Source organism: Nocardia ninae NBRC 108245, from assembly GCF_007990755.1.
GTDB lineage: Bacteria > Actinomycetota > Actinomycetes > Mycobacteriales > Mycobacteriaceae > Nocardia > Nocardia ninae.
Map to the genome: position 1 here is coordinate 172,072 of NZ_BJXA01000002.1, position 114,626 is coordinate 286,697.

Sequence of the window (114,626 nt, forward strand, 5' to 3'; positions counted from 1 at the left end):
TGATGACGGGAAACCCGATGCGCCCGGCCAACTGCCGGGCCGACGCGTGATCCAGCGGCTCGATACTTCCCGGCAGCAAGGGAATTCCCACATCCGTCATCAGCGCCCGCGCGGAGGACTTGTCGCCGAGCTTGTCCATCACCGACGCGGGCGGGCCGATCAAGGTGATGCCGAGCGACTCGCAGGCCTCGGCGAAATCCGCTGACTCGGACAGGAATCCGTAGCCGGGATGGATCGCGTCGGCCCCGGTCTGCTCGGCCGCCTGCAGCACGGCGGCGGCATTGAGATAGCTGCGGCCCGGGGGAGCGGGCCCGATCTGGACCGCCTCGTCGGCGAGACGGACCACCGATGATTCGCGGTCTGCGGTCGAATGCACCGCGACCGTTGCGATGCCGAGCTCGCGGCAGGCTCGGGCGACCCGCACCGCGATCTCGCCACGATTGGCGATCAGTACCTTGGTGAACATTTCCTACCTCCGCCGAGCCCAGTCTTCGATGTCGGCCAGCTCCGTCTCGACCGCGACCGAGGCGCCGAAGCCGCGGAAGCGGGCCCGTCGTGCCAGCCGCAGCTGTGTCGGTGCCAGCCCGCCCAACTCGTGCAGCGCGGAGCTCAGTGCGGAACGGAGCGTCTCGGCGGCTTGGACCGGGTCCGCGCCGACACCACCGTCCGGCTCCGGCAGCACGCCGTCGACCACGCCGAGCCGTAACAGTTCCCGCGCATTGAGGCGCAACGCCTGTGCCGCTGCGGTGACGGCTGTGTCGTCCTTCCAGACGATGGCCGCGCAACCCTCGGGGCTGATCACCGAGTACACGGCGTCGGAGAACATCAGCACGCGGTTCGCGACCGCCAAGGCCAGCGCGCCGCCGCTGCCGCCCTCGCCGATGATGACGGCCACCACCGGCACCGACAGCGTGGCCATCAGCCGCAGGTTCTCCGCGATGGCCACCGCCTGGCCGCGCTCCTCGGCGTCGGCGCCGGGGTAGGCGCCCGGCGTATCGATGAGGGTCACGATCGGCACGCCCAGCTTGTCGGCCATGCGCATCAGCCGTGCCGCCTTGCGATAGCCGGCCGGGGAGGCCATGCCGAAGTTGCGCGCGGCCAATTCTGTTGGAGTATGGCCTTTCTGGGTGGCCAGCACCATGACCGGCAGCCCGTCCAGGCGTGCCGTTCCACCGATCAAGGCCGGGCACTCGCCCGAGATCCGGTCCCCGTGCAGCTCGCGGAAGCCTTCGAAGGCATACCCGAGATAGTCCAGCGCGGTAGGCCGATCGAGTGAGCGTGCCTTCCGCACCTGGTCCCACGGATAGGCGTGGGGCAGCTGATCAGGGTCGGTGACTATGGCGGACGAGCGCTCGGGGCGCCGGGCAGGGATCTGCGGTCTGTCACCGGAGCCGTTCAGTCGCAACAGGTTTCCCAGCTCGGCCCGCAATTGTGCCCTGGGCACGATCATGTCGATGAAGCCGCGCTCGAGCAGGAACTCGGCGGTCTGGAAATCCGCCGGAAGCTGTTGCCGGATGGTCTGTTCGATGACCCGCCGTCCGGCGAACCCGAGGCGGGCACCGGGTTCGGCGATGATGACATCCCCGAGGGTCGCGAACGAGGCTGCCACACCGCCGAAGGTCGGATCCGCGATCAGCGAGACGCACAGTACCCCCGCCAGGTCGAGGTCGCTCAGAGCCGCGCTCGTCTTCGCCATCTGCATCAGCGACAGCGCGCCCTCCTGCATCCGTGCGCCACCCGAGGACGTGACCAGCAGCAGCGGAATGCGTTCGGCCAGCGCGGTTTCGATCGCCAGGGTGATCAACTCACCGACGGCGGTGCCGAGGCTGCCGCCGAGAAACCGGAAGTCCATCACCGCCGCGATCACCGGTTGGTCGTCGATGGTCAGGCGCGCGCAGAGCACCGCCTCCGCCATCCCGGTCTGCGCCTGGGCCCGGGACAACCGCTGCCAGTAGGGCACCGTGTCGACGAAGCCGAGCGGATCGGTATTGGTCATCTCGAACGGCAGCACCGTGAATCGGCCGTCATCGGCCAGCTGCGTGAGCCGCTCGCGGGCGGTGACGGGCAGATGCGCGGCACACTCGGGGCACACATGGAGGTTGCGGCGCAACCGCCTGCCGTAGATCGGTGTCTTGCAGGCGCGGCACAGCACCCACTCGACGTCGGCCGCCGGATCGGGTTCGGTGACAGCGGGGTTCAGGACAGTTTCGGTCATCGTGCTTCCTCAGGGTTGTCGATCACCTGATGGGAGAAGGCGATCGCGGCCGACTCGACCTGCAACGCCTGATGCCCGGCCACCGAGTTGATGTCGCGCCAGAAGCGCTGCACCGGGTGACCCGCGGCCTGGCCGCTGGTGCCGACCGCGCGCAGCAGCCGGTTGGCGACGCCGACGAGCATGTCGGTCGCCACCGCCACGTCGCGCCAGTTCCGCATGGTGTCGTACGTCGTGACCGGTGGGGCGTCGGCGGTCGCCGCCGCGCGACCGAGCAGCAGCTCGGCCGCCTCGATCTCGGCGGCGGCGCGGGCCAGCGTGACGTCGTGGGTGGTGCGGTTGAACGTCGGCATGCCGGGCAGGGCCGGCTTCGGCTGGTTCGCGGCGACGCGGATCTTCGGGGTGACGTGGTCGAGCCAGCCCTGCAGCGCACCCTTCGCCGCACCCAGCACGGGGTCGGCGAACATCATGGTGGTGGCCTGCATGGGGACCGAATGACACGGCGCGGCAGAGTCGTTCGCGCGTCCGGCGAACAGTTCGGCGCGCCCGATGGTGCGCGCCTCGGGGACGAAGACATCCTCTACGATCACCATATTGCTGCCGGTCGCCGCCATCCCCATGTTGCGCCAGGTGTCCACGGTCCGCATCGCGGCGCGGGGCACGGCGAGCACCCTGGGCTCCGGCTCCCCGTCGCGCGGCACCAGCGCCGTGAGCATGCCCCAATCGGCGTAGTCGATCGCGCTCACGAACGGCCAGGTGCCCGACAGCCGATAGCCGCCGGGGACGGGTTCGGCGGTGCCGGAGGGCGACAAGGCCGCTACCAGTAGCGCATCCGGTCCGTCGGCCCAGATCTCCCGGTATCCCGCGGTGGGCAGATGCGCCGCCATCCGCGAGGTGTGTGCGGTCAGCGAGGCGCACCATGCGGTCGCGGTGCAGCCGGTGCCCAGCGTGGCGACCGCCCGGCCGAGCTCGGCGAAGGTGCCCATCGTGCCGCCGCACTCGGCGGGCACGAAGTGCCGCGGAAAGCCCGCGACGACAAAGGATTTCACCACGTCGGGAGCCAAGCGCCGATTCGCCTCGGCGGTCGTGGCTTCGGCGGCCGCCACGGCCGCGACGTCGTGCGCCGCCGACAGCAACAAGGTGGGGCTGTTCTCGGACTCGGACATGAATTCTCCTCGGGTCAGGGGTAGTTCGGCACATCGGAGACCACGGTCGCAGCGGCGGGTCGAGATCCGCTCGATGCCCGCTGGGGCACCGGGCACCAGCCGGATTCGACCGGAATCCGAGCGGGCACAGCGATGCTGAGCGTCATGAATCCGGCGATCACCGCGGCCGACGACGAGTTGCGTGCGTTTCTCGACCATGCGGAACTTCCAGCGATGCTGATGACCGTTGCCCACCTCACCGGCGACCTGTCCGTGCTGCGCGACGACCTGCGCGCACCGGGCTGGCTGTTCGCGCCGCAGGGTGGCCTGACCGACGCCCAGCAGGCGCAGGCACGAGAGGTGGCCTTCGCGGCATTACGGCGGCTGCGCGACGAGGGACTGCCCGCGGCACCGCCGGACCGGGCCCTGCTGCGGGCGATCACCACCTGGGCCATGGGTTCGGACACCTCGGACCTCATCGGACTGCTCACCGAGGAGATCGCGCTACCCGAGCACGATCCGAAGGCGCCGCGCTGGACCGCGGGCGCCGCAGCGAGCCCGTTCAGCGTGGCGATCGTCGGCGCGGGTTTCAGCGGATTGCTCGCCGCGTACCGGCTCGCCCAGACCGGCGTCGACTTCGTGATCTACGAGAAGAATCCCGAGGTCGGCGGCACCTGGTTCGAGAACTCCTACCCCGGCTGCCGCACCGATGTGGCCAGCCACCTGTACAACTATTCCTTTGCGCCCAAGCCTGATTGGCCCGAGCACTTCTGCACGCGAGACGTGGTGCTGAACTACCTGCGCGACTTCGCCAACGAGCACGGCCTCACCGAGCACATCCGGTTCGCCACCGACGTTCGCGAAATGGCCTGGGACGACCGGGAAATGGTCTGGCAGCTGACCACGCGCGATCCCGACGGCAACGAAACTGTCCGGCACAACGCGGTGATCAGCGCCGTCGGCCAGCTGAACCGCCCGCGACTGCCGGACATCCCGGGCCGCGACGAATTCGCCGGACCCGCTTTCCACTCGGCGACCTGGGATCATTCGGTGGACCTCACCGGTGCGCGGGTCGCGGTGATCGGCACCGGGGCGAGCGCCTATCAGCTCGTGCCCGCACTCGCCGGCACGCCCGCGGAAATCACAGTGTTCCAGCGCAATCCGCCGTGGCTGCGGCCGACCCCGCACTATCACGACACGATGTCCGAAGGCGCGCAGTGGCTCTTCGCGCAGGTGCCGTATTACTTGCAGTGGTATCGCTTCTGGCTGTTCGCCCCGGGGCTGCGCGGGATTCTGGAGGGCTGGATCGTCGACGAGGATTATCCGCCGAGTGAGCATGCGGTGTCCGCGCGGAACGAAGAGTTGCGTGCGTCGTTGTGGCAAGCGATGCAGGCCCAGCTCGCCGATGCGCCGGAACTCGTGGACAAGGTGATCCCGAGGTACCCGGTCGGCGCCAAAAGAGTGCTGCGCGACAACGGTCGATGGTTGGCGACACTGAAGCGACCCGATGTGCGGCTCGTCTGCGACCCGATCGAGCGGATCACCCCCGCCGGAGTAATCGCGAACGGAACCGAGTTCGACGCCGATGTCATCATCTACGCCACCGGTTTCCGCGCCTCGGAGTTCCTGCTGCCGATGCGGGTCACCGGCCAGAGCGGCGTCGACCTGCACGAGATGTGGAACGGCCAGTCGCGGGCCTATCTCGGCATCACCGTGCCGCAATTCCCGAATCTGTTCTGCCTGTACGGGCCGAACACCAATCTGGTCGGCCAGGGCGGCAGCATCGTCTACTTCTCCGAATGCGGCACGACCTACATCCTCGACGCGATCCGCCTGCTGCTGGCGAACGGCAAACGCGCGCTGACGGTCCGCAAGGACGTGCACGACGCCTACAACGCCCGGGTCGACAACGGGAACCGCAATCGCGCCTGGCAGCGGACGACGGTGGGCGGCTGGTACAACGAGAACGGCCGCTCGGCGGTGAACTGGCCGTTCACCGCCCGCGAGTACTGGTCGCGCACCAAGCGGGTGAATCCGGCGGACTACGATCTCTGCTGATCGCAACCCGCCGGAACACGGCCTAGTCGGGCAAGCGGATCGAAAAAGAATGCCGGAACACGTCATTGGGGTCCCACGTGCACTTGGCTCGCTGCAACCGGTCGTAGTTGGCACCGAACATGAAGGCCGGCCAGGCGACGCCGGACTGGTTGTACCGGTCATCGAAGATATCCGGATCCGGCGAGTTGATCTGGCAGCCTTCGTACCGATCACCGGGCACCGGATATCCGCCCGTCGACGCGAACGTCTGACCGTAGATGTCCCGGACCCAGTTGATGTGCATGTCGTCCTCGGCGGCCTCGGTCCAATAGCCCTGGAACCAGGCGAAGAAGGCCGAATTGCGTTGGAACACCAGCGTTTCCGTCGGACTGAACGAGTTGACCTTGCCGCCGGCGATCGCGCCGAGCTGCAGCACCGCCGCGCCGGGTGGCGGGGCCTGGTAGTCGGAGCGGGTCATGTTCCGGTAGATCGCCGCGATCTGCTCGTCGGTGAAGTTCTCCTTGAAGTAGGCCGCTTTGACCGTGCTGCGCAATGTCGCGTTGGTCATCACCGTCGGATTGCTCGTATCGACCGTCTCGGTGGAGGCCCACCACCCCAGCCTGCGGCGGGGGAACGGGCCGGTGATGCCGGTGCCCGCGGTGACGGCGGCGAGGTAGTCGTCGAGCAGCTTCTCCGCGCCGGGCACAGTCGCGTCGACCTGGGTGAGCATCCCGATGCCGCCGCCGGACACATGCCCGACGAAGATCATGCCCGCCACCTCCCGGCCGGGGGAGTCCGGATGCTTGTTGTCCACATGCCATTGCCCGTGGTTGCGGAGCAGATTCGCGAACTTCTCCTCGTCCAGTACCGCCCACGGGATGAATTGCGTGTGGATGAGAACTTCCGTCGGCGGTTGGGGCAGTTGCATCTCCGGATCGTCACCGAAGGCCTCGCGCGACCGGAACCAGAACCGGGTGATCACGCCGAAGCTGCCACCGCCGCCCCCCGAACACGCCCACCAGAGATCGTTCAGCGCGCCGGTGTCGTCGCGGCAGGCGACCACCGCCCTGGCGCAGCCGTCGGCGTCGACCACGACGATCTCGACCGCCTCGATCAGATCACTGACATTGCCGTGCAAGCGGGACAGCAGCCCGTGGCCGCCGCCGGTCGCGTGACCGGCGATACCGGTCGACGGACATACGCCGCCCGGCAGCGTGACACCCCAACCGCGAAACAGCGTTTCATAGATTTCCATGAGCAGCGCGCCACTCTCGATCGCGAAAGCGCAGCGGTCCCGGTCGTAATAAATGGCGTTCATCTGCGACATGTCGAGAATGATCTCGGCCTCGGCGTGGTAAACGAGATCACCATACGAATGGCCGCCGCCGCGAATGGATATTCGTTTGCCGGAGTCGACCGCCTCCTGTACGGCCCGCACGACCTGCTCGGTGTTACCGACCAGCCAGACCGATTCCGGTGCGGCGACGAATCGCCTGTTCCAGCCGACGACCATTTGTGGATAACGTTTACTGTCGGGCGTGATGACCACCGGCCCGAATTCCGTTGCAGTCGACGTGATTTCCTGCACAGCACCCTCCCGTAATGCTCGCATAAAACATCCGGCGCCCGGCCGATCGGTCGCGGACGCCAAGGCACAGAAAAGAAATCCATCCCCTTGCGGTGAGGTTATCGCCGGGCCGGGCGGGCGGACAATCGCTCGAAGGTACGGGTTCGGCTACTCGACCGGCTAGTTCTGCCGGCCGCGCGTAAGTGTGAGGATGAGAGGGCGAACAGGTTCGAACGTCGGCAAGGGAGGGCCATGCAATCGAACAGCACGACCGTGGTGGGGGAAGACGCGTTGGCGCCGCAGAAGACGCTGGTCAGCGATTTCATCCGGCTGTTCTACAACGAGAAGAACTTCGACCGCGCCGCCGAACTGCTCAGACCGGATTTCGTCAACCATCATCCGGGCGTGGGAGTGGGGCGGCAGCGCACCGTGGATACCTTCCGCAAGGAGGTCGGTGATCCGTTTCCGGAGTTCACCTTGACGATTCGGCGGATGGTGGCCGAGGACGACCACGTATGGACGCACGGCCTGGTGCAGCTCGAACCGGACGGCCCCGTCGCGATCGTGGTCGACATCTGGCGCATCGAGGACGGTTTGCTGGCCGAGAAATGGGACGTGCATCAGGGGGTGCCGGAGGGCTCCAGCGTCGCGGAGATGTTGTCGGACTGGCCGTCATGATCTAGGCAACGCCGCGGTCGGAAAGCCCAGCGACCGGGCGATGGCCGCGGCCTCACCGCGCGAACCCGCGTTGAGCTTCTTCAGGATCCGCGCCACGTGGAATTTCACCGTGTGCTCGCTGATGTGCAGGTCGTCGGCGATCGCGCGATTGCGGTGCCCGAGCACGAGGTGGCGCAGCACGTCGACTTCGCGCGGATTCAGCGTGCTGCGCAGGTCGGAGCGCGGTATCTCGCGAACCAGCAGCGGCAGCCGGATGGTGACGGTGGCGCCCCAGCCGGGCACCGCGTCGAGCACGAGCGACCCACCGAGCACGGCCACTCGATCGGTGACCCGATGCGGGGTGAACGACTCGACAGTGAGCGTGCCCGGCCCGTCGTCGCGGATCGTCATCAGCAATTCGGTGTCGGCCAGGTCCCAGCACACCCGGATTCGGCTGATCCCGTCCTGCGCGAGCATCGACAGGACACAGCCGCGCGCGACCGTCCGCGCGATCTCGGTGACGTGCGAGGGAATGTGGCGCTGACCGCCGTCGAAGGCCGAATATTCGAGGGTGACGGCGCCGTAGTGCGAGAGCATGCCGAGCATGTCCGACAGCCGGGTGTACGCGCGGTCGGCTCGCTCCTCGCCGAGGATGTCGGCGACCCGGTCGACGTCGTCGACAGAGCGGTGCCTGATGATCGCGGAGACCGCGATGTCGACGGCCGTCCGGCGCGCCGTCGCGTCGTCGAGATCCCGGGCCCGCAGCGCCGCCAGCAGTGTGGACAGGGTGGCGGCGTGCTCGTCGGCGAGGTCGGCGATCGCGCGGACCCGATCGCCGCCGGCGAGTAGCCCAGAGGATTCGACGGGGGCGACGGTCTGGATCAAGTCGCGAATGCGTGCCGTGGTCAGGTCCCACAGCTGCTGCACAGTCTCGGCCGTCGCCGCAGGCGGCTCGGCGTCGCCGTCGGTGACGACCGCGAGCAACGCGCCCGCGGAGTTGGGCGGGGACGCCGCGAAGGCGAGCACGTCGCGCGGCGCGCCGGCCAGCACCGCGCGCCCGAACCTCGGCGTGCCGACATCGACTTCCCGTGCCAGCGCCGACATTTCGGTCGTGCTGACGCACTCGGTGAGCTCGGCGTCGCCCGTCGCCCACAGCGGCGATTTCGGGCAGTCGCCGGTGAGCATGATCAGCGCGCGATGGTCGATCAGCTCCAGGAGAATCTTCGACAGGGTGGCCAGAATTCCGCTCAGTGGCGAACGCATCAATTCGTTCGCCGATGCCAAGGCCCTTGCCGAATTTCCCCAAGCCCCGCCTTCCATATGCCCGAGAATACGTCGCTCGGCCACGGGTGTCGCCGGTATCACCGAGCCGCGACCCAGGGCCTGTCGCAAAGTCCGGCCGGATGCCTCCGGGGGCTGGATCGCCGCCTGGCCGCGTTGTCGTCGTCGCCGATACAAACCCGGTATCGGCAACTCCTCCGCCTTGCCAGGCGACGATCCAGCCCCCGGATGCATCCGGCCGGACTTTGCGACAGGCCCTAGCTGTGCTCGACCGAGACTCGAGCCGGGCCGCTCAGCATTACTCCAGACATCAACCCTGGAGAGAGGTCGTGTTGAGCAAGATGACCATGATCACCGAGCCCGTTGGTTCCGTGCGATGACCCCCCGCGTGGTGATTACCGGAATAGGGGTCCGTGCCCCTGGCGGCAACGGCATCAAGGAATTCTGGAACCTGCTGACCGAAGGTCGCACGGCGACCCGGCGAATTTCGTTCTTCGACCCGTCGCCCTACCGCTCCCAGGTCGCCGCCGAGGCGGATTTCGACCCGGTGTGGGAAGGCTTGAGCCAGCGGGAGATCCGCCGGATGGACCGGGCCACCCAGTTCGCGACGGTGTGTGCGCGTGACGCGGTGGCGGCCAGTGGGCTGAACTTCGAGTCGATCGACCCGCAACGGGTCGGCGTCACCCTCGGCAGCGCGGTGGCCGCGGCGACCAGCCTGGAGCGCGAGTATCTCGTGCTGTCCGACTCCGGCCGGAACTGGCTGGTCGACTACGAGTGGCTGTCCCCGCACATGTTCGACTACCTGGCGCCCAGCGTCATGCCCGCGGAGGTGGCCTGGACGGTCGGGGCGGAGGGGCCGGTGTCGTTGGTCTCCAACGGATGCACCTCCGGGCTGGACTCGGTGGGTCATGCTTGCCAGTTGATCCGCGAGGGCAGCGCCGACGTGATGCTCGCCGGCGCCACGGACACCCCGATCACGCCGATCGTCGTGGCGTGCTTCGACGCGATCAAGGCGACGACGACCAACAACGACGATCCCGAGCACGCGTCGCGGCCATTCGACCGCTCCCGCAACGGTTTCGTGCTGGCGGAGGGGGCGGCGATGTTCGTGCTGGAGCGTTACGAGCACGCCCGGCGACGCGGCGCGCATATCTATGCCGAGATCAGCGGGTACGCCAGCCGGTGCAACGCCTACCACATGACCGGCCTGAAGACCGATGGTCGTGAGATGGCCGAGGCCATCCGCGCCGCCTTGGACGAGGCGCAAATCGACGGCACCGCCATCGATTACATCAACGCGCACGGCTCCGGCACCAAACAGAACGACCGGCACGAGACGGCGGCCGTGAAACGCGCGCTGGGCGAGCACGCTTACCGGACCCCGGTCAGCTCGATCAAGTCGATGGTCGGGCATTCGCTGGGTGCGATCGGTTCGGTGGAGATCGCCGCGTCCGCGCTCGCGCTCGAGTACGGGGTGGTGCCGCCCACGGCGAACCTGCACGAGGCCGATCCCGAATGCGACCTCGACTACGTGCCGCGCGTCGCGCGCGAACTCGACGTGCGGACCGTGCTCACGGTGGGCAGCGGGTTCGGCGGATTCCAGAGCGCGATGGTGCTGCGCCGCCCGGAAGGAACGACTCGATGAGCGTCGGCAACCCCGTGGTGACGGGCATCGGCGTGGTCGCGCCGAACGGCCTTGGGCTCGAACAGTTCTGGGACGCGACATTGCGCGGCATCAGCGGGATCGATCGGCTGACCCGGTTCGACGTTACGCGCTATCCGGTGCGACTGGCGGGCGAGATCACCGGCTTCGACGCCGCGGATCACCTGCCCGACCGGTTGCTGCCGCAAACCGACGTCTCGACCCGGCTGGCGCTCGTCGCGGCCGACTGGGCGCTCGCGGACGCCGAGCTGAAACCCGGCGAGCTGGTCGACTACGACATGGGCGTGGTCACCGCGAACGCTTGCGGCGGTTTCGAATTCACCCACCGTGAGTTCCAGAAGCTGTGGTCGCAGGGCCCGCAGACGGTGAGCGTGTACGAGTCGTTCGCGTGGTTCTACGCGGTCAATACCGGGCAGATCTCGATCCGCAACGGTATGCGCGGCGCGAGCAGCGCCTTGGTCGCGGAGCAGGCCGGCGGGCTCGACGCCATCGGGCACGCACGGCGGACCATCCGGCGCGGGACGCCGTGCGTGGTGACCGGCGGCGTCGACTCGGCGCTCGATCCGTGGGGCTGGGTTTCCCAGATCGCAGGCGGGCGGCTCAGCGACGCGACCGATCCAGCACGTGCGTACCTGCCATTCGATTGCGCGGCACAGGGTTTCGTGCCGGGGGAGGGCGGAGCGATCCTGATGCTGGAGGATCCCGATGCGGCCAGGGCCCGTGGCGCGAACCACGCGTACGGCGAGATCGCCGGGTACGCCTCGACTTTCGATCCGCCGCCCGGTTCGCCGCGGCCGCCCGGCCTGCAACGCGCGGCCGAACTGGCGCTCGCCGACGCGGGTATCACGCCCGCCGAGGTGGACGTCGTTTTCGCCGACGCGGTAGCTCTTCCGGATGCCGACCGGGCCGAGGCAACGGCCATCGGCAACATCTTCGGCCCACGGGGAGTGCCGGTGACGGCGCCGAAAACGCTGACCGGACGGCTGTATTCGGGCGGTGGGCCGCTCGATGTCGCCGCGGCGCTGCTCGCCATCCGGGACGGCGTGCTCCCGCATACGACGGGCACGCACGACGTGCCCGACGACTACCAGCTCGATCTGGTGCGGCAGGTGCCGCGACCGGCTCGGGTCTCGACCGCCCTGGTACTCGCCCGCGGCCTGTGGGGATTCAACTCGGCCGTGGTCGTACGGCAGGCGAGCGGCTGGCCCGCCCGTCCCGCCGTGTCCGAACACCATGCACAATCAGAGGAGACATCATGCGCAAGATCATGACCATCGACGACCTGCGACGCATCCTGATCGCCAGCGCGGGCGAACCGGACCGGCCCGTGTCCGACACCGAATTCGCGGACACCCTCTTCGAAGAGCTCGGCTACGAATCGCTGGCGCTGATGGAGTCCGCGGCCCGGATCGAGCGGGAGTTCGGGGTCGGCGTGCCCGACGATCGGCTCATCGACCTGCGCACGCCGGGTGAGTTCATCGCACTCGTCAACGAGGCCGCCTCGGACGCGGCGTAGGCGGCAGTCTTCATGCCTGCCACCGCCGATACGGCCGTGCTCTTCCGCGATGTGATGGCGCGCTATCCGAGTGGCGTCACGATCGTCACCACGACCGACGGGCCCCGGCCGGTCGGCTTCACGGCCAGCTCGTTCTGTTCGGTCTCCGCACAGCCACCGCTCGTGCTCGTCTGCCTGGCGCGGAAAGCGAACTGCTACCCCGTCTTCGCGCACGCCGACCGGTTCGCGGTGAGCATCCTGGCCACCGGCCAGGGTGCCCTCGCGAGCCGGTTCGCGAGCAAGAACGGCGACAAGTTCGGTGCGGGCGGTTTCGTGCCGACCGCGCGCGGCGGGCTGGTGGTCGCCGACTGCGTCGCGGCGCTGGAGTGCACGGTCCACGATCGGCGACCGGCCGGTGATCACCTGATCATGGTCGGTGCGGTGGAACAGCTTTGCGCGCCGAGCGAGCTACCGCCTGCCGTCTACTGCGACCGCAGGTTCGCGGACTTGGTGTAGCACGGGCGGTCGTTCAGCTGCGTTGCCCGGTAGATCGTTCTACTCTCAAAGAGAGTACGCAAGAGCATCTTACGAGCTCGAGGGGAACGATGTCCGACACTGTTGCGCCGCCCCGCACCGATCAAGCTCCGGCCTATCCGAGCGACCGGACCTGTCCCTATCAGCTACCCGAGCAGTATTCCCGGCTCCGGGACGGCGACGACTCGCTGCGCCGGGTGACCCTCTTCGACGGTCGCCCGGCCTGGGTGGTGACCAAGCACGAGACCGCCCGGGTGCTGCTCGCCGACCCGCGGCTGTCCTCGGATCGGTCGCATCCGAACTTTCCCGCGGTGTCGCCCCGCTTCCGGATGTTCCGGAACGGCCCGCGGGTGTTCATCGCCCTCGACCCGCCCGAACACACCGTCAAGCGGCGGATGCTGATCAGCGAGTTCACCGTGAAGCGGATCAAGGGGATGCGCGCGGACATCGAACGCATCGTGCACGGCTGCCTCGATGACCTGCTCGCCGCGGGACCGCCCGCCGATCTGGTCGGCCGGTTCGCGCTGCCGGTGCCGTCGCTGGTGATCTGCCGACTGCTCGGGGTGCCGTACGCGGACCACGAACTGTTCCAGGACGCGAGCAGGCGGATCGTGCAGGGGGCCACCGCGGCGGAGGCGATCGGTGCGCGGGCGGAAGTCGAGGCCTACCTCGACGGGCTGATCACCAGGTTGCAGAACCAACCGGGTCCCGGGCTGCTGTCCGCGCTGGCCGCCGATCAACTGGCGCACGGCGGTACCGATCGGGGCGAGCTGGTCGCGACCGCGATGTTGCTGCTCGTCGCGGGCCACGAGACGACGGCATCGATGATCGCGCTGTCGGTGATAACCCTGCTGGCCCACCCCGATCAGTACGCCGCCTTGCGCGCCGACCCCAGCCTCGTTCCGGGTGCGGTCGAGGAACTGCTGCGCTACCTGGCCATCGCCGACGTGGGCGGCGGTCGATTCGCGACGGCCGACATCGAGATCGACGGCCACCTGATCAAGGCGGGCGACGGCGTGCTCGTCAGCAACGCCATCGCCAACCGCGACGGCGCGGTCTTCGCCGAGCCGGACACCTTCGACGTGCGCCGCTCGGCCCGCCACCACCTCTCGTTCGGCTACGGGGTACACCAGTGCCTGGGCCAGAACCTGGCCCGGCTGGAACTCGAGATAGCCCTCGCGGCGCTGTTCGAACGCGTTCCGACGTTGCGCCTGGCCGTGCCCATGGAACAACTGACCCTGCGACCCGGCTCGACAATCCAAGGCGTCAACGAACTTCCGGTCACCTGGTGACCGATGCAGGCCCGAAAGGAGACCCCATGCGGATAACCGCCGACCGAACCGTCTGCGTCGGCGCAGGCCTGTGCGCACTCACCGCCCCCGCCGTCTTCGACCAAGGTGACGACGACGGCCTCGTCGAAGTGCTCGACCCCGCCGCCGACGACCCCGCGGTCCGCGAGGCGGTCGACCTCTGCCCATCCGGTGCTCTAGCGTTGACGGAGTAGTCCCTCCGGCGGATGTGCTGACCCTCGGTCTGGGGGCTTGCGAGCGCGGCATCCGCTGGCAATATTGAAAAGTATGATTTTCAAATATTGCGGGTGTTCGGTTAGGGCGGGGGCTCGATGATCCGCACGGTGATTCGGTGGCTGCTCGCTGTCGGAATCGCGTCGTGTGGGCTGTCTGTCGCTGGACCCGTGGCGCACGGCGAGTCAGGGGATTTGGTTGCGACGCAACGTTTTCCGGCCGATTGGGGCGATGGGTACATCGTCACGTATCGCACCGAAGGCTCCGATGGTCGTCCGGCGCTCGCTCGTGGCCTGCTGATGGTGCCGTCGGGGCCCGCGCCCGCAGGTGGCTGGCCGATGATCTCCTTCGATCACGGGGCGGGCGGGCTCGGCCCGGCCTGTGGCGCCTCGGCCTCGGCCACCATGCCGGTGGATGTGCCGTACTTCCGCAGGCTCAATTCCCTTGGCTACGCGGTTGTCTCCACCGACTACCTGGGGTTGAGCCCGGTCGCCGAGCAGGTGCACCCGTATCTGCACGCGCGCACCGAGGCCACCGCCACCATCGATATCGTCCGTGCCGCAAGAGAATTCACCGACTCCGTCGGGAAGAGCTGGGCGGTGTTCGGAGTGTCGCAGGGTGGTCACGCGGCGCTGGCCACCGCCCGCCTGGCCTCGACGTACGCGCCCGAACTCGACTTCCGCGGCGCCGCGGCATTGGCGCCCGGATCTCAGCTCGAGTACCTCTTTCCGCTTGCCGGACCGCACATTCCGCGTTCGCCGCTGCTGGACAACTCGATAGCGGGCGCGTCGGTGCTGCTCATCGCCTTCCTGGCCGGAATGTGGGCCACCGACCCGACTTTCGATCTGACCCCCTACCTGACACCCGCCGGTGCCCAGGTGCTGAGCGAACTGAGAACCGCATGCCAGGACCGGTGGCCGACGATCATCGGTGGGCACGGACTCGGCGAGCTGCTGGCGCGTCCGCTGTTCGAGGAGCCCGCTCGCCGCGCGATCGCCGACTACGTCGCGATACCGGCCGACGGATACCGGCAGCCGATCTTCCTCGGGCACGGCACTCGTGATGTCGCGGTGCCGCCACTGCTGACCCAGGCCTTGGCGAACGAATTCGCCCTGGCCGGAACGGAATACGAGTACCGCACCTTCGACACCGATCATGAGGGGATCATGGGCCCCGGATTCGACGCCGGGGTGGAATTCTTGCAGCGGATACTCCCGGCCGGACGGTAGCGACCGGTACGGCGTCAAGGCAGCGGTGCGGACCAGCGCAGCACGGTGCCGCCGCCGGGTTTGTGGTCGATGCGGAAGGTGCCGCCTGCCTGTTCGGCGCGGGCGGCGAGGTTGGCGAGGCCGCTGCGGCGGGTGTTGTCGGCGGGGACGCCGGTGCCGTCGTCGGTGACCTCGATGGTGACGTCGTCGCGGATCTTGAGTTCGACCGCGACGGTGGTGGCGGAGGCGTGCCGGACGACGTTGCTGACCGCTTCGCGTAGGACGGCTTCGACGTCGTCGGACAGGGGTGGGGCGAGGACGGTGACCGGTCCGGCCAGGCGCACGGTGGTGCGCAGGCCGGTGTCGGCGGTCATGTCGACGATGATGCCGTGCAAGTGTTTTCGGTATTTCGAGGAGTCGGCGGTGGTGTTGCTCTGCAGATCGAAGATGGAGTGGCGGATGTCCTGCACGATCGCCTGCACGTCGTCGATGGTTTCGAAGAGGCGGGACTTGACCTCGGGTGCTCGGGCTCGCTGCGCGGTGCCCTGCAGGGACAGGCCGACGGCGAAGAGGCGCTGGATGACGTGGTCGTGCAGGCCGCGGGCGATGCGGTCGCGGTCGGAGAGTACGTCGAGTTCGCGGCGCTGGCGCTGGTTGTCCGACAGTTGCAGCGCCAGCGCCGCCTGATCGGCGATCGCGGCCATCATCGACTGCGCCGCCGTGTCCAGTGGCGGTGCGCCGGTGGGCCGCAAGGTGGTGAGCACGCCGATGACCGACTGGCCCGCGCGCAACGGAAGGACAAGGGCCGGACCGAAAGTGGCGGTGGAGTCGAAGAGGTCGGTGTAGGCGAGCCGGTCGACCGCGGCGGTGTGTCCATCTCGGAACGCAGCGCCGGAATGTGAGTCGTCAACCGGGATCCGTTGTCCGAGTAGCTTTTCCGCGCCGGTGCCCGCAGCGGCGACCACCACCAACTCGGTCACCTCGTCCTGCGGAATGTCCGGGTCCTCGGGCAGGGCGAGGAAGGTGCACGACGACTCGGTGAGCGTCAACGCGCGGTCGGCGACCAGCGTCAGGACCTCGTTCGGTTCGCCGCCCGCCAGCAGTTCGGTGGCCACATCGCGGGTCGCCTCGAGCCACTGCTGCCGCTGCCGGGACTGCTCGTAGAGGCGGGCGTTCTCGATGGCGATGCCCGCGGCCGCGGCGAGTGCCTGCACGACGACCTCGTCGTCCTCGGTGAACTCTTGACCACCGGCCTTCTCGGTGAGGTAGAGATTGCCGAAGACCTCGTCGCGGACCTGGACCGGGACGCCGAGAAAGGTGCTCATCGGCGGATGGTGCGCGGGGAACCCCACCGAGGACGGGTGATCCGAAAGATTCGCCAGCCGAATGGGTTTCGGCTGTTCGATCAGCACGCCGAGGACGCCGTGGCCGCGCGGCAGGTCGCCGATCATCACGCGGGTGCGGTCATCGATGCCCTCGTAGACGAACTCCGACAGCTGCAAACTCGCCTTGTCGGTTTCGCGGACGCCGAGCGCGCCGTAGCCTGCGTCGACTAGTTCGATGGCGGTGTGCACGATCGAGCGCAGGGTGTTGTCGAGGTCGAGTCCGGCGGTGATCACCAGCATGGCCTCGATGAGCCGGTCCATCTGGTCGCGGACGTCGACGATCTGGGCGATCCGGTCCTGGACTTCGATCAGCAGCTCACGCAGCCGGAGCTGCGACAGCGTTTCGGTCACCGGCGTGCGGCCGCCGGCGGCTGTGACAGGCGGCTCGCTATCCATACCCAGGATTCTTTCACGCTCGGAGGTTTCGAATTCTTCCCGCCGGGTGTGCGAGTCAGGCGGCTTACCGCTCCCGGTCCGGCTGGTTCAGCTTGGAGGCCAGGACGGCGGCTTGGGTGCGGCGTTCGACGCCGAGTTTGGTCAGCAAACGGGAGACGTAGTTCTTCACCGTCTTCTCGGCCAGGAACATCCGGCCCGCGATCTGCCGGTTGGTGAGGCCCTCGCCGAGCAGGGCGAGCAGCACGCGTTCCTGGTCGGTCAGGCTGGCGAGCGGGCCGGTCTTCGCCTCGGCCTCCGAGCGGAGCTTGGCCATCAACGCGGCGGCGGCGCGGTTGTCCAGCAGGGATTTACCGGCGCCGACCTCGCGGATGGCTTCGATGAGTTCGAGGCTCTTGATGTCTTTGACGACGTAGCCGCTGGCCCCGGCGAGGATGGCGTTGAGCATGGCCTGCTCGTCGGTGAACGAGGTGAGGATCAGGCAGCGCAGGTCCGGGTTCGCGGAGAGCAGTTCGCGGCACAGTTCGATGCCGTTGCCGTCGGGTAGTCGCACATCCAGCACCACCACGTCGGGGCGCAGCGCGGGAATGCGGGCCAGGGCCTGGGAGAACGTGCCTGCCTCACCGATCACTTCGAGGTCGGGCTCGAGACCGATGAGGTCGCCGACGCCGCGGCGGACGATTTCGTGGTCGTCGACCAGGAACACCTTGATCGTGGGCAACTCCGGCATTCCTCCAGGTTACGGAGCAGCCGGGCGCGGGGCGACGGAGTTGGACCCTGTTCTGAGGACCTAAGTCCCTTGACGCATCGAGGTCGGTCGAAGTCGAGATTCGTGACCTCATTCTCGGCGCCGCCGTAGATCGCGACATCGAGGGCCCGCGCGCCGGGCGATCGGCGTCGGAAGTCCTACGGGCAAGGGCCGTCTTCCCCTTACCCGGGCCGATACGCCGGTGCGACGGTGGGTCGACAGGAGACGGAGGCACGCGACATGGATTACGGATTGCCCGACAGCACCACCCTCGAGACCGCATTGGCGCTCGCGGCGCGAGCGCCGTCGGTCGCCGACACCCAGCCGTGGCGCTGGCAGATCGGCAGTCGCTCCATCCATCTCTACCTCGATCCGGCATGGGCGGCCGATCCCGATCAGCGCGGGCCGGTGCTGAGTTGTGGTGCGTCCCTGCATCATTTGCGCGTCGCACTCGCGGCACTCGGCTGGTCCGCGGTGGTCCGTCGACTGCCGAACCCCGCCCAGCCCAACCACCTGGCGTCGGTGCGGCTGCTACGTCATCGCCCGACGCCGGTGGAAATCGCACTGAGCGCGGCTATTTCACGCAGGCGCACCGACGACCGGCACTTCACCTCCCTACCGATCCCACCCGGCTGTCTAGGCTTGGTAACCGAACGCGCCACCGCCCTGGGGGCACTAGTGCGCCGAGCCGCCGATCCGGCCCGCGAACAGGTGACCGAGCCGAGCGACCGAACACCGAACCCTGATTTCGCCGAGTTGCTTGTCATCGGAACACCCGCCGACGACCGAACCTCCCGGCTGCGTGCCGGCGAGGCCCTGAGCGCAGTCCTGCTGACCGCCACCAACATCGGTCTCGCCACCTCTCTGCTCACCCACCCCCTCGAAACCCCGGAACTGCGCCGCACCGTCCGCACCGGCGTGCTCGACGGCACCGCCCACCCCCAGGCCGTAGTCCGCATCGGCTGGGCACCGACCGGCACCGGATCGCCGGAGCCGACTCGCGAGGACGCGCGAAGCTGGGTGTGCCGCAGCAGTCACGCGGGTCCCTGCTGAATGTGCTGGAAGCAGTACGGCGTCGGCGTGCGCGCGATTCCACGCTGGAGTATCACGGCCCGCAGCCGCCGGTACCGTGCCCGACAGGTCCGGCGATGGCAGCCACCGTCACGCTCGTGGGCGTCCGGGTGCCGACGCGACACAGCGTGCAGGACCTCCCGCACTTGGCCCCCGCATCGTTCTGGGGAGGGCACAATGCTGAGACAGTGTTGGCACGTTTTCTGCCGGGTCTCCGGCAATTCGATGGCTACCAGCGGGCGTGGCTCAGGTCCGACGTGGTCGCTGGTATCACCGTGGCCGCGTATCTCGTTCCGCAGGTGATGGCGTACGCGACTGTCGCGGGGTTGCCGCCGGTGGTCGGGTTGTGGGCGGTGCTCGGGCCGCTGGCCGTGTATACGCTGCTGGCTACTTCGCGGCAGCTGTCGGTGGGGCCCGAGTCGACGACCGCGTTGCTCACCGCAGTTGCGCTGGCTCCGCTGGCCCTCGGCGATCCCGAGCGGTATGCCGCGCTGGCGGCGGTGCTGGCATTGCTGGTCGGCGGGGTGTGTCTGCTCGCCGCGGTCGCGCGGTTGGGGGTGCTGGCGGATCTGCTGTCCAGGCCGGTGCTGATCGGATATCTGGCGGGTACTGCGGGGATGATGATCGCCGGTCAGCTCGGGCGCGTCAGCGGGGTGCCGGTGAGTGGGGAATCCATTATCGCGCAGCTGCGTTCGTTCGTAACCCAGCTGGACCAGTGGCACTGGCCGACCAGCGTGCTCGCGGCGGCGGTGTTGAGCGGGCTGTTGGTCCTGGCCTGGCGTGCGCCGCGGGTGCCGGGCCCGCTGCTGGCGGTGCTGCTCGCCACCGGGGTAGTTGCGGTGTTCTCGTTGCAGCGCTATGGCATTCGGGTCGTCGGGACGATCCCTGCGGGCATTCCGGTACCGGGCCTGTCCGCGGTCGCGATGGCCGATGTGGCGGCGCTTATTCTGCCGGCTGTCGGCATTGCGGTAGTCGGCTTCTCCGACAATGCGCTCACCGCAAGGGCTTTCGCCGCACGTAACGGCTATCGCGTCGAGGCGAACACCGAACTTGCCGCGCTCGGCGCGACCAATGTGGCGGCCGGGGTGCTGCACGGGTTCCCGGTGAGTTGCAGCGGCAGCCGGACCACGATCGCGGATGCGATGGGCGCGCGCACGCAGCTGTATTCCGTTGTCGCGCTGGGCAGTGTGCTCGCGGTGCTGCTCGGTGCGCGCGACGTCCTCGCGGCGTTCCCGTCGGCGGCGTTGGGAGCCTTGGTCATCTACGCGGCGTTGCGGCTGATCGATGTGGCCGAGTTCCGGCGGATCGCCCGATTCCGGCGCAGCGAGCTGGTTCTCGCGCTGGGCACCGTCGCGGCCGTGCTGGCCCTCGGCGTGCTCTACGGCGTGCTGGTGGCGATCGCGCTGTCGACGTTCGACCTGCTGCGTCGCATCGCCCGCGCGCACGATGCCGTCCTCGGCTTCGTGCCGGGATTGGCGGGCATGCACGACATCGACGACTACCCCGGCGCGAAACCCGTTCCGGGACTGGTGATCTACCGCTACGACGCCCCCCTGTGCTTCGCCAACGCCGAGGACCTGCACCGCGGGGCGCTCGCGGCGGTCGATTGGTCGGCCGAGCACGGCGGCGAGCCGGTGCGCTGGTTCGTGCTCAACGTCGAAGCCAACGTGGAGGTCGACCTCACCGCCCTCGACGCCGTCGAACAGCTCCGAGCCGACCTGGCCGCGCGGGACATCGTCTTCGCGATGGCCAGGGTGAAGCGGGATCTGCGCGACGACCTGGACGCCTTCGGGTTGACCGCCGCGATCGGGGAACACCACCTCTATCCGACCCTGCCCACCGCGGTGGCCGCCTACGAGGCGGACCGCGAGAAGAGGTCGCCCGATAGGTGACCTTGTTCTCCGCCGGTGACAGCGCGATGCTCGAAGTCGATGGCGGACCCTCCGAAAGGACAGACCATGGCAGCCGAAAGTCCCTCGAACGCAACGCAAGAACCGACGATCCTGGTCGCCGTCGACGGGTCCGCGAGCTCGTATCAGGCCGCGGCGTGGGCGGCGGTCGAAGCCGTGCTGCACAACTGCCGGCTGCACCTGCTCACCTCGATGGCGATCCAGCCCGGCTTCGGGCCCGGTCTGGGGTTGGGGGAGACGGATCTGGACTGGTTGCGTGTCGACGGGGAGCGAATCCTCACCGAGGCCGGCAGAGTGGCCCGCACGGCGGCGCCGGGCGCGGCGCCGCGTATCACCAGTGAGGTGTCGTTCGAGCTGGTCATCCCGATGTTGATCGAGCGTTCGGCGCAGGCGCGGATGCTGGTGGTCGGCAGCCGGGGGATCGGTGCGTTCCAGCGTGGGCTGCTGGGTTCGGTCAGCACCGCCACCACTCACCATGCGCATTGCCCGGTCGCGGTCATCCACGGGAATGCGGCGATCGATGCCGTGTCGGCGTCCCAGCCGGTGCTGGTGGGTGTCGATGGCACCGACAACAGCGTGCCCGCGGTGGAGCTGGCGTTCGAGGAGGCGTCGCGGCGTAAGGTCGGGCTGACCGCGTTGCATGCCTGGAGTGACACCAGTGGTTTCGATCTGCCGGTCGCGGGCTGGGATGCCGCGCAACAATCCGCGGAGGCTGTGCTCGCGGAGAGCCTCGCGGGCTACGCCGACCGTTATCCCGATGTCGCCGTGCGCCGAATCGTGGTGGCCGACAGGCCTGTTCGATCCTTGCTCGAGGAATCGTCGAACGCCCAGCTGGTTGTCGTCGGCAGCCACGGACGCGGCGGATTCGCCAGCATGGTCCTGGGCTCGACCAGCAACGCACTGCTGCACTCGGTCGAGGCGCCGATGATCGTCGTGCGCGAACGCTGACCGCACCGCCGGGCGCGGGGTCGAGAGCATTCGGCCCCGCGCTTTTGCTGTTCTGTCGGAGCCTTGACAGTTCTCTTCGGTAAGTGGAGACTTACGGTTCGTAGAGACTTACCAAGCAGGAGATGAATGGGGTGCGCTCGCCGATCGGATGCGGCGCACGATTTTGGAGCGCCTGGCCGAGAAGCCACAGGCGGTCGGTGAGCTCGCGCGGGCGTTGCCGATCAGCCGCCCTGCGGTTTCCCAGCATTTGAAGGTGCTCAAAGATGCGGGGCTGGTGCTGGATCGGGCCGTCGGTACGCGCCGGATCTACCAGTTGAATCCGGACGGGATGGGCGCGCTGCGTGCGCAACTCGACCGGTTCTGGAGTCGAGCCCTCGCGACATATCAACAGGTAGTCGAAGAAGATCAGGAGAAGTCATGACCCAGACCGAAGTCGAACCGGTGCAGTTGCAGATCGTCGTCAACGCACCGTTGGAGCGTGCGTTCGCGCTGTTCACAGAGCGCTTCGACGCGATAAAGCCGCGCGAGCACAATCTGCTGGCGGTCCCGATCGCCGAGACGGTGTTCGAGCCGCACGTCGGCGGGCACATCTATGACCGGGGCGAGGACGGCAGCGTATGCCGGTGGGCGCGGGTGCTGGCCTACGAGCCGCCGAATCGGGTGGTGTTCAGCTGGGATATCAACGGGCGCTGGGAAATCGAGACCGACCCGGACAAGACCAGCGAGGTGGAGGTCCGGTTCACCGCCGAGGGTGCGGACCGTACCCGCGTCGAGCTCGAACACCGGCATATCGATCGCCACGGTGACGGGTCGGCGGCCGTGCGGGCCGGTGCCGGCGGTGACGGTGGCTGGCCGCACTATTTGCAGCAATACGTCGAGGTTGTCGATCGGGCGGCTCGAGGCTGACCGGCTACGCCGTGTGCTGACCACTCGCGCCGGTATGCGCATGCACTGATCGGTGGAGCGGGCCGCGGCTGGGCGGCTTGCCGCGGCCCGCTCGATCAGCGTGCCTGTCCGCGATCCGTCCGGTCAGGGTCCTTGGTCCCGTGGCCACCGGACCAAGGTCTTCGGAAGCGGGATGCACGTTCATCCACGTCGCGTGGTGAACACGTCGGTCAGTGGGCGCCGCGGCGTCGGGGGCGGTTCGTGGTCATCCGGTGCCGTGCCGATGCGAATGACGACCTGCGACAGCCCGTCACGGGCAGTGAGGCCTGAGAGCAGTCGGCGGCCGGCGGGAACCTCGGTGACGTGGGTGAGGGCGCAGGTGTGCAGCCCGGCGGCCGTGCACTCGAGCAGCACCACCGACAACGCTTCGCCCGTGTGCAGCCACTGCATGGCTGAGTCGCCGGTCGAGCTGAGCACGACCAATCGTGCACGGTCCTCGATCTCGGCGCGGCGCATCGAATGCGGCACCGGCGGAAACGCCCGCCCGACCCCCACCCGGGCGAACTCGGCATCGGAGACCATGGACGGCGGTGGGATGCCCTCCGGCATCTCGTGATGCCCGGTCCACCACTGCAATTCGGCCTGGTACTGCATGTCGTAGCGGCGTAACGCGGCCGACTGTGCCGACGCGGTCGTCAGCCGTGCTCGCGCGCTCTCGTCGAGCACGTCGAGCTCGATCTCGTGCGGCGACACCAGCTTTCGCAAGGAGTGCACGATGTCGTCCCAGCGTTGCGGCGCGAGCATCGGCAGCCGATCGGTGTACCGGCGGTCGATCGCCTCGGTGCGGACGCGGATCCCGTCGGGCGGGTCGGGCCACGGCCGGAACTCGATGGTCGCCAGGTGCTGCGGCTGAGCGGGGTCGGGCAGGCGCACCGTGTCGGTGTGCCAGTGGTAGGCGGCGAAGGCGCTGCGCAGATGGTGTAGCCCCGCGCCGCAGCTGATCAGCTGCTGGCGCCCGCGGGGATCGGTGGCCAGTAGTTGGCGGTCGGTGTCGATGTAGAGGCGCAGGCGGGTTCCGTCGAACACCCAGCGCCACGGCTGCGTGTTGTGCACCGACGGCGCGCGACAAGCCAGCCGCATCGCCGCCAGCATGGTCGGGTGGTCCGGCACCTCGGGATCTCTGTCGGTCATATCGCGAGTTTCGTCCGGGTCCCGGTGCCGCCGATATGGCCTTTGCGCAGCTGATCCGGGGACCTCCGGCCCCAGTTCCGGCGGGTGCGGCCGGCGAGGTCCTTACGAGGCAATCGGACCCTATGGCCTCGGGACCTTCGGCCCTGCCCGCCCACGGCGCGCGGTGGTGACATGGGAGCCGCCGGAAGCCAATCGAGTCGAGGGTATTCCGCCGCATTCATCGAAGCGAAGGGTAGGGAACACTGTTGCCGCGCGATCTGACACAACGCGAAATCCTGACCGACCTCGAACCGATGGCCGAGGACTGTGTGCACCGGCACCTGTCGATGACCAAGGACTGGCAGCCGCACGACTACGTGCCGTGGGACGAAGGCCGCAATTTCGCGGAGTTGGGCGGGATCGATTGGGAGGCCGGGCAATCGCGGCTCAGCGAGGTCGCCAAGGCCGCGATGGTGACGAACCTGCTCACCGAGGACAACCTGCCCTCCTATCACCGCGAGATCGCCGAGAACTTCTCCCGCGACGGCGCCTGGGGCACCTGGGTCGGCCGCTGGACCGCGGAGGAGATGCGGCACAGCACAGTGATCCGGGACTACCTGGTGGTGACCCGCGGCGTCGACCCGGTCGCGCTCGAGCAGGCCCGGATGATCCACATGACCAGCGGTTTCGCCTCCGGCGCCACCGCGGCCGACGTCGCCAGCGGCGCGGGCTTCCTGCATTCCGTTGCCTACGTGAGCTTTCAGGAGCTGGCCACCCGCGTCACCCACCGCAACACCAGCCGGGTCTGCCAAGACCCGGTCGCCGACCGGATGTTGCAGCGCATCGCCGCCGACGAGAACCTGCACATGATCTTCTACCGCACCATCTGCGGCGCGGCCCTCGACCTGGTCCCGGACCAGGCGATCGAGGCCATCGACGCGATCGTCCGGAACTTCCAGATGCCCGGCGCGGGCATGCCGAACTTCCGGCGCAATGGCGTGCTGATGGCCAAGCACGGCGTCTACGACCTGCGCCAGCACCTCGAGGACGTGCTCTCGCCGGTGCTCCGGCAATGGAACATCTTCGGCCGCAGCGACTTCACCGCCCGCGGCGAGCAGATCCGCGAGCGCCTCGCCACCTACCTCGACGACCTGGCGACGGTGAAAATCCCGAAATTCGAAGAGCAGCGCGACCGTTCGCTCGCCCGCGAGCGCGCGCGAGCCTGAGTCGGCGGAACGGCCAGCCGGTCGGCGGTAATCGGCAGGCTGTCGGCAGTGCATTCCGGACCTTTGGGGGAGGTGGTGGGGTCGAGGTCGTGCGTAGCGTAAATCGGCGTGGATATGGCCTTTTCGAGAAAGCGCGTTCGTAGGATTTGGCTGCTCGCGGGCGTTTCCGCGTTGGTTCTGGGTGGGTGCGCGGTGTCGGCGGCGGACAGTTTTGTCGCGGATATTCGGGCCGACAGTAATCGGGACGGCGTTGTCGACGGCAACGATGTCGGCGGTCGGATCGAGAAGGGCAAGTGGACAGCGGAGTACGGCGCTGTGCTGTTGCCGAATATCGGGGACGTGGCGCGGCGGTGCCCGTCGAGTAGCAGCCAAGTTTCCGACGATGAGCTCGCGGGCTGTCATGATGCGGCCGATGATGTGGCGCGTGCACCTGATTATCTGGCGCCGATGGTGACCATGCCTTTCGGGCGGGCCGCCGAGGGGGCGACCGGGCGGGTGGCGGCGGTGGGGATCGGGGCCGAGAAGATCCGGATATTCGTGAAACGCGCCGACGCGTGGGTAATGCTGGGGCCGGGCGCGGCGCTGACCGAATCCGAACTCCGGCATGGCGCGACTCTCGGGATCGATTCGCGGGATGTCGTGCGTGATCGGACGGTGTGGGATGGGTCTGTGACCGTTCGTTTTACGGTCCAGCGCGGTAATCGGACGGTCACCGATGAGGTCGCCCTTCGCGTGGCGCCGGTTGTCCTTCATCATCACAACCAGAGCGTGGAGACACTGCTGGTGTCCGAGAGCGGTGACGACGAAAGCCATGCCCGGTTCGTAGGCGAATTGGCTTCGGCGGCGCGCGCCAGTGGGTTGAACGCGCCGCTGGTCCGGCTGAATACCACCGACACCTGGGGCCAGGACTTCCTGGAGTTCGGCTATGTGTCGATGCCCGGCCGGGGCGGCAAGAGTATTTCGATGCGCATCGCGATCCGTTCCCCGCAACCCGAACGGGAAGGCGGCCGTGCGGTCTTCGACCTCAGGGGTCCGGGTGTGGGAGCGATTCAACTCGGCGGAGTCGGTAGCGACCACGTGGACGGGTTCGGAAATGTCGAGACGATACCGCCGCACACGCACGCGGGACGCGAGTTTCCGGCAGGTCGGGTAATCATCGGCACCGGAAACGTGGACAACCCGGCCGCGACAAGTGTGGAATTGCAAAAGTTCTTCAACGCCCAGCAGATTCAGCCGCCGGTGATACTGGACGCCTCATGGCTGATCGTCGGGCACGTCGACGAATTCGTTCAGTTCTTGCCGACGGCTTCCGGTCGCGGGTGGCGGCCCGCGGTCACCGATCCCCGGCGCGGTCTTCAGGTCCTGCGTGATCAGCAACGAGCCGGGCACGGCAGCGCGCCGGCGTTCTCCCGCCCTGGCGTCTCCGATCGGACCATCGACGACATCCTGGCGGACCAGAAATTCGTCGCCGACAACGAACGCGCGGCGCAGAAGATCGAAGCGAACGTCGCGCGGCTGCACCAGGAGTCCGGGCTGAAACCCGAGGAGTTCGTGCGCATTCCAGGTCTTTACAAAGGCGGCGACATACCAGAAGCACCGGACGCGCTGACGAGCTTCTACCCGGGCGCGGTCAATGGCGTGCTGATGAACGCGACGAACTACATCTCGGCGCGGCAGTGGGGCCCGATCGTCGACGGACGGGACGTGTTCGAAGCCGCGGTGACCGAGGCGTACCGGTCGGCCGGAGTTTCGGTGCACTACATCGACGAGTGGGAGGCGCTGCACCTGGGTGGCGGCGAGATCCACTGCGGGACGAACGTCATGCGGCAGCTCGGTAGTCCGTCGACTAGGTGAAAACTACCGACGCGAACAGTGCGCTGCCCCCGTGACGATGAGTGCATGGCAAGACGACAGTACGTACCCATCCCGACCGGCCACCCGTCATGAGCCCGCAGGCCCCAGCCGATCGGCCGGAAAGAACAGCTTGTCGGGGGATACGCCCGATTACACACTGCCACTTAGCATTAGAGCCCGGCGATCAGCCGCACGGACTGCCCTCCGTTGTCGCTGTCGGGTGGCACGGCCGATCACCGCAGAGGTCCGCCGGTCTCGGTTATCGCTCGCCAGGCACCAATCCCTCGAACCTGGCCCGAGACCGGCGGACCGATTCCCGCCCCGCCACCGCACCGCGCATGCCGCACCACCCCTGGAGACGTAATGCTCACCGCAGACCGGGAACTCGTGCCGTTCCGTACCTCGGCGATACTGCCGATCGTGTTCTTCCTCCCGCCGCTCGTCAGCTTCGCGGTCGCGCCGGGAGCCGTCTGGGCCGAGTATCCGGGCATCCTGTTCCATCTCGCGATTCTCGTGCTCATCGCGCGGATGGACGCCCCGGAATGGGCCAGGGCAGCGGGTTACGGCTGGATCGTCATCGATGTGGTCACCGGTGTTCTGGTGATCAACGAGGTACCCGAGGACATCACGTGGCCGATCCGGCTGGGCGGGCACGTTCTCGCCGGCGTGTGGATGATCGCGGCGTCGCTGCTCGCCGAATCGAAGGCGGTGCGGATTGCCGGGGTGATCGTCGGCAGCTGGCTCGCGCTGTACAGCTTCGGCAGCCACTACCTGCCCCGGCCGTTCCTGTATCCCGCCAGCATCCTCACGGTCGTCTGGCTGGGGCTACTTGCCGCGTATTACCGGCCCGTTCGACGGGCCGAACCTACCGCTCGGTGAAGTGCGCCAGCGTGTTGACGACTCGCTCCGCGATATCGGCCGGCCACGGAAAAGAGGGTGCGGCGGCCTGCTGGTGGGCGAGCCCGTGCAGGCCGAGCCAGAGCGCGACGGCGTCCGCGGTGGGGTCGTCGCTGGTGGCGTCGCCAGCGCTGACACAGTCCGCGAGGCCATCGGCGAGCAGTTGCATGCTCGTCTGACCGAGGGTGGCCACGTCGGCCGCGGTCACCGAGGACTCGTCCAGATCGGGCACCCACAGTCCGCCGAACATGGTGCGGTAGCGCCCCGGACGGTCACGCGCGAAATCCAGATAGCCGTAACAGACGGCCAGCAATCGCTCGCGCGGCGTCTTGCCCGCCGCATCCCTGGCGGTGCGCAATCGCTCGTCCAGCTCGGCGAAGGCGTTCTGCACCACGGCCAGCATGATGGCCGGCTGGTCGGGGAAGTGGCGGTAGATCGAAGGGGCCGCGATCCCGGCGCGGCGCGCGACCGATCGCAAGGTGATTGCGCTTTCCTCGCCGGTTTCGTCGAGCAGTGCGACCGCGGCCGTCACGATCTCGTCGCGCAATCGAGCGCCCTCGCCGCGGGGGTTGCGTGTGCGGACAGGGGTCGCGACCTCGTTCTTTCCCATGCCGTCAGCTTACATCACAAAACTTACAGCTGTTATCTCTTGCGCAATGTCGACTTACAGCCGTAGCCTTACATCTGTTAGCTCAACCGATCCGGAATGGACCATCTCATGGAAAACAGCACCGTCACCACCACCGTCACCGTGGTCGTCCTGCCGGGCAAGGTCGAGCCCGACGGCTTGCAGGTCACCCGTCGCGGCCTCGCCGCACCCGGCGCCGGTCAGGTCGTGCTCGGCATGGAGGCGACGGGCGTCTCGTTCGCCGAGCAGCAGATGCGCCGCGGCAAGTACTTCGACCAGCCGCCGTTCCCCTTCGTGCCCGGCTACGACGTGGTCGGCACCGTCACCGCGACCGGCCCCGGCGTGGACGCGGCGCTGATCGGACGCCGGTTCGCCGCGGTCACCAAGGTCGGTGCCTGGGCCAGCGCCCTGCTCGTCGATGCCGCGGATCTGGTGGCGGTGCCGGACGGCGTGACCCCGGCCGCCGCCGAGACCGTGGTGGTCAACGGCCTCACGGCGTGGCAGCTGCTGCACCGTTCGGCCGAGGTGCGTTCCGGCGCAACGATTGTTGTGCTAGGCGCCAACGGTGGTGTCGGCTCCACGCTCGTGCAACTGGCCCGCCATGCCGGGATCACGGTGATCGGCACGGCTGCGCCACGGCATCACCCGGCCCTGCTCGAGCAGGGCGTGCGTCCGGTCGACTACCGCGACCCCGAAATGTACCGCCGGATAAGGGAACTCGCGCCCGACGGCGTCGACGCGGTGTTCGACCACGTCGGCGGTGCGGGGGTGGTCGAGTCGTGGCGGCTGCTGCGCCGCGGCGGAACGCTGGTCTCCTACGGCACCGCGTCGACGAAAGACGTGGACGGCAATTCGCAGCTGCCGGTGCTGAAGCTGTTCCCGCGGTTGCTGATGTGGAACCTGCTGCCCAACGGTAAGAGCGCGCGCTTCTACAACCTGTGGGCGGGCCAGCGCCGCCGCGACGCCTTCCGTAGCCGGCTGCGCGAAGACCTCACCCAGGTGCTGCGGCTGCTCGCCGACGGCGTGCTGACCCCGCAGATCGCCGCGGAATTCCCACTCTCCGAAGCAAGTTCGGCCTTGGCGCTGGCGGAGTCACGCACCGTCGCGGGCAAGGTCGTCATCGTGCCGGATACCCGCCACTCCTGAATCCCACCTCTCCACTTCGTGCGTACCCGCACCGACACCTCGAAGGCTTCAGCCATGACCACCTATGTCGCCACCTCGATCCCCGCCATCCCCGCCGTCACCCGCAGCGGTGACGTCGACAACCGAGCCACCTACATCAGCTTCGGACTCGCCTACGTCCTGGGCCACGGTGCCGCCGCGCTCTCCCGCGGCGACAGCCCGCTGGTCGCCCTGCCCGGGTGGTTGCCGATGACGCTGCTGGGTCTCGGTTTCCTGATCGGCACCGTGTGCGCCACCCGCGCCGCCCTGCACGCCCAGCGCGGCGCCGACAAGGCCGAGGTGCTCGGCGGAAAACTCCTCGGCCTGTCCTGGGGTGTGGGTTTCGGGGCGCTGATCCTGGCCATCACCGGCCTCTCGTCCACACTGGCCGTGCCCGAACTGCAAACCTTCCTCTGGCCCGCCGGCTCCGGGCTTGTCGTCGGCCTGCTCTACCTGGGCGAAGGCGCCGCGCGCCGCAACGTGCTGCACTACGGTCTCGGCGGTTGGCTCGCGCTGAGCTCCACCGCCGCACTGTTTTTCAGCGTCCCCGGCTTCTTCGGGATCCTCGCGGTCGCCGGTGGCGGCGGCTACGCGGTGGCCACCGTCCTCGAGTTCCGCCGCCGCGGCCTCCGCTGACCGCCACACGCCAACCCCCGGCACCTGTCCGGGGGTTGAGCCATGTAGTCAGCCGATCAGGCGGGAGCCGACCCCTCGCTCAGCCGAGCCAAGTCGGCGACCAGCCGCTCGGTCAGCGGCATCGCCACCGAGTGCTGCTCGGCGATGCGCAACAGCGCCCCACCGATCGCATCGAGCTCGAGCGGCCGTCCGGCCTCGGCATCGCGTTGCATCGACGACTTGGCTTCCGGCGGAAAGGCGTCGTAGAACCGCAGGGCCGCATCGACATCGGCGGGCACGCCGGCCGCGCGACTGAGTGCGGCAATCTCCGCGACCAGGTCGACCAGCTCCGCGCGATGCACGGTCCGCATCTCGCCGACGGGACACTTGTGATGCGTGGTCATCAGGGCGAACGGCGCGAGGAAGAACAGCTTTCCCCACAGCATGGCGGCTTCGTCGTCGCGTGTCGTCGCGCGCACACCAGCGCCGTCGAGCACCGCGACCAGCTCGTCGAGCCGCTCGGATGACGTGGTCGCACTCGCCAGATCGATCTCGACGAACGGGCTGCCGTGCTCGACGATCCCCTGCGCGACCCGCGTCGACGCCACCCGAATCACGCCGGGCACCACCAATTCCGGGCGATACCGCCCGCGCAGCGCCGCCGGATGCTCGATCCCGTTGAGCAGCGGCACCACCAGGCCGTCGCCGAGCGCGGCGGGGGACACCCGGTCGAGGGCCGCGCCGAGGACGTTCTGTTTGACCGTCACCAGGCACACGTCGACCGGCTCACGTAACTCGGTGTCCGCCTCGGCCTGCACGGTGAAATCACCGAACATCCCACTGCGCACCTGCATTCCGTGCTCCCGTACGGCACGCACGGTCGCCTCGCCGCCGAGGAACGTCACCTGATGCCCGGCCCGGGCCAGCAACGCACCCACCAGCCCGCCGACTCCGCCCGGGCCCAGTACTGCCACACGCCACGGTCGCCCTGTATTCATCGCGTCCTTTCATTGGTAGCGGGGAACCAGATGTCCTCGGCGGCCAGATCCGCGATCCGGTACTTGCCGAGCGCGCTGATCAGGAGTCGCAGCTCCAGCTCGAACGCGACCAACAGGTTCGTCAGTCCATGATCGGCATTCTCGTCGGCGGCCACCAGCGCCGCCCGGCCGAGTCCGACGGCGGAGGCGCCGAGGGCCAGGCACTTCACGACTCTGGTTCCCTCCCAGCACCTTCCGGACACCAGCAGGCTGTTGCCGTGCCGGTCGCGGTCGGCGACCCTGCGTAAGCATTCGGCCAAGGGCAGGCCGACGTGCTCGAGGAATCCGTGCGGCGCCCAGCCGGTGCCCGCCTCCGCGCCGTCGACGGTCACCGCATCGGCGCCCGCCGCCCAGGCGACCTCGGCCGCGTCGCCCACATCCCGGGCCGGCGGCAGTTTCACCCAGATACGACAGCGCGGATAGTTGTTGCGCATCAACCGAATCTGCTGGCGCAGGATCTCCGGGGTGAAGGTGCCGGGGGTGGCTGAGCGCAGCATCGGTGCCGCCGCGCCGTCGTAGATATCGAGAATGTCGTACTGCGCCGACAAGTGTGCGGCCCGATCCGGCGGGAGCAGGGTCATGCCGCCGAGACCAGGTTTGGCCCCTTGGCCCACCTTCAATTCGAAGGCCAGGCGACCACTGGTCAGCAGCTGCTCGCTCGCCGGATCGCTGTACACCAGATTCCACACCTCGGCGTCGGCGTCCTCGGTACTCTGCTGGACGATCACCCCGCCGGTGTCCTCGGCGGCCATCTTGGTGTATTCGGTGAGCCGACGCAGCAGCGAGCTCTGTTCCTCGTCCGCGACCCGCCCGTAGCCGGACACCGGCACGATGTTCTCGCCGATCACCATCGGCACGCCCGCGGCACCGGCTTGCCCGGCCACCGCGACACCGAGATCGCCGTCGGCCACGGCGGTGGACCCGAACGCCGAAACATACACCGGCAGAGTCGATCGCAGACCGCCGATGGTGGTGGTCAGATCGACGTCACCGGCCAGCGGCTCCCGGCCCAGATCGAACATCATCTCCGCGCGCAGCGGCACGAACACGGGCGGGACCAGCCGCGCGTGGTCGATCGCGTCCATGGAGTCCGGTGCGGCTGCCGGTTGCCCCTGCCCGAACAGGGTCGAGCCGTACTGCGCGTTGTCGGGGAACACCGAACCCGCCGCCGTCCGCGCTCGCGCCCGCACCTCGCGCTCGGGGAATCCGGGAGCCGACAACACACTCATGGCCGGAGCTCCCCCGGAATCTTGGGGTAGGCGCTGGCCTGCCAGACCGCGTCCAAGCCGCCGAGGAACCGGGTGAACCGTTCGACGCCGAGGCCGAAACCCGCACTGGGCGAAAGGCCGTCGCGGGCCAGGGTGAGGTACCACTCGTATTTGGCCGGATTCTCACCGGTTTCCCGCATGCGGGTCAGCAGGGTGCGGTAGTCCGATTCGCGGGCGCTGCCGCTCATCATCTCGCCGAAGCCGCCGGGGAAGATCAGGTCGAAGTTGCGCAGCGTGCCCGGCTCGTCGGGGTTCTCGCTGTCGTAGAAGCCGCGCGAACCCTTCGGGTAGTCGGTGATGAAGAACGGGCGGGTGGCGGCCGCGGAGATGATTTCCTCACCCTGCCAGTCGATCTCGGTGTGTTCGCGCTGGTCGTGCCCGAGGTCGCGCAGCTGCGCCACCGTCGCCGAGTGCCGCTGGCGGTCATAGGGCCCCGCGAGCACCTGCTTCAACTGTTCGAGATCGCGGTCCAGGACTTCCAGCTCGCGCTGGGCATTGGTCAGCACGTGCTCCACGGCGTATTTCGTCAGCCGCTCGGCCACGTCCATGGCGTCTTCGCGCGAGCCGTTCGCGATCTCGACATCGAGCTGATGGAACTCCGCGAGGTGCCGATGCGTCACCGCGGTCTCCAGCGGCTCGAGCCGCACGTTGGGCGCCACGTGGAAGATTTTGTCGAAGGCGAGCAGCGAGGCCTGCTTGTAGAGGATGCCGCTGGTCATCAGCTTGTAGCGGTGACCGTAGTAGTCGATGTCGACCTGTTTCGCGCCACGCGCCCCGGGGTCGGTCACCGGACCGATGATGGGCGGCAGCAGCTCGGTGAATCCCTCTGCGGTCAGAAATTCGCGCGCGGCGGACAGGAATCGGGCCTGCACCGTCAACGCCGCGACGGTTCGTTTCGACGTGAGATGCGCGCGCGGTAGTGGGGGCGCGGATACCGTCGGTTCAGTCACTTCAGGCAAAGTTCGATCCGTTCAATAGTCGTGCGAGGGTGGTCGAATTCCGTGGCGCGGATATTCGCCATCGGAGATATCTGGACAAGCCGATTGTGGTGCCCGATATTCGACGATTCCTCGTATGCAATTGGTCTACTATCGACTAACGTATCTATCCACGTTAACTGTTCTCGCGTGATCGACGCGAATACGCGGTAACTGGTGGGAAACTATTGCTTGACGGCCTTCGTCGAACCCCCCTAACCTGTCGAACTGTCCTGCTAACGCACTGGTAGCGGCCCTATTCTCCCTCGTTCCGGCGACGTCGTCCACCCCCCGAATGGGGGGTATTCCGGTTGTGAAGATCGTTTAGCAGCTCTGTTCGAGGCCCCCTATAGGGGTTGCCGAACAATGGTGTTAACGGCGCGGTGTAGGCAGCTTATACCCCTTTGACAGCGGCGGGAAGTCGATGTAACTTTGCCTTAACAGGGCAGGGGGAGTTGGACGGGGTGCGACTTTCCATTGATGCTGAGAATCTTCTACTGTCTCCGTCGCGATAACTGGAAGTGAATCCCGCTAAAATGAACTACGACCGTACGAACTTCGCTCCGCTGTCTCATTCCCGAGTCGAGCCCGGCGAGCTGAGGTTCCACTGGTGCGCGCCGCTGGACAGTGGTCAGCAGAAGGCCACCGAGAAGTATCGCGTCGGCGAACTCGACTTCGACGGAATGGTGGACTTCTGCCAGGAGGCCGACGCGCTCGGCGTTGACTCCTTGCTGATGGGCATCGCCGACTACATGCCCGACCCGCTGCCGATGATCGGCGCGCTGGTCCGGGAGACCGAGAACGTCACCTTCATCCTGGCCTACCGGCCCGGCCTGTTGTCGCCGACCTTGTTCACCCAGGTCGTCAACACGATCTCTTGGATGTCCGACGGGCGCATCGCGTTGAACTTGGTCGCAGGCATCTCGCCCGCGGAGCAGGCGGGCTACGGCGATTTCGTCGCCCACGACGGCCGGTACGCCCGCACCCAGGAATTCCTCGATATCTGCCACCGGTTCTGGGGCGGTGAGAAGCCGCTGTCCTACGAGGGCGACCACTACGTCATCAAAGAGGCCGCGCTCGGCCTGGGCTACCAGGGTGGCGGCCGGCCCGAGATCTACCTGAGCGGCGCGTCGGAGATCGCACAGGAGACCGCCGCGATGTACGGCGACTGCTGGCTGCGCTACGGCGATACGCCCGAGGGCATGGGCGCCGCGGCGCGACCGGTCCTCGACAAGGGCACCCGCGTCGGCACCCGAATGCACGTGCTGGCCAGGGAAACTCGCGCGCAGGCGCTCGCCGATCTCGCCGCCATGCAGGAGAACCCCGACGAGAAGCATCGCGAATGGGTCGCGCAGGTGGTCGCCGCGTCCGACTCCGAAGCCGTGAAAACCTCGTTCCGCCTTGCCGAACAGGCCGCCGACGACTGGCTGTCGCCGATGATCTACTCCGGTTTCGTGCCGTACCGCGGCGGGCCCGCGCTGTGCGTGGTCGGCAGCTACCAGGAGGTGGCCGACTACCTCTATCAGTACAAGGCGGCCGGGATCAGCGAGTTCATCTTCTCCGGTTGGCCGACCCGCGACGAGATGCGCATCTTCTACACCCATGTCCTGCCCCTCATCCGTGAACGCGAGAGACGGCTGGGATGAAGCAGCGGGCGGTGGCTCGGCGCCGGGGGAAGGAAGTCAGCGAAGCCGACGGGGTGGATAAGCCCAGCGGGAAGGTGGTCGGCGGGACCGACGGGCTGAACAAGCTCAGCGTGCTGTTCGCCACCGGTGTTCTGCTCGGACTGGTCGCTGAACAAGTGGTGCTGTTCGCGGTGCCGCTGTTGATCTTTCACGACACCAAGCAGGTCTCCACCCTCGGCTTCGCGTTCGCGCTGGAGTGGCTGCCCGCCCTCATCGCCTACCCGTTCGCAGGCATGCTCGCCGACCGAGACGGCGGTGCCAGGCTGTTCACCCGCGTGGCGACGATGCGCGCGCTGATCCTGGTCGCCGTCGTGCTGGTCTGCCTCGTCCGGCCCGGCTGGCTGGTGCCCGCCCTGATGACCGGTGGCGCGTGCCTTTCGGTGTGTGTCGCGCCCATCCGGATGTCGATCGAGCGGATGGTGCCGCAGCTGGCCCGCGACTCCCAGATCGCCACGGTGCAGTCCCTGGTGCAGAACATGGAGCTGCTCGCCATGGCGCTCGGGCCCGCGCTCGCGATCGTGGGCGCCGCCGTGCTCGGCAAGCTGCCGCTGCTGCTGGTCGCCGCGGCCGCGTTCGGCATCAGCGCGTTGACCTGGCTGCCGTTGCCGCGGCCGAAGGTGCGGGCCGCCGTCGGCTGGGTGGCCCGGGAAGTGTTGGCGGAGTTGGCCACCGGATGGCGACTCATGGTGCAGATCCGCCCGGTCCTGCTGCTCGGCATCCTCAACTTCACCATCAACCTGGTGGTCGGCGTGCTGATCGTCTCGAACGCAGCCCTGGTCACCGACGTTTTCAAAGCACCCGACTCGGCCTACGGTCTGCTGAACGCGGCCGTCGGGGTCACCGGGCTGCTGAACCTCTTGCTGATGCCCGCGCTGCTCCGTCGCGTCGGTGTCGGGCCCATCGGGGTGACGGGATTCTGGCTGATGTGCGCCGCGTTCCTGATAGCCGCTCTCGCACCGTCCTATTGGGTCTACGCCCCGGCCTTTGTCGCGATGCTCGTCGGCGACGCGCTCTACAACATCTACAACCGCACCCAGCGGGTGAAGGTGATCCCGATCGAGCATCTCGGCAAGGTCATGGGGCCGTTCTATCTGCTCAACCTGTTGTCCTATCCGATCGCGGGCCTGCTGATCGGTGGTCTGGGCGCCACCATCGGCCCGCAACGGCTCGCGCTGTGGCTGGGCATCATGCTCTGCCTGATCGGCGCGGTTCTCCTGCCGTTGACGATGGCCAGTTTCCGAAAAGCCTTGCTGGCCCGCGAGAACGCTAACGTTGAGGTCGTGACATGAACGTTCGTTTCCGGTGCGTGCTGAGCACCGTGGAGTCCGATTCCCATCTCTGGAATCTGGTGTACCTGCAGAAGCTGCTCGAGGAGAACGGCGCCTCGGTGCACAACCTCGGGCCGTGTACGCCGGTCGAGAGCGTGGCCGACGCCATCCGCGCGGACCGGCCCGACCTGCTGGTCGTGTCCAGCGTCAACGGCCACGGTTTCCACGGCGCGCAGGTGCTGCTGTCCGGTCTGCGCGAGCGCGGACTCGAGGTGCCGTGCGCCATCGGCGGCAAACTGACCACCGCGGTCTCCGACGACGACCGGGTCCGCCGCGAACTGCTCGACCTGGGCTACACCGACGTGTTCCTCGGCGACGACGCCATCGCGCGCTTCCGCGGTTTCCTGCGTTTCGGTCTCGCCCAAGGGTTTTCGGCCTGGCGCGCGGACCCCGCGCTGATCACGCCGTGGGACAGCGCGAACTCCGTGACCCGAAAGGTGTCCTGATGCATATCGTCATCGTCAATCGGTGGCCACGTTTCTTCGACGGGACCCGCTGGGACAACGAGCTCACCCGCTACGAGGAGTTCATCGACCACGACGCCAACCAGGTGAGCTACGTGGTGGACGGTCCAGGGGCCGAGGGCGTGCTCGCCGACCCGGCGAAGATCGCCTGCCAGGTGCGCGTCGAGGACGTCAACGACGTGGCGGCCCTCGGCGCGGCGGTACTGGAGATCACCGAGCGGGTCGGGCCGGTGGACGAGCTGATCGCCCTGTCGGAGTTCACCCTGGAGATCGCGGCCAAGGTCCGCGAGGACCTCGGCATTCCCGGACCGACCCGCACGGAGGTCGCCGTCTACCGCGACAAGGTTCGGATGAAGCAGGTGTTGGACGAGTCGGGAATTCGGGTGCCGCGCTTCGATTCCTGTGTGAGCGCCGAGCAGGTGCGCGCGTTCGCGGCGTCCTGCGGCTATCCGCTGATCCTCAAGCCGGTCGCGGCGGCCGCCAGCATCGGGGTGCGCCGGGTGGACAACGCCGCGGAGCTGGACGCCGCACTGGCGACTCTCGATCTCGGCGACTACGAGATCGAGGAATTCATCGCGGGGCAGATCTACCACGTGGACGGTTTCGTCGACGACGACTCCCGCATCACGTTCCAGGCGACCTCTCGCTACATCAACGACTGTCTGTCCTTCACGCACGGCGCGCCACTCGGCTCGGTGTTGATGAGCCCGTCGCCACGGCGGACGCTGATCGAGGAGTTCTCGCAGCAGATCGTCACCGCTCTCGGCTTGCGCCGCTTGCCCTTCCACCTCGAGGTGTTCATCACCCCGGCCGGCGATCCGGTATTCCTCGAAATCGGCGGCCGAGTGGGTGGTGCCGAGGTCCCGCACCTGATCTACCGGGTCTTCGGCGTCAACCTGTACGAGATGTTCCTGCGGGTGCTGTCCGGCGGGCCGGTCCCGCCGGTGCCGGACCTCATCGACTCCTCCGGCGGTTGGCTGATCATGCCCAAGTCCGCCGAGCAGGCCGAACGGGTGCTGCGGGTCGCCTCCATGCGCGACCAGGTGCCGATCGTCTGGCGCGAGCTGCTGCCCGAACCCGGGCAGGTGCTGGCGCCCGGCGGCGCGTACGACGCGCTGCATCGCGGGCGCTTCATTCTGCTGCACGAGGATGAGCACGTCGTCGAGGCCGGCATCCGAAAGATCATCGAGAACTTCGACTTCGAGGCGGAATCGCTGTGAACAGTGCACATGATGCCAACGACGACCGGGCGCGCTACGAGCAGCTGATCGGCTTCCTCACCGAGGAAGAACGACTAGGGGTGGCGGCCGTCGGCGACAAGCTGATCGAAGCCGCGGGCGGTCGCCAGAAACTCGCCGACTACAAGGTCATGGTGGCCTACGGCGGCGGCAAGGACAGCACCTACGTCGTCGCTTTCGTGCGTGCTGTGCAATTACGGCTGCAACTCGCGCACGGCAGCACCTTCCTGATGCGGGTCGCGAACATGCGGCACGCCGGTGTGGTCGGCGCGGTGATGGAGAACATCGATCGGGTGTATTCGGCGCTGGGCCTGCTGGACGACGAGCGAGCCGAGCTGCTCACCATCGACCACACCGAGATTCGCCGTTTCCGGGTCGATCTGCCGCTGCCGGAGAAGCTGGTGGCGATCAACCGGCTCGACGTGCTGATGAACGGGCACCGCTCCGCCGGCGACGGCCGCCCCACTTTCTGCAACAGCTGCAATCTTGCGGTCGCTGACTTCTACGGGCGCGCCGCCTGGTGGCGCGGCGGCGTCGACGCGATCATGACCGGCGACTCCCGCCGGGAACAGGCCCTCTACGCCGCGTGGATTCTGCGGCTGGCCAAGGGCATCGGCATCGACGTGCAGCGCAAGGGCATGACCTTCCAGGATCTGCTCGCCGCGCTGCGCGGCGTCGGCGACGCCTACTTCCGCGAGTTGTTCGGCGACGACCGGCACGAGCCCGCCGAACGCGAGGTCGCGGTGGGGGACCGGTCGGTGCAGCCCACCTTCGTCTCCATCTACGACCTGGTCAGCTACCGGGTGCACGACCACTGGGATCTGATCGTCGACTTCCTCGGCTTCCGCTTCGACGACCTGGCGTTCAGCTTCACCGAATCCGACTGCGCCAATCCGACACTGATGGCACATTTGCGCGGACTGCGCGTCGAGTACGTGGAGGGGCGCAGCTATGCGGCGGGCATCACCGAGTACCTGGAGTTCGCCGAGACGATGATGCGCAGGAAGGAAATGCCGGACCGGCTCATCGATCTCGCCCTGGCCCGCTACGACTCGCCGGACAAGATCGCCGAACGGCGTGCGGTGGCAAGTGCGTACGCCGAGAACGCCTTCGGGCTGAACGAGGACGCGTTGGTCGCGATGGTGTTCTCGCCGTTCACCGACAAGGGCGCGCGGCTGCCTGCCTTCATCGAACGCTGCCACCCCGAGTGGCGCGACGACATCCCGGCCTTGCACGCCGCGCTGCTCGCCGAGGAGGGCAGCGACCACGCCGCTGCCTGGCTGGCGGAGGTGTCCGGGCTGTCCATCACACACCTGCGCACGCTCTATCGCAGCTCACTGGTCGACTTCGCGGCCGGGGACACCGTGATGGCCAGGGTGCGCGCCGGTGACCCGCACAAATCTCAGGTGCACACCGTCGACGCGCAGTCGGGACTACCCACGCTCGAACTGATCTCGGGTCGGTGACGTGGCAGGGTTTTTCGACAGTTTTGTGGCGGACCGAGCCGATGCGGGGCAGTTGGTCGTCCAGCCCCGCATGGGTTTCGGCAGCCTCGCGGCGATGCGGGCCGGTCTCGCGCGCGTTGCGCACCTGGATTTTCCGGTGATCGGCACCATCACGCTCGACAGTTACACCCGCGTCGGCGATTACCGGACGCCGCTGGAACGCCTTGCGGTTGGTGAGGAGTTGAACGGTTACCCGCTGGTCTCCCATTCGGTCGAGGACACGAAGAAGGTGCTCGCCGGTTTGTACGGGCCGACGTTTCCGGTACAGGCGCGCCACGGCACCGCCCTGCCGTTGCGCGTCTTCCAGCGATTGGTCGAGGTCGGGCTGGACGCGACCGAAGGCGGTCCGGTCTCGTACTGTCTGCCCTACAGCAGGTTGCCGCTGCGCGACGCGGTCGATGCCTGGTCGGAGAGCACGCGGTTTCTCGCGGGCGAGACCGAGTTCGGGCACATCGAGAGTTTCGGCGGGTGCATGCTCGGCCAGCTCTGCCCGCCGTCCCTGCTGGTGGCGCTGGCTGTGCTGGAAGGGTGCTTCTTCCGCCAGCACGGGCTGCGCTACATGTCGCTCAGTTACGCGCAAGGCACCCTGGCCGAACAGGATCGCGGCGCGCTGCGTGCCTTACGGACCCTCGCCGCGGCATACCTCGGCGACGTGACCTGGCACGTCGTGTTCTACACGTACATGGGACTTTTCCCGAGGACCGCCGACGGCGCGACGCGGCTCATCCGCGACAGCGCCCGCCTGGCCATGGCGACCGGCTGCGAACGAATGATCGTGAAAACGGTGTCCGAGGCCTGGCAGATTCCCTCCGTCGCCGAAAACGTTGCGGCGCTGCGCATCGCGGCGGAGGAGGCCGCCGGGCCGCTCGACCCGGCGGCCCCGGCCGAGACGGAGTACTTCACCGAGGTGCACGACGAGGCGCGCATCCTCATCGACACGGTGCTCGACCTCGATGCCGACGTAGGGAAGGCGTTGCTGAAGGCCTTCGCCACCGGCCTGCTCGACGTGCCCTTCTGCCTGCACGCCGACAACCTCGGCGCCACCACCTGCGTCATCGACGAGCAGGGTGCGCTGCGCTGGGGGTCGTTGGGCCGGCTTCCGTTGCCCGCCACCGCCGGTCGCGACGATCTCGCCCGGCTCGGCTCCGACCAGCTCTACGGGATGCTCGACCACGTCGCGAACAGCTATGACAGCAGGCTGGTCCCGTGACTACCCCGAGGGGATCTTCGATGTCCGAAGCCGATTCGCCCACCGTCGTCCTGGTGGACGCGTTCTCCACCGGAGCGCTGCTGGCCCGCCAGGCACGGCAGCACTACCGGCTGGTCCACGTCCGGTCCCGCGCCAACCTGTCCGCGACCTTCGCCGCGAGCCTGCCCGCCGAGTTGTTCGACGAGGACCTCTCCTACGCCGACCAGGCCGACGACGTGCTGCACCGACTGGCCGAACTGGCACCGGTCGCGGTGATCGCGGCCAGCGAGTTCGGCGTCGAGGTGGCGGATGAGATCGCGGCGAAACTGGCGTTGCGCGGCAACGATCCGGCGCTGTCGTATGTCCGGCGCGACAAGTTCCACATGGTGGAAGCCGTGGCCGCCGCAGGGCTGCGCACCGCACGGCAGCGGCGCGGCGCCGACGCGGCGGCGCTACTGGACTGGCGGCGCAAGGCCGGCCTCGGCCGCACCGTGGTGAAGCCGCTCGACAGCGCCGGCTCCGACGACGTGTTCATCAGCGACTCCGAAGCCGAAATCCGCGCCGCCGTCCACGCCATCATCGGCAAGACCAATCTCATGCTGCGCACCAATGCCGCTGTGCTGGCACAGGAATACCTCCTCGGCGACGAGTACATCGTCAACTCGGTCAGCCGCGACGGCAGGCACTGGTTCACCGACGCATGGATCAGCCAGAAGGTGACCGTGCGCGACAACCGCAGGATCTACGACTACGAAGACCTCTTGTCGCCGACCGACCCCCGCTGCACCGAGATCCTCGACTACGTCTCGGGCGTCCTCGACGCCCTGGGCATCGCGAACGGCCCTGCCCACACCGAACTCATCTACACCGCCGCGGGCCCGGTGCTCCTGGAAACCGGCGCCCGCATCTCCGGCCTGGCCAACCCACCCGCCCTCGACCGCTGCACCGGGGTGAACCAGGTGGGCCTGACGATGGACTGCTACCTCGGTGAAGGCCGAGCCTTGGCCGCTCAACCCCCGGTCTACACCCGTCACGAACACGCCCGCTGCGTCAATCTCATTGCCCACCGCGAACTCCCACTCCCCGCCCAGCTCCTCCGCACCGAACTCGAACAACTCCCGGCCATCGAAAGCATCCGCTTCCGCATCGCCGACCAAGCCACCACCAGACCCACGGTCGACCTGAACTCCTCCCCGGGCGTGGTCTTCCTCGTCCACCAGGATCCCGCCGAGATAGACCGCTCCTACCTGAAACTCCGCCAGCTCGAACACGACCTGCTGTAGTCACCGGTCGCACCGCCGATCCCGAAGCGGCTCAGGTGATTACGTGCGGGCCGCCGAGTGGGGACGGGAGTGGTGTCTCGCCGGTGTGGGGGCCGGTGAGGAGTTGTTTGATGATCTTGCCGGTTTCGCCGCGGGGGAGGGAGGCGAGGAAGGTGACGTCGCGGGGGACGGAGAAGCGGCTGAGGCGGTGGCGGATGTAGGACCGGATCATGTCCGAATCCAGGCCCGAGTCTTCGCGTTTCACGACGAAGGCGGCGAGGCGCTGGCCGAATTCCTGGTCGGGGACGCCGACCACGGCGACCTCGCTGACCTGGGGGAGGTGGGCGAGGGCCTCCTCGACGGGGCGGGGGAAGACGTTCTCGCCGCCGGAGATGATCATCTCGTCGTCGCGGCCCGCGATGAACAGTCGCCCGGCGACGTCGAGATAGCCGAGGTCGCCGGTGTCCAGCATGCCGTCGGACTCGGCCGGCGGCGCCGAACTCACGTAACCGTCGAACAGCATGTGATTGCCGACGTAGATGTTTCCGGTGACGCCGATCGGGACCGGGCGCCGATCGGGGCCGAGCACCGCGACTCTGGTGCCCAGCGGCGGCTTGCCCGCGGTGGTCGGCGCGGTCCGCAGGTCGTCGGGCGTGGCGATGGTGGCCCAGGAGACTTCGGTGGAACCGTAGACGTTGTACAGGATTTCGCCGTAGACATCCATGAAGCGCAGCACCGTCGCACCGGCCAGCGGGGCACCGCAGCTGACGACCGCGCGCAGGCTCGACGTGTCGTAGCGGGCCCGCACGGCGGGCGGCAGATCGAGGATGCGGTTCACCATCGTCGGCACGACGATCATGCTGGCGACGCGATGTTCGGCGACGAGCCGCAGACATTCCTCGGCGTCGAATCGCTCCGGCAGCACCACCGTCGCGCGCAGTGGCGTACTGATCTGGAGTCCGGCCAGCCCCCAGGTGTGGAAGAGCGGCGCGGGGATGAGCATCGGCTGTTCCATGGGCAGCGGAATCCGCGACAGCAGCGCGGCGATGGTGCCGAAGCCCTTGGGTTCGGGGCGGCGCGCGCCCTTCGGCGTGCCGCTGGTGCCGGAGGTCAGCACGATCAACCGGCCCGGCCGGGTCGGGCGATGAAAATCCCATTCGCCCTGCGCGATCAGATCCTCGATGGTGGTCCGGTGCGGCACCGGCGGGTGGCCGTCGATGTTGAAGCGCGGCAGGTCGGTGTGCAGGTAGCAGACCAGCTGCTCGAGGTCGCCGTCGACGAACAGCGCGGCGATCCGGTGCCGCTGGACGATGTCCTCGATCTGCCGGCCGGACAGCCCGACATTCAACAGCGCCACGTCGACGCCGAGTTTGCCTGCGGCGACCATGCATTCGACCATGCCGGCATGGTTGCGCGAGAGCAGCCCGACCGTGTCGCCGAAGCCGAGGTCGAGCCGAGCCATTGCACCGGCGAGTGCGCTTGTCCGAGCGTGCATCTCGGCGAAGGTGCGGGTGCCCGATCCGTCGATCAGGGCGATCCGATCCGGATCGTAGGCCGCGGCCGCCGCGTAGCCACCGGCCAGGTTGAAGCCCCATTTCGCCAGGGAGCGAGCCTGTTTCACGCCGATCGCGAGGTTCGTGGTGCGCCCGACGCCGACTGTGACCATCTGTTTGGCCACGCTCACCTGCCTGCGCAGTGGGGCATTCTCGGCATTGATCACCGTCGAGGTCCGTGCGCCACGGATGACATCGACCGCCCGCCGCAGCCCGTTTTTCACCCACGCCACCACGGCCGCGTTGGACTGCTCGGCGATGTGTGGATGCCACCGGCCCGGCGCGAACACGGTGACGACGACCTTGGTGCGCTCTTGGTCACCCTGCAGCTTCACCGACACGAAACTGCCGGTCCCCGGGCACTGCAACTCGAAACTCTCGTACCAGCGCCACACGGTCAGCCGCAGCTCATGCGTGCGGATGCCGGACTCGGCGGTGCCGATGCGCACCTGCGCGATCCGGCTGTCCGGTCCGGTCTCCACCAGCTCGCAGGCGCCGATGCCCGCGAACAACCGGGGGTAGGTCTGCGGTTCGAGCAGCAGATCCCACAGCGCTTTACGGGCGACCGCGAAGTCGGCGCTCACATCGATGACGTCGGTTACCAACTCACGCACTTCTCGTCGGCCGGTTCGAACAACTCGGGGCCGGCGGGTGCCCCTCGATTCGCCGGTCACCCGTGCGGCCGATGCGTCAGCGAACCGGCAACCTGCAATCGACCCCAGTATGGGTCGCGATGACGATGTTGCCCACCATTTACCGCTACATTGTGCGCCGCACCCATCCGGAGTCGACCTTGATGTGAACTCGCCCAATGCGCAACGGTTCCCGGCCGGTGCGTCGGTCGACCTGGATCATCGTGCGCACGTGGTGACCGGTCACCGGTACTCGCCGAGAATCACGCCGCGGCGACCTTGACGATCACCTCCAACAGGTCGTTCAACGTCTGCCGATCGGTCGTCGGCGACATGAGCGCGGCGCGCAAATAGGGTCGGCCACCCAGCGCGAAAGACGAGAGATAGAACCGGCCGTCCTGGATCAGCCGGGACCGCAACTCGAGCTGCCGGTCGCCCCACGGCTCATATCGGAAGCAGAGGATATTGCTCTGCGGCTGGTACGGCGCGGTGAAATCGGGTCGTTCTTGAATGAGCTCCCACAAGTCGGTGGCGAGGCCGTATTGCCGCTCGACATAAGAGCGCAAGGAAGCTTCACCGCGATAGGCGAGCGTCAGCAAGATCTTGAGACCGAGTGGCGCCTTGGAGGTTTCGAAGGTGTACTGCCCGGGGTCCACGTCTTCGGCCTCGGGCCGGTAGAGATAACTCGCGTCTTGCTTGAACATGGTGTCGAGATAACGCTTTTCGCGGAACAGCACCCCGGTGCACAGCGCCGAGGTACGCAGCATCTTGTGCCCGTCCCACACCGTGGAGTCCGCGCGCTCGATGCCGGCCAGTAGGCCGCGATGGCGCGGCGAGATCAGCGCGGCGGCGCCGTGTGCGCCGTCGACGTGGAACCACAGGCCGTTGGCCGCGCAGAACTGCGCGACATCGGCGATCGGGTCGTACAGGCCCGTCCCGGTGGCGCAGCCGTTGGCCACCACGGCGACCGGACGCTTACCCTGCGCGCGCACCTCGGCGAGCGCGGGCTCGAGCTCCGCCGGATCGATGCGGCCCAGCGCGTCGGTGCGCAGCGGATAGACGCCGCGTTCGCCCAGCCCCATGACGGCGGCTGCCTTGCGCACGGAGTAGTGACTGGTCGCCGGGGCGAGAATGACGAGGTCGCCCGGGTTTCCGTCTCGCCACGCGGTGGCGTCGGCATGCGAACGGGCGGCGAGCAGAGCAGTCAGATTGCCCAGCGTGCCGCCGTTGGTGATCGCCCCGAGCCCGGTCGCGCCCCAGCCGACGTTGTCCAGCATCCACCGGCACACCGCCCGGTCCACCGCCGCGGCGGCGGGGGCGAGCTCGTACACCAGGGGAATATTGTTGGTCATCGCCTGGAGGAGATCGGCGACCACACCGGGGGTATCCGACGGCGCGATCTGATGCGCCATGTACCCGGGGTGATGATGGCTGGCCGAGATGTCGCTGTAGGTGGTGACGAACGACAGCAACTCGGGCAGCGTCATCCCCCCTTCTTCGATCCACCGGCGCAGCTCCAGCCGCTTGGCGACCGTATCGATATCGGCCGAGGAAACGACCTCGCCCGCTCCGGTCCTGGCCGTTTCGATATGGGCGGCAAGGGTTTCGAGGACCGCCGTCCCGACTTCTCGCACATCGTCGACCAAATCGACATGAGACATGTTGGATCCTCTCTGGACTAACTCGGGAAGCTCGCCTGGCCCACGTCGGCGAGCGCATCGATCAGCGCGCGGCCGTACCCACCGGGTCGTGGTCGCCGTCGATGTTGCGCATCATGATTCGGTCGATATCGACCTCGGGTACCTGGAAGTCGTGGATCAGGAACTCCTCCATCAGCAGCACGCTGAGCAGGTGCACGTACGCGTCACCGAAGGGATAAGGCACGCGCGGTGTCTCGGCCTTCGTCACCCGTTCCACGAGCCGGTCCACTGCGGCGGGCACCAGGAAACCGACCCGGCGGATGGCGGACGGTGTCAAGATCGCCGCCACCCAGTCGTCACCGTCCGGCAGCAGCGCCTCGGCACCGGGCAGCCGCATGCCGAACTTCGGTCGATCGACGATCTCGGGCGGCAGGCGGTCGGCATACGCCTCGCGCAGAATGTGCTTCTCCCGCACTCCGTTCAGCTTCCACTCGACCGGTAGGGCGGCCGCGTACTCGACCACGTGGGAGTCCATGAAGGGGTATCTGCCTTCGACGCCGAAACCCGTTCCGGCCCGGTCGCCCAGGCAGGTCATCCCATAGCCGATCAGGAAGGTGTGCATGTCGACGAGCATCGATCGGTCGACGGCGGATCGCTGCTCGAAGTCCGGGAAGTCGGCGCGGAACCGGCGAAGCAGCACCGCGTGATCGTCCTCGACGCCACCCGCCGCATCGATGAGCTCGTCGACGGGCTCGGATTCGAAGCGACGCAGATGTGGCCCGAGCGTGAAATCGCGGTTCGATCGGTCCGTGTAGAACCGGATGATCGCGTCGGCACTCTTGCCGTCGCTGTACAGCACGTCGTTCAGTGCGGGCGCCAGTTCGGCGGCCGCACCGGCGAAGGACCCTCGGCCGAGACAGGCTTCGATGATCCGCGCCTCTTTGGCGATGTCGTAACCGGCGAAGAGCTCGTCGGAGCCTTCGCCGCCGAGAATCACCCGCACACCGGCCAACCCGACTTGCTCGGCCAGCACGCCATAGGCCACCGGAGCCGTGAAATGCAGCGGCTGTTCACACTGCCGGACGACATGCGGGAATCGCTCGCGGACCTGTGCCCGCGACACCGGAATCCGTGTGTGCTTGCTACCCAACCGGTCCACCATGGCCCGCTGGTACGGCCACTCGTTCACGGGGCTGTCCGCGGCATCGATGGAGAATGTCGTGAGCGGCTCGTCGATCAGCTCGTTCATCACGGAGGAGACGACTGCCGAATCGATGCCGCCGCTGATATAGGTGCCCAGTGAGTAGTCCGTGCGCAGGCGCAGTCGGATGGACTCTCGAATGACCTCCCGCAGTCCGATCTTCGCTTCCTCGAACGACTTCGGCGGTGCGACGGTGCTCTGTCGTGCGATGCCGTGGTAATACTTCGACAGCTCGGCCTGCCCGTCGCGGACGGTCAGTATGTGCCCCGGTGGGATCGCGTCGATGCCGGTGAAGCACGTCTCGCCGGGGACCGGGCTCCAGTACCGCATGGCGCGCCGCACCTTGTCCGGGGCGAGCTCGCGAGGCACCCGGGGGAATGCGAACAGTCCTTTGATCTCGGACGCGAAATAGAAGGTGCCGTCCTGCTCCGTGTAGAACATCGGGCGCTCGCCGAAGCGGTCGCGGCCGAGGATCAGCACGTCCTCCCACTTGTCGTAGAAGACGAAACCGAACTGGCCGTTCATGCGCGACAGCGCATCCAGTCCCCAGTATGCGAGAGAATGCAGTAGCACCTCGGTATCGGAGTTCGTCTTGAAACGCACTCCGTGGCTTTCCAGTTCGCTGCGCAGCTCGATGTAGTTGAACACCTCGCCGTTGAAGCCGGCGATGTAGCGATTATCCGGCGTCACCATGGGCTGCTGGCCGAGCCTCGGGTCGATCACCGAGAGCCGGACCGTGCCGAGGGTGAAGGAGGAACTGTCGTACAGGCCCACTTCGTCCGGGCCGCGATGGGCGATCGCCCGAATGCCCCGCCGTACCAGATCCAGTCGCTGGTCTTTGCGTAATCCGCTGTCAATGAATCCGACCACACCACACACGGGTCTATCTCCTATTTCCTCGAGACTTACGGAGCATCGCCGACTACACCGAATCCAGATACCGGGCGCGCTCCCAATCGGTGACTTCTCGCTGCCCCGCCGCCGCCTCGCTGCGCGCCACTCGGCACAGGTTCTGCACCGTCGACGCGCCGAGTGCGCGCCGGGCGAACTCGCTCTCGCCGAACAGGTTCGCGGCCGCCCAGATGTTCGTCGGCAGGGGAGGATACTCCTGCGAGACATAGGAATTCGCGGCAGGCGGTGGTGGTTTCAGGTCTTCGGTGACGCCGGCCAAGCCCGCGGTGAGCTGGGCGGCGGCCAGCAGGTAAGGGTTGGCATCGGCGGCGGCGATGCGCGTCTCCACCCGGGTGCCACCGGCGTCGCGGACCAGGACGCGCACCGCGGCGCACCTGTTGTCCAAACCCCAGGAAAGGTTCGTCGGCGCGAACGAATGGTCGGCGACGCGTTTGTAGCCATTGGGCGTGGGGACGGACACGAGCTGTAGCTCGGCGGCGTACTTCAGGAGCCCGGCCACATAATTGTGACCGATGCTGCTCAGCGTGCCCGCGTCCCAGAACGCATTGTCTTTCTCCTTGCGCCACATGCTCTGATGGATGTGCAGGCCGCTGCCGGAGAGGTCACCGAACGGCTTCGCCATGAAGGTCGCCCGGAATCCGTGCCGGGGTGCCAGTTGCTTCACGGCATAGCGAAAGAAGAGCAGTCCGTCCGCCGCGGTGAGCGGGTCGGACGGGGTGAGGTTGATCTCGACCTGACCCGGCGCGTACTCGGCCCCGCACGCCTCGACCTCGACATCGGCGCTGAGCAGCGTCTGGCAGACATCGTCGAGAAACGGCTCCAGGTAATGATTGTCGTGCAAACTGTAGACCGGATTGCGGTCGCCCCTGGGGCGCAGCGTCTCCGCGTCGAGTGCGTAGAACTCGCTCTCCATTGCGATGTAGGGCGAGAGACCGGCCTGCACCAACTCGGCTGCCGCACGGCGAAGTACGTCGCGCGGCGCTACTGTGGCGAGCTTGCCGGACCCGTCGACGACGTCACAGAAGACCAGGGCGGTCCGCTGCTTCCATGGCACGAGTCGCAGCGTTGCCACATCGGGGCGCAGGAAGATATCGGGATAACCATTGGACCAGCTGTATTCATCGGTCTCGATGACCTCCATCTGGTAATCCCAGGCCAATACCGCCGAGGACAAACCGACCCCACCCGAAAGCCCACTCGACAAAAACGTTTCGACCGGGATTCTCTTCCCGCGGATAGCGCCTGTCATATCCGGCGTGGCGAGCTCGACCATCGTGATCGAATGCTCTTTCAGAAATTGCTCTACCGCTTCCATATCGATCCTCTCACCCCCCGGCGGCGCGACCCCCCTGACCACTTCACAAACGTGTGGACTCAGGTGACCTCGGTGATCGGATCTGCCGGGGACCCCGGCACCTCCCCGGGGGACACGCAAAGCACGCGGCGAGCAGCACCCCGTCGCACTGGCTGACCCGGAACCAGCTTAGCGCGCAACGTATCCCGACGACAGCGCTTCCACATCTCGCGCGACTCCCGCGGGTGCGCGACCCGTTCCAGCGTCAGGTTTCGACCGGCATCGTCGCGCATCGGCTCAGTCTGGCAGAGCCACTCGAGATCCGGCATGCCCCGGATGGGGGGTTGAAATCCGGACGGCAACCCCTGATCTTGGAGAAAACGAGATAGCATCCAGATCTCCCTCAAAGTCACCCATTTCGTGTGGGAATATGGGAAGCGAAAACCGTGACCGAAGTTTCAACCCGTGTCGGCACCGTCGCCGACCCGATGCGCGCGCCCGGGCCCACCGGCTTGGACGCGTTCCGGGCAATGGCGCAAATCCGCAACGATCCCTGCCTGGCCTTCCAGAGCCTCGTCGAGCAGTACGGCGATGTCGTCCGAATAGACATCTCGGGCGGGCAATTCTTTATCGTCAACGATCCCGAGCTCGTCGAAACAGTCTTCGTCGGACGTCAGAGCAACTACGTCAAAACCCTCAATGCCAAAGTGGCGGCAATGGCATTGGGCAATGGGCTGCTGACCAATGAGGGTGACTCCTGGACCCGCCAGCGCCGGATCATGCAACCGCTGTTCGCCCGTCGTCAGCTGGATCGTTTCGCCGAGTACATGATCACCGCGGCGGAGCGTTCGTTGCAGCGCTGGGAAACCCGTCCCGATGGGGATCAGCTCGACGTCTCCGTGGCCATGAACGCCTTGACGCTCGACGTGACCGCACCCGCGCTCTTCGGCAGCGACCTGTCCGAGGACGCCGCGCACGTGCACGAGGCGCTCGTCGAAATCCTGCGCTGTGTCGGCAAAGCCATGACCTCGTTGCTCACCTGGTTGCCCGCCCGGCTGCCGGGCGTGACGCCCGATATGGCGCTGCGGTTGCAGGCCCCGCGCTGGCGCAAGCTGGACGCGGCGGTCGCTGTGCTCGACAACGTCGTCGCCCGGCTCATCCGGGAACGACAGGCGAACCCGCAGGACGACCGGCACGATCTGCTCGGTCTGCTGCTCGACGCGCGCGACGAGAAGGGTGCGGCGGCGATGAGCCCGCGCCAGGTCCGCGACGAGCTGGTGACCTTCTTGCTGGTCGGGCACGACACCACGGCCTACTCGCTGGCCTGGACCTTGATGCTGCTGTCCAACAATCCCGAGGCGCGCGAACGGCTCATCGCCGAGGTCGACACCGTGCTCGGCGACCGCCGCCCCACCCCGGCCGACCTCGACCAGTTGCCGTGGACCTCGGCCGTCATCGAAGAGGCGATGCGCCTGTATCCGCCGTCCTGGCTGATCGAACGGCAAGCCGCCGCCGACGATGTGCTCGGCGGCTACGCCATCCCCGCCGGGGCGACCGTGTACGTGGCGTCCTACCTGCTGCACCACGACCCGAAATCCTGGCCCAACCCGGAAGGTTTCGACCCGCGCCGGTTCCTGCCGGAGAACAAGCAGTTCGTCTATCCCGCCACCGGTACCGGGAGCCCGCAACCCCGTTCCCGCTATGCGTATCTGCCCTTCGGTGCGGGCCACCGCCAATGCATCGGACTGGGTTTCGCGCGCATTCAAGCCAAACTCATCCTCGCCATGCTCACCCAGAGCTACACCTTCGACCTCGCAGCAGGGGCGCGGATCGTCCCCGAGCACACGCTGACCTTGCGGCCGCGCGACGGACTTCCCATGGTTTTGCGGCGTAGAACCCGCACAGAGACGGTGTAGGCCGATCATCGCGCTTGCCCCCTCGCTGGCGCGTCGACGGTGCGAACCGGTAGTGCGCTACCTCAGCTATTGAGGTAGCGCACTACTCATATGCGCGCTTGCAAAACGGAGGATGCTCAGAGCTGCCGCGAAATCTCGCATGGCGGTGCTGTGGGGTTACGCCGCCCTACCGAACTCGGTGCGCGAGCGTCGGCCCGTCTGGTGGGTCACGCCGTGATCACGGCGCTCGCGCTGGCAGTGCTGCTCAACGGTGTGTCACGGGTGTTCGTCGTGACTCCGCGCAACGACGGGCTCTGTGTCGCACCGGTCTCGATCATCATCGGGGTGTTGGTGCTGTGGACTCTGATAGTGCAGCGCCGCAACCGGTTACGCGCCGAGTTGCCCGAGTCCGCGCCGCTCCGGTCAACTGCCTGCCGCACCTCCAGGCGCGATCCGCTGCGAGTTCCGCCTCGCCGGTGATTCCCCCTCCTCGACCTGCTGAGCCGAGCGGGGCATCCGTCGCCCCGTAGTCCCATTCGGCAGCAACGAGTTTGGCTTGCTACGATCCGGACCGGACAGAATCTGACGAGGGGCTTTACAACCGTTGGTGCGGTAACCCGGGCCCCGGATTCTGTAGGTTGGTCCGCACCAGTGACTTTCGACATTCCGAACATCGATGAAGTTCAATCGCTCGACCCGGGCATCGACACGCTGCCCGGACGCTGTGTCCCGTACTATTTGGCCGCCGGTGAAGGTGCCCGATACGAACTCGGCGGGCAGCTGATCACGGTGATCGCCCGGCCGGAGGACACCGGCGGGCAGTTCGGTGCCGCATATGTGTACGGCGGAAAGGGAATCGAGACACCGTTCATGTCGCACGCACAGGAGCATCGCTTCCTGTACGTCACCGATGGACTGCTACAGGTATGGCTGCCGGCGGAAACGCACGTCCTCGGTCCCGGAGCGTCGGTCGCCGTGCCGCCCGGGACGCCGTACGCCTACCGCCTGCTCGCGCACCGCACGCGGTTCCTGAGTTGGCTCACCGTGGGCGACGGGCATCGGTGGGCGCAAGCGATCGGCCGCGAGACCACCTCACACGTCTTCGACCTCACCGCGGACCGGCCGCCTTCGACGGGGCGGCAGTCCGAACTCGCCGACCAATTCGGCGTCCGAATCCACGACCTGGAGAAACATCAGCTGCCACCGGTCACCGGTACATCGCTACCTGTCGGTGAATCACCGTATGTCCTGGACGTAGGGGAGGGTGACCGCTGGGCAGGCATGGGCCAGCTCAACACCTATCTGGCGCGGGCCGCCAACACCGGTGGCAACTATTTCGCGATGCACACCATCGGCGGCAAGAGTCCCTACATCCCGCGCCACTTCCATCGCGCGCACACCGAGAACTTTCTCTGTATCGAGGGCCGAATCTTATTGCACGCAAACGGAAAAGAGCTGCTGCTGACCAAAGGTGACTTCGTGCACGCACCCGCGGGAACCGTGCACAGCTTCGCCTTCGACACCCACCACACCCAAATGCTCGGTCTGCTGACCACCGGGGTATTCGAGAAGTTCTTCGAGTACATGAACGAACCGACCTCGGCCTACGTGCACACCGACGGCGCGGACATCCCATTTCCCGCAGCGGGTTTCGCGAGGGCGCGGGCGGAGCTGGATCTAGAGGTCGTCGGTCCGCCCCCGGTCCGTGGTTCGGTCCATTGATCCCGCCTGGGTCAGGCGCGCAGCCGGTGGAATGCGTATGCCGGTCGAGAATTGCGATCCGCCGCGCCGCGTAGCCGCCCGATGCCGATTCAGCGGAGGTCATCAGGCGACCAGGAGTTAAATGGGGGTATGCGTACTGGTGCCGGGTCGGACCACGACGACTACCTCGACGGGGTCGAGCGAGTGGTGGGCGCGGGCACGCCGCTCGGTACCGGCGGCTTCCGGTTCTGGTTCGCCGACCGTCGCTGGGAATGGTCCGATGAGTTGGCGCGCATGCACGGCTACGCCCCCGGGGAGGTCGAGCCGACAACGGAGTTGCTGTTGGCTCACAAGCACCCCGACGACCGGGATCGAGTAGAGGCCGTCCTGGTGACTTCCGTCGAGGACGACACGCCTTTTTCGAGCAGTCATCGCATCATCGACACCGCCGGGGCGGTGCATCAGGTGATCGTGGTTTCGGAGCCGATGCACGATGAAGCAGGCCAGACCATCGGCACCGTCGGTTTCTATGTCGACATCACCGAGACGCTGACCGAACACCATGATGCGGCCGGAGACGGCGCGGCGGACATCGCATCGGACGGCCACGGCGACGGTCATGCGACGAACAACCGCGCGGTCGCGTCCGACGTCATGCTGCCGGAACTGCTCACCGCCCGCGCTGCGATCGAGCAGGCCAAGGGCGTGCTGATGGTGGTCTATCGGATCAACGCCGAACAAGCCTTCCGAGTGCTGCGGTGGCGCTCCCAGGAGACCAACACCAAGCTGCGGGTACTCGCCGAACAGCTGATCACCGGCCTGGACCGCGTCCCGGCCGCCGAGGCGTCCATGCGTTCCCGCATCGATCACCTGTTACTGACCGCCCACAAGACTCGCCGCTCCGAAACCGCGTGAACCCGGTGGCACCGTAGCCGGGTAGCTTCGGCCGCGTTCGCGATCCGTCCCGGGCGCAACGTGCGGGCCGCTCGTTCGAGTCGAGTCCGTTCCCGGAGATCGCGCGCCGCTGCGTAGGCGGGGAAACAGCCACGGGTGTGTCCCGGAATCGACCGGGTATGTGCGGAATTGGGGAACCACGCCGAGCGCACGCGACGCGTGCCGCCGTCGACGCCCCTCGACAGCGCACCGCGGCGGCCTCGACCGCTGTCGGTGGCACCGACCACAGATAGGAAAAGGATTATGACAACTCCCGCTCCGCTACCCGAAGATCGTGCCGGCGCACCACTGCGCGCGGTGGTGACCGGCTCCGACTCCGGCATCGGTGCGGCGATCGCGGTCGCACTGGCCGGCGGCGGCGTCGATGTCGGCATCACATACCACTCCGACGCGCAAGGCGCCGAACGCACCGCGGCGGAGGTGCGCGAACTCGGCGCCACCGCGGCGGTCCGGCGGCTCGACCTGGGTGATCTGCCGACTGCGGCTGCGGTAATCGACGAACTGGCCGAGGAGTTGGGCGGCATCGATGTGCTGGTGAACTGCGCGGGCACCGGCACCGCGCAACGCGCCATGGACATGGATTTCGACACCTGGCGCCACGTGCTCTCGGTCGATCTCGACGGTGCGTTTCTCTGTTCGCAGCGCGCCGCCCGCCGGATGATCGAGGCGGGCCGGGGCGGCCGGATCATCAACATCACCAGCGTGCACGAGCACGCGCCCCGCGTCGGTGCGGCGCCCTATTGCGCCGCCAAGGCGGGCCTCGGCGCACTGACCAAGGTGCTCGCCCTGGAACTCGCCGAACACGACATCACCGTGAATTCGGTTGCCCCCGGCGAGATCTCCACGCCGATGACCGGCCAGGAGGACGTCGACCCGCGCACCGAATCGCGGCCGGGCATCCCACTGAGCCGCCCCGGCCACGCGAAGGAAGTAGCCGCCGTGGTGGCCTTCCTCGCGACGCCCGCAGCCGGGTATGTCACCGGCGCATCGTATGTGGTCGACGGCGGACTGCTGCTGATGGGACCGCAGGCGGGCACCATCCTGACCGACGAGAAGTGGCGGTCGCCGTAAACCGAGCCGGCACAGCGACCGTCAGCCGAGACGAGGAGGACCCATGACTCGACAGGTAGGTGACTACCGGCCGAGACGGATGCGTGAGCACCGCCACAGCGACCGGGCCGCCGGATCGAATCAGTGTGTCATTCGCAGTGGTCAGCAGGGTCGGTCAGCTGTCACCGGCGAGCCGTACGGCGTTGCGTACCAAGATCTTTCGACAGAATTTCGCCGTAGCGATGTTTCAGCAACGCGACGCCGGGCACCCGACAGATGAGCCCACCCTGAGGCTCGAACGTCGATCGGAAAGGAGAAACGCAATGGCAGACTCCAACAACCCGGGACAGTTCGGCAACCGGGCAGATACCGAGCAGCAGGCCAGCAAGGGCGGCCAGGCCAGCACCGGTAGCTTCGGCGACAAGAACAGCGCCGATCCTTCGGCCGCCGGTAGGAAGGGTGCCGAGGCGCAGCCGACCGAGGCCAAGGCCAAGGGCGGCCAGCACAGCGGCGCGAACCGCTGATCGGCCCACAGCCCCTGTGCTGATAAGCCAGCAGCCCCTGCTGAGCACTGCTCAGCAGGGGCTGGCTGCTGTCATGGGTACGGGCTCGCTCGGGGTGCAGCGCACCCGGGCGGGCAGGTCAGGCGGGTGGCAGTCGTCGTTCGGCGGCCGCCTCGATCGAAGGGTAAGCGGGGAACAGCAGGAACGCACCGGTCACGTCGAGTGCCCGCTGCACGGCAGGATGGTGAAACACCAGCCGCAGGTCGAGGCCGCGGGGCGCGGCGCGATGCTTGATCTCGACCAGTACGCACGCGACGCTGAGCGAGAGGAACTCGACATCCCGCAGATCGACGATCACGCAACCTTCGTCGAGCGAACCCAGCGCCCTGGTAATTCGCTGGCGCAGCACGGGTATGTGGGACGCATCCAGATCTCCGTGCGCGGTGACAACAGCGGTATCGGACTTTCTGGCGCGGCGCGGATTCGCGGTACTGGTCAGAAGCGGCATCTCGTCGGCTACTGCGGCGGCTGTCGGCTCGGCGATGGTTTCTGTCATCACTAACCCCTTGCGTCCGAGGCTTGCACTAACGACTCGTCCCGACTGCGGGCGTACGCGTGGGCAGGTGATGAACGAACACACCGCCGCACGGCAGGCGACCCGCGCATGGGACGCTACGGCTGGCTGTTCAACCTCTTCCGGTCTACCACGACTGCTCGACGCTGTCTACCGCCCGGGACGTTCCGAAACGTCGCTCATGCGCGGCCGCTATCAGGAAGGCAGCGGACCGGGTGTATTTCTCGCACCCCGGCGTCCGATCAGAACGCCGGGGTGACTGCGGCAGCGACCTTGGGCGCGTCCAGTTCGTAGATGGCGTAGGCGGCGCGCAGGACCGGCTGGGCGACATTGCGCACCCGGATACCGCCCGGTGTGGTCCCGCGTTCGGAGCCCGCGTGCGCGTGGCCGTGCAGTGCGAGATCGGCGCCGTTGTTGTCGATCGCTTCGCCGAGCAGATACGAACCGAGGAACGGATAGATCTCCCTCGGCTCGCCGTGCAGCGTGTCGCTGACGGGGGAGTAGTGGGTGAGCGCGACGGTGACGTCGGTGGACAGTCCGGCCAGGGCTTCGGCCAGCGAATCCGCGAGTGCGACAGTGTGACAGGAGAAGTCGCGCATCTGGCGCTCGCCGAAGATGCTCGCGCACTTGCCGGCGAAACCGCCACCGAACCCCTTGGTCCCGGCGATGCCGAGCGTCCGGCCGGAGATGGTGAAGGTGATGGCGGTACCTTCGAGCACGGTGATGCCGTGGTCGACCAGCAGCTCGGTGATGTCGTCCTCGACCTCGCTGTGATAGTCGTGGTTACCGAGCACCGCGACCACCGGCACGCCGAGGTCGGCGAACTCGGCCGCGACCACCTTCGCCTCGTCCACCGTCCCGTGACGCGTCAAATCCCCTGCGAGCAGCAGAATGTCGGCGTGCTCAGGCAGCTCGCGCAGCGTGGGCCGCCACAGCCCGTGTGAGTCGGCGCCGAGATGTACATCGCCTACGGCGGCTATTCGCATGCGGCTCAACCCCTTTCGCTATCCGTCGAACCGAGCGCCTCGCTGTCGGCCGGCGCACCGGGACGGGTGACGTGCACGTCGTTGTGGATCCGCGCCTGCGGAAGCTGTTCGCGCACTATCGTTTCCAGCTGTTGCTTGCGTTCCTCGGTGCTCACCTCGCCGCCGAGAACCACCACGTCGCCGCGAATGGTCACCCCGATGCCCAGTTCCGCGGTGCGCGGATCCTCGGCCAGGGCTCGGCGCAGGTGCGCGACAAGGTATTGCGGCTGCTCCATCTATTTCACCTTTCCGGTGTCGGTGATACCGAGATCGTCGAGCAGTCCGAGAAACGCGCGCGCATAGGGTGATTCCTCGGTCTGGCGCCGCGCCTCCGCCCAGTCGACCTGTTCGCGCAGGTCACGCGCGATGTGCAGCAGCGGCGCGAAGTCGAGGCGGTGCGCGTCGAAGACCAGCAGCTTGTCCACCATGAGATCGGTGCCGCTGACCACCGGCGCGGAGGTCGGCCCGATGCGCATCGGCGTTGCGCGGTCGAGCAATTCGTCGGTGACGTCCCGGTAATTGGGTCGGTAGATCACGTCGATCAGGACGTCGCCGTCGTACACCTTGCGCAGCCAGTCCTCGGGCGGATCGCAGACCCGCAACCCGGCCTCGGCCAGTGTGCGCACCGCTTTCGCGCAGTCCTCGGGTTTGACGAAGATATCGACATCGTGCTGTGAGGCGGGCCCGCCGCGTGCGTACACCGCGCAACCGCCGGCCACGGCGAACTTGATGTCCGCCTCGGCCAGCGCATTGACGGCACGGGTCAACGAATGCAGCAATTGATCGATCGTGGCGACCATGATCGGGCAATACCCGGTTACCAGTCGACTATTCGGCGGAATCGAGCGCGCGAGCTTCGCCGGACAACAGCCCTGGCAGCAGCGTCGCACCCGCGGTGGCCGCGACGGCCGACCCGGTCGCGATCGTCCAGCCGAACGGGCCCAACGGCCTGCAACCGAAGTAGGTGCACAACCCCGGTGTCATAACTACCGCACCGAGAACGCCCGCGCTCGCCGCGGTGGTCAGCCACACCAGAGGACTGCGATACCCGGAGACCAGTGTCTGCCCCAGCTGGGTGCCGATCAGCGCGACCAGCCCGATGGTCGCGGCCCGGCGTTCGGTGCCGGTGTAGCGGCCGACCGTCCACGCGACGGAGGCGCCGGTGGCCGTGGCGATGCCGCGGGTGGCGATGGTCCTGGTCAGGTCGTTGCCGAGCTCCGCGCGCGGAATCTCGCTGAGTTGCGCCGACCGCTCGCGCACCGCCGCGGCGCTGTCGGCCGGATCGATGCCGCGATCGTCCGGCGACAGCGCCAAGGCGAGCGCCGGGAACATATCGGTGAGCATGTTCACCAGGAGGAACTGACGGGTGCCGAGCGGGCCTCGGCCGCCGACCGCGGTGCCGAACAGAGTGAATGCGACCTCGCCCGCATTACCGCCGACCAGCACGCCGACGGCATCGGTGATCCGCCGCCACATGCCACGACCCTCGACCAGCGCGTGCAAGATCGCGATCGGATCCGGATCGGTCAGCACCAGGTCGGCGGCGTTGCGCGCGGCGGTGGATCCCTGTGCGGCCAAACCGATTCCGATGTCGGCGCTGCGGATCGCGGCGGCATCGTTGCCGCCGTCGCCGGTCATGCCGACGACGTGACCGTTACGCCGCAACGCGGTGACGATGCGCACCTTCTGCTCCGGATTCACCCGGGCGAACACCGTGCTGCGCTCGATCAACTCCGCTTGCTCGCGGTCGTCGCAACGATCCAGATCGGCGCCGGTGACGACGGTATCGACGGCGATGCCCAGCTGGCGTGCCGCCGCGGCGGCGGTCACCGGATGGTCGCCGGTGATCATCCGGACACTGATCTCGTTGTCCTGCAAGGCGGTGATCAGCGGCAGCGTCTGCGGGCGCGGGGTGTCGGCGATGCCGAGGAAGCCGAGCAGCGTGAGTTCGCCGACCGCGCCCGCCACGTCGTCGGGCTCGGTGGTGAGATCGCGGCGGGCCACGGCCAGCACACGCAGGCCTTGTTCGGCCAGGTCACGCACGGTCGCCTCGGCGCGCTCACGCAATTCATCCGACAAGGCAATGGTGTCGCCGTTGCGCACCTTGGTGCAGCGCGGCAGCACGATCTCGGGCGCGCCCTTGACGACCAACCGCAGCCTGCGCGCGGTGTTGCCCAGCGCGGCGGCGTACCCGCGATTCGAGTCGAAGGGGATCGCTTCGATCGGGTGCCAGCGTCCGTCGTCGAGGATCTCGGCGGCTTCGAGCACCGCGCGATCGGTGGCATGGGTGACCGGCCCCTCGTTCGGGTCGGGGCAGGCGCGCGCGGCCGCGCGCAACAGCCTGCGCGCCTCCTCGGCCTCGGCGTCGGGCTCCCATTGCTGGTGCAGGTCGGCGAGTTTGGTCAACCGCAGCCGACCTTCGGTGAGGGTGCCGGTCTTGTCGAAACACAGCGTGTCGACCCGGCCGAGCGCCTCGACCGTGCGGCTCGCCCGGACCAGCACGCCGTAGCGGGACAGCCGCCGCGTGGCCGCGAGTTGCGCGACCGTGGCGACCAGCGGTAGCCCCTCCGGTACCGCCGCGACCGCGACGGCTACCCCGTCGGCGATGGCGGCGCGCAACTCCCGGCCGCGCAGGCCGCCCAAGACGCTCACGATCGCTCCGCCGGTCAGCGTCAGCGGCAATGCGCGATCGGTCAGTTGGCGCAATTGTGCTTGCACACCGCCCTTTTCGGGTGGCACCGCACCGGCGGTGGCCCGCCCGACTTGGGTGTCGGCGCCGACCGCGACCACGACCGCCCGCCCGCGGCCGTTCACGACCGTGCTGCCCTCGTAGATCATGCAGGCGCGGTCACTGGGTCCGGCGCCGGGTGTGGCCGACAGCTGCTTCTCCACCGTGACCGATTCACCGGTCAGCCCGGATTCGTCGAGCTCGAGATCGTCGACATCGACCAGCCGCGCGTCGGCGGGCACCACCTCACCGGGGCGAACGGCGATGACGTCGCCGACCGCGAGCAAGCCGGCAGGCAAGGTTGTTTCGGCGGCGTCGGGCTTGTCCACGTCGGCCCGGTCGATGACCTGCGCGGTGAGGCTCTCCCGGTCCAGCAGTGTATGCAGGGCCGACTCGGCGCGCTGGCGCTGCCTGGCCGAGACCACCGCGTTCACGGTGAGCACCGAGGACAGCAGGATCGCATCGGACGGGGAGCCGAGAATGGCCGTCGCGGCGGCGCCGACGCCCAGGATCGGGGTCAACGGATCGGCCAGTTCGGTGCGCAGATGGCGCAGGAACGAGGTGGTGCGCGTCAAGCCGCCGAACCAGGTGTCCTGCTCGGACGGGTCCGACGTGGCTCGCTCCGTCGAGCCGGGCGGCTGCGGTAGTCGAGCGAGCACCTCCTCGGGTTGCAGTGCGTGCCAAGGCAACAGCACCGAGGGCGAGGGTGGCGCCGGTGCGCGCATCGTGCGGATCCCGGCCAGTGATCCGTTCAGCAGGCCCGCGAAATGGGCTGCGGCCATCGGTGATATCTGGGCTCGCCGGGACGGTGACACGGCGAGCAGCAATCCGCCGAGCGCGGCCGCCGAGAGCGCGAGGGACCGGCCTTGTGCGCTGACGTGACGGGCCGGTTCGATCGCCGCCAATACTCGTTCGACCTGGCTCAGCTCGCGGCACAGCGCGTCTGCGGTCCAGGGCGCCCGTTTGTGGTTATGGCCGGCGCCGAGCAGACCGATGGCCACATCGGACCAGGCGAGTGCCTTGTAGGCGTGGGCGCTCACTGTGGCGACCACGTGGCCGTCGCGCTGCAAGTCGTGCACGAGTTTGCTCAACGAGGTGGCGGGGGAGACGAATTCGTCGACACGGGAACGCAATTCACCGGCGTCGGCGCTCGCGGCGAGGGTGACGCGCAGGCCTGCCTTACGCGCCGTGGTCAGCAGCGAGTGGGCTCGCGGGTCGAGTTCACGGCCGATGAGGACCCGGCCCACCGTGCGGTCGCCGGCGCGCAGTTCACGCCGGGCCGGACGGATCGTGGCGCCCCGATCCGGATTTCCGCTGTCGGGGTGCACCAGTCGCAGCTCGTTCTTGCGCGCGGCGCCGTTCCGTTCGGACGTAGCGGGTTCGGCCGAGGAATCCGGGGGCGCCCAGAGCAGCCGCTGGGCCGCACTCCAGACGTCGGCGGTCGACCATTCGGCCTCGCTGGACTCGGCATCGAGCACTACCCGGCGCGACGTGAGCAAGGCTTCGCCGTCCACGACGAGGGCGGTGAGGCGGTCGAGTCGCCGCCACGCGGTGGGGTCCAGCGTCAGCACCCCCGCGCGGGCCAGCAGCGTGGTGAGGGTCGCGGCATAGGCCTCGCGGCAGGCGCGTGCGGCTTTGGGTGCTCCGAGCGCGAGCGCGTTGACGGCGTCGCCGGCATTGCCGAGGGTGGCAATCGCGGCGGCGCCCACCACCATTGCCGATCCCGTCTCGTCGGCGACTCGCTCCAGCGGGCCGGGCGGCAGTTCGGCGGGGCGGGTGTAGCGCGGCAGCGGCTGTGCGACGCCGGGGTTGTCGTGGTGCAGGAGCTGCGGTTCCCAACCGCGCCAGCTGACCCGGCGCGCGACGGCCTCGGTCAGCAGCATGGACCGTTGCGCCGCGTCGAGTAGCAGTGTGGGGATCCCGTCGGGCGCATTCTCGCCGAGCGCGGTGCCGAGAGCCGAGACGAGGGTCAGGGCGAGATCGGTGCGCGCTCGCCCCAGCCGTTGCTCCAGTTGGTCGCGCACCCGTGGTTGTGTCTCGGCGATCGAGGCGAGTGCTCGCGCCGCGCGCAGGGGCGGACGCAGTGGTGGCGCGACTCCGGCCAACGAGATCGCGATGGCGCACAGATCGCCTGCGACCTGAATTGCCGCCGCTATCACCGGTTCTCGGTCACCCGGGTAGTCGATTTCGCTGTCCCAGTCCTGCTCGTCGACGTCGGTATCGCGCTCGATCCGGTCCACCGTCGCGAGCAGTTCCGGCAGATCCGCCGCGCCGCGGGCCAGGGTGGCGACCACCCGTCCGGTCACCGCGTTCACCTGCCACCGGCGCACGCCGCCGAGGCTCTCCAGCCGCCGCTCCAGTGCGCGGGCGACGGTGGCGCTGCTGCTGCCCGCCAGGCCGCGGACCTCGATGGTCGCGCGCCTGCCGTGCATGGCGACGCGTCGCCGGGTGCGTTTCAGGTGCGGGTCGACCAAGGCCGCCACGTCGTCGCGTAACTGACCCGGCTCGGGCACATCGAGGAGTTGCCCGGCCTCGGCCGCTTTACCGGCCACCGTCTCGATGGCCTGCAACGGTGCGGCGGCGAGTTGGGTGGCCGCGCCGATGGCCAGTAATCCGCCGCGGCGGACGGCTCCGGTCACCGCCGCCGCGGGCGCCTCGATCCACCAGGCAGGTCGTAGATGACGTGTCGATAGGCCCATAACGGGCAGCTACCCCGCAGGTAGCCGGGTAAACAAGGTCGGAGTTGCGCTCGCGGAGAACAAGTTCGGTGGATGCACCGGCGCTCGCGTGCGGAACAGTTTCTCGGTCGGCATACGGGGTAACGCCGGGGCATGACCTCATCGAGTGACGGCCGGACTGCCCGGCTGGGTTTGCCGGACACGATCACGGTCGCGCTGTTCGATCTGGACGGGGTCCTCACCGATACCGCGTCGGTGCACCGGCGGGCGTGGACCACGATCTTCGACGCATACCTCGAGCAGCGGTGTGGACCGGACTTCGTGCCGTTCTCCGAGGACGACTATCTGCGTTATGTCGATGGCCGCCCGCGCGCCGACGGCGTCCGCGAGTTCCTGCGGTCCCGGGATATCACCCTGCCGGAGGGCGATCCGGCGGACGAGCCGGGAGATGCGACGGTGCACGCGCTCGGCAATCGGAAGAACAGCGTGCTGCTTTCGCTGATCGAACACGAAGGCGTCAAGGTTTACCCCAGTTCGGTCGACTATGTGGCCGCGGTCCGGGAGGCCGGGCTGAAGGTAGCCGTGGTGACCGCATCCGCCAATGCCGTTGCGGTGCTGGAGGTCACGGGCATCGCCCGCTGCGTCGACGAGCGGGTCGACGGCAACGATGTCACCCGGCTCGGGCTGCGCGGTAAGCCCGCACCCGACGGATTCCTCGAAGCCGCCGCGCGGCTGAACGTAAAGCCCGAGCAGACAGCGGTTTTCGAGGACGCGGTCGCCGGGGTAGCGGCAGGGCACGCAGGCGGCTTCGGGTTCGTCGTCGGGGTCGACCGTGTCGGCGACGGCAGGCACGGGCCGGAATTGACGGCGGCGGGCGCCGATGTCGTCGTCAAGGATCTGGCGGAGCTGAAGGAGTAGCGAATGGCTGCGGACTGTCGCGGTTTCGAGGTTGAGCCATGGCAATTGCGGTGGTGCGGAATGGATGTGGATGCACTGCGGCGGACTGAATCGATCTTCGCGTTGTCGAACGGTCACCTCGGTTTGCGCGGCACGCTCGAGGAGGGGGAGCCGGTCGGCGAACCGGGCACCTACCTCAACGGGTTCTACGAGAAGCGCCAACTGCCTTATGCCGAAGTGGGTTACGGATACCCGCAGCAGGGGCAGACCGTAGTGAACGTCACCGACGGAAAGATCATCCGGCTGCTCGTCGGCGACGAGCCGATGGACATGCGCTACGGCCATGCCCGGGAGCACGAGCGGGTACTGGATTTCCGCTCCGGAACACTGCGCCGCAGCACGGTATGGACCTCGCCCACCGGTCAATCGGTGCGGATCCGTTCGGAGCGCCTCGTCTCGTTCACCGAGCGGGCGCTGGCCGCTATCCGCTATGAGGTCGAGCCGCTCGACGAGGATCTGGATCTGGTGATCCAATCGGATCTGCTCGCCAACGAGCCGGTCGTGGCGCGCCAGGGTGATCCCCGCTTCGCGGCGGCCCTGGATCGCCCGCTGGTGGCCGACTTCGCGACCGCACGGGATTTCCACGCGGTACTCGCCCATCACACCAGGCACTCCGGGCTGCGGATGGCCGCGGGGATGGACCACGAGCTGGCGGTGAAGGCCACGCCACGGTGTTCGGTGCACACCGAGGACGACCTGGCCCGGCTGACCATCGCGGTCGATGTCGCGCGGGGTGACACGGTATGCGTGACCAAGTATTTCGCCTACGGCTGGTCCAGCCAGCGTTCAACCCCCGCGCTGCGCGCCCAGGTCGAGGCGGCGTTGGCGGCGGGCCTGGAGACCGGCTGGGACGACCTGCTGGCCCGCCAGCGCGCCTACCTCGATGATTTCTGGGCGAGCGCGGATATCGAGATCGACGGCGATCCCGAAATGCAGCAGGCCGTCCGCTTCGCGCTGTTCCATGTGTTGCAGGCCGGGGCCCGCGGCGAGACCCGCGCAATACCGGCGAAGGGGTTGACCGGCCCCGGCTATGACGGCCATTCATTCTGGGACACAGAGACTTTCGTGCTGCCCGTGCTCACTCATACGGTGCCTGCCGCGGCGGGCGACGCGCTGCGCTGGCGGCATTCGACGCTCGAGCTGGCGCGGCAGCGGGCCCGCGAACTCGGTCAGTCCGGCGCGATGTTCCCGTGGCGATCGATCAATGGTGCGGAGGGCTCCGGCTATTGGCCGACCGGCACCGCGGCGGTGCACGTCAACGCCGATATCGCCGACGCGACCATCCGCTATCTGGCCGCGACCGGGGACGAGCAGTTCGAACGGGACTGCGGGGTAGAGCTTTTGGTGGAGACCGCCAGGTTGTGGGCGGTGCTCGGGCATCGGGATTCGGCCGGGAGCTTCCGGATCGACGGTGTCACCGGACCCGACGAATACTCCGCGCTGGCCGACAACAACATCTATACGAATCTGATGGCGCAGAAGAACCTGCGCGGCGCGGTGGCCGCGTGCGCGCGGCAGCCCGAGGTGGCGCAGCGGCTCGGAGTCACCGAGAGCGAGATCGGCCGCTGGCGGGACTGCGCCGAGAAGGTGGCGATGCCGTACAACGACGAGCTCGAGGTGCACGAGCAGTCGGAGAATTTCACCCGCTACATGCGCTGGAATTTCGCGGATACCCCCGCCGAGCGGTACCCGCTGCTGCTGCACTATCCGTACTTCGATCTGAACCGTAAGCAGGTGGTCAAGCAGGCCGACCTGACCCTGGCGATGTACCTGTGCCCGGATGAGTTCACGCCGGAGCAGAAACTGCGGAACTTCGACTACTACGAGGCGCTGACAGTCCGCGACTCCTCGCTCTCGGCCTGCGCCCAGGCGATCATGGCGGCGGAAGTCGGTCACCTGTCGCTGGCCTTCGACTATTTCGTCGAATCCGCGCTGACCGATCTGCACGATCTGCACCACAATGTGGCGACCGGATTGCATATCGCCTCGCTGGCCGGCACCTGGAGTTGCTGCGTCGCGGGTTTCGGCGGCATGCGCGAATGCAATGGCGAAGTGCGTTTCGCCCCACGCCTCCCTGAAAACCTCGACCGCCTCGCCTTCCGAATCCTGTGGCGCGGCAGCCGAATATCGGTCGATATCACTCGCGACGCGGCAACCTACGCTCTGCTGTCCGGCGACCCCTTCACCTTCCGGCACCATGGCCAGCCGCACACGCTGGAGGGGACACCGCTGGAATTGGGTATACCGGACCTGCCGAATGTCTCGAAGCCCGAACCACCGGCCGGCCGGGCCCCATACCGCCGGGATTAAAGGTGGCTGATGTCAGAGTTCGTGTTCGGGGGCTCCCGGATTGCACTGTGCTGCGACGGTTTCCGGATAGCCGACGGCGGGGCGCCACGGCTCGAGGTTCCAGCTCGGCTTGTCCGGCATAGTGATTCGGGCCCAGTCCCAGTGGCAGAGGAACTGATCGCGCATGCCGGGGGCGTCGGCATCACCGGCCCGGCGAAGGACTTCCTGCCAGGCGCGTTCCGCGGCCGGCGGGAAGGGGTCCTGGCGGCCGGCGAGGGTGGGGTAGATCATCAGCCGTGTGCTGTCGGCGCCGTCGGTCCAGACTACGTGGTCGATGAGCGGGTGATCGATGAACGGATCGAGGTTCGCCTCGCTGGATCCCGTCGAAATGGGTACAGCGGGCGGGGGTTCGGCGGAGGGTGCCGAGGTGGCTCCCGTCTGTCCGGCGGCAGTGGTGAGGGCCACCAGCATGGCTACGGTGCCTGTGGTGAGAATTGCGGATCTTCGCATCGGAGTGTGTCTTTCGCGTCGGGTCAGCCGTGGGCGGCCGGGTGTAGGGCCTCGGTGATTGCTTTGGCGGATTGCGCGACGAGGGGGTCGTCGGCGGGGGCGTGTTCCTCGGTGTTGATCGACAGTACGGTGATCACGATCGGTGAGTCACTGTTGGGCGGCCAGGTCACCGCGGCGTCGTTGGTGAGGCCGTAGTCGCCGCCGCCGGTCTTGTCTCCGGTCTTCCAGTCCTGCGGCAGTCCGGCGCGGATCCGGTTCAGGCCGGTGGTGCTGCGCAGTAGCCATTCGATCAGCTGCTCGCGCTCCGGCGTGGGCAGCGCGTCGCCGGACACCAGCGCGCGGTAGTCCGCGGCGAGTGCGGCGGGCGTGGTGGAGTTGTGCTCGGGGTTGGTGTCGCCGCTGTTGCTCAGTGGCTCCCAGTCGTCGAGGCTGGTGGTCGTATCGCCCAGCGTGCGAACGAATTTCGTGATGGAGGTGGGTCCGCCGAGCAGTTTCAGCAGCTCGTTGGTCGCGGTGTTGTCGCTCTTCTCGATGGCCGCGGCGGCCAGCTCACGCACCGTCATGCCGGTGCCGACGCGCGTCTCGGTCACCGGCGAGTACTTCACCAGATCGTCGGCGGTGAAATGGATGACGGTGTCGAAATAACCGTCGGCCAGTGGATGCTCGCGGAGCAGCGCGGCCACCGCCAGCGTCTTGAAGGTCGAGCCGATCGGAAACCGCTCGTTCTCGCGGTAACCCAGAAAGACGCCCGTCTTCGTATCGACGGCGAAGGCGCCGACTCGGGCGTGGTGCGCGGATTCGAGATCCCGCACCTGAGCGGTCGCCCGCGCGGCGGTGGCGGCGTCGGGCACCCGGGTGGGTGCGGTCGTGGATTCCGGCACAGAGCACGCGCCGACCAGTGCGGCTGCCGTGATCGCGACGGTCAGAACACCGATTCTGGACTTGGCTGTCATGACTGCTCTCCTCTGCAATGGCTGATGAGCGGGGTGCGACGGAGCATGGCACTCGCGCATTCATGCAGTCCAAGGCTGAAAGGCGCGGATTGATGCCGAACTGGCATACTCGCTCGTCGTGGATATGGTCGAAGCCTGCCGAGCGTTCGTGGTGGTCGGCGAGTACGGCAGTTTCACCGACGGTGCCGCCGTGGCGCGTATCCCGCAGTCGGTGGCCAGCAGACGCGTCGCGGCCTTGGAGCGGCGTTTCGGCGCTCGACTGTTCAACCGGTCCACCCGCGCGGTCACCTTGACCTCGTTCGGCCGCGAGGTGCTGCCCTCGGCCAAGCGCCTGGTCGAACTCGCCGACACCCTGGACCACAACGCCGAACGCGCCAAACTGCGGCCCTTTCGGATGGCGGTGCCCACGATCTGCAGCCCGCTGCAGCTGGCACGGTTGATCGCCGGCGGGCGGCACAACGGACTGAATCTGGACCTGCACGCGGCCGATCCCGGGGAGCGCGCGGAGTTGCTGCGCACGATGGAGGTGCGGGCGGCCTTGATGGCGATCCCGCCCGGGGAGGGCAGTTGGCGGGTGCCGCTGGGCCTGGCCGGCGGCGGCGCGCGGAAAAGCCGGGCACTGTATGTGGAGTCGTTGCGGCCGAGCCGCGCCGACCGGGACGCCCGCCGTCGCCGCATCTGGGTGCAACCCGAAGACGATGTACCGCACATTCGTGACCCGCTCACCCGGCTCGGCGCCGCGGTGGGCTTGCAGCCCGCGCAGGTGCTGGTGGCGAACTCGTTCGCTGCGGCTGCGGCGGACGCGCTCGCCTCGACCGATCTGCTGCTCTGCTCCGCGAGTCAGGCCGGCGAACTCGGCCTGCATTGGCTGCCGATCGGTGAACTCGCCCAGCTGGCCCGGGGCTACCGGCTCGTCACCGGGCTGAGCGAGGACACGCAGCGAACCCAGTTGCTGCCCGCCGCCGACATCGGTCACTGCCTCGGCCAACCGGACGCCGATGGCTGAGGGTGTTGATCCAACAGGCAGGATGTCGACGTGGGAGTGGCTGAGATTCTGCGGGCGGCGCGCGACGATTTGGACAGCGCGGGGTTACGCGGTTCCTTCTTGGTACGCGACCTCGACACCGGCGACGAACTCGGTATGGACCCCGACACGGAGTACCCGTCCGCATCCTTGGTCAAAGTGCCGCTCGCGGTCGCCACGCTCGAACGCGTCGCCCGCGGCGAACTCGATCCGACGACGCCGATCGTGGTGCAGCCGGGCCGCGTGACGGCGCCCGGCCCGGTCGGGATCACCAAATTCCGGCATCCCGCCACCATCGCGCTGGCAGACCTGCTGTACCTCACCCTGTCGATCAGCGACAACGCCGCCGCCGACGCACTGTTCGGGCTCACACCACCGGCGGCCGTGACCGCCGAGCTGGATCGGCTCGGCATCGAGGGCATCTCCGTGCGTCACCTACTGCACGAACTCACCCGCACACCAACCGAAATGCTCGACCCCGCCCACGCCCACCTGGCCCACACCCTCGCGATCACCGCCACCACGGCCGGCCACGGACACCCGGTCCCGCAACTCGACATCAGCCGAGCCAACACCGGCTCAGCCCGCGCCTTCGTCGAACTGCTGCAGAAGATCTGGCGCCCCAGCAGCATCCGGCCCGAGGCCGCCGCGCAGGTCCGCCGACTCATGGGGGAGAACATGCTGCGTAACCGGCTGGCCCCCGACTTCAACTGCGACGCGTCCCGATGGTCGTCCAAGACCGGCACCTTGATCAACCTCCGTCACGAAATCGGCGTCGTCGAACACGCCGACGGCCAAACCTTCGCCGTCGCCGCCCTCACCGAATCCACCGTCTCCGCCGCCGCCCAACCCGCCGCGGAAGCGGTGATGGCCGGCGTCGCCAGGCTGCTGCGCGACGAACTGCGACGGATGTAGCACTTCCGGACCGCCGGCAGTGGCGGTGGGAAGTGGGACGCCCGTGAGAGTTTCGTGCGATGCTCGGATGATGACGTGGTCGGTTCTCGGTGGTTTCGTTTTTGCGGTGGCACTCGCGGCGATGGTGCCCGGTCCCACTACCGCGCTGGTGATTCGGCGCAGCGCGCTGGGTGGCGCGCGGGCTGCGGTGCCGATCATCGGCGGCATGCAGGTCGGGCTGTATGCGTGGATCGCGGCCTCGGCGTTCGGGCTCTCCGCGCTGGTGGCGGCCAGTGATGTGGCGTATGTGGTGATTCGGGTGGTCGGTGCGGCGGTGCTGATCTATCTCGGTGTGCAGGCTTGGCGGGCGGCGCGGAACCCGTCCGGCGAGGCGCTGGTCGACGAGGATGCGGTGGGGGCGAAGCCCTGGCGGGCCGCGGGAATCGGCATGCTGACCAACCTGACCAACCCCAAGGTGGCGGTGTTCGCCTTCGCGTTCTATCCGCAATTCGTTGCGCCGGAGGCGAATATCCTCGCCACCACCCTGCTGCTCGGCCTGCTTCACCTCGTCATCGACGCCACCTGGTTCATCACGGTCGCCCTCTTCGTCGGCCGCGCACGCGCGTTCTTCGCCGAAACTCGAGTGCGCCAATGGCTCGAGCGCATCACCGGCACCGTGCTGGTGGCGCTCGGCGTCCGCCTCGCCGTCAGCGAGGTCTAGCGGTCTCTCGGGTATGTGGGGGTGGGGGCTCCGCATAGAGTGATGCGGTGGCTGTTGCTGTGGGTGTCGTCGTCGTGCTGGGGGTTTTCGGCGGGCTGCACTGGTATCTGTGGCGGCGGCTCGTGCGAGATACGACGGTGCGCGGATCGATCGCGCGCCGGGTGGGCACCGGGGTGATCATTGCGGGGCCGGTGTTGCTGATCGGTGCGTTCGTGGCCGAATCGGCGGGAATCCCGTTCCTGCTCATCCAGATCATTGCCTGGCCCGGGTACATGTGGGGTGCGCTGTTCGTCTATCTCGTGTTGTGGCTGCTGGTGGGTGAACTGGTGCGGCCGTTGGTCCGGCGATGGATCACCCGCTCGGACAGTTCCGCGACCAAGGCACCGGAGGGTGTGCTGATTCCCGCGACCGGGGGAGCGGACACCGCACCCCGCGATGAGCCGGCAGCGCCGGTTTCGCGGCGGCTGTTCGTTTCTCGCGCGGTGGGCGGTGCGGCGGCGCTGGCGGCGGTGAGTACCGTCGGTTACGGCACGCACAGTGTGCTGTCCGGTCCGCAGGTGAAACGCCTGACGATCCCGCTCGCGAATTTGCCGCGCGCCGCGCACGGCTTCCGGATCGCCGTGGTCAGCGATATCCACCTCGGGCCGATTCTCGGCCGCGGATTCGCGGAGCAGGTGGTCGAGACGATAAACGGCACCCAGCCGGATCTCATTGCCATCGTTGGTGATCTGGTCGACGGCAGTGTCGAACACCTGCGCTCGGCGGTGGAACCACTGGCCAGGTTACGCGCGCGCCACGGCGCCTATTTCGTCACCGGGAACCACGAATACTTCTCCGGCGCGGAGCAGTGGATGGAGCACGTGCAGGAACTCGGGCTGCATCTGTTGGCGAACAGTCGCACCGAGCTGCCGTACTTCGATCTGGCCGGTGTCAACGACATTCAGGGCAAACGCATCGGGCAGGGCCCGGATTTCACTGCGGCACTGGGTAATCGCGATCTCGCGCGCACCGCGGTGCTGCTCGCGCATCAGCCGGTACAGATCCACGACGCCGTCGAGTTCGGCGTCGATCTGCAACTGTCCGGCCACACTCACGGCGGGCAGGTCTGGCCGGGTAATTTCCTTGTGGAGCTGGCCAATCCGACCGTTGCCGGACTGGAGCGCTACGGCGACACGCAGCTCTACGTCACCCGTGGGGCAGGCGCGTGGGGGCCGCCGGTCCGGGTGGGCGCACCCGCCGACATCACCGTCGTGGAGCTCGCCTCGAAACAGGCCTGACCCCTGCGTCAGGAGTCGAGCAGATACTGAGCGACGATGTAACCGGAGTTGCCCGAAACCCCCGCACCGGGCCAGGTTCCGGCACCGAGCACATACAGATTAGGCACGAAGGTGCGATGCCCCGGCGCCGCCGCGATGGGCCGCAGCGCAAAGCTCTGCGCGAGGTCCTGCGCACCGCCGTACGGATCGCCGGGGCCGCTGTTGGGGTTGAACGCGGCCAGGGTGGCGGGAGTGATGATCGCCCGGGTAAGGATCGTTGCGGTCAGGCCCGGGATGTGGCGTTCGACCACCTCCAGCACCCGGTCGGCGTAGCGGTTCACCACCTCGTCGTTCCAGGTGCCGTCGGTGGCGATCAGCCCCGCCGCGTCACCGCGCGGACGCGTCGGCACATCGGTCACCTGGATCCGCAGCACGCTGGTACCGGCGGGCGCGCGCGTGGCGTCATGCGCGGTCGGCGAGTCGATGGTCATCGTCGGCCACGCGGGTAGCAGTCCGGCCCGCGCCTGCGCGACGTGCAACGACAGTCCGTCGAGGGAATCGGTGAGGAACGGTTGCCCGATACGCGCGAAACGCTTGTCCGCCCAGGGAATCGGTGCGGAGGTGGCGAGGTGCAGCTGGAAAAGCCCGGTGCCGTACCGGTAGCGCCGGGCCTGCGCCAGAATATGCTCGGGCACTTGCGTTTCCGCCAGCAGCCACTCGTAGAGCTGGTCCGGGTTCACCGAGGCGACGACGCTGTTCCTGGCCCGATACGCGCTACCGTCGGACAATTGGACACCCACCGCGCGCCCGTCGGCCACCCGGATCCGGGTGACGGTAGCGCCGGTCTGGATGACACCGCCGTGGTCGGTGACGATGCCGGCGAGCGCCTCGGCCAGTTTGCCGATGCCACCCTGCGGAATCGGCATGCCGCCGCCGGTGAAGCCGAGCGGGAAGATGGTGGTCCAGAACGCGCCGCCCGCATCGTCGGGCCCGTGGCTCACGTGCGCCGGCCATGAGCCGAAAAGGCTGCGCATGGCAGGAGATTCGATCTCCGACACGGCCGAGCGCGCACTGTCCAGCGCCAGTTCGGCCACCTCGGACCAGCCTTTACCGTCGCTCACCAACTGAGCGAGCGTGGCACGGGCCGCGTCGGAGGTCAGATCCTGACCCATCAGACCGAACGCCGCACCGGTCGACGGTCCCAGGGCGGAGATGATCTCGGCGACCGCCGAACTGTCGCCCGGATGCAGCCGGTCGGCCTCCTCGGCCAGCGCCACCGGATCGCGCGGGAAAACCGCGGTGGTGCCGTCCTCGAGTGAAACCCCGGTCGGAAACTCCGGTTGCAGGATCTCCAGACCTTGCTTCTGCAGATCCGGGCCGAGGTCGCGCCACGCGGGACCACTCGTGAACAGGGGCACCGCGGACGAGAACGGATCGTAGATCACCCCCGGCGCCAATTCGGCGCTGCGGACGAACCCACCGACCCGATCGTTGCGATCGATGACGAGGACCTCGTGTCCGGCTCGGCTCAGATAGGCCGCCGCGACCAGCGCGTTGTGGCCGCCGCCGACGAAGATGTGGTCGAAATTCTGCATGCCGTCAGTCGACCAGCCCGTCGTGGCGGCGTCGATAGCTCTTGTCACTGAACGGACCGGGACTTTCCGCTATCGGCGGCCGGCTTGGTCGCGGCCACGATCTCGAACGGCCCGGGCAGCACCTCGACGTCGCGGAAACCGATCTCGCCGAGCATGCCGCGGTAGTCGGGCGCCTCGCGCAGCATGCTGGTGCAACTGTCGACGCCGATCAGGAAATAGGACCAGAAGAATTGGCGGGCAAGCCGTTCGGCGTCGCGGAATTCCTCACAGATGAGCACCCGGCCGCCCGGTGGGAGCGCCTGATACGCCTTGGCCAAGAGGGCACGCGCCTGCGGTCGCTGCCAGTCGTGCAGTACGCGGACGAAGGACAGGATGTCGTATCCGGTGGGCAGCGGTTCGGCGAGGAAGTCGCCGCCGACGAACCCGAGCCGATTGCCGCAGCCCGACTCCGCGCGCGTCCGGTCCACCAGGGTGCGCACCGCAGGCAGGTTGTAGACGTCTGCCCGCAGTGCCGGGTTGTCCCGCAGCAGGCGCGCGGCCAGCGTGCCGTCACCGCCGCCGACATCCAGCAAACGCGTTCCGCCACTCCACAACTCGGCGTGCATCCGAAATGTTTCGGCGATGGGGCCGATCCCGGCGGCCATACTGTGTTCGAAACCCGCGACCTGCTCGGCGCTGTCGAGCGGCCAGGTGAAAGCCGTCGGCGGCATGCTGATCTCGCCACGGAGCACGTCGGGGAGTTTGCCGTACAGCGTGCGCCACGGGTAGCTGTCTCGGTCCCGTTCGAGCGAGTCCGGGCCGAGCACATCGGATACCGCCTCGCGCAGACCTTTGATCGCGTGATACTCGGTGTCGCGCAGTACATCCGACGAAATCCGCCTGACGAGGCCGAGGCATTCGAGACAGTCGAGCAGTTTGTACAGGCGCACCGGCGCCAGCCCGAATCGGTCACCGAGTTCACCCAAGCGAGCAGGCCCGGCGTTCAGCGCATCGAGGATGCCCATTTCCCACGCGGTCCGCACGACATCAATGGCCTTGTCGCCGTTGAACAGCAGACTCATCAACGCGCGGGGCGAGAAGGCGATCTCGTTCATCCGCGCAAGGCCTTCCGTTCGGCGATGAGCGCATCCATGAAGGCGTCCACCTCGTCGACCGTGTTGTAGATATGCGGCGCCACCCGCAGCCCCTCGCGCCAGCTGCACACCATGCCGCGCTCGGCCAGCCGCTTCTTCACCGCCTCGTCACCGGGAAAGTGCAGGCAGACAACCCCGCCGCGCTGATCGGTCGGGTATGGCGTGCGCACCGGGATCCCCGCGTCCACCGCGCGCGCCATGATGCGATCGGTACACCGCAGCGAATGCGAGCGGATCGCCGGCACGCCCACCTCCGCCAGCATATCGAGGCCGACCCGAGACATCATGGCGGTCAACGGAATCGGTGTACCACCGGCGAGCCGCCGCGCATCCGGAGCCCAGTCTTCGGCAGGCCGGAAAGTCAGCGGATCGCGACCGGCGAACCACCCGGTGGCCGCCGGACGCAGCGTCGGCAGCAAATCCTCCCGCGCGTAGAGAAATGCCGTGTGCACCCCGCACAGCCATTTGCCCGCACCGCCGAGGACGAAATCGATCTCGAGCGCCCCCAGGTTCAGCGGAACCACCCCCACCGTCTGAAAGGCGTCCGCGATGACGAGCGCGCCCATCCGATGTGCTTGCGCGACAATGCGTTCGAGATCGAGAACAGCCCCCGTGGTGTAGCTGCCGTGCGCAACACAGACCAGCAGAGTCCGCTCGTCGATCGCCGACACGACCGTATCGGTGTCGAACTCCACCACCACCCGTTCGGCGCCGTACCTGGCGAAGCCCTGCCACAGGAACGGCACGGTGGGGAATTCGCGGTCGGTGGTGACCACTCTGTTGCGTTCGCCGCGGAAGTCGAAACAGGTGGCGAGTCTGCCGAGCAGCGTGGTCAGGTTCGTGTCGCTGACCACCGTTCCTGTTGGTGCACCGAGGAATTCGGCCAATGCGCGCAGATAGCCGTCCAGTTCGTCCAGCCAGCCGCCCCATACGTCGTCGCGCCACGTGCGCATCGTCTCCCAGTAGCGACCGAGCACCTGCTCCACGCCGCGCGGCAGCGCACCGGTCGAGTTGCTGTTCAGGTAGACGCAGCTCTCGAGCACCGGGAATTCGGCACGCAGCGAGGCGATCCGCGATGCCTCGTTCATCGGGCCGTCGACCTCCGCGTCGCGCCCGGCGCGTAACCACCCTCGCGCCGCCAGCTTTCGGTCAGTTCACCCCTGACCTGCCACAGCGCGCGAAACAGTGGTTTGGTCATCCGGCCCGTCAGCACCCTGGTCGGCACGCCGTCCAGGGCATTCACCCCTTGTCCGACGCCGATCGTCCGGCGCACCAGCATGAAGTGGGAGACGAGCCACAGCTGGAAACGCTCATCGAAGTCGACCAGCAACTCGCAGAGGCGTTTGAGATCAGGCTGCGCGTCGGCGGTATACACCTGCGCGAGCTCGACTTCCCGCCGATCAAGCAGCCGATCCAACACTGCCGCAACATGTTCGGCTGCGGTGAGCACCGCGTTATAGCCCGGCGACTCTTGGCCGCTGCCCTTACCGAGGCTGCGCCGGATGATCTGATAGGTATCGGGCGTCATAGTCTCGAGCACCCGTATCTCCCGCGCAAGGCACTCGGCGATCCGGTTCGCCCGATCCAGCCGCGCGGCCGCCGCCCACAGCGCGTCCCGGTCCACCTCCTCGACGACCCCGGCGAGCTCATGTGACAACAGCTTGAGCCAGACCTCTTGGGCCTGGTGCACGATCTGGAACATGAGCTCGTCGGAGTCGGTGAGCTCGTCGACCGCCGTCTGCAACGACAACAACTCGGGCGTGCGGAGATAGACCTCGTAGTCGGTGGTGCCGTCGCCGACCCAGGCCTTCAAGACCGTATTGAAGATCGGCTTCGACAGCGTTTCACGCAGCTGGTCCGCCGCGGTGTTTCCCTGCATCGTGGACAAGGCGTTGCCTCCTGGCGACTCATCGCCGTTGGTTGTTCGCAACGGTTGTCACCCCAACGCCGGTAGCCGGCGACCGCCAACCGAATAGTCGGGGCCACCGTGGCACACCGGCGTCGGCGGAAGCATCGTTTCGGTCCGGCCAGCGGATCAGCTGAGACCGAGCAGTTCGGGCCTACTGGCCCGGGTGCGCAAGCTCGCGGCCGGGTCGTCGACCAGCCGCCGCGTGCGCAGGTCGAGCAGCGCACTGACACTGCTGATCTCGGCGACGAGCGTCCCGTCCGGCTTGCGCAGGACATGCTCGACACGGTGCGTCTTGCCCGTGCCCCAGACGAACGCACACGACACCTCGACCTCGTCGTCGCCGCGCAGTTCGTGGTGATAACGCAGGGTGGTTTCGAGATTGATCGGGCCGAGCCCGTCAGCAAGTAGCTTGTCGGGGGACAGCCCCGCCGCCTGCGCGCAGGCGAAGCGGGATTGATCCGCGTACTGCATGTAAACGGTGTGCGCGACATGGTGCTGGGTGTCGAGCTCGTAGCTGCGGACGGCGAATCGGATGGTGAACGGTTCGGTGGTCATGGTTGCCTCCTCGGCATTGCTTTGGATGGGGACTGGTGACCGCATGTGGTCAAGCGGCGTACATGGCGGCGATGAGGTCGGCCTGCTCGGCGTGCACGATCGGACGTTTGACCTTCCCGGTCGACGTCAGCTCCCCGCTCTGGTCGGTCCACGGCGTCGGCAGCACCCGCCACGCCTTGACCTGCTGGAATGTGGCGAGCCGGGCATTGGCCGCCGCGACCGCCGACTGCACCTCCGCCAGCACCACCGGGTGCTCGGCCAGTTCGGCCGGGCCGCCCGCGAGACCGCGCGCCGCCGCCCACGCCTGGACGACTTCGCTTGCCAGGGTGAGCACGGCGACCAGATGCGGTCGCCGATCGCCGAAGACCAAGGCCTGACCGATGAGCGGGTGCTCCTTGAGCAGGTTCTCCACCGCGGCGGGCGCGATGTTCTTACCGTTGGTGGTGATGATGATTTCCTTCTTCCGGCCGACCAGCGACAGGAAGCCGTCGGAATCCAGCACGCCGAGGTCACCGGTGTGCAGCCAGCCGTCGCTGTCCACCAGTTCGGCTGTCTCCGTAGGTAATCCGAAGTAGCCCGGGGTACGCGCCGCGCCGCGGACCTGGATCTCGCCGTCGGGGGCGAGGCGCAACTCGATGCCCGGCAACGCGCGACCGACCGTCCCCAGTTTGAAGGCGACGGGGTTGTTGCCGGTGACCGCGCCGGTCATTTCCGTCATTCCGTAGACGTCGAGTATGAGCAGCCCGAGTCCCGCGAAGAAACGCGAAACCTCCACCGGCAGTGGGGCACCGGCGCTCATCGTGTACAGCACTCGGTCGAGTCCGAGCTGTGCACGCAGCCCCGCGAGCACCGAAGCGTCGGCCGCCGCGAACTTCTCGGCCGTTGCCGTGGTCGGCGACCGTCCGTACTGGCGACTCTCCACGTAGGCCCGCCCGGCCCGCATCGCCTCGGCGATGGTCGCGGTCTCGCCGTCCCGCGCGAGTCGCGCCTGGACGACGGCCATCATCTGTTCCCAATCCCGGGGTACGCCACGGAAGATGTGCGGGCGGGCCGCCCGCAACACGGCGGGCAACTGGGTGAGGTCGGCGCAGAAATGGGTGTGCGACCCGCGCACCACCGGCATGTACAGGTTGAACATCCGGGTGGACACGGCCGTGAACGGGATATGGGACACCTCGGTGCTGCGCGCCGCGGACGCGGCCGCCGACGAGACGGCCTCCTGGTAGAGCGCCATCCGATGGGTGATGATCACGCCCTTCGGATTACCGGTGGTCCCCGAGGTGTAGAGCAGGGTGAGCGTACTTTCGGGAGTCAGTGCCTGCCAACGTTTGTCGATCGGTGCGGTCGCCAGCCGCTGCTGCCCGATGCGCAAAAGCTCAGTCCAGCTGAGGAATTGATCGCCGGGGGGACAGACCGCCGCGTCGACCACGATCACCTTGCGCAGTTCCGGCAGGTCGGCCAGCACCGGCAGCCAGCGGTCGAGCTGTTCCTGACCATCGAGGACGGCGTACTTCGCGCCGCAATCCCTTGCGACATAGGCGATCTGGTCGGCGGCGAGGCCATCGTGGACGGTGCTGGGGATCCCGCCCGCATGCACCGCACCGAGGTCGGCGAGGACGTGCTCGGTGTGGTTGCCCAGCGCCAGGACCACCACGTCATCGGGTGCCATACCCAACTCGGCAAACCCTGTGGCAACCTCCAGCACTCGCTGCCGCGTCTCGCCCCATGTGATGGTCGAACCGTGCTGGGTGAACGCGGGCAACTCGCCATGGTGGCGTGCCGTGTCGGCGAGAGCATCGCAGATCGTCCGGCCCGCGATCGCTCGCTCGAACTCCGCCCGTTCCGTCGCCGCCTGCGCGCCGCCGACCACCGGACTACTCAACAACTTCATGAGTGAGAACCCTGCGCAGCCCACGACGGGGATACCAAGAGTCTCGCGACACTGGTGTTGGCAACACCTGGCAACCGATTGCTCGATGATGGATCATGGGCCGGTGCCTGTGACCGCCCCATCCGCCCGCCGTACCGAGCTCGCGGCCTTCCTGCGTAGCCGCAGGGACCGCGTCACGCCCGCCGATGTCGGCATGCCGCCCGGATTGCGGCGCCGGACACCGGGTTTGCGGCGGGAAGAGGTCGCCCTGCTCTCCGGGATCGGCGTCACCTGGTACACCTGGCTGGAACAGGGCAGGCCGATCAATGTCAGCGGGCGGGTGCTCGACGCGATCGCCGACACCCTCCAGCTCAGCGATCCTGAGCGCGAACACCTCTACCACCTGGCCGACGTGCCGATCGCTACGGTCGCGACCAGCGCCGCCCGCATCACGCCCACCGTGCAGGCGATTCTCGACAGCATGTCCGGGTTCCCGGCCGCGGCGCTCAACAGCCGCTGGGATCTGCTCGGCTGGAACACCCCGTGTGCGGCGTTGTGGCCGCGGCTGACCGCGCCGGACAGCTCCCGCAACGTGCTGTGGGAGCTGTTCACCACCCCGGAGTGCTGCCGCCGCTTCGTGAACCGGGATACCGGGTTGCCGCACATGGTGGCCTCGTTCCGGGCCGCTTTCGGACAGCACCTCGAAGACCCGTCATGGACCGAACTGATCCGCCGGCTCGCGGCGGCCAGCCCGGAGTTCGCACGCCTGTGGGCCACCCACGATGTGGCGACCCCACCCAGCGCCATCATGACCTACCGGCACGCCGCAATCGGTGACCTCTCGTTCTCACTGACCCGCCTCGACCTCACGGCAACCCCCGAGACCCTCATCACCGTGTGGACCCCGGCCGACGAGGAGAGCAAGCACCGAATGGACTGGCTACTCGCGCACCCCGACGCCCCCTCCGTCGACCACACACACTGAGACCCCAACGCGGATCCGCACTGGTTGCGGGCCTCCGAAGTCGGTGCGGATCCCGAGAGCGAGTGCAGGATCCACGGGGAACCTGGGTGGTATCCGAGTGGCGTGCGCACTGCGGGCGTCCGGAGCGGTTAGGGTGGACGTGCCCATGCGGACGTGGCGGCGTCCCTGGGTGAACGGGGAAGTGGCCCGCCCGGCCGGAGCGCGAGTTCCAGCCGGGCGGGCCACACACCGGATCCGCGCACGGCCCGCGCGTCAACAGAGATCATCTGGGTATTGGACGAAGATGGCCCTCGCACTGAAACGGGCGGTGAGCACACCGCTGCTGTATTTCTTCATTCTCGGCGACATCCTCGGGGCCGGCGTCTACGTGCTGGTCGGTGCGGTGGCCGGCGAATCGGGCGGTGCGATCTGGCTGCCGTTGCTCACCGCGCTCGTGCTCGCCACCCTCACCGCCGGTTCCTACGCCGAGCTGGTCACCAAGTTTCCGCGCGCAGGCGGTTCGGCGCACTACGTGACCACCGCTTTCGGGCCTGCCGCCGGATCGTTCGTCGGATTCTGCATGCTCGCCGCCGGGTTGGTCTCGGTGGGCGCGCTGGCCAGGGCGTTCGCGGGGGACTACCTGCAAGCGCTGATCTCGCTGCCGTCGATGGCGGTCGTGGTGGTGTTCCTGGCCGCGCTGGCTGCACTCAATATTCGCGGGATCAAGGAATCGTTGCGCGCCAACGTGGTGGCGACACTGGTCGAGCTCGGCGGTCTGGTGCTGATCATCGGCCTCGGTGCCTGGATCATCGCGCGCGGCGACGCCGACCTGGATCGGCTCACCCAGGTCGGTACCGCCGACCATGGTGCGGTCGGTGCGGTACTGGCGGGCACGGTGCTGGCTTTCTACTCGTTCGTCGGATTCGAGACGTCGGTGAACCTGGCCGAGGAAGTGGAGAACCCGCGAAAGTCGTATCCCACAGCACTGTTCGCGGCTCTGCTCACCGCGGGTGTGGTGTACGTATTGATCGGCATCGTCGCCAGCGCGAGTGTGCCGACAGAGCAACTGACACAGTCCAGCGGACCGCTGCTGGAGGTCGTCCGCGCGGCCGGTGACATACCGGACTGGGTGTTCAGCCTGATCGCGCTGGTGGCGGTCGCCAATGGTGCGCTGCTCACCGGCATCATGTCGTCCCGGTTGGCCTACGGCATGGCGCGTGACGGGTTGCTGCCGCCGGTGCTGAGCCGGATCCTGCCAGGCCGCCGCACCCCATGGGTCGCGATTCTGGCGACGACCGCAGTGTCGCTGATCCTCGCCCTGACCGGTGAAGTCGATTCGCTGGCAGCGACATTGGTGCTGCTGCTCCTGATCGTCTTCTCCGCGGTCAACGCGGCGGTGCTGGTGCTACGGAACACCGAGGGGGAGACGGATCATTTCCGGATCCCGACCGTCATACCGTGGCTGGCGCTGGCGTCGTGCCTGTTCCTGTTCACCCGGATCGAGGGCGAGGTCTGGGTACGCGGTCTGATCCTGGTCGGGGTCGGCGTGCTGCTCGCCGCCGTCAACGCGGCCCGCGCGCGCCGGGGCGATCTGGTGCTGCAAGGTCAGGACAGTTAGGCCGAATTCGTTACGGGCAGTGCGCGATCCGAGCTCGGCGCCGTCACCGCATAACGGGCGGGGGACTTTGTGCGAACGGCTCAACTCGCGCGACGACTGCGCTTGCGATGACTGGTATCGCACAGCGGATAGTTCTTCGACCGCTTGCACAGACACAACGCCACCTGAAACCGATCACAGTCGATTCGAGTGCCGTCGGCGGTCACGATCTCCACCGGCCCTTCGATCAGCGCCGGCCCGTCCTCGGTGAAAGTTATTCGCCGCCGGTCACTTTCGGGTCCTGTCGGCACGGATCACCACCAATTCCTCGTCCTGCTGCCCCGGTTGGATCAGTCCTTCGTCGACGAGGTGATCGCTGCATTGTCGCATCACGGGCCCGAACGGGATCGTCGTGCGCGCGACCGCCGCGGCCTTCAACCCGCCCCGCCGCAGCTGCGTGATGGTCAGGTCCGGGTCGGCGACCATCGAGTGCACGATCAACGCGGTCCCGTTGGGGGCCAGCAGGTGCGGGGTCGCCGCGCAGAGCCGGTCCAGGAACGACCGGCCGTCCTGCCCGGCATGCCAGGCCCGCGCCCGGCCACGGGGCGGTGGCCCCTGCCGGACCGGCACATACGGGGGATTGGCGAGCAGCACATCGAATTGACGATGTCGCAGCATCGCCTCGAAATCCCCGCGCAGCACCTCGACGTCGATGCCGCGCAGCCGGCAATTGAGCCAGGTGGACATGCTCGCCCGGCGCGAGATGTCGACCGCGGTCACCGAGGCGGCCCCCGCCAGACCCGCGTGTACGGCCAGCGCGCCGGTTCCGCTACAGATATCGACCACGCGCCCGCCACGGGGGAGTGCGGCATCGGCCAGCGCGGCGGCCAGCAACCATGTGTCTGTCTGCGGTCGGTAAACACCCGGGGTGCGTATCAACATCACTTTCGGGCAATGCCCGTCCGCGGCGCGATCAATCATGATCACCCAGGGGTTCGCGCAGCGAAGTACGGTCCGCGCGCCAGCACCCGAGCACGTGGTCGCCGAAGCGGTCCTCCAGCATGTTGGTCACCTGGATGCCCAGCACCACGGACTCGCGCAACTCGGGTTCCCGGTCGAGCAGGTCGGTGATCACCTCGCGCATCACCTGCTCGTGCACGGCGTCGGCCTCGACGTGCTCGTTGTAGAACAGTGCACAGGCCGGATCGGAATCCCAGCGGCCCAGCGCCTGCGCCATCCGGCGTGAGCCGGGCGGGGAGGTGATCTCCACGGTCGCGAAATGCCCGACGAGCGCGCCGCGCCAGGCGCGATGCAGGCCGAACAGCGACATCATGTCGACCAGCGCGAGCATCGGCGCGGGCACGATGTCGAGGTAATGCAGATAGTCCGGATTCAATCCGGCACCGGCCAGCAGGTCGGCGTAGAGCGTGGCGTGCACGCGTTCACCGCGCCCGCCGCCGAACTCGTCGAACTCGACCGCGACCAGCGACGCTTTGGCCTGACCACGCAGCCGGGGAATCACCCACGCGTACGGATCGGCTTCCTTGTGGTGGTAGATCGAGCGGTGCACGAAGTACTCGCGCAACTGCCACGGCTCACCCTCGTCCCGCAGAAACGCGCTGACCCCCGACTCCTCGACCGGAGTCACCAGCAACTGCTCGAGTTCGGCGTCCAGATCGGTCCCGCCGGGCACGTCCGCCCGCAACGCGCGCAGATAGTGCTGCTCCATCGTCGCGCGCAGGGCGAGCAGTCCCGGATCCCACTCCCAGCCGTCGTCGACCGCCTGGTAACCGTAGTAATGCAGTTCGTAGCAGGTATGCAGGGCGAGCTGGAAGTCCTCGCCGTACGGGTCGACCTCGGGCAGCGTCGGGACAGCATTGCCCGGAGCGCCCGAGAGCACATCGATGATCCCGGCGGACAGCTCGCCGCGCGGCGCGGGTAAGGCGCCGACCTCGGTGTGGTGAGAGGTAGTCATGATCTCCAGATACCCCTGATCCAGCACTCGACGCGCAACTTCGCGCACCGGCGACATCGACCTCGTCACACACCACACTCGCGCTGGCCGCCGAACACGCGGGCCGCCGCCGGTCCGGCCTCGTTTGTGGGGACCGACGATGGGCATACCGGAACTGCTGATGAGCTCGGGGTGTGTGCATGAATCGGACTGCCGCCGAGGGCGTGAGCGGATGATCATGACCGCACCACAGGCGAAGTGTTCCGTTGTCAGGATCGAGGTGCTGTGATGACCGACGGGGGTTCCCCCGAGAACGTCGCCGAGCAACTGTCGGCGGCTTACGCCCACGCGTCCGGCTTGTTGTGGTCCGAGCAAGCTGTGGCCGAAGCGCTCGCGCGGATCACCTCGTTGGCCGCCGACGTGATTCCGGAAAGCTCGGGCTCCGGCATCAGCTTGCTCGACAGTGCGGGTCAGCGCACCACGTCCGCGGCTACCGACCCGTTGGTGGCGGAGGCCGACGCACTGCAATACAGGCTCGAACAAGGACCCTGCCTGACGGCCTGGAACGACCACCTGCTGATCCGCGTGGACAACGTGGCCCGCGACCCGCGCTGGTCGCAATGGGCTTCGCGCGCAACTGAATTGGGCATAGCGTCGGTGTTGTCCGCGCCACTGGTGGCCGACGGCGACACCCTCGGTGCGGTGAAGGTGTATTCCAGCAGGCCGCACGCCTACACCGAGGTCAGCGAGGATCTACTGCGCCGGTTCGCCGAACTGATCAGCATCCTGTTGCTCCAGCTGCAGACCGCGCAGTCCACCCAGCAATTCAGCGACAACCTCAAAGACGCACTCCAGTCGCGCGAAACCATCGCGTTCGCCCGCGGCATCCTGATGGTGCGCGAGCAAGTCGACGCCGATCGCGCCTACCTGCGCCTGATCGAGCTGGCCGGCCAGCGGCGGATGCCGATCCGCGCGGTCGCTGCCGAGATCGTCGCGTCGACCGCTCGTAATGCAGAGGCCGGCCATGGATCGTTCTGATGCGAACGGCTACCGGGATCGACTGGCCGCGGCATACCGAGCCAGCGAGCTGACCGTCAACGAGTTGTGGCTGCGCTACTTCGCCCTCGGCGGCATCATCGGCCGGATGGAGATGGAGGCGTACCTGAGCGGATTGATGGAGCTACCGCCACTGCAGCACGACATGCTCGCGCTCGCGATCAACGAACGGCTGGACGAGATCGCCCCGGCGCGAGCCCCTTACCTGCCCGTCGATCCACCGGAAAGCGTCAATCGGGAAACCGGCGGACCCGCGGCGAACCCCGTCACTTCGCGGCGCACGCCCGCCGAGCCCGACACCGAGAATTAGCGCTCCGTACGGCGCATCCCGGTATCCCACATCTGCTGGGACTGTTCGGCATTCGGCGTCAAGGGCAGTGGCACGCCGTTGGGTAGCGCGACCGCGGCGCTCATGGCGTCGAGGCGGGTGTGGTCGGCGACCAGCATGGCGCCGATCGCGCGCACCGCCGGACACTCGCCTGCCAGGACCGCGCGGCTGCCGGAGATCATCTCCGACATGTGTGACTGATGCGAAACCATCAGGTAGGTGCTGTCCTGATAAGGCGGCGCCACCGGGTCGGCGGGTTGCGCGGAGCCGACTCCGGCGCTGCCGAATCCTACTGTGGCCGTGCCGAGCCCGAGATATGCGGCGGCAACCCCGCGCCCCGTCGGGCCTGGAGCTGGGCGAATCCCCAGCATGTGTGCTCGGTTGCCGCACTCGGCTCAGCTCCGCCGCGTGAATTCGCCGATGTGGTTTGCGGCCTCGACGGCCGGGTAGGCGTTCGACGACTCGCATAACACCTGCCCCCGCTGCGCCGCGGCGAACATCCCAGCACCCGAACCTGATTCACCGACGGACCACGAAGGAGTCCAGATGAGTTACATCGATAAAGCCAAGGAACAGCTGACGGATCTGGTCGGCAAGGTCATCGACTCCGGCAGTAGCAGCGGCGGCGCGCAGACGGTGACCATCAGCCGCCCGCGGGCCGAGGTCGAACAGTTCTGGCGCGATCCCGACAAGTTGTCGCGGGTACTCGGCGACCTCGCCGAGGTCCGCGCGGCCGGACCGACGAGCTACGAATGGATCCTGCACCGCCCGGACGAGGAGTCGGTCACCTGGGATACCAGGCTGGAAACCGAGGACAACGGCCTGCGTTTCGTGCGTGCCACCGGTAGCGGCGACCCGTCCGAGGCCGCGGAGATCCGGGTGACGTTCCGGGACGCGCCGCGCGATCTCGGTACCGAGGTGACCCTGCGGGTGAAGTCGCCGATACCCGACTTGCTCACCGGCGCAGCGACATTCAAGGCGCTCTACCGCGCCCGTGCACTGATGCAGACCGGTGAGCTGCCCACCCTTGCCCACAATCCGAGCGCGCGTGCGGCCGCGCACTGACCCTGGGAGACGACAAATGCGTGCACTCTGTTGGAACGGCGTCAACGATCTGGCGGTGGAGACCGTCGACGATCCGTCATTACTCAATCCGCACGACGTCATCGTGCGGGTCGGGCTGACCACGACCTGTGGTTCGGACCTGCATTTCATCGACGGCTATCTGCCCGGCATGCGCGAAGGCGACGTGTTCGGGCACGAGTTCATGGGCGAGATCGTCGAGGTGGGCAGCGAGGTCACCGCGCGCAAAGTCGGTGATCGCGTGGTGGTTCCGTCGTTCATCGGCTGCGGGTCGTGCTGGTTCTGCGAGCACGAACTGTGGTCGTCGTGCGACACCACGAACCCGAACGCCGAACTGCAACAACCGATTCTGGGATACCCGACCGGCGGAATCTACGGCTACACCCACCCGTTCGGCGGTTATCAGGGATCTCACGCGCAATACGTGCGGGTGCCGTTCGGCGACGTCAACTGCTTCACCATCCCCGAAGGCATCACCGACGAGCAGGCCTTGTTCCTCTCCGACGCCGTGCCGACCGGACTGATGGGTGCGGACTTCTGCGACATCGCACCCGGTGACACGGTCGCCGTGTGGGGCAGTGGCGGGGTTGGCCTGATGGCCGGGCACACCGCCCGCTTGCTCGGCGCGGGCCAGGTCATCGTCGTCGATCGGTACCCGGAACGACTGGCATTGGCGCGCAAGCAGTTCGGCGCCGAGACCATCGACTACACCGCGGTGGACAGTGTGCCGGAGGCAATCCGGGAAATGACCGGCGGCCGCGGACCGGACGCCTGCATCGAGGCCGTCGGCATGGAAGCACACGGCACCGGGTTACAGCAGATCTATGACCGCGCAAAGCAATTGCTACGACTGGAGACCGACCGGGCGACCCCGTTGCGCGAGGCGATCATCGCCTGCCGCAAGGGCGGCGTCGTGGCGGTGCTGGGCGTCTACGGCGTGACCGACAAGTTCCCGATGGGTGTGGTGACCAACAAGGGGCTGACGATCCGGTCCTCGCAGCAGCACGGTCAGCGCTACGTGCCGCGGATGTTCGACTACATCCAGCAGGGCGATCTCGATCCGTCGTATCTCATCACCCACGACATGCCGCTGGAGGACGCGGTGCGCGGCTACGACATCTTCAAGAACAAGCGGGAAGGCTGCATCCGGGCGGTCTTCCGCTCATGACCGAGAATCAGCGCCGCTTAGGCGGTTACGCGGCGACGATGACGCTCTACGCGATCATCGTCGCCGCGGTCGCACTGTTGGGCAGGGTGACCGATCGGCAACTTCCGCGCGGCATGTCGGCGCGGGATCTGATCACCACCGCCGCTGCCGCACACAAACTTTCCCGCACGGTGACCAAGGCCGCCGTCACCAGGCCTGTGCGCGCCCCGTTCACCGAGGAGACCGATACCGGTGGTCCCGGTGAAGTAATGGAGCAGCCGAAAGAGGACGCGGGCATCCGGCACAGTTTCGGCGAATTACTCAGCTGCCCTTTCTGTTTCGACGTCTGGGCGGTCACCGCCCTCACCATCGGACACGTCTTCGCACCGCGGGCGACCCGCCTGGTGGCCGACGGGATGACGGCCCTGGCCGGCGCCGACTTCCTGCACCTGGCTTACGCCAAAGCCCAACAACTGGCCGAAGGTTAGTGCTGGCTCTGGTGGGTCGGCGAGCCGAACCGGACCGGTGCTCGCGGCGGCGCGAGCACCGGGCGGTCGCCGTTCACGGGTACGCGCGGCCCCTCCTCGCGCCGGTGTCGAAGGCGCGGTCGATGAGCTCGGCGACGTCGATGCGGCTCAACGCCTGCACCCGCGGGCTGGTCACCAGGGCGTTGACGTAGGCGACCACCTGTTCGGCGACAAGGGAATTCAGGGGGGCGAAGGGCTCGGTCAGCCGAGCCACCGCGTTGCGCCCGCGCACTGTGGTGACCACGTCCTGCCGGGAAATCCGTTGATGCCGAACCAGTCGCGAAAATCTTGTTTACGCAATGGGTTCAGCGGTAGGCGCGTCGAGAAGGGGATCACTGTGATGGCCCACGAGTACCGACACGGTCGAAGGCACCGGCGCGCGGGCCGGTGCCTTCGACCGTGGAAATTACTTGCTGTACTCCGCGCCCCTGGCCCACACGCGGTGCTCCGGCAGCAGCGCGGCGATCGCGTCGAAGGCCGCGGCGACGGTCTTGGTTGCCGCGACACCGGCCGAGCTGTCCGGGATACCCGCGGCGCGAAGGGCATCCGCGCCGTCGGGGGTGTAGGCGATTCCCTTGAGGTGGCGATGCGCTTCCTGGAGGAGCAGGGTGAGTCGGACATCGTCGGCGGTGCTCGCGATGACGAGTGCGTCGAGCTCGATGGAGCGGACGGTGTCGAGGGTGCGCGACACCGTCACTTGTGTTCCGCCCCTTTCGAGTTCGCCGCCGTGCGGCGCGATCACCAGCGGGGTCATCGACTGCCCCGAGATGGTGGCGACGGTGGTGGCCAGGTCCTTCAGGTCGGTCGACTCGTCGGCGAAGATGCCGATGATCCGGCCGTCGGTCGGCCACTTGCCGCCGAGTTGGGAGAGCGCGGGCGACACCGCAACCTTGACCTTCTTGCCCGCCTTGCCCGGCAGCGGCAAGCCGAGACCCGCAGCGACGGTCTGAGCGAGTTGCTCATCGATCTGCCGCAGTACCGTCACGGCGCGTTGTTTGATCGCCTTCTCGTAGCACTTGCCCAGCTCGAAGGTGTAGGCCTTGGCGACGTGCGCCTGCTCGACCGGCGACAGGCTGGCGTAGAACAGCCGCGCCGAGCTGAAGTGGTCATCGAAACTCTTCGGCGCCGCGCGCACCTTCTGCCCGGCGACCGCCTCCGGGTACTCGATCAGCGCGGCGTCCTTGTTCCCGGCCAGGAACGGGCACCCGCCATCGAGGCTGTTCGGACGGTACGGCGCGACACCGGAATGCACTGCGGTCTGGTGCATTCCGTCGCGGAACATGTCGTTGGTGCCGACGTGCGGCCGGTTGATCGGCAGCTGCGCGAAGTTGGGCCCGCCGAGGCGCGAGATCTGGGTATCGAGGTAGGAGAACAGGCGGCCCTGCAACAGCGGGTCGTCGGTGTGGTCGATGCCACGCACCAGATGGCCGGGGTGGAAGGCCACCTGCTCGGTCTGCGCGAAGTAGTTCGTCGGGTTGGCGTTGAGCGTCATCGTGCCGATGACCTGCACCGGTGCCAGCTCCTCCGGCACGAGCTTGGTGGGGTCGAGCAGATCGATGCCTTCGAAGGTCTGGTCCTCGGTGTCGGGGAATACCTGCACGCCGAGGTCCCACTGCGGGAAGGCGCCGGCTTCGATGGCATCGGCCAGATCGCGGCGGTGCATGTCCGGATCGACACCCGCGGCGATCTGCGCCTCTTCCCAAAGTAGCGAGTGCACACCGAGTTTCGGCTTCCAGTGGAACTTCACCAGGACGGTCTTGCCGCGCGCGTTGATCAGCCGGAAGGTGTGGACCCCGAAGCCCTCCATCATCCGGTAGGAGCGCGGGATGCCACGGTCGGACATGTTCCACAGGGTGTGCGCGGTGGCCTCGGTGTGCAGCGTGACGAAATCCCAGAAGGTGTCGTGCGCGCTCTGGGCCTGGGGGATCTCCCGGTCCGGGTGCGGCTTTCCCGCGTGGATGATGTCGGGGAACTTGACGCCGTCCTGGATGAAGAACACCGGGATGTTGTTGCCGACGAGGTCGAACACGCCCTCGTCGGTGTAGAACTTGGTGGCGAAGCCGCGGGTGTCGCGCACCGTGTCGGCCGAACCGCGCGAACCGAGCACCGTGGAGAAGCGCACGAAAACCGGCGTCTCCTTGCCCTTTTCGAACAGCGAAGCACAGCAGATCTTCTCCGCCGCACCGTTGGCCGCGAACACTCCGTGCGCGGCCGCGCCGCGGGCGTGCACGACCCGCTCGGGGATGCGTTCGTGATCGAAGTGGGTGATCTTCTCGCGGAGGTGGTGGTCCTGCAGCAGTACCGGTCCGCGCGGACCCGCCTTCAGCGAGTGGTCGGTGTCGGTCAGCCGGGCGCCCTGCGCCGTCGTGAGGTAGGCGCCCTGCTGCGCCATCGCCTCGACGGGTGCAGGCACCGGCACCCCCGTCGGCGTGCTCGGCCGGGGGGCGGCCTGGTCGGGTTTCGGCGGCAGCGGTTCGTGCGGCTGCGTCGGTTCGGTCACCGACGGGGCGGTGACGGACGGCGCTCCGGGCACGGCGGGCGGCGTTTTCGACTTCGAACGACGGCTGGATCCGGGCATTCGACGCACCTCCTGAGGGCGAGCGGGCACAAAGGTCTCTCGCGACCGGCTTGCCCAGCTGTCCTCGATGCAAACAGCCCTGGTCGATTGGGTCTCCGGTGCGCCGCTCAGTTGGCGGGCAGGATCGTCGCTGCCGGTGCCGCGGCGACGGCAGGGGCGGCGGTCACCGCTTCTTCGGTGGTCGCGGGGTAGTAGTCGGCCGTTTTGCTGCCTGCGATGAAGTCGTCGGACCAGCCGCGGGCGAGCACTTGCAGGACCGACGTGTTCGCCACGTCCGGGGTGCCGCACAGAAGGTTCCCCATCGAATCCGAGCTGGTGCCCTCGGCGTCGGTGTGCAGACCGTTGCCGAGCCGGATGCCGAGGAACGGGCGGTTCAGATGTTGCTGCACGGCGTCGGTGCCGTTGCCGAGGTTGTTGCACAGCGACGGTTGCGCGGCGATGGTGAGGATCGGCAGATCGGTGGGGTCGAGGTCGGCCAGCGCTCGGTCGGTGTTGTCGCCGAGGAACGATTTCACCGGATCGAGCAGCACCAACCCGCGCAGCCGGTGCCACGTGTCCGGGTAGGCGACGTGCAGACGGTGCGCGACGAACTCGACTGCTTCCGCGCCCGCAGAGTGCCCGACGAAGACGAAGTCGCGTGGCAGTTGCGGGGGCACCCGGCCCGCGTCGGCGGCCGCGGCGGCCAGGCTCCGGAACAGTGCGCCCTCCGGATTCGCCGCGGTGCCGAACAAGTTGGCGACATTGTCGAGGAAGCGGGTGTTGTCGCCGAGATTCTGCAGTGTGCATCCGGCGAGGTCGATGAAGGGGAGTGCGGGGGCGAAGACGAGATAGCCGCCCGCGGCGAAGGTGGTGGCCAACTGCGCGACATTGCTGTGCGTGCGGGCGAAGCCGTGCTGGATCCAGACCATGCCCTTCGGCACGCCCGTCGGCAGATACCAGTCGACGCCTTGATGCAAAGTGGTTGCGGCGCAGGGAATATCGACAACACCGGGCAGCCTGGACAGATCGGCTGCGGTGGCCGGTGCGGTGGGGGCGAGGCAGGTGACGATGGCGGCAGCGGCGGCGAGGGCCGGACCTCGAAAATTCATGGCGACTCCAACGGCGATGCCCAGGGTGTTTCCCTTGATGGAATGGCGTTTCTTAGCCGTTGGTGTTCATTAGCACCTAGATCGGGGTGACTGTCAAGCGGTGGAATGGCTTTGGGTGGACCTGAATCGATGCAGGAAGACGCTAGTGCCGCATCGTTTGTGTTTCCTTGTGAGAAACTATGTTTCGAACTGTTGACCCGATGAGTTGCGGCTGGTTACTGTGATTCGGTGCTCGACTCTGGCCGTGGTCCTGGTGCTCGGCCTACCCGAGCCACGCGGGTGCGTTCCGCGCTGTATGTGCCCGGCAACCGGCCCGAACTATTCGACAAGGCGCTGGCCGGTCCGGCGGACGTGATCCTGCTCGACCTGGAAGACGCTGTGCCGCTGGCCGATAAGGACGCGGCGCGCGCGGCGGTCTCCGCCTGGTTGCGTGACGTCGCCCTTGCCGGGCGACAGATCTGGGTCCGGGTCAATTCCGGAGTTGCCGGGCACGATGATCTGGCGGCAGTAGCACTGCCCGCGGTGTCGGCGGTCTGCCTGGCGAAAACCGAATCGGTGGAACAGGTCCGGGCCGCGGCCGAGGTGCTGGGGGAGTACGAACCGCGGCCGGGCGCGATCCGAATCTGCCCGCTGCTGGAGAGCGCGGCGGCCGTGCTCGACGCCCGTACGATCGCCGCCGGTCCACGGGTGGCGCGACTCCAGCTCGGCGAGGCAGACCTGCGGGCCGAGCTCGGTATCGAACCGAGCGCCGACGACCGCGAACTGCTGGCGGTGCGTACTCAGGTCGTGCTGGCCAGTGCGGCAGCGGGTATCGCGGCGCCGCTGGGACCGGTCAGCACCGACTTCCGGGACCCGCAGCGGTTACGCGAATCCACGCGGGCGTTGGCGCGCCTGGGCTTTCGTGGCCGCGCCTGCATCCATCCGGCGCAGGTCCAGGTGGTCAACGAGATATTCACACCTGCCGAGGACGAGTTGGACCGCGCGCGAGCGCTGGTGGACCGCTTCGACTCCGCGGCGGGTGGGGTCCTACTCGACGAGGCGGGCAGAATGGTGGATCTGGCCGTGATCCGCCAGGCCCGCCGCCTGCTGGAAGGCTGAAGTACATGACATATGCACGTGAAGTCCCATCCGGCGCCTCTAGTGGCTGGATCCGGCCCGACTTCGACACACGACCCGCGGATTCCGTGTGATCGTTTCAGGCCTCTTCCTGCTGCTCGCGGTCGGACATCTCGCCCTCGCAGTGATCGGTGTGTCGCAGATCCGCGCCGGTGCTGCCCGGATGTTCTTGCTGCCCACGGTGTTGTGTACGGCGCTGTGCTACGACAACGCCGTGCTCGCCTCGGGGAGCGTGCTGGGCGAGGGGCGCCCCCTCGAGCTGCTGAGCGTGCCGCGCTTCGTAATGCACGCGATCCTTACCCCTTTGCTTGTGCTCTGGGCGCGCGCCGCGATGGATAGGGCGGACATCCCGGTAGCGCGTCGTCGTGGCGTTCAGGCCACTGCGGTCGCTCTCGCCAGCATGCTCATCGCGATCGGGAGTCTGCACGCACTCCAGCTCGACCTGCGCCCCCGGTGGTGGGCGGGCGCACTGCGTTATACGGACGTCGCCGGCTCTGCTGCGACGGCCCTGCCCGCGATCATCGCAGGCTTGGTCGTACTCGCGGCCGGCATAGCCCTGTGGCGCCGCCATCGATACCGCCTGCTCTTCGCTACGGCAGCGGTCATGACGCTGGTCGCCGGAGCCGCGCCCGTCATCCCGCTGCTCGGCAACGCGGGCGAGCTCGTCCTCTCGGCGGGCCTGCTCGGCACCGCAGGCTGGCTCCGGCGGCGTGACGCGGACCGCTCAATGGTCCCGCAGTAGCGAGCCCGCGCCCTCGATCCGGTCCCGGATACCGTTGTCGCGCAGCGCCATCCACCAGGTCGCGGCATTGATGGCGATTACCGGTTTGCTCAGCCAGCGCTCGGCTTCGTCGGCCAGGCGCACCATGGACAGATTGGTGCCGCACTGGACGAGGGCGTCGATATCGTCGCTGTCCACCTCGAGCAGCGCGGCCCGTAGGTCGCTCTCCGGCACATGGGCGATGGATACCGCGGTGGGGCACCGCAATCCCTTGATCGCGGCCACCTCGAACCCCAGCTCGCCGAAGAACCGGACGACGTTCGCATCACCGATCGGTTGATAGGGCGTCACCACGCCGATCCGCTCGGCGCCGTTCAGCGTCAGCGCACGCCTGCACGCCTCAGCGCCGGTGGCCACCTGCAGCCCGGTCGCCTCCTCGATCTGCCGCACGAACTGCTGGTTGCCTGCCACACCGCCCCAGAACGTCTCGGCCGACATGCCCATCACCATGTAATCCGGCTCGCACGTCAGCACCCGCGCGCAGGTCGCGTCCATCTCGGCGCGGATCTGGTCGAGCAGCCGGCCCATGCCCGCATCGTCACCCATGTTCTGGTCCCGGATATGGATGCGACCGAAATGCGCGGTCACCCCGGGCACCCCCATGCGCGCGAAATCCGGCTCCACCACGGTATTCGTCGACGGGGCGAGCACGCCGAACTTGCGCCGCCAGCCCAGAACGTCAGGCATAGAACATCTTCCAATCGCTACGATTCTTCGTGCTCATTCGGCGAACAGATCGCGCCGCCGGAACGGAGCGGCGGCGAAGCGGCCGAGCACCTTCGTTGTGGTGAGCCAGCGGACATGCGCGCCGTTGCGCGGGTGCGCGACAGCGCGTTCGGCCAGCCACGGCGCGACGGTCTCGACCCGGTCGGCGAGAATATTGAAAATCCTGCGCGCCTTGGCCAATTCGTCGGGATCGGCGTAGCCCTGCGTCAGCAGGTCGGTGACGACCATGCCGGGGCTCAGCAGACCGACGGAGACACCGGTGGGCACCTCCTTGGCGAGTGCTTCGGTCAGATAGGTGAGTGCTCGCTTGCTCGCACCGTACACCGACAGTCCCGGTACCGAGCGGCCGTCGCTGCCGAGACCTTCCATATTCCATACGTACCCGCCGCCCGCGTCCGCCATGCCCGCGATCGCGACGGCGGAGCCGTTGAGCGCGCCGATCAGGTTGGTGTCGAACACTTTCCGGACATCCTCGGCGGGCAGCTCCCACATCGGCGTTCGGGTATGCGTGATACCCGCGTTGTTGATCCAGACATCGATCCGGCCGAAGCGGGCGACCGCCGCATCCCAGAGCGCTTGCAGCTGAGCGCGATCGGTGACGTCGGCGGCCAGCAGCAGTGCGGCGTCGGAGAGTTCGGCTCGCAGCTTGTCGATCCGCGCGGTATCGGTGCCGCACAGCGCGACGCGATGCCCCCGGTCGAGCAACGCTCTGGCCAGGCCGAGCCCGAGGCCACGGGTGCCGCCGGTGACCACGACGGTTTTGCTCGCGGGCGCGTTCATGAGCGCACCAGCACGCCGTGCAGCACAGCGCTGAGGCTGTTGTGTTCGAACAGTTCGTAGACCACGGCGAGCTCGGTGCCCGCGCCCATTCCCGGTTCGGCGTCCATCATGAATTCGCGTCCGTTGAGTCTGCCGCCGTCGGACAGGTGCAGCGCCGGATAGTTGGCACGGCCGTAGGCCGTCGCGTTGCCCCAGGCGCCGGGCCCCTCGTGGAACGAGCGGACGCCGTCGCGGCGCACCGTCGCCTCGAAGGTGCGGTCGAGCGCGCCGCTCCAGGTGACGCGGTGCTCGGCGGTGAGCAAGCTCAGTGGCGTCACCTCGAGGACGATCCGCACCGTGCCGCGGTGCTGCTGGTCGGCGCCCCACAGCTCGCAGTCACCGGCATAGCGGCAGTCGTCTTTGGTGGGCAGCACGAAAGGGGTCGCCCCAGAACGCGTCTCGTGCTCGATGAGGTCGTCCCGCAGTGCGGGGTCGCGGGTGTAGACGCCATTGAACACGCCGATCATCGCCGGCCCCTGGTACAGCACCGAGGAGTACACCTGCGTATCACCGAGGGTCTGGTTCCAGGTGTTCAAACCCACCTGCCAGCCGGGTCCGTAGTAGTGCGCGTCGACGAAGCCGCCGTACGGCCTACCCGCACCGTAGAAGTCGGGGCCGGTGTAGAGCCGATCGTTGTCGGAGTCGACCACCCCGAAGGCGAACGGCGCGCCGAGGGCGAACCGCCCCGCGAGCTCGCCACCGCCGGTGAGCCCGCCGTCCATGTAATAAGTCGTTGTCCCGTCGGCGAAGACCGACGATCGGCGGATGTCCTCGAAACCACGCCATACCCCGTCGGCGGCGAACAGCGATGGCCTGCCGACCCATTCGCCGGCGATGCGCTGCTGCCACTGGCTCGGCGCTGCGGCGGCGGTCATCCGAGCAACTCCGCCCGCACCCGCTCGGCCTGCTCGTCGCCGAGCAATCCGGCCACCTGCGCCCACACCAGGTCCACCTCGGGGCTGAACAGGTTCGCGCGGTTGGCGCGGTCCCGAGCTGCGGTATCGCCGGTGACCGCCGGAACTCCCTTGTCCACCAGGGTGAGCCAGTGCTGGAGATAGCCCACGACGGTGGCATCCAATGCCTGGAAGGCGGATTCGGTGGCTCGGCACACGACCATCCACGGCGACATCATCGCCCGCTGCCGCGGTCCGATCGCCGCCGCCGATACCCCGTCTAGCTGCCATGCCGCCTCCAACAGCGGGGTGAGCGGCAGGTATGCGGCGTCGAGGTAGGCGAGATGCACCGCGAGGTCGGCACGGGGGATGAGATCGAGGTGCATGGCGTGATAGTGAGTGGACCGCACCGAGTCCAGGGTGAAGTGCGGGATCGCCGAATCCGCCGGGGTGAACGCGAAGATCATATGGCTGTCCAAGCCAATGGCCGGGACAACCAGATCGACGGTGACGACCTTGTCGATCGGGCCACCGCGCAATACGCGCAACCTGCCGACCGGGTCGGGTGACATGGAACTGGTCAGCGCGATGTCGTCGGCGGTGGTGAGATCGAGGGCGGTGCTCAGCGTCCGCAGCGTGCGTTCGCTGAGCTCGGTGGGCAGGCTCATCGCGGTGTTCCTCCGTTGCGGGCCTTGTGCACCCAGGCCTGTTCGAGTTCGGGATTGTCCCGCCGGGCTGGCGAGGCGATGACGGTGGCGGTGCGGCGTGGCCCGTCCCCGGTGATGATGTCGTCGCCGCCGACCCACCAGCCGTCCTTGATCAGCTGGGATCGCCTGCGCCGGTAGGCGACCTGCAGTGCGTCACTGCGCACGTGCAATTCGTCGGACAGGTCGAACGGCAGCAGCTCGGGGTGTTGTGACTCGACGATCGGTTTGTCCTGCAGCAGAATGTCTTTGATTCTTCGGCGGGCGTCCGCGTCGGCCCAGCGGCCGGTGAAGAAGTTCCGATAGCCGAGGATCTTGATCAGGGTGCGGTCCTGCGACAGCGGGATATTGAAGTCGTAGAGCAGCAGATCCCCGATGGGCAGCCGGATGTGCAGCTTCACCACGTTGGGCAGGTACCAGCCATTGGTGACGGTGACGAACTCCGGGCGCGGCTTGTTCCTGGACAGCAGGCCCCACAGTCCGCTCGGCGGCGGGGGACTGAGTTGGATGTCGGCCTCGGCGGACCAGTCGTCTTTGCGGACAGTGAAATTCGGGATCTCCGGCTTGTCCGGATTACCGAACCTGGTGCCGTGCACGAACGGCGTGTGCGAGGCGTCCACGACGTTCTCGAAGGTGCGTTCGTAATTCGCCTCGACCTCCATCTCGAACTGCACCATCCGGAAGGCCGGATCGTCGTGCACCGGGATGTCCGGGATCGGCGGGCGCTGGTGCTCGGGCAGGTCGCCGAGGAAGGCCCAGACCATGCCGTAGCGTTCCTGCGTGGGGTAGGCGTCGACCCTGGCCTTCTTCGGAATGGCCCGATCCGCCGAATTCGCCGGTATGCGCACGCAGGCGCCCTCGGCGTCGTACTGCCAGCCGTGGTACGGACAGGCAATACAGTCGCCGGTGAGCGTGCCCATCGACAGCGCGCCGCCACGGTGCACACACAGATCCGACAGGCATACCGCCGTGCCCGCGGTGGTGCGATACAGCACGAAGTCCTGACCGAGGCAGGTCACCTTTTTCGGTGTGCGGCCGACCTGGTCGGCGAATTCCAGGGCGTACCAGAAGTTTTTCAACATTGTTCGTGCTCCGCTAGATGGGGCCGCAGCACCTGCGCCGCGACGTAGTCGGCGAGTTCGCTTCGGGCCGTTGCCGAATCGTGCAGGTGTGCGTGCAGGAAGGCGGACGTGAGCCGGGCGAACGGCGCCAGCGCGTCCACGTCGCCCGGTCCGTCGAGGAAGGCCCGTGCCGCGGTCGGATCGGCGTCGGCGATCCCGAAGTGGTTGGCCTCCGGGATGACCGCGAGCAGATGGTCACCCGGCGGCAATGCTTCGTCGAATGTCCGGGCCACCGGGTCGGGCCGGTCGGCGCCGTCCTCGCCGTACCGGTCGGCGCTGCCGTTGATGACACCGTCGTTGGTGCCGACGCCGAGCAACACGGGGCAATTGACCTGTGCGGGCAGCACGGTGCCTGCGGGCCAGCCCAGCATGGTCGCCACCATCGTGTGCGCGCCCCACGCGAAAACCGCTCCGACCGAGGGGAAGAAGCGCGCCGACTGGAGTACGACGGTCCCGCCCGCGGAATGTCCGCCGAGTGCGATGCAGTCCAGATCCAGTGCCCCGCGCAAGGGGCCGTCGCCGTTCAACTCGGTGAGCGCGTCGAGGACCGCGCCGATGGTCGGACAGGTCGGGCGGGTGCCGTAGGCGTCGGGCCGGGCCGCGTCGAGGTCGACGCCGACCGTCAATCCGCGTAGCCCGCCGAACAATTCGGCGACCCGATCGAAAGTCACCACCACGAAACCGGTTTCGGCGACGGCGGTGGCGAAGCGGCGATAGGAATCCTGACCGACATTGACCCCGGACAGGAAGACCACCACCGGATACGGTGCGGCTGCCGGATCGGGCTCGAAGACGCCGGTCAACCGCTCGTGGTCGGAGCCGGTGGCGATCGCGGGGTAGTAGACCTTCAAATGCGCGGTATCGAAAGGCGCTTCACCCGCCGTGCGCGCCGACCACCAGAGCGAACGGACGATGCTCATGACCGCGCCTCGCGGATACTTGACGCTGCTTCGGCGACCGGCCGCGGCAGCACGCGGTCGCCACCCCAGAGGCCACGCACCAGACGCTGGGTGAGTTCGGCCCCGAACATGCGCTCGCCCATCACATTCGCGGGATCGCGTTCGGCGATATTGCGGCGGACCGCGAGGTCACGTGCCGCCAATGCCGCCTGCTCGTCGGCGGGCACCGGCGCGGCGGCGTCGACCCAGCCGAGCCACTGCTCGACCCGCGCGCCGAGCAGCGCGGCGACGGTCTCCCGATTGGCTCGATGCGGCGGGAAGGAGTAGCAGTACGCGGTGGGCGACAGGCTGCCACGAATGAACCCCGTGCGGCTGGTGAACCAGGTGAAGTCGGGATGCTCTTCCTTGAACGCCAACCACGGTGCGTCGTTCTCGGCGTAGTAGCTGTCGAAGTAGTCACCGTCGCCGACCAGATCGCCACGCGGCACCGCGTCGACATAGAACCAGCCCTCCGGCCACAGCAGCAACGCGATGCCCAGGTGCGGGACCCTGACCTGCGGACCGAGCCACACGGTGAGGTGCAGGTTGACGAAACCTGTTGCGGGGTCGCCGATCCAGGAATGCACCAACCAGTCGATCTCCGGCCCGGTGTAGGCGGCCAGGCTGCCGGACGGGCCGGTGGCCGGGTCGCCGTAGCTGTCCAGATCGTCGGTCGACGGATCTCTGGTGAGGTCGAACCGTTCGGCGATCCGAGACTTCAGCCCGCTCAACAGGTCTCGCCATTCCTGAAAGGTCTCGGTGACGTCCGTCCTGGCCGTCTCGTCGACCAACTGCTCGACATGTCGGACTGTTTCACTCATCGTCGCTCCGGGTTCTGTCGTCACTGTGCTTCTGTCGTCATGGCGTCGAGCGGGTGCCGCGGACGCCCGTCCACCAGGTCGGTGCCCCGGGATACGGCGCGGTTCACGGCCTGCCCGGGCCGCACGGTCGCGCGCACGCTCGGCGCACCGGGCGGGGCTTCGGTCACGATGGGGTGGCTGATCACGCCGGTGAACGGCCCGCTCCACGCGGTCCACAAGGTGAAATCGGGGCTCAGCGCGTAGATCGCGCCGACGAGTCCGCCGCGCTCGTCGCTGCCCGCGGCGACAATGTTCATCCTGTTCTCCGCGGCGCGCTCGGCCAGGCCGAGGGGCAATTCCCATGGCTCGGTGGGTGAGTACGGCACCGCGACGACGTCCACGTCCTGAATAGCGGCCAGCCGGAAGCTCTCCGGGAACAGCGCGTCGTCACCCACCACGAGTGCCATTCGGCCCCAAGGCAACTGGAAAACCGCCAGCGCACTGCCCTGCCGGGTCAACCACGGATGACGGTTGGTCGGGTGCAGCTGCGGCTGGCAGCCGACCACTCCGTCGGCGTCGACCAGCACGCCGTGATGCGCGCCGCCGGTCCGTACGCTGAGCACCGCGTGTGCGGTCGTACCGTGCAGTGCCCGCACGACTTCCGGGACCGGCATCGCCGCGAGTTCGGGGAGCACGATGAGGGCTACGCCGTCGGCCGCTAGTTCGGTGATCAGCTCGGTGTCGGCGATCGCGAGCGCGGCCGACAGCGTCGGCGACCCGGCCGGTGCACGCCGACCGAGCGGTGCGCTGGTCAGCGGGGCGTAGAGCTCGGGCCTGCGCGCGGCGAGGATATCGGTGCCGTCGGGCCTGCGTTTGTCGTCGGCCAGCGGCACGTCGATATCGGCGACCACGATCGCCTCGCCGGTGACCGGCGCCATCGCGACCGGCCTGCCGTCCGGGCCGACGATCTGGCTTTCGCCCGCGCCGTGCAGGCGATCCGGCGGCACGCCGAGCCGGGCGGCGATCTGCGGCAGTTGCTCGGCGGGCAACAGGGGCCCGACCTTGTTCGCGGCCACCACCCACACCTTGTTCTCGGCGGCGCGCACCGGTATGTGCAGGCTCGCCTCGTCGATGGCGAACGAGTTGAGACTGTTGAGCAACAGCTGCGCACCGCGCAGTGCGAGCGACCGGGCGACCTCGTTGATGACGCCTTCCATGCAGGCGTACATGCCGATGCGGCCCAAAGGCGTAGTTAGCACCGGTGATTCGACCGTGCCCGCGTCGAGATAGTCGTTCTCGGCGCCCATCAGGATCTGCTTGTCGGACTCGCCGAGCAGCGCACCGTCCGGCCCGAACAGCAGGCCGGTGCCGGTGGTGCGGCCGTCGGCCCGCGCCAGCGTGACGCCGATCTTCACGTAGCAGTGGTGCCGCCGCGCCCGCTCGGCGACGGCGGTGAGGAAGGTGTCGCCGAGCGTGCAGGCCATTCGGCGCGCATGCGCCCGATCGTCGTACCAAGATAGATGGTTACAGAATTCCGGCAGCACAACGAGTTCCGCCGCCGCTTCGGCGGCCTGGTCGATCATCCGGAGGCAGGCGTCGAGGTTGACCGCGACGTCGGTTCCCGCAGCGAGTTGTGCGGCCGCGACTCGGGTCATGGACTCGGACCCTTTCGTTCGTAGCGTTTCGTAGGACGAAACGCAGTTTCCATCTCGTTCCGATTCTGTACCCCGGCAAAGGATCTGTCCAGGGGTGGCGGGACATTCGCCTTGACACTGTCCGACGTCGCGGGCACGATATGGCAATCGTGAAACTGCGTTTCCCTCAGTGGAACGCGAGTGGAGGTTACGGATGACGAGGCATCGCCCATCCCTAGGTGATGCGGACAGCGGGCGCCCGTCACGGACTCCGATCGGCTACGCCGATCACCCTCGATACAGCGTGCGCCGGACCGGGAGTGTCGGTGCGGCAGTGCTTTGCGCGGTCGCGGCAGGGCCGGTGTCGGGTGGTCAGTTGGTACTGCTCGCCAAGCCCTTCGGTGGTGTGCTCGGGGTGCCCGGGGCGGTGGTCGGTTATCTGATGCTCACCGCCGGGGTGCTCGGTCTCTTTGCCGCGGCGCTGTGTCTGTGGCGATTGCGGCTGTCGCTTGGAATGGCAAGTGCGAGTGGGAGTCTCGCCGGTGTCGCGGTAGTCGTAGCGGGTGTCGTCGACACCGTCGCGGTGTTCACGATCGCGGCGCTCGTCGCGGGTGCGGCGACGGGCCCGCTGCTGCTCGCCGGTCGTGCCCTCGCGGCCGAGTTCGGACGTGGAAACTTCGTCTTCCTCCATGCGGCGGGTGCGGGGGGAGTAGCCGTCGCCGCATGGCTGAGTGGTTACTACTACGAGGAGCCCGGTACAGGCCTGCTCATCGCGGGCGCGTTGACCACCACCCTCGGCGTGGCCGTCGGACTGGTCGGGCTTCGTGGCGCAGGCGGGCTGCCTGCGGTCCGGGTCGGTAAGAACTCGGTACCTCCTCGTTCTGTCTTATTCGGTTATGTCGCAATAGGACTCGCGGTCGGGGGTACGGTGCTGCCCGCGCTGCATTTACTGCTATTCCGGTGGAACGAATTCGGTGCTGAGCAATTCATCTGGCTCGCATTCGCGGCCGCACCCGCGGCGGCCATCGTCGCGTTGCCGGGCCGTCGACCCGCCGCCGTTCCCGTGCTGTTGATTCTGGCGGCGGGCGGGGCGCTGCTCGTGGTGACCGCGCCGGGGCCGGTGCCATTGACGATCGGGCTGGCGGTGACGTTGGCAGCCGCCGCCCGCGCGATGACCGCGCTCGACGAGCAGGTCTGGGAGATCACGCCACCCGCCATCGGCGTTTGCGCACTTGTCGTGGCGACGGCGGGATTGGCGGGACTGGGTCTGGTCGACCTGCTGGGCCGGCTCGTCGGTACGGGGTCGGCGCTGACCGTCCTCGGTATGTGCGTACTCATTGCGGCGTGGCTGTCCGGCCGACCTGACCGACGCCTGCTCCCCGGCACGCGCGGATCGTCCAGTGAAAGAGGTGCGCCATGAGGAGTTTCGGTACGACGGCTCGGGTAGCGGTGACGCTGGCGCTCAGTGGCTTCCTACTCGGCTCTCCGGCGACGGCGTTCGCGGACGAACCCGCGGCGATTCAGGTCGACGCCACGTCCGAGCTGACGGAAGGCCAGCGAATCACACTGAGCGGCAGTGGCTTTCGTGCTGGACTTGCCGCCGTCGCAGTAGGCATGTGCAAAGCGGGCTTCAGCAACGGACTGAAGGACTGCGACTTGTCCGGCGGCGCGACGTTCGTCAATATCGGCGCGGACGGCACCTTCGGCCCGCTGACCCTGACCGCGCACCCCCGATTCCACGAGATCGACTGCACCCAGCAGCAGTGTGTGCTCGCGGCCGCGCCCCTGCCCGGCACCGAACCGCCTGCCGTCATAGCGGCGAATTCCGCTGCGGTGCCGGTAACTTTCGCGGGCGCGCGGCCACCGACCGCCACGGCACCCGTCCCCGCCGCGGCCGCGCGCTCGGACACCGACATCGAAGGTCCGTCCACCCCGCTGTGGGCGGCCACCGCCGGCCTGCTCGTGCTCGTCGCCGGTTTCGCCCTCGCCGATCGACGGCGACTGTGAAATCCATCAGGAGGAAAATGTGAAGCTCATCGGTACCCGGCCCGGGACACAGGGGATATGCGGCAGGCCACGTCTCGTGGCGCTGGCCGCGCTCACCACGGCCGGGCTTCTCGTCGGCATGCCGACCGCACTGGCCGCCCCGGCTCTCCAGGTGAGCCAATCCACGGGACTCGCCGTGGGGCAGACGATCACGGTGACCCTGGACGGACTGCCCGCGAATACGGCGGCGGTCGCCGTCGGCCAATGCAAACCGCGGATCGCGGGTCCGGGTGACTGCAATCTGACCGGTTCGATGATGGGTGCCGCTGATGGGCAGGGCAGTTGGCAACCCACCGGGGATAAACGGGCCATCACGCTCGTCGGTGCGATCGGTGGCACCGACTGCACCGCGGCACCGGGTGCCTGCACGATCAGTGTCACCAGCCTGACCAACGCGACGGAGATCATCGCCTCGGTGCCGTTGACCTTCGGACCGCCCGCAGAGGCTCCGAAACCCACTGCTGCCGCCAGTGATTCAGCCGAGAGCGACGACTCCGACAGCAACACTCCCGTCATGGCGGGCATCGGTATCGCCGCGGCGGTGCTCATCGCGGCCGCCGTGGTGCTAGTGGCCCGCCGTCGTCGCAACTGATCGCACGGATGGTCCGGGGCGTACACAAGTCGTCCCGGATCATCGGTCGCGATCCGGGACCGGTGGCGTGTGCTTGCCTGCGGGCGCATGCGCGGTGCACAGTGGCGGCGGGGATCTGCCAGTCTGCCGCGAAAGCTGTTATCCGACAGCGCTCGGAGGATGCGCCGGGAAGGCACCCGCCGGTTACCGTGAAAACTCTTATCGGTGCGGCTCCGCGGACGCGCTCGGGTAAGCACCGGCGGGTAGACCGGCACCGCCCGCGCGGAAGGCGCCGGGTGCGTGCGTGACGGTCGGCTGGACGTACTCGCCCAGACCTTCCTGCGCGTACTCCCGGCCGAAGCCACTGTTCTTGGTCCCGCCGAACGGGGCACGCAGCGACATGCCGGTGCGGTTGTGCGTATTGATGAAGGTGAAGCCCGCTTCGATGCGGGCGGCGACGGCGAAGGCGCGGTCCTCGTCGGCCGACCAGACCGATGCGGCCAGACCGAGCTCGGAATCGTTGGCGCGCGCGAGGACCTCGGCCTCGTCGCGGTAGGTGAGGATCGGCACTGCCGGGCCGAACTGCTCCGTGCGGACCAGATCCGCGTCGTCGGGCACTCGGAGCGCGAGTACCGGATCGAGGAAATATCCCTCGCCGGTCGGCGCGCAGGCGAGCGGGACGATCAGCGCACCGAGGTCCCTGGCGTCGGTGACCAGCCCGCGCACCCGTTCGGCGGCTGCCCGGGTCGCTACCGGACCCATGGTGACGGTTTCGTCGAGCGGATCGCCGACGAGCAGGATGCGTTGTGCGGCAGCGATATACGACTCGACGAATTCGGCGAGCCGAGTCTCGGGCACGTACAGCCGCTTCGCGGCCATGCACACCTGTCCGGCCGTGGCGAACGAGGCGAGCACTAGGCGCTCGAAATCCGCTGGGGTCAAGGCGAAGTCGTCCAAGAGTATGGCCGGATCATTGCCGCCGAGCTCCAGTAGCACCGGCTTGATCGCCTCGCCCGCCGCCGCCGCGATCGCGCGTCCGGCCTGCGCACCGCCGGTGAAGGCGACCTTGCGCACCAGCGGATGGGCGATCAGCGCGTGCACCGTAGCCGGGCCGCCGTGGACCACCGTGGTGGCGGGCAGCAATTCGGCGGCGGCGGTAATGGCGAGCGGTGCCAGCGGCGAGGGTTTGAGCACCACCGCATTACCCGCGGCGAGGGCGGGACCGAGCTTGAGCATCGACAGAATGATCGGCGCGTTCCACGGCGTGATCGCGGCGACCACGCCGAAAGCCCGCGGCGACACGGTGACTCGACCTTGCGCGTCATCGGTGGTCCGGGCACTGAGCACTTCCGCCGCGTGCGCGCGCACCCAGCGCAAATAGGTGGCGGCGAAACCGATCTCACCGCGGCAATCGCCGACGGGTTTACCGGTCTCGCGCGCCAGCAAGGTCGCCAGCTCGGTAGTGCGGGCATCGAGGGCGTCGGCGGCACGGCCGAGCGCGGCCAGGCGAGCTTCCAGCGGTTGCTGCGACCATTCGCGAAACGCCGAGTGGGCGTTGCGCACAACAGCATCGACCGCATCGGGTTGCGTCGCGGTCACCGCTCCGACGATCTCCCGCGGCCGCGCCGGGTTCTCGCGTTCGATCCTCACGGCCGGATCTCCAGCGAGTCGAGCAGACAGGCCCTACGCAGATAGGTGCGGGCAGCGACCGGGTCGGCGGCCAGTTCACGTAACTGCTCGCGGTGGCTTCCATCGCGGCCGCGGAGCCGGTTCCAGTTGTCGTGGCTGGTGCGTTGCACGTGGTCCACGGCGACGCGATGACGGTGCGCCGCAACCTCGTCCAGCCGCGCGTCGGGCCCACCTTCGATGACATCGGCCAGCGCGGACGCGAGTTGAACGGCATCATGGATGCCGCTGTTCATGCCCAGCCCGCCGAGCGGATTGTTGACGTGGGCGGCGTCGCCGATCAACAGCACCCGGCCGTGCCGGAACCGGTCGGCGACCCGCTGATGTACCCGATACAGCGTGGCGTGCGCGATCCGCCACGGCCTGCCGAGGTCGGCGACGGCCGCCAAACGGTCGGGCAGCCTGTGCAATTCGTCCTCGTCGTGGCTGTCGGCGGGTGTCGGCAGCAGTACTCGCCAATGCTCCGGTGTGCGCAGCAGCACCAGCCATTCGTCGGGATCGAAGACGTAGTTGATCGGTGCGATACCGGGCAGCACGCCGGTCAGATCTTCCTCGACCGACGCGACCAGGAAGCGTTCCGGATAGGTGCTGCCACCGAATGCGACACCGAGACCGTGTCGGACGGCGGAGTGCGCACCGTCGGCACCGATCACCCAGTTCGCGCGTACCGGACCTTTGGCTGTCCGCAGCACCACGGCATCGTCGGTGCTCAGTAAGCCGTCGACGCGGTACCCGAACCGTACGTCGCCACCGAGGGCATCGAGCAGCAGCGGAGTGAGTTTGCTCTGCTCGCATTGCACCCGGAACGGGAACGGGGTGTCCTCGGCCAGCACGGCGAGATCCAGGGTGGCGATCTCGCCGCCGCCACGCTCGCGGTACTGGAAGGTGGAGGCGACGATGCCCTGGTGCAGTAGTGGATCCAGGACGCCGAGGTCGCGCAGCATCTCCAAGGTCGGCGGGTGAAAGGTGGACGCGCGCGACTCGGTGGCCAGCTCCGCGCCCTGCTCCAGCACGGTCACCGCGATTCCGCGGCGCGCCAGTGTCAGTGCGGCGGTGAGCCCGACCGGCCCGGCACCGACCACGACGACCGTCGGCGTGCTCATGACGTGTGCAGGGCGAAGCGCCCTTCGACGCCGACGACGCGCGCCCCGGTGAAGAAGCGCAGCGTCTCCGCCGTGCCCTCCTCGCCGAGGCCGGACAGTCCCCACGCGGGCCGCGGCGTCATCAGGTGCAGGCTCATGATCGAGGAACCGTTCACCTTCACCTCGCCCGCGCGGATCTGCCGGGCGACGCCGAGCGCCTGTTGCTCGTCGGCGCCGCAGACGTAGCCCTCCAGGCCATAGGGCACGGCGTTGGCCAGCGTTACCGCCTCCTCGGTCCGGCGGTAGGTGGTGACACCGGCCACCGGGCCGAACACCTCGTCGCGCACATCGCCGTCGAGCAGCGTTGGGGCGAAGTAGTTTCCGTCCGCAGGCATGACACCGAAGCTCCGCGAGCCGTGCGGGTCGAGCGAAGACCGCAGCTGCTGAACGTGTTTCGAGTGCACCAGGGGGCCGAACTCGGTCAGCGGATCCATCGGCGGCCCGACCCGCAATGCTGCGAGTCGTTTGCCGATGCCGTCGAGTAGCTCGTCCGCCCGGTCCGCCGGGAGAATCAATCTGCCCAGCGCCCGGCACCATTGGCCGTTCAACGTGGTCAGCAGTTCGGCGGCCATCCGGGTCGCGGCATCGGGATCGGCGTCGGGTAGCACCACGAGCGGATTGTTGCCGCCCAGCTCGAGCTGGCACGGGCGGAACATCGCGGCCGACGCCGTGGCGACCGAACGACCGCCGGCCGGCCCGCCGGTGAACGAGACGGCCTTGATCCGGGACGCGGCGACCAGTTGCGCACCGACTTTCGCACCACCCTGCACGAGCTGGAACATGCCCGCGGGCACGTGCTCGGCGATCACCTCGGCCAGCACCACCGAGCTGTAGGGCGCGAGTTCGCTGACTTTCAGGATCACCGGACAGCCCGCGGCGAGCGCGTTGGCCACCTTGTGCGCGGCCATGGGAGCCGGCGCGTTCCACGGGACCAGGCACAGCGCCGGTCCCAGCGGCAGCCGGAGCACCTCGACGCCGTCCTGCTCCCGGCGCAACGCACCGGACCGGATCTGCTCGGCCGCGAGCCGGAACGAGCCCGATACGATCGGGCCGAGCAGGGTCGTCTGGGCGATCGGGACACCGGTCGCGCGGGCATCCAGTTCCGCGATCCAGGGCAGCCGTGCTTCGAGATCGGCGGCGATCGCGTCCAGCACGGCGGGTTCGATTCGGCCGGAGGCGGTTTCGGCGATCGCGAGCGCCCGCTCGACCCGGTCGGTGGCGGTGGCGACGGCCCTGGCCACCGGCGCTCCGGTGGCCGGATCCTCCAGCGCGATACCGAGATCCAGCGAGGGCGTGCCCCATTCGCCGTCGATCAGGTCGGCGACCGCGGGTAGTTCGGTGCTCACCGGCCCGCCTCGGCCGGTGCGGTGGCGAACAACTCGTTCGCCTTGGCGTCGGTGACGATCCGGGCCACCTCGAGCATGCCGCGCTCGGCCGGGAAGGTCATCACCAGGCCCATCGCCAGATCGCGCAGGGCACGCCCCGCCACCCCGCTCATCGCGGCGGCCGAGGTACCGCCCGCCTTGAAAGCGCCGAGTGCCACCTGGAAACAGGCCTCGGTCACCGCGCCCTTGCCGAGGCGCCACTGGGTGAACACCTCCTGCTTCGGTTTGAACGGCGGCTCGGCGGTCTCCACCGCGAGTTGATAACGCAACCAGAGGTACGCGGTCTGCAACTGCCTGGTCATCTCGCCGATGAGCACCTGATGCACCGGGGAGGACGCGATCGGATCGCCGGTGTCGGCGAAGGTCTTCGTGGTCGCGGTGGCCAGCATCTCGTCGTAGACGTTCTGCGCGCAGCCGGTGTAGACGGCCGCGATGGCGAGTTGGTTGCCGACGAAACTGCCTCTGCTCATGCTGAGCATCTTCGTGAACGCGCCGGGCACGGCCAAGGCCTCGTCCTGCGGAATGAACACCTCGTCGAGCCGGATGCCGTTGTTGGCGGTCGCGCGCATGCCGAGGCCGTCCCAGGGAGCGCGCACGTGCACGCCGGGTGCGTCGCGGGGGACGAAGAAGGTCGCCAGTCCCTCGGCGGTGTCGTAGCCCTCGATTTTGGCCGAGGTCAGGTAGTAGTCGGCCACGCCGGTCGCGCAGCCGAACGACTTCTCGCCCTGCAGGATCCAGCCGCCGTCGACCTTGCGGGCGGTGGTGGCGATGGTGATGTTCGCGGCGGCGGTCTTGATCGCCTCGGAGGCGAAATTCGCCAGCCAGCAGCCGTCGGCCATCCGGGTGAGCAGCTTTTCGGCGAAGGCCCGCACCACGGGAATCTCGTCGTCGGCGAACAGTCCGGCATCGATCGCCTCCAGCGGCAGCAGGCCGCGCGAGGCGCTGGTGTTGTGGAAGAAGTAGGCGAGCGCGGTGGACGGGCACGCGGTGCCCATGGCGAAGGTGGCCGCGGCCAGATCGCGCAGCGTGCCGCCGAGTCCGCCGAACTTCTCCGGCACCACCAGCCCGAGCAATCCGGCGTCGCGGAGCAGGTCGACGTGGGTGGGTGGGAAGGCGCCGAGCCGGTCGGCTTCCTCGGCGGCGGCACGCAGCGCGGGCAACACGGCGTCGACCCGTTGTGCGCGTTCGCGTTCGGCGTCGGTCATATCTTCGACGAGTCGTGCACCGATCATCGGACCATCCTCTAGCGGTCTGTATTGCTGTTTCGGTAGTCGAAACATTGTTACGCACACGGTAACGCCGTGCCTCGGCGGCACGCAAGCCATGATGGGGATGGTGTTTCCCATCGGGAAATCCACCGCCTACACTCGAGGCGTGTCCGAAACCGAATCCGACAACCAGAGCCGGTCGATCGCGGCGGTCGAACGCGCCATGGATGTGCTGTTGCTGTTCGGCCGCAGCGGCAGGTCCGACCTCGGCGTCACCGAGATCGCCACCGAGCTCGGCATCACCAAGGCCGCGGTGCACCGCATCCTCACCGCCCTGCGCAACCGCGACCTCATCGCACTCGAACCCACCACGCGCCGTTACGCGCTCGGCCACGCCGCCATCGCGCTCGGCCGGGCCTACCTGGCGCGCACCGATCTTCGGGTGATGGCCGCGCCGGAACTGCGCAGGCTGGCGTCGGTGACCGGGGAGACCGCGACGCTGTCGATCCGGCGCGGCGACACCCGGATGTACGTGGATCAGGTTGTGCCGGACCAGGAATTGCGGATGGAGGTCGCGCTCGGGGTGCCGTACCCGCTCTACGCGGGCAGCTCCTCCAAGGTGATCCTGGCGATGCTGCGCAAGGAGGAGATCGACGAGTACCTGAGCAGGCACGAGCTCACCGCCTTCACCGACGCGACGATCACCTCCGTCCGCAAACTGCGCACCGAACTGAACGCCACGAAGAAGCGCGGCTACGCGATCTCGATGGGGGAGCGCCAGATCGGGGCCGCGTCCCTCGCCGCGCCGATCCTCGACCACGACGGTGGCGTGGTGGCCGCGATCAGCGTGTGCGGGCCGCTCTCGCGGTTCCAGCCACGGATGGACGAGTACGTGCCGATGCTGCTGAAGGCGGCCGGCGCGGTCTCCGCTCAGCTCGGCTACACCCCGTAACCACCGCTCAGAGGGCGGCACCGGGCTTGAACACGCCCAGTGCCGCCGCGGCGAGCACGCTGCCCCAGATCAGCCACACGTACGGCAGGCAACCGTCGACGCTGCGGCGCAAGGTGCGCTCGACGGATTCGCTCGAGCCAGTGGTCATCAGTGCGCCGAAGGCAGGCCCGAAGGGGCGCAACGTCATTCGGATGCCGAGCCCGGCCGCGATGGCGAGCGTGTAGAGCAGGATTTTGCCGCCGAGCCAGCGTGGATTGGTGGTGACGCCGAATGGCTCGTGCACCAGCAAGGCATAGACGCCTGCCCCGGTCATCGCCGCGATGACCGCGAAACGCAGGCAGAGATCGGCTCGGCGCACTGCGGCGAGTTGCCCGTGTGTGCGGTGCGCGAGCACGGTGAGCGTCAACCACACGGCGGCGAAGATCCACACCGCCACGACGAACCACCAAGGGAACAAATCGATTCCGAACGCGCTGGCACCGTGTGGCTCCAGCGCCATCAGTGTGACGCCACTGGGTAGGAACAGCACCAGACAGATCTTGGGCGCGAGATCCAGACCGCTCATGATGGACAGCGCGGTCGCGCGAGCGGGTGGGGTGAGTGCGGGGTTGATGACGAACCGGCTGGAGTAGAAGACGCCGAGATCGCCGCCCAACCAGCAGACGAACAGCACCAGGTGCAGCATGATCCACCAGCCGTGCGGGTGTGAGCCCATGGGAATCCTCTTGTCCGCTAGGCGAGTTCCGCGCCGGAGGCGGTCTCGGGAAGGTCGTGGTGGCTGCTTTTCGCTGAGCGCAATACGGCGAGCGCTGCTGTGCGGCTCAGCACGTCGGCGTACTTGATGTCCAGGTCGAGCAGATTGGCCTCGTGTAAGGCGGCGTTGCGATCTCCGCAGGCCTCGGCGACGACCAGTGGCCGGAAGCCGTGCTGGAGTGCGTCGGTCGCGGAGGCGCGCACGCAGCCGCTGGTGGTGAGGCCGACGATGACGAGGGTGTCGATACGGCGGGCGGTCAGCAGCGCGGCCAGTGGGGTGGCGTGGAAGGCGCTGGCGTACTGCTTGGTGATCACCGAGTCGCCGGGGACCGGTGCGGGATCGTCGAGAAAGTCGCCGAGTGGATTGCCCGCCTCGAATACCCGCAGCACCGGCACCTTTCGGCGGAACAGTCCGCCGTCCGGGCCGCCGGGCTCGAAACGCACCCGGGTGAAGATCACCGGCAGGCCGGATTGCCGTGCCTGAGCGACGATTTCGGCGGCAGCACGCACCGCGTCGGCGACCGGCGCGTAGAGCGGCGAGTCCTCGGTGACGTAGGCGGCGCAGATATCGATCACCAGCACGGCGGGGGAGTCGCCCGCACCTAGGCGCGCGCTGTAGCCGGAGCGGCGGTACTCGCCGGATCGCTCGGTCACCGGCGCGCTTTCAGATGATGCCATCGGCGGTGAGCTGTCCGATCGTGTCCGAGTCGAGGCCGAGCAGGTCGCCGTAGATGTCCTGGTTGTGTTCGCCGAGCGCAGGCCCGGGATGGCGTACGGCGCCGGGCGTCTCGCTCAACTTCGGGAAGACGTTCTGCATCGGCAGCTCGCCGAACTCCGGATGTGCCAGTCGCACAATGGCTTCGCGGGCGGCGAAGTGCGGGTCGGCGAACATGTCGCGCGCGGTGAAGATGCGGCCTGCGGGGACGCCGGCCGTATGCAGCCGGTCGAGCAGGTCGCCGGTTTCGATGGTCGCCGTCCAGCCGGCGATCAATTCGTCCAGTTCGGCCATCCGCGCGCCGCGGGCGGTATGGGTGGCATACCGTTCGTCGGTGGCGAGTTCGGGCCGGCCCATGGCCTTGGCGAGGCGGGCGAATACGGTGTCCTGGTTGGCGGCGACGAGGATCATTTCGCCGCCCGCGGTGGGATAGACGTTGCTGGGGGCGACATTCGGCAGCACCGGTCCGGTGCGTTCGCGCTGATAGCCGGTCACCGCCCACTCCGGCAGCAGCGACTCCATCATCGCCAGCACCGCCTCGTAGATGGCCGAATCGACCGTTTGGCCGCGCCCGGTGTTCGTGCGGTGGTGCACCGCGGCGAGGGTGCCGATGGTGGCGAATATCGCGGCGAGCGAGTCGCCGAGGGAGATACCGGTTCTGGCCGGGGCGTGCTCGGGATCGCCGGTGACATAACGAATGCCGCCCATGGCCTCGCCGATCGAGCCGTATCCGGCCCGCGGCGCGTACGGGCCGGTCTGGCCGTAACCCGTGACCCGGGTCATGATCAGCTCGGGATGGTGCTCGCGCAGTCGGTCGAAGCCGAGGTTCCAGCGTTCCATGGTGCCGGGCCGGAAGTTCTCGATGACGATGTCCGCACGGTCGATGAGCCGGCGCGCGAGCCGTTGCCCGGCCTCGTCACGAAGGTTGCAGGTCACCGACTTCTTGTTCCTGGCGACCACCGGCCACCACAGCGATTTGCCCTGCGACTGTTCCCGGCCCCATTGCCGCATCGGGTCGCCGGTGCCCGGCGCTTCCAGCTTGATCACCTCGGCGCCGAGATCGCCGAGCAGCTGACCACAGAACGGCCCGGCGAGCAGCTGCCCCATCTCGACCACCCGCAGATCGGCAAGCGGCCCTGTCGATTTCGTCGCCTCGACTGCCATGTGGCGGGTCTCCATCCTGTTGCACTCCGGAGGTTCGAATTGGATACAATGTATCCCTCAGTGGAACACGGCCGCAAGGCGAGTTGGAGGATCTGTGAACGTCACGCTGGTCGAGGTCGCCCCCAGGGACGGCCTGCAGAACGAGCCGGAAATCCTCGCCGTCGACGACAAGGTCGAGCTGATTCGGCGCAGCGTCGATGCGGGATTGCGGCGGATCGAGGCAGTGAGCTTCGTGAACCCGCGCCTGGTGCCGCAGATGGCGGACGCGGAGGCGGTCATGGCGGGGGTGCCGCGGCGCGACGGAGTGTCCTATGCCGGACTGGTATTCAACGATCGCGGCTTGGATCGCGCGCTCGGGGCGGGTGTCGATGAGATCAATGTTGTTGTCGTGGCTACGGATTCGTTCAGCCAGCGCAATCAAGGGTGTTCGACCATAGCAGGTGTCGAGCGGTGGGCGAAGCTGGCGGCCAGGGCGCGGGAGGCCGGGTTGCTGCGCACGGTGACCATCGCCGCTGCGTTCGGCTGCCCGTTCGAGGGGGAAGTGTCCGAATCGACGGTGCTGGAACTGATTCGCCGCGTCGCCGAGGCGGGACCGGACGAGATCGCGCTGGCCGACACCATCGGTGTCGGTACACCGGATCGAGTCCGCGCGCTGGTGGCCGGTGCGGCGGCGATCGCGCCGGAGGTCGATCTGCGTTGTCATTTCCACAACACCCGAAACACCGGATACGCCAATGCCGTCGCGGCGTTGGAGGCTGGTGTCCGAGTGCTGGATGCCAGCACCGGTGGCATCGGCGGATGCCCGTTCGCGCCGGCCGCGACCGGCAATATCGCCACCGAGGACCTGCTGTACAGCTTGGATCGGATGGGGATCGAGACCGGCGTGCGGATCGAGCCGGTCATCGAAACCGGTTCGTGGCTCGGCGAATTGCTCGGTGAGCCGGTGCCTGCCTTGCTCGGCCGGGCCGGCCTGTTCCCGGACCCGTCACGTCCGCAGCAGTGACATCAGCTCGTCGAGGTCTCGATGTTCGGCGAGGCCGAACACCACTTTGCTGATCCGGTCCGCGCGATCCGCAGACAGGGTGTGCTCGGTATTCAGGCGGAACTTGGTGGCGAGCTCGTCCTCGGACAGTGGATTGCCGGGCCCGCCCCGGTTCATCTCGACCCGCTCGGTGCGGACGCTGCCGTCGCGCAGCCACGCGGTGAGCACGGCCGGGAACTGGTGCGGGAAGATGGCGTCGGAGCGTGCGTCCGCGACACAGGTGACGCGGGCGGCGAGGGCCAGCCGCTGCGCGTCGGCGGCCGCGGTGTCGGTGAAGTCTTGGTGGAAAACGCCGAGACCACCACCGCCGAGCAGTGCGGCAGCGACAGTGTAGGGACCGGAGAAGGCGGCGTGGTAGCCGGACAGCGGGCGGATCTTCGCCGCGTGTGGCTCACCGATGGTGCGCAGCACCGCCGTTGGTGCGCCGAGCTCGAGGCGAACGATATCGGCGGCGGTGATGCCTGCGGCGCGCAGCCGCAGTGCTGCGTCGATCCCGGCGTGAGTGAAATGGTTGCAGGGATAGGGCTTGAAGAACACCTTCGGCAACTCCCAGTCTTCGCCCAGGCCGTTGAGAATCGCGTCCGGATTGCACTGATCGCCGCAGAACGCCTGGAGTAGACCGAATCTGCCCTCGAAGACGGTCGGCGGCCCGGTCAGTCCGGCGCGGGCGAGCCCGGCCGCGGTGACGGCGGCGTGTGCGGCCCAGCCGCAGTGCACCCGCTTCACGGTGCCACCGGTTCGGTTGGCTTCCAGCAGGCCCGAACCCATGCTCGCCGCGATAGCGATCGCGTGCGCGATGGTGTCGGCGTCGGCTCCGGCGAGCATGGCGGCGGCTGCTGCGCCACCGAGCGCGCCGCAGATGGCGGTCGCGTGCAGGCCACGCTCGAAGAAGACCGAATTGCCCAGCGCCGCATCGTAACCGGCCATGCCGACGCGGACCGACAGCTCGATCCCGACCGCGACGGCGTCGAGTAGTGCGGCGCCGCTGGCTTTTCGGGCTTCGGCGACGGCGAGGGCGGCCGGGACCACCGTCGCCGAGGGATGCAAGACCGACGGCAGGTGGGTGTCGTCGAAATCCAAGGCGTGCGCGAGGGTCCCGCCGAGTAGTGCCGCACTGGCGGCAGGCCACCGGCCCGGCAGCCCGAGAGCCGTAGCCTGCGGCGTGCCGCCCCATTCCTCGACGACGGTGCGCACCGCCTGGACGGCAGGCGCGTCGAGTGCGGCGAGGCTGTTGCCGAGTGCGTCGAGCACCCGCTGGGCGGCGTTCGCGCGCAGCGTGGGACCGACGCCGCGGTCGCGGGCGGACCCGGCGAAGGCGGCCAGCCGCTGCACGATGGTTGCCTCGTTCATCGGCCGACCGCCGCGAGCGGACGGATGGGGGAGCCGGTGCCGCCCACGATGCGTAAGGGTGCGAGCAGGAAAGTGAACTCGCCGAGCCCGGTCAGCGCGAGGTCTTCCAGTGCGAGGTGCTCCATGATGTAGATGCCGGATTCGACGAGCAGCACCCGGTGCACGGGTAGCACGCTGTGACCGGCGCCGGGCGGAATGCATTCGTACGCGGTGGTATCCGAGCCGGTCGCCACGATTCCGCGCGCGGCGAGCCACCGTGCCGCGGCGACACCGACCCCTGGGACGCCCGTTTCCTTGCCCAGATAGGCGTCGGGTTCGCCGAACAGGAGCGACCATCCGGTGCGGATCAGCACGACGTCACCCGCCACCACCTCGATCCGTGCTTGCCGGGCTGCCGTCTCCAGATCCGTCACCGTGATCTCGTAACCGCCAGGGAGCGTGTCGGTTTCGTGTGCGGCGGCGATGTCCAGCAGCACGCCGCGGCACAGCAATCCGGGGAGGTGCTCCGCGCCGTGGGCGGTGAAGCGGCCGCCGCGCTGGGCCTCGTGTGCGTCGACGCCGCCGTGCAGTGCGCCGTGCTGGC

General features: G+C 67.9%; 104 protein-coding genes and 1 pseudogene (2 of these 105 only partly in view). 52 read left to right on the forward strand and 53 right to left on the reverse strand.

From position 1 onward, the window contains the following. The 3 genes in view from NN4_RS02855 to NN4_RS02865 are tightly spaced (at most 3 nt apart) and all read right to left on the reverse strand, a layout consistent with a single transcriptional unit that may run on beyond the window. Positions 1-466, reverse strand: partial view of an acetyl-CoA carboxylase biotin carboxylase subunit gene (locus NN4_RS02855; RefSeq protein WP_147128364.1) — the 5' portion only. The gene continues 899 nt to the left of window position 1, outside the view; 466 of the gene's 1,365 nt are visible here — the first part of the coding sequence; the start codon lies at positions 464-466; its stop codon lies off the left edge, out of view. Between the two features lie 3 nt (positions 467-469). Then, on the reverse strand, positions 470-2,215 hold the full coding sequence (accD, locus tag NN4_RS02860; RefSeq protein WP_147128365.1) for an acetyl-CoA carboxylase, carboxyltransferase subunit beta: 1,746 nt from the start codon (positions 2,213-2,215) through the stop codon (positions 470-472). Then, complete coding sequence (locus tag NN4_RS02865; protein ID WP_147128366.1) at positions 2,212-3,378, reverse strand: acyl-CoA dehydrogenase family protein; 1,167 nt, start codon at positions 3,376-3,378, stop codon at positions 2,212-2,214. The genes accD and NN4_RS02865 overlap by 4 nt, the downstream gene beginning before the upstream one ends. A 144-nt stretch (positions 3,379-3,522) precedes the next feature. On the opposite strand from NN4_RS02865, the gene NN4_RS02870 reads away from it, so the two are divergent. Continuing rightward, positions 3,523-5,415, forward strand: a complete 1,893-nt coding sequence (locus NN4_RS02870; RefSeq protein ID WP_222594953.1) for a flavin-containing monooxygenase — start codon at positions 3,523-3,525, stop codon at positions 5,413-5,415. A gap of 22 nt (positions 5,416-5,437) precedes the next feature. On the opposite strand, the gene NN4_RS02875 is transcribed toward NN4_RS02870, so the two are convergent. After that, positions 5,438-6,982: an FAD-binding oxidoreductase gene (locus NN4_RS02875; RefSeq protein ID WP_222594954.1), complete on the reverse strand. Its 1,545-nt coding sequence runs from the start codon at positions 6,980-6,982 to the stop codon at positions 5,438-5,440. Between the two features lie 231 nt (positions 6,983-7,213). Here NN4_RS02875 and NN4_RS02880 point away from each other — a divergent pair, with 231 nt between their 5' ends. Continuing rightward, the gene (locus NN4_RS02880; protein ID WP_147128368.1) at positions 7,214-7,639 is read left to right on the forward strand and encodes a nuclear transport factor 2 family protein; all 426 of its coding nucleotides are present in this window, start codon (positions 7,214-7,216) and stop codon (positions 7,637-7,639) included. On the opposite strand, the gene NN4_RS02885 is transcribed toward NN4_RS02880, so the two are convergent. Continuing rightward, positions 7,634-8,881, reverse strand: coding sequence for a helix-turn-helix transcriptional regulator (locus NN4_RS02885; protein ID WP_186818232.1), 1,248 nt, complete (start codon positions 8,879-8,881; stop codon positions 7,634-7,636). The genes NN4_RS02880 and NN4_RS02885 overlap by 6 nt on opposite strands. Positions 8,882-9,275: 394 nt before the next feature. On the opposite strand from NN4_RS02885, the gene NN4_RS02890 reads away from it, so the two are divergent. The 7 genes from NN4_RS02890 to NN4_RS02920 all read left to right on the forward strand — a co-directional run bounded on the left by NN4_RS02890 (position 9,276) and on the right by NN4_RS02920 (position 15,343). Further along, a complete protein-coding gene (locus tag NN4_RS02890; protein ID WP_147128370.1) occupies positions 9,276-10,544 on the forward strand; it encodes a beta-ketoacyl-[acyl-carrier-protein] synthase family protein in 1,269 nt (422 codons plus the stop codon). Continuing rightward, positions 10,541-11,833 (forward strand): ketosynthase chain-length factor, encoded by a 1,293-nt coding sequence (locus NN4_RS02895; RefSeq protein ID WP_147128371.1) that lies wholly within the window; start codon positions 10,541-10,543, stop codon positions 11,831-11,833. The genes NN4_RS02890 and NN4_RS02895 overlap by 4 nt, the downstream gene beginning before the upstream one ends. Continuing rightward, on the forward strand, positions 11,818-12,078 hold the full coding sequence (locus NN4_RS02900; protein WP_222594955.1) for an acyl carrier protein: 261 nt from the start codon (positions 11,818-11,820) through the stop codon (positions 12,076-12,078). Before NN4_RS02895 ends, NN4_RS02900 begins: the two co-directional genes overlap by 16 nt. A gap of 12 nt (positions 12,079-12,090) precedes the next feature. Beyond that, positions 12,091-12,573, forward strand: coding sequence for a flavin reductase family protein (locus NN4_RS02905; RefSeq protein WP_147128372.1), 483 nt, complete (start codon positions 12,091-12,093; stop codon positions 12,571-12,573). Positions 12,574-12,662: 89 nt separating this feature from the next. Further along, positions 12,663-13,883 carry a cytochrome P450 gene (locus NN4_RS02910; protein ID WP_147128373.1) on the forward strand — a complete coding sequence of 407 codons (1,221 nt, stop codon included), beginning with the start codon at positions 12,663-12,665 and terminating at the stop codon, positions 13,881-13,883. A 26-nt stretch (positions 13,884-13,909) separates the two neighbouring features. Beyond that, on the forward strand, positions 13,910-14,095 hold the full coding sequence (locus tag NN4_RS02915; protein WP_147128374.1) for a ferredoxin: 186 nt from the start codon (positions 13,910-13,912) through the stop codon (positions 14,093-14,095). A 213-nt stretch (positions 14,096-14,308) separates the two neighbouring features. Further along, positions 14,309-15,343, forward strand: a complete 1,035-nt coding sequence (locus NN4_RS02920; protein ID WP_186818233.1) for a lipase family protein — start codon at positions 14,309-14,311, stop codon at positions 15,341-15,343. Positions 15,344-15,357: 14 nt separating this feature from the next. Here the strand turns inward: NN4_RS02920 and NN4_RS02925 are convergent, their stop codons facing one another. Both NN4_RS02925 and NN4_RS02930 read right to left on the reverse strand, forming a co-directional pair. Next, positions 15,358-17,103, reverse strand: coding sequence for a GAF domain-containing sensor histidine kinase (locus tag NN4_RS02925; RefSeq protein WP_147128376.1), 1,746 nt, complete (start codon positions 17,101-17,103; stop codon positions 15,358-15,360). A 64-nt stretch (positions 17,104-17,167) separates the two neighbouring features. Continuing rightward, positions 17,168-17,830 (reverse strand): response regulator, encoded by a 663-nt coding sequence (locus NN4_RS02930; RefSeq protein ID WP_147128377.1) that lies wholly within the window; start codon positions 17,828-17,830, stop codon positions 17,168-17,170. 258 nt (positions 17,831-18,088) lie between these two features. Between NN4_RS02930 and NN4_RS02935 the strand changes: the two genes are divergently transcribed. From NN4_RS02935 to NN4_RS02955, 5 genes and pseudogenes are all read left to right on the forward strand, one after another. Next, positions 18,089-18,901 carry a nitroreductase family protein gene (locus tag NN4_RS02935; protein WP_186818234.1) on the forward strand — a complete coding sequence of 271 codons (813 nt, stop codon included), beginning with the start codon at positions 18,089-18,091 and terminating at the stop codon, positions 18,899-18,901. Positions 18,902-19,107: 206 nt separating this feature from the next. Next, entirely contained in the window at positions 19,108-20,811 is a 1,704-nt protein-coding gene (locus NN4_RS02940) for a SulP family inorganic anion transporter (protein WP_246180678.1), read from the forward strand. A gap of 66 nt (positions 20,812-20,877) precedes the next feature. Then, on the forward strand, positions 20,878-21,777 hold the full coding sequence (locus NN4_RS02945) for a universal stress protein (protein WP_147128379.1): 900 nt from the start codon (positions 20,878-20,880) through the stop codon (positions 21,775-21,777). A 100-nt stretch (positions 21,778-21,877) separates the two neighbouring features. Then, positions 21,878-22,198 (forward strand): annotated as a pseudogene (locus tag NN4_RS02950) (ArsR/SmtB family transcription factor); the annotation flags it as partial. Beyond that, positions 22,195-22,683 (forward strand): SRPBCC family protein, encoded by a 489-nt coding sequence (locus NN4_RS02955; RefSeq protein WP_147128381.1) that lies wholly within the window; start codon positions 22,195-22,197, stop codon positions 22,681-22,683. The pseudogene NN4_RS02950 and the gene NN4_RS02955, both read left to right, overlap by 4 nt. 180 nt (positions 22,684-22,863) lie before the next feature. On the opposite strand, the gene NN4_RS02960 is transcribed toward NN4_RS02955, so the two are convergent. Beyond that, positions 22,864-23,853 carry an Acg family FMN-binding oxidoreductase gene (locus NN4_RS02960; RefSeq protein WP_186818235.1) on the reverse strand — a complete coding sequence of 330 codons (990 nt, stop codon included), beginning with the start codon at positions 23,851-23,853 and terminating at the stop codon, positions 22,864-22,866. A gap of 245 nt (positions 23,854-24,098) precedes the next feature. Between NN4_RS02960 and NN4_RS02965 the strand changes: the two genes are divergently transcribed. From NN4_RS02965 to NN4_RS02975, 3 genes are all read left to right on the forward strand, one after another. Next, complete coding sequence (locus NN4_RS02965; RefSeq protein WP_147128382.1) at positions 24,099-25,058, forward strand: acyl-ACP desaturase; 960 nt, start codon at positions 24,099-24,101, stop codon at positions 25,056-25,058. Positions 25,059-25,250: 192 nt separating this feature from the next. Continuing rightward, the gene (locus tag NN4_RS02970) at positions 25,251-26,912 is read left to right on the forward strand and encodes a protein-arginine deiminase domain-containing protein (RefSeq protein WP_186818236.1); all 1,662 of its coding nucleotides are present in this window, start codon (positions 25,251-25,253) and stop codon (positions 26,910-26,912) included. Between the two features lie 363 nt (positions 26,913-27,275). Beyond that, entirely contained in the window at positions 27,276-27,791 is a 516-nt protein-coding gene (locus NN4_RS02975) for a hypothetical protein (protein ID WP_147128384.1), read from the forward strand. Here NN4_RS02975 and NN4_RS02980 read toward each other — a convergent pair. Then, a complete protein-coding gene (locus NN4_RS02980) occupies positions 27,778-28,419 on the reverse strand; it encodes a TetR/AcrR family transcriptional regulator (RefSeq protein ID WP_147128385.1) in 642 nt (213 codons plus the stop codon). The two genes, NN4_RS02975 and NN4_RS02980, sit on opposite strands and share 14 nt — an antisense overlap. Before the next feature lie 108 nt (positions 28,420-28,527). On the opposite strand from NN4_RS02980, the gene NN4_RS02985 reads away from it, so the two are divergent. Together NN4_RS02985 and NN4_RS02990 are read left to right on the forward strand one after the other, a co-directional pair. Continuing rightward, complete coding sequence (locus NN4_RS02985; protein WP_147128386.1) at positions 28,528-29,583, forward strand: medium chain dehydrogenase/reductase family protein; 1,056 nt, start codon at positions 28,528-28,530, stop codon at positions 29,581-29,583. Between the two features lie 54 nt (positions 29,584-29,637). Next, positions 29,638-30,237, forward strand: coding sequence for an ABC transporter permease (locus tag NN4_RS02990; RefSeq protein WP_147128387.1), 600 nt, complete (start codon positions 29,638-29,640; stop codon positions 30,235-30,237). 56 nt (positions 30,238-30,293) lie between these two features. On the opposite strand, the gene NN4_RS02995 is transcribed toward NN4_RS02990, so the two are convergent. From NN4_RS02995 to NN4_RS03005, 3 genes are read right to left on the reverse strand one after another with little or no spacing between them, the layout of a single operon-like run. After that, the gene (locus NN4_RS02995; protein ID WP_147128388.1) at positions 30,294-31,214 is read right to left on the reverse strand and encodes a ketopantoate reductase family protein; all 921 of its coding nucleotides are present in this window, start codon (positions 31,212-31,214) and stop codon (positions 30,294-30,296) included. Next, a complete protein-coding gene (locus tag NN4_RS03000) occupies positions 31,211-32,482 on the reverse strand; it encodes a glutamate synthase-related protein (protein WP_147128389.1) in 1,272 nt (423 codons plus the stop codon). Before NN4_RS03000 ends, NN4_RS02995 begins: the two co-directional genes overlap by 4 nt. Then, entirely contained in the window at positions 32,479-33,471 is a 993-nt protein-coding gene (locus NN4_RS03005) for an asparagine synthetase A (protein ID WP_147128390.1), read from the reverse strand. Before NN4_RS03005 ends, NN4_RS03000 begins: the two co-directional genes overlap by 4 nt. Before the next feature lie 563 nt (positions 33,472-34,034). Between NN4_RS03005 and NN4_RS03010 the strand changes: the two genes are divergently transcribed. The 7 genes from NN4_RS03010 to NN4_RS03040 are packed head-to-tail and all read left to right on the forward strand — an operon-like array spanning position 34,035 to position 42,190. Next, the gene (locus NN4_RS03010; RefSeq protein WP_147128391.1) at positions 34,035-35,144 is read left to right on the forward strand and encodes an LLM class flavin-dependent oxidoreductase; all 1,110 of its coding nucleotides are present in this window, start codon (positions 34,035-34,037) and stop codon (positions 35,142-35,144) included. Further along, a complete protein-coding gene (locus NN4_RS03015; RefSeq protein WP_147128392.1) occupies positions 35,141-36,472 on the forward strand; it encodes an MFS transporter in 1,332 nt (443 codons plus the stop codon). Before NN4_RS03010 ends, NN4_RS03015 begins: the two co-directional genes overlap by 4 nt. Then, entirely contained in the window at positions 36,469-36,957 is a 489-nt protein-coding gene (locus tag NN4_RS03020) for a cobalamin B12-binding domain-containing protein (protein ID WP_147128393.1), read from the forward strand. Before NN4_RS03015 ends, NN4_RS03020 begins: the two co-directional genes overlap by 4 nt. After that, positions 36,957-38,195, forward strand: a complete 1,239-nt coding sequence (locus tag NN4_RS03025; RefSeq protein WP_147128394.1) for an ATP-grasp domain-containing protein — start codon at positions 36,957-36,959, stop codon at positions 38,193-38,195. The genes NN4_RS03020 and NN4_RS03025 overlap by 1 nt, the downstream gene beginning before the upstream one ends. Next, entirely contained in the window at positions 38,192-39,679 is a 1,488-nt protein-coding gene (locus NN4_RS03030; RefSeq protein WP_147128395.1) for a hypothetical protein, read from the forward strand. Before NN4_RS03025 ends, NN4_RS03030 begins: the two co-directional genes overlap by 4 nt. A 1-nt stretch (position 39,680) precedes the next feature. Beyond that, entirely contained in the window at positions 39,681-40,928 is a 1,248-nt protein-coding gene (locus NN4_RS03035) for a methylaspartate mutase (protein WP_147128396.1), read from the forward strand. Between the two features lie 20 nt (positions 40,929-40,948). Further along, entirely contained in the window at positions 40,949-42,190 is a 1,242-nt protein-coding gene (locus NN4_RS03040; RefSeq protein WP_147128397.1) for an ATP-grasp domain-containing protein, read from the forward strand. Positions 42,191-42,221: 31 nt separating this feature from the next. Here the strand turns inward: NN4_RS03040 and NN4_RS03045 are convergent, their stop codons facing one another. The 4 genes from NN4_RS03045 to NN4_RS03060 all read right to left on the reverse strand — a co-directional run bounded on the left by NN4_RS03045 (position 42,222) and on the right by NN4_RS03060 (position 49,422). After that, on the reverse strand, positions 42,222-44,327 hold the full coding sequence (locus tag NN4_RS03045; protein WP_147128559.1) for an AMP-binding protein: 2,106 nt from the start codon (positions 44,325-44,327) through the stop codon (positions 42,222-42,224). A 290-nt stretch (positions 44,328-44,617) separates the two neighbouring features. After that, entirely contained in the window at positions 44,618-46,015 is a 1,398-nt protein-coding gene (locus NN4_RS03050; RefSeq protein WP_147128398.1) for a pyridoxal phosphate-dependent decarboxylase family protein, read from the reverse strand. A gap of 61 nt (positions 46,016-46,076) precedes the next feature. Then, entirely contained in the window at positions 46,077-48,065 is a 1,989-nt protein-coding gene (gene asnB, locus NN4_RS03055) for an asparagine synthase (glutamine-hydrolyzing) (RefSeq protein ID WP_186818237.1), read from the reverse strand. 52 nt (positions 48,066-48,117) lie between these two features. Then, positions 48,118-49,422, reverse strand: a complete 1,305-nt coding sequence (locus tag NN4_RS03060) for a glutamine synthetase family protein (protein WP_147128400.1) — start codon at positions 49,420-49,422, stop codon at positions 48,118-48,120. A 425-nt stretch (positions 49,423-49,847) separates the two neighbouring features. Between NN4_RS03060 and NN4_RS03065 the strand changes: the two genes are divergently transcribed. The 6 genes from NN4_RS03065 (at position 49,848) to NN4_RS03090 (ending at position 55,525) form a co-directional block, all read left to right on the forward strand. Beyond that, on the forward strand, positions 49,848-51,317 hold the full coding sequence (locus NN4_RS03065) for a cytochrome P450 (protein WP_147128401.1): 1,470 nt from the start codon (positions 49,848-49,850) through the stop codon (positions 51,315-51,317). A 150-nt stretch (positions 51,318-51,467) separates the two neighbouring features. After that, positions 51,468-51,776 (forward strand): hypothetical protein, encoded by a 309-nt coding sequence (locus tag NN4_RS03070; RefSeq protein ID WP_147128402.1) that lies wholly within the window; start codon positions 51,468-51,470, stop codon positions 51,774-51,776. A gap of 171 nt (positions 51,777-51,947) precedes the next feature. Next, positions 51,948-53,018 (forward strand): quercetin 2,3-dioxygenase, encoded by a 1,071-nt coding sequence (locus NN4_RS03075; protein WP_147128403.1) that lies wholly within the window; start codon positions 51,948-51,950, stop codon positions 53,016-53,018. Between the two features lie 129 nt (positions 53,019-53,147). Next, positions 53,148-53,912, forward strand: coding sequence for a PAS and ANTAR domain-containing protein (locus tag NN4_RS03080; RefSeq protein ID WP_147128404.1), 765 nt, complete (start codon positions 53,148-53,150; stop codon positions 53,910-53,912). A gap of 282 nt (positions 53,913-54,194) precedes the next feature. After that, complete coding sequence (locus NN4_RS03085) at positions 54,195-55,022, forward strand: SDR family oxidoreductase (RefSeq protein ID WP_147128405.1); 828 nt, start codon at positions 54,195-54,197, stop codon at positions 55,020-55,022. Between the two features lie 302 nt (positions 55,023-55,324). Continuing rightward, entirely contained in the window at positions 55,325-55,525 is a 201-nt protein-coding gene (locus tag NN4_RS03090) for a hypothetical protein (protein ID WP_107657057.1), read from the forward strand. A gap of 118 nt (positions 55,526-55,643) precedes the next feature. Here NN4_RS03090 and NN4_RS03095 read toward each other — a convergent pair whose 3' ends face one another. The 5 genes from NN4_RS03095 to NN4_RS47100 form a co-directional block, all read right to left on the reverse strand. Continuing rightward, positions 55,644-56,060 (reverse strand): anti-sigma factor antagonist, encoded by a 417-nt coding sequence (locus NN4_RS03095; protein ID WP_147128406.1) that lies wholly within the window; start codon positions 56,058-56,060, stop codon positions 55,644-55,646. Positions 56,061-56,320: 260 nt separating this feature from the next. Then, positions 56,321-57,064, reverse strand: a complete 744-nt coding sequence (locus NN4_RS03100) for a metallophosphoesterase family protein (protein WP_147128407.1) — start codon at positions 57,062-57,064, stop codon at positions 56,321-56,323. Between the two features lie 5 nt (positions 57,065-57,069). Continuing rightward, a complete protein-coding gene (locus NN4_RS45955) occupies positions 57,070-57,339 on the reverse strand; it encodes a BON domain-containing protein (protein WP_246180679.1) in 270 nt (89 codons plus the stop codon). After that, positions 57,340-57,903, reverse strand: coding sequence for a nucleotidyltransferase family protein (locus NN4_RS03105; protein WP_246180680.1), 564 nt, complete (start codon positions 57,901-57,903; stop codon positions 57,340-57,342). Between the two features lie 28 nt (positions 57,904-57,931). Continuing rightward, positions 57,932-60,613: a cation-translocating P-type ATPase gene (locus NN4_RS47100; RefSeq protein WP_415842766.1), complete on the reverse strand. Its 2,682-nt coding sequence runs from the start codon at positions 60,611-60,613 to the stop codon at positions 57,932-57,934. A gap of 2,049 nt (positions 60,614-62,662) precedes the next feature. On the opposite strand from NN4_RS47100, the gene NN4_RS03115 reads away from it, so the two are divergent. Both NN4_RS03115 and NN4_RS03120 read left to right on the forward strand, forming a co-directional pair. After that, positions 62,663-63,427, forward strand: a complete 765-nt coding sequence (locus tag NN4_RS03115; protein ID WP_186818238.1) for an HAD family hydrolase — start codon at positions 62,663-62,665, stop codon at positions 63,425-63,427. 3 nt (positions 63,428-63,430) lie between these two features. Beyond that, entirely contained in the window at positions 63,431-65,776 is a 2,346-nt protein-coding gene (locus NN4_RS03120; RefSeq protein ID WP_147128409.1) for a glycoside hydrolase family 65 protein, read from the forward strand. A gap of 12 nt (positions 65,777-65,788) precedes the next feature. Here the strand turns inward: NN4_RS03120 and NN4_RS03125 are convergent, their stop codons facing one another. Continuing rightward, on the reverse strand, positions 65,789-66,265 hold the full coding sequence (locus tag NN4_RS03125; RefSeq protein WP_147128410.1) for a DUF2599 domain-containing protein: 477 nt from the start codon (positions 66,263-66,265) through the stop codon (positions 65,789-65,791). Between the two features lie 23 nt (positions 66,266-66,288). After that, positions 66,289-67,218 carry a class A beta-lactamase gene (bla, locus tag NN4_RS03130; RefSeq protein ID WP_147128411.1) on the reverse strand — a complete coding sequence of 310 codons (930 nt, stop codon included), beginning with the start codon at positions 67,216-67,218 and terminating at the stop codon, positions 66,289-66,291. 124 nt (positions 67,219-67,342) lie between these two features. Between bla and NN4_RS03135 the strand changes: the two genes are divergently transcribed. The 4 genes from NN4_RS03135 (at position 67,343) to NN4_RS03150 (ending at position 71,134) form a co-directional block, all read left to right on the forward strand. Next, positions 67,343-68,224, forward strand: a complete 882-nt coding sequence (locus NN4_RS03135) for a LysR family transcriptional regulator (protein WP_147128561.1) — start codon at positions 67,343-67,345, stop codon at positions 68,222-68,224. Between the two features lie 30 nt (positions 68,225-68,254). Continuing rightward, a complete protein-coding gene (locus NN4_RS03140; protein WP_147128412.1) occupies positions 68,255-69,157 on the forward strand; it encodes a serine hydrolase in 903 nt (300 codons plus the stop codon). Positions 69,158-69,227: 70 nt separating this feature from the next. Then, entirely contained in the window at positions 69,228-69,857 is a 630-nt protein-coding gene (locus NN4_RS03145; RefSeq protein WP_222594957.1) for a LysE family translocator, read from the forward strand. 47 nt (positions 69,858-69,904) lie between these two features. Then, on the forward strand, positions 69,905-71,134 hold the full coding sequence (locus tag NN4_RS03150; protein ID WP_147128414.1) for a metallophosphoesterase: 1,230 nt from the start codon (positions 69,905-69,907) through the stop codon (positions 71,132-71,134). A gap of 8 nt (positions 71,135-71,142) precedes the next feature. Here NN4_RS03150 and NN4_RS03155 read toward each other — a convergent pair whose 3' ends face one another. From NN4_RS03155 to NN4_RS03180, 6 genes are all read right to left on the reverse strand, one after another. After that, positions 71,143-72,708, reverse strand: a complete 1,566-nt coding sequence (locus NN4_RS03155) for a phytoene desaturase family protein (RefSeq protein WP_147128415.1) — start codon at positions 72,706-72,708, stop codon at positions 71,143-71,145. A gap of 44 nt (positions 72,709-72,752) precedes the next feature. Continuing rightward, the gene (locus tag NN4_RS03160) at positions 72,753-73,802 is read right to left on the reverse strand and encodes a methyltransferase (protein WP_147128416.1); all 1,050 of its coding nucleotides are present in this window, start codon (positions 73,800-73,802) and stop codon (positions 72,753-72,755) included. Next, a complete protein-coding gene (locus NN4_RS03165) occupies positions 73,799-74,929 on the reverse strand; it encodes an aminotransferase class V-fold PLP-dependent enzyme (RefSeq protein WP_147128417.1) in 1,131 nt (376 codons plus the stop codon). The genes NN4_RS03160 and NN4_RS03165 overlap by 4 nt, the downstream gene beginning before the upstream one ends. Next, positions 74,926-75,720, reverse strand: coding sequence for a tryptophan 2,3-dioxygenase family protein (locus NN4_RS03170; RefSeq protein ID WP_147128562.1), 795 nt, complete (start codon positions 75,718-75,720; stop codon positions 74,926-74,928). The genes NN4_RS03165 and NN4_RS03170 overlap by 4 nt, the downstream gene beginning before the upstream one ends. Before the next feature lie 156 nt (positions 75,721-75,876). Further along, positions 75,877-76,305: an acyl-CoA thioesterase gene (locus NN4_RS03175; RefSeq protein WP_147128418.1), complete on the reverse strand. Its 429-nt coding sequence runs from the start codon at positions 76,303-76,305 to the stop codon at positions 75,877-75,879. A 49-nt stretch (positions 76,306-76,354) separates the two neighbouring features. After that, positions 76,355-78,196, reverse strand: coding sequence for an AMP-dependent synthetase/ligase (locus tag NN4_RS03180; RefSeq protein WP_147128419.1), 1,842 nt, complete (start codon positions 78,194-78,196; stop codon positions 76,355-76,357). 103 nt (positions 78,197-78,299) lie between these two features. Between NN4_RS03180 and NN4_RS03185 the strand changes: the two genes are divergently transcribed. Together NN4_RS03185 and NN4_RS03190 are read left to right on the forward strand one after the other, a co-directional pair. Beyond that, on the forward strand, positions 78,300-79,160 hold the full coding sequence (locus NN4_RS03185; RefSeq protein WP_222594959.1) for a helix-turn-helix transcriptional regulator: 861 nt from the start codon (positions 78,300-78,302) through the stop codon (positions 79,158-79,160). Between the two features lie 283 nt (positions 79,161-79,443). Then, entirely contained in the window at positions 79,444-80,757 is a 1,314-nt protein-coding gene (locus tag NN4_RS03190) for an APC family permease (protein WP_147128420.1), read from the forward strand. 80 nt (positions 80,758-80,837) lie between these two features. Here NN4_RS03190 and NN4_RS03195 read toward each other — a convergent pair whose 3' ends face one another. The 3 genes from NN4_RS03195 to NN4_RS03205 are packed head-to-tail and all read right to left on the reverse strand — an operon-like array spanning position 80,838 to position 82,711. Continuing rightward, positions 80,838-81,047 (reverse strand): CDGSH iron-sulfur domain-containing protein, encoded by a 210-nt coding sequence (locus NN4_RS03195; RefSeq protein ID WP_147128421.1) that lies wholly within the window; start codon positions 81,045-81,047, stop codon positions 80,838-80,840. After that, positions 81,025-81,678, reverse strand: coding sequence for a HemK2/MTQ2 family protein methyltransferase (locus NN4_RS03200; protein ID WP_147128564.1), 654 nt, complete (start codon positions 81,676-81,678; stop codon positions 81,025-81,027). The genes NN4_RS03195 and NN4_RS03200 overlap by 23 nt, the downstream gene beginning before the upstream one ends. A 31-nt stretch (positions 81,679-81,709) precedes the next feature. Beyond that, on the reverse strand, positions 81,710-82,711 hold the full coding sequence (locus NN4_RS03205; protein ID WP_147128422.1) for an iron-containing redox enzyme family protein: 1,002 nt from the start codon (positions 82,709-82,711) through the stop codon (positions 81,710-81,712). 267 nt (positions 82,712-82,978) lie between these two features. On the opposite strand from NN4_RS03205, the gene NN4_RS03210 reads away from it, so the two are divergent. Beyond that, positions 82,979-83,728 (forward strand): GAF and ANTAR domain-containing protein, encoded by a 750-nt coding sequence (locus NN4_RS03210; RefSeq protein ID WP_147128423.1) that lies wholly within the window; start codon positions 82,979-82,981, stop codon positions 83,726-83,728. Beyond that, the gene (locus NN4_RS03215) at positions 83,715-84,056 is read left to right on the forward strand and encodes a hypothetical protein (protein WP_246180681.1); all 342 of its coding nucleotides are present in this window, start codon (positions 83,715-83,717) and stop codon (positions 84,054-84,056) included. Before NN4_RS03210 ends, NN4_RS03215 begins: the two co-directional genes overlap by 14 nt. Here NN4_RS03215 and NN4_RS03220 read toward each other — a convergent pair. Further along, the gene (locus NN4_RS03220) at positions 84,053-84,445 is read right to left on the reverse strand and encodes a DUF4142 domain-containing protein (protein ID WP_147128424.1); all 393 of its coding nucleotides are present in this window, start codon (positions 84,443-84,445) and stop codon (positions 84,053-84,055) included. The two genes, NN4_RS03215 and NN4_RS03220, sit on opposite strands and share 4 nt — an antisense overlap. Before the next feature lie 175 nt (positions 84,446-84,620). Here NN4_RS03220 and NN4_RS03225 point away from each other — a divergent pair, with 175 nt between their 5' ends. From NN4_RS03225 to NN4_RS03235, 3 genes are read left to right on the forward strand one after another with little or no spacing between them, the layout of a single operon-like run. Beyond that, on the forward strand, positions 84,621-85,139 hold the full coding sequence (locus NN4_RS03225; RefSeq protein WP_147128425.1) for an SRPBCC family protein: 519 nt from the start codon (positions 84,621-84,623) through the stop codon (positions 85,137-85,139). Between the two features lie 16 nt (positions 85,140-85,155). After that, entirely contained in the window at positions 85,156-86,325 is a 1,170-nt protein-coding gene (locus NN4_RS03230; RefSeq protein WP_147128426.1) for a zinc-dependent alcohol dehydrogenase, read from the forward strand. Beyond that, positions 86,322-86,792, forward strand: coding sequence for a DUF1360 domain-containing protein (locus tag NN4_RS03235; protein ID WP_147128427.1), 471 nt, complete (start codon positions 86,322-86,324; stop codon positions 86,790-86,792). Before NN4_RS03230 ends, NN4_RS03235 begins: the two co-directional genes overlap by 4 nt. A gap of 73 nt (positions 86,793-86,865) precedes the next feature. On the opposite strand, the gene NN4_RS03240 is transcribed toward NN4_RS03235, so the two are convergent. The 3 genes from NN4_RS03240 to NN4_RS03250 all read right to left on the reverse strand — a co-directional run bounded on the left by NN4_RS03240 (position 86,866) and on the right by NN4_RS03250 (position 90,497). Next, positions 86,866-87,075, reverse strand: coding sequence for a hypothetical protein (locus tag NN4_RS03240; protein WP_147128428.1), 210 nt, complete (start codon positions 87,073-87,075; stop codon positions 86,866-86,868). Between the two features lie 162 nt (positions 87,076-87,237). Continuing rightward, positions 87,238-89,409, reverse strand: coding sequence for a catalase (locus NN4_RS03245; protein ID WP_147128429.1), 2,172 nt, complete (start codon positions 89,407-89,409; stop codon positions 87,238-87,240). Positions 89,410-89,516: 107 nt separating this feature from the next. Next, positions 89,517-90,497 (reverse strand): alpha/beta fold hydrolase, encoded by a 981-nt coding sequence (locus NN4_RS03250; protein WP_147128430.1) that lies wholly within the window; start codon positions 90,495-90,497, stop codon positions 89,517-89,519. Positions 90,498-90,725: 228 nt separating this feature from the next. Here NN4_RS03250 and NN4_RS03255 point away from each other — a divergent pair, with 228 nt between their 5' ends. After that, positions 90,726-91,595: an HpcH/HpaI aldolase/citrate lyase family protein gene (locus tag NN4_RS03255; protein ID WP_222594960.1), complete on the forward strand. Its 870-nt coding sequence runs from the start codon at positions 90,726-90,728 to the stop codon at positions 91,593-91,595. 88 nt (positions 91,596-91,683) lie between these two features. Further along, positions 91,684-92,355, forward strand: coding sequence for a hypothetical protein (locus NN4_RS03260; RefSeq protein WP_147128431.1), 672 nt, complete (start codon positions 91,684-91,686; stop codon positions 92,353-92,355). Here the strand turns inward: NN4_RS03260 and NN4_RS03265 are convergent. The 8 genes from NN4_RS03265 to NN4_RS03300 are packed head-to-tail and all read right to left on the reverse strand — an operon-like array spanning position 92,338 to position 100,050. Next, on the reverse strand, positions 92,338-93,081 hold the full coding sequence (locus NN4_RS03265; RefSeq protein ID WP_147128432.1) for a maleate cis-trans isomerase family protein: 744 nt from the start codon (positions 93,079-93,081) through the stop codon (positions 92,338-92,340). The two genes, NN4_RS03260 and NN4_RS03265, sit on opposite strands and share 18 nt — an antisense overlap. Before the next feature lie 33 nt (positions 93,082-93,114). Next, positions 93,115-93,900 carry an SDR family oxidoreductase gene (locus NN4_RS03270; protein WP_147128433.1) on the reverse strand — a complete coding sequence of 262 codons (786 nt, stop codon included), beginning with the start codon at positions 93,898-93,900 and terminating at the stop codon, positions 93,115-93,117. Next, entirely contained in the window at positions 93,897-94,814 is a 918-nt protein-coding gene (locus tag NN4_RS03275; protein ID WP_147128434.1) for a hypothetical protein, read from the reverse strand. Before NN4_RS03275 ends, NN4_RS03270 begins: the two co-directional genes overlap by 4 nt. Next, positions 94,811-95,500 (reverse strand): hypothetical protein, encoded by a 690-nt coding sequence (locus NN4_RS03280; RefSeq protein ID WP_147128435.1) that lies wholly within the window; start codon positions 95,498-95,500, stop codon positions 94,811-94,813. Before NN4_RS03280 ends, NN4_RS03275 begins: the two co-directional genes overlap by 4 nt. Then, a complete protein-coding gene (locus NN4_RS03285; protein ID WP_147128436.1) occupies positions 95,497-96,618 on the reverse strand; it encodes an aromatic ring-hydroxylating dioxygenase subunit alpha in 1,122 nt (373 codons plus the stop codon). The genes NN4_RS03280 and NN4_RS03285 overlap by 4 nt, the downstream gene beginning before the upstream one ends. Next, positions 96,612-97,577: an alpha/beta hydrolase family protein gene (locus NN4_RS03290; protein WP_147128437.1), complete on the reverse strand. Its 966-nt coding sequence runs from the start codon at positions 97,575-97,577 to the stop codon at positions 96,612-96,614. The genes NN4_RS03285 and NN4_RS03290 overlap by 7 nt, the downstream gene beginning before the upstream one ends. After that, positions 97,574-98,416 (reverse strand): oxidoreductase, encoded by an 843-nt coding sequence (locus tag NN4_RS03295; protein ID WP_147128438.1) that lies wholly within the window; start codon positions 98,414-98,416, stop codon positions 97,574-97,576. The genes NN4_RS03290 and NN4_RS03295 overlap by 4 nt, the downstream gene beginning before the upstream one ends. A 20-nt stretch (positions 98,417-98,436) precedes the next feature. Beyond that, positions 98,437-100,050: a carbon-nitrogen hydrolase family protein gene (locus NN4_RS03300; RefSeq protein ID WP_147128439.1), complete on the reverse strand. Its 1,614-nt coding sequence runs from the start codon at positions 100,048-100,050 to the stop codon at positions 98,437-98,439. Positions 100,051-100,243: 193 nt separating this feature from the next. On the opposite strand from NN4_RS03300, the gene NN4_RS03305 reads away from it, so the two are divergent. The 3 genes from NN4_RS03305 to NN4_RS03315 are packed head-to-tail and all read left to right on the forward strand — an operon-like array spanning position 100,244 to position 102,667. Beyond that, positions 100,244-101,449, forward strand: coding sequence for a hypothetical protein (locus NN4_RS03305; protein WP_147128440.1), 1,206 nt, complete (start codon positions 100,244-100,246; stop codon positions 101,447-101,449). Continuing rightward, the gene (locus tag NN4_RS03310) at positions 101,446-102,036 is read left to right on the forward strand and encodes a GPS-CTERM domain-containing protein (protein ID WP_147128441.1); all 591 of its coding nucleotides are present in this window, start codon (positions 101,446-101,448) and stop codon (positions 102,034-102,036) included. Before NN4_RS03305 ends, NN4_RS03310 begins: the two co-directional genes overlap by 4 nt. Before the next feature lie 19 nt (positions 102,037-102,055). Then, positions 102,056-102,667, forward strand: a complete 612-nt coding sequence (locus NN4_RS03315) for a neocarzinostatin apoprotein domain-containing protein (RefSeq protein WP_147128442.1) — start codon at positions 102,056-102,058, stop codon at positions 102,665-102,667. Positions 102,668-102,865: 198 nt separating this feature from the next. Here the strand turns inward: NN4_RS03315 and NN4_RS03320 are convergent, their stop codons facing one another. The 4 genes from NN4_RS03320 to NN4_RS03335 are packed head-to-tail and all read right to left on the reverse strand — an operon-like array spanning position 102,866 to position 108,091. Then, positions 102,866-104,296: an aldehyde dehydrogenase family protein gene (locus NN4_RS03320; protein WP_147128443.1), complete on the reverse strand. Its 1,431-nt coding sequence runs from the start codon at positions 104,294-104,296 to the stop codon at positions 102,866-102,868. Beyond that, positions 104,293-105,435, reverse strand: coding sequence for an FAD-dependent oxidoreductase (locus NN4_RS03325; protein ID WP_147128444.1), 1,143 nt, complete (start codon positions 105,433-105,435; stop codon positions 104,293-104,295). Before NN4_RS03325 ends, NN4_RS03320 begins: the two co-directional genes overlap by 4 nt. Beyond that, complete coding sequence (locus tag NN4_RS03330; RefSeq protein WP_147128445.1) at positions 105,432-106,820, reverse strand: aldehyde dehydrogenase family protein; 1,389 nt, start codon at positions 106,818-106,820, stop codon at positions 105,432-105,434. Before NN4_RS03330 ends, NN4_RS03325 begins: the two co-directional genes overlap by 4 nt. Next, complete coding sequence (locus NN4_RS03335) at positions 106,817-108,091, reverse strand: acyl-CoA dehydrogenase family protein (RefSeq protein WP_240772219.1); 1,275 nt, start codon at positions 108,089-108,091, stop codon at positions 106,817-106,819. The genes NN4_RS03330 and NN4_RS03335 overlap by 4 nt, the downstream gene beginning before the upstream one ends. Positions 108,092-108,233: 142 nt before the next feature. On the opposite strand from NN4_RS03335, the gene NN4_RS03340 reads away from it, so the two are divergent. Then, a complete protein-coding gene (locus NN4_RS03340) occupies positions 108,234-109,019 on the forward strand; it encodes an IclR family transcriptional regulator (protein ID WP_147128446.1) in 786 nt (261 codons plus the stop codon). Between the two features lie 7 nt (positions 109,020-109,026). Here the strand turns inward: NN4_RS03340 and NN4_RS03345 are convergent, their stop codons facing one another. From NN4_RS03345 to NN4_RS03355, 3 genes are read right to left on the reverse strand one after another with little or no spacing between them, the layout of a single operon-like run. Beyond that, positions 109,027-109,734, reverse strand: a complete 708-nt coding sequence (locus NN4_RS03345; protein ID WP_147128447.1) for a hypothetical protein — start codon at positions 109,732-109,734, stop codon at positions 109,027-109,029. A 17-nt stretch (positions 109,735-109,751) separates the two neighbouring features. After that, on the reverse strand, positions 109,752-110,426 hold the full coding sequence (locus NN4_RS03350) for an isochorismatase family protein (RefSeq protein WP_246180682.1): 675 nt from the start codon (positions 110,424-110,426) through the stop codon (positions 109,752-109,754). A gap of 10 nt (positions 110,427-110,436) precedes the next feature. Further along, positions 110,437-111,651: a CaiB/BaiF CoA transferase family protein gene (locus tag NN4_RS03355; protein WP_147128449.1), complete on the reverse strand. Its 1,215-nt coding sequence runs from the start codon at positions 111,649-111,651 to the stop codon at positions 110,437-110,439. 94 nt (positions 111,652-111,745) lie between these two features. Between NN4_RS03355 and NN4_RS03360 the strand changes: the two genes are divergently transcribed. Further along, positions 111,746-112,654, forward strand: coding sequence for a hydroxymethylglutaryl-CoA lyase (locus NN4_RS03360; protein ID WP_246180683.1), 909 nt, complete (start codon positions 111,746-111,748; stop codon positions 112,652-112,654). Here the strand turns inward: NN4_RS03360 and NN4_RS03365 are convergent. Together NN4_RS03365 and NN4_RS03370 are read right to left on the reverse strand one after the other, a co-directional pair. After that, positions 112,637-114,043, reverse strand: coding sequence for an MmgE/PrpD family protein (locus tag NN4_RS03365; RefSeq protein ID WP_186818240.1), 1,407 nt, complete (start codon positions 114,041-114,043; stop codon positions 112,637-112,639). The genes NN4_RS03360 and NN4_RS03365 overlap by 18 nt on opposite strands. Further along, positions 114,040-114,626 carry the 3' portion of a cyclase family protein gene (locus tag NN4_RS03370; RefSeq protein ID WP_147128451.1) on the reverse strand. It continues 259 nt past the right edge of the window, so only the last 587 of its 846 coding nucleotides appear in the window; its start codon lies beyond the right edge, outside the window; its stop codon occupies positions 114,040-114,042. Before NN4_RS03370 ends, NN4_RS03365 begins: the two co-directional genes overlap by 4 nt.

Bases quoted from the DNA above. Each gene is read 5' to 3' on its own strand.
- accD (WP_147128365.1), bottom strand. From the start codon at position 2,215: ATGACCGAAACTGTCCTGAACCCCGCTGTCACCGAACCCGATCCGGCG.
- NN4_RS02865 (WP_147128366.1), bottom strand. From the start codon at position 3,378: ATGTCCGAGTCCGAGAACAGCCCCACCTTGTTGCTGTCGGCGGCGCAC.
- NN4_RS02870 (WP_222594953.1), top strand. From the start codon at position 3,523: ATGAATCCGGCGATCACCGCGGCCGACGACGAGTTGCGTGCGTTTCTC.
- NN4_RS02880 (WP_147128368.1), top strand. From the start codon at position 7,214: ATGCAATCGAACAGCACGACCGTGGTGGGGGAAGACGCGTTGGCGCCG.
- NN4_RS02885 (WP_186818232.1), bottom strand. From the start codon at position 8,881: ATGCGTTCGCCACTGAGCGGAATTCTGGCCACCCTGTCGAAGATTCTC.
- NN4_RS02890 (WP_147128370.1), top strand. From the start codon at position 9,276: ATGACCCCCCGCGTGGTGATTACCGGAATAGGGGTCCGTGCCCCTGGC.
- NN4_RS02895 (WP_147128371.1), top strand. From the start codon at position 10,541: ATGAGCGTCGGCAACCCCGTGGTGACGGGCATCGGCGTGGTCGCGCCG.
- NN4_RS02900 (WP_222594955.1), top strand. From the start codon at position 11,818: ATGCGCAAGATCATGACCATCGACGACCTGCGACGCATCCTGATCGCC.
- NN4_RS02905 (WP_147128372.1), top strand. From the start codon at position 12,091: ATGCCTGCCACCGCCGATACGGCCGTGCTCTTCCGCGATGTGATGGCG.
- NN4_RS02910 (WP_147128373.1), top strand. From the start codon at position 12,663: ATGTCCGACACTGTTGCGCCGCCCCGCACCGATCAAGCTCCGGCCTAT.
- NN4_RS02915 (WP_147128374.1), top strand. From the start codon at position 13,910: ATGCGGATAACCGCCGACCGAACCGTCTGCGTCGGCGCAGGCCTGTGC.
- NN4_RS02925 (WP_147128376.1), bottom strand. From the start codon at position 17,103: ATGGATAGCGAGCCGCCTGTCACAGCCGCCGGCGGCCGCACGCCGGTG.
- NN4_RS02930 (WP_147128377.1), bottom strand. From the start codon at position 17,830: ATGCCGGAGTTGCCCACGATCAAGGTGTTCCTGGTCGACGACCACGAA.
- NN4_RS02935 (WP_186818234.1), top strand. From the start codon at position 18,089: ATGGATTACGGATTGCCCGACAGCACCACCCTCGAGACCGCATTGGCG.
- NN4_RS02945 (WP_147128379.1), top strand. From the start codon at position 20,878: ATGGCAGCCGAAAGTCCCTCGAACGCAACGCAAGAACCGACGATCCTG.
- NN4_RS02955 (WP_147128381.1), top strand. From the start codon at position 22,195: ATGACCCAGACCGAAGTCGAACCGGTGCAGTTGCAGATCGTCGTCAAC.
- NN4_RS02960 (WP_186818235.1), bottom strand. From the start codon at position 23,853: ATGACCGACAGAGATCCCGAGGTGCCGGACCACCCGACCATGCTGGCG.
- NN4_RS02975 (WP_147128384.1), top strand. From the start codon at position 27,276: ATGCTCACCGCAGACCGGGAACTCGTGCCGTTCCGTACCTCGGCGATA.
- NN4_RS02980 (WP_147128385.1), bottom strand. From the start codon at position 28,419: ATGGGAAAGAACGAGGTCGCGACCCCTGTCCGCACACGCAACCCCCGC.
- NN4_RS02985 (WP_147128386.1), top strand. From the start codon at position 28,528: ATGGAAAACAGCACCGTCACCACCACCGTCACCGTGGTCGTCCTGCCG.
- NN4_RS02990 (WP_147128387.1), top strand. From the start codon at position 29,638: ATGACCACCTATGTCGCCACCTCGATCCCCGCCATCCCCGCCGTCACC.
- NN4_RS02995 (WP_147128388.1), bottom strand. From the start codon at position 31,214: ATGAATACAGGGCGACCGTGGCGTGTGGCAGTACTGGGCCCGGGCGGA.
- NN4_RS03000 (WP_147128389.1), bottom strand. From the start codon at position 32,482: ATGAGTGTGTTGTCGGCTCCCGGATTCCCCGAGCGCGAGGTGCGGGCG.
- NN4_RS03010 (WP_147128391.1), top strand. From the start codon at position 34,035: ATGAACTACGACCGTACGAACTTCGCTCCGCTGTCTCATTCCCGAGTC.
- NN4_RS03015 (WP_147128392.1), top strand. From the start codon at position 35,141: ATGAAGCAGCGGGCGGTGGCTCGGCGCCGGGGGAAGGAAGTCAGCGAA.
- NN4_RS03020 (WP_147128393.1), top strand. From the start codon at position 36,469: ATGAACGTTCGTTTCCGGTGCGTGCTGAGCACCGTGGAGTCCGATTCC.
- NN4_RS03025 (WP_147128394.1), top strand. From the start codon at position 36,957: ATGCATATCGTCATCGTCAATCGGTGGCCACGTTTCTTCGACGGGACC.
- NN4_RS03040 (WP_147128397.1), top strand. From the start codon at position 40,949: ATGTCCGAAGCCGATTCGCCCACCGTCGTCCTGGTGGACGCGTTCTCC.
- NN4_RS03050 (WP_147128398.1), bottom strand. From the start codon at position 46,015: ATGTCTCATGTCGATTTGGTCGACGATGTGCGAGAAGTCGGGACGGCG.
- NN4_RS03060 (WP_147128400.1), bottom strand. From the start codon at position 49,422: ATGGAAGCGGTAGAGCAATTTCTGAAAGAGCATTCGATCACGATGGTC.
- NN4_RS03080 (WP_147128404.1), top strand. From the start codon at position 53,148: ATGCGTACTGGTGCCGGGTCGGACCACGACGACTACCTCGACGGGGTC.
- NN4_RS03085 (WP_147128405.1), top strand. From the start codon at position 54,195: ATGACAACTCCCGCTCCGCTACCCGAAGATCGTGCCGGCGCACCACTG.
- NN4_RS03090 (WP_107657057.1), top strand. From the start codon at position 55,325: ATGGCAGACTCCAACAACCCGGGACAGTTCGGCAACCGGGCAGATACC.
- NN4_RS03095 (WP_147128406.1), bottom strand. From the start codon at position 56,060: ATGACAGAAACCATCGCCGAGCCGACAGCCGCCGCAGTAGCCGACGAG.
- NN4_RS03100 (WP_147128407.1), bottom strand. From the start codon at position 57,064: ATGCGAATAGCCGCCGTAGGCGATGTACATCTCGGCGCCGACTCACAC.
- NN4_RS45955 (WP_246180679.1), bottom strand. From the start codon at position 57,339: ATGGAGCAGCCGCAATACCTTGTCGCGCACCTGCGCCGAGCCCTGGCC.
- NN4_RS03105 (WP_246180680.1), bottom strand. From the start codon at position 57,903: ATGGTCGCCACGATCGATCAATTGCTGCATTCGTTGACCCGTGCCGTC.
- NN4_RS47100 (WP_415842766.1), bottom strand. From the start codon at position 60,613: ATGGCCGCAGCCCATTTCGCGGGCCTGCTGAACGGATCACTGGCCGGG.
- NN4_RS03115 (WP_186818238.1), top strand. From the start codon at position 62,663: ATGACCTCATCGAGTGACGGCCGGACTGCCCGGCTGGGTTTGCCGGAC.
- NN4_RS03120 (WP_147128409.1), top strand. From the start codon at position 63,431: ATGGCTGCGGACTGTCGCGGTTTCGAGGTTGAGCCATGGCAATTGCGG.
- NN4_RS03125 (WP_147128410.1), bottom strand. From the start codon at position 66,265: ATGCGAAGATCCGCAATTCTCACCACAGGCACCGTAGCCATGCTGGTG.
- bla (WP_147128411.1), bottom strand. From the start codon at position 67,218: ATGACAGCCAAGTCCAGAATCGGTGTTCTGACCGTCGCGATCACGGCA.
- NN4_RS03135 (WP_147128561.1), top strand. From the start codon at position 67,343: ATGGTCGAAGCCTGCCGAGCGTTCGTGGTGGTCGGCGAGTACGGCAGT.
- NN4_RS03145 (WP_222594957.1), top strand. From the start codon at position 69,228: ATGACGTGGTCGGTTCTCGGTGGTTTCGTTTTTGCGGTGGCACTCGCG.
- NN4_RS03155 (WP_147128415.1), bottom strand. From the start codon at position 72,708: ATGCAGAATTTCGACCACATCTTCGTCGGCGGCGGCCACAACGCGCTG.
- NN4_RS03160 (WP_147128416.1), bottom strand. From the start codon at position 73,802: ATGAACGAGATCGCCTTCTCGCCCCGCGCGTTGATGAGTCTGCTGTTC.
- NN4_RS03165 (WP_147128417.1), bottom strand. From the start codon at position 74,929: ATGAACGAGGCATCGCGGATCGCCTCGCTGCGTGCCGAATTCCCGGTG.
- NN4_RS03170 (WP_147128562.1), bottom strand. From the start codon at position 75,720: ATGCAGGGAAACACCGCGGCGGACCAGCTGCGTGAAACGCTGTCGAAG.
- NN4_RS03175 (WP_147128418.1), bottom strand. From the start codon at position 76,305: ATGACCACCGAACCGTTCACCATCCGATTCGCCGTCCGCAGCTACGAG.
- NN4_RS03180 (WP_147128419.1), bottom strand. From the start codon at position 78,196: ATGAAGTTGTTGAGTAGTCCGGTGGTCGGCGGCGCGCAGGCGGCGACG.
- NN4_RS03190 (WP_147128420.1), top strand. From the start codon at position 79,444: ATGGCCCTCGCACTGAAACGGGCGGTGAGCACACCGCTGCTGTATTTC.
- NN4_RS03200 (WP_147128564.1), bottom strand. From the start codon at position 81,678: ATGTTGATACGCACCCCGGGTGTTTACCGACCGCAGACAGACACATGG.
- NN4_RS03205 (WP_147128422.1), bottom strand. From the start codon at position 82,711: ATGACTACCTCTCACCACACCGAGGTCGGCGCCTTACCCGCGCCGCGC.
- NN4_RS03210 (WP_147128423.1), top strand. From the start codon at position 82,979: ATGACCGACGGGGGTTCCCCCGAGAACGTCGCCGAGCAACTGTCGGCG.
- NN4_RS03215 (WP_246180681.1), top strand. From the start codon at position 83,715: ATGGATCGTTCTGATGCGAACGGCTACCGGGATCGACTGGCCGCGGCA.
- NN4_RS03220 (WP_147128424.1), bottom strand. From the start codon at position 84,445: ATGCTGGGGATTCGCCCAGCTCCAGGCCCGACGGGGCGCGGGGTTGCC.
- NN4_RS03225 (WP_147128425.1), top strand. From the start codon at position 84,621: ATGAGTTACATCGATAAAGCCAAGGAACAGCTGACGGATCTGGTCGGC.
- NN4_RS03230 (WP_147128426.1), top strand. From the start codon at position 85,156: ATGCGTGCACTCTGTTGGAACGGCGTCAACGATCTGGCGGTGGAGACC.
- NN4_RS03235 (WP_147128427.1), top strand. From the start codon at position 86,322: ATGACCGAGAATCAGCGCCGCTTAGGCGGTTACGCGGCGACGATGACG.
- NN4_RS03245 (WP_147128429.1), bottom strand. From the start codon at position 89,409: ATGCCCGGATCCAGCCGTCGTTCGAAGTCGAAAACGCCGCCCGCCGTG.
- NN4_RS03250 (WP_147128430.1), bottom strand. From the start codon at position 90,497: ATGAATTTTCGAGGTCCGGCCCTCGCCGCCGCTGCCGCCATCGTCACC.
- NN4_RS03265 (WP_147128432.1), bottom strand. From the start codon at position 93,081: ATGCCTGACGTTCTGGGCTGGCGGCGCAAGTTCGGCGTGCTCGCCCCG.
- NN4_RS03270 (WP_147128433.1), bottom strand. From the start codon at position 93,900: ATGAACGCGCCCGCGAGCAAAACCGTCGTGGTCACCGGCGGCACCCGT.
- NN4_RS03275 (WP_147128434.1), bottom strand. From the start codon at position 94,814: ATGACCGCCGCCGCAGCGCCGAGCCAGTGGCAGCAGCGCATCGCCGGC.
- NN4_RS03280 (WP_147128435.1), bottom strand. From the start codon at position 95,500: ATGAGCCTGCCCACCGAGCTCAGCGAACGCACGCTGCGGACGCTGAGC.
- NN4_RS03285 (WP_147128436.1), bottom strand. From the start codon at position 96,618: ATGTTGAAAAACTTCTGGTACGCCCTGGAATTCGCCGACCAGGTCGGC.
- NN4_RS03290 (WP_147128437.1), bottom strand. From the start codon at position 97,577: ATGAGCATCGTCCGTTCGCTCTGGTGGTCGGCGCGCACGGCGGGTGAA.
- NN4_RS03295 (WP_147128438.1), bottom strand. From the start codon at position 98,416: ATGAGTGAAACAGTCCGACATGTCGAGCAGTTGGTCGACGAGACGGCC.
- NN4_RS03300 (WP_147128439.1), bottom strand. From the start codon at position 100,050: ATGACCCGAGTCGCGGCCGCACAACTCGCTGCGGGAACCGACGTCGCG.
- NN4_RS03305 (WP_147128440.1), top strand. From the start codon at position 100,244: ATGACGAGGCATCGCCCATCCCTAGGTGATGCGGACAGCGGGCGCCCG.
- NN4_RS03310 (WP_147128441.1), top strand. From the start codon at position 101,446: ATGAGGAGTTTCGGTACGACGGCTCGGGTAGCGGTGACGCTGGCGCTC.
- NN4_RS03325 (WP_147128444.1), bottom strand. From the start codon at position 105,435: ATGAGCACGCCGACGGTCGTCGTGGTCGGTGCCGGGCCGGTCGGGCTC.
- NN4_RS03335 (WP_240772219.1), bottom strand. From the start codon at position 108,091: ATGATCGGTGCACGACTCGTCGAAGATATGACCGACGCCGAACGCGAA.
- NN4_RS03345 (WP_147128447.1), bottom strand. From the start codon at position 109,734: ATGGGCTCACACCCGCACGGCTGGTGGATCATGCTGCACCTGGTGCTG.
- NN4_RS03355 (WP_147128449.1), bottom strand. From the start codon at position 111,651: ATGGCAGTCGAGGCGACGAAATCGACAGGGCCGCTTGCCGATCTGCGG.
- NN4_RS03365 (WP_186818240.1), bottom strand. From the start codon at position 114,043: ATGAACGAGGCAACCATCGTGCAGCGGCTGGCCGCCTTCGCCGGGTCC.